Raw genomic sequence first — 115343 nt, forward strand, 5'->3', positions numbered from 1 at the left:
CCGCGTCTTCAATCGGAGTCAGATCGACTACGTCCTCAACTGGAGTCAGATCGCCTGCGTCTTCAACCGGAGTCGCATCGACCGTGACCTCAACCTCGACCGGAGTCTCTATAACTTCGACCTTAATAGGGGCATCCTTAGCAGGAACCTTTTCTAACACTACCTTAGTAGGCAACTCTGCGATGTCATTGCTAGGAGTTTCCACAGAAGTATTCAACGGTATGTTTAGATCTAGGTTTATTGGGAAGTCTGTATTTACGTTAACTGCTATATCGGAATTCGCGTTGCTAGGAATATTAGAGTTTTCATTTGCAGGTATGTCTGCCATCGTATGTTTCACTAATACCTCGTTATGAGGTTTTTTAGAATCTGAAAACTCAGGTTGGTTAACTGTCAATGCTTCTAAACTATTACTAATTGCTTGCAGACTTGGTTGGATTAAATTTACAATTTTTGTAAAAATATTGCACATTATACATCCTTCAGTTAAACAAGTAGAACAAATATTTGCAACGCTTTCACTTTTAACCACACCGATGTTTTCATTTGAAGCGGTATCATATGATTTTGTTGTATTACATCCACATTGAACCTGAATATTTGGTTTTACTTCAATATGTGGATTAATCTTTGGTTCAATTTTATTTTTAATTTTATTTTTAATTTTATTTTTAATTTTGATCTTTTTCTTTTTACCCATTAACCCCATCCCCTTCCATTCTGAGATACAGAATATGTAATATATGACCTACTTGTACAAGGCGATTATCCTAATCTTTGAAAAATAGTGAAAATGCGTATGCGGGTATGTAAAAGGATGGTTTTAGTACGAAAAAAGCATAAAATATTCAAGCTTACAGAAAAGAACGATGTGCATGTTTAAGCAGGTCCTATAGTCCATAAAAAACGGACAATCACGATTGTGACTGTCCGTTTAAATAAAGTATTAATTTTTGTCAATCGACTGATTTATTTCATTTGCTTCATCCTTAATAGACCAGCCTGTTTTTAACCCTAAAATGAACCAGCCAAGTGCTAGAGCGCCCACTCCAAAAATGGTATCTCCTATCATTCTAAGCCAGATAAATGTTTGAACGCTGCCTTGCTGCAGGAAGTCAGCTGATCTTGCATACCACATTCCATGCTCAACGCTTGCCCATGTTTGCATGAGGCCGACCGGGAGTAGACTTAATAGAACCATTAAGGCAAGTCCGATATTAATCGCCCAAAAAGCAAAGCTCAGCATTCCTGTTTTCCAAACCTTTTGGCCTGTCAAACCTTTTAAGCAAAACAGCATAAGCCCGATTCCAAGAACTCCATAGACACCAAATAGAGCCGTATGACCATGAACAGGTGTTGTATTCAATCCCTGCATATAATAAAGGGCAATCGGAGGATTAATGAAGAACCCGAAAAGTCCGGCTCCAACTAAATTCCAAAAAGCGACTGCTACGAAACAATAGATAGGCCATTTATATGCTTTAACCCACGGCTTAACTCGGCTATGGGTAAGGTTTTCATAGGCCTCAAATCCAATTAAGACAAGAGGCACGACTTCTAATGCACTGAATACCGCTCCAAATGCCATCACTCCAACTGGTGTTCCGCTGAAGTATAGGTGATGGAAGGTTCCAATAATGCCGCCAAATAAGAAGATAATGGTTGAGAATAAGACGGACGCTGTTGCGGTTCTTGTCCGTAAAAGTCCCATTCTTGTAAAAAGAAATGCCATAACAACCGTTGCAAATACTTCAAAGAATCCTTCTACCCAAAGGTGTACAACCCACCAGCGCCAATATTCTGCCATTGATAAATGAGTTTGCTGTCCCCACAATAAACCAGGGACATAGAATAATGGGATAGCCGTTGCTGCAACGATAAACATAATTAACAGATGACGATTCTCTTTTGATTTGTTAAAAGCAGGTAACAAGGCTCTGCCCATTAAGAATAACCATAGGAAAAGACCCACTGTTAAGAAAATCTGCCAGAAGCGTCCTAAATCAACATATTCATAGCCTTGATGTCCAAACCAGAAGTTTGTTTGATTATCAAATTTTTGGAAGACACCCATCCATTGTCCGGCCATTGAACCAACAACAATAATTAATAGACAAACAAATAGGAAGTTCACAAGAGCTCGTTGAAACTTCGGTTCATATCCGGAAACCGCGGGGGCCATAAATAAACCAGTTGCCAGCCATGCGGTTGCAATCCACAAAATTCCTAGTTGTGTGTGCCATGTACGAACAACAGAATAGGGAATCCACTCTTGAATCGGAATACCATATAAGCCGGAACCTTCTACTGCATAATGGGCAGAAAGAACGCCAAGGATAATCTGCACGACGAATAAAGCAGCCACAACCCAGAAATATTTAAGAGTCGCTTTCATAGAAGGAGTTGGTGACAGGGCCAACAATGGATCCTTTTCTGGGTATACTTCCTCGATATGCGGTTCTTTGTGCCGCTGAACAGCAAAATACCATGCCAAAGCTCCAACTCCTGCCAAAAGCATAACAAAACTGACAACAGACCATACAACCATTTCTCCTGTTGGTTTATTATCGATTAAATCCTCATTGGGCCAGTTGTTCGTATAGGTAATGTCGCTTCCAGGACGATTGGTTGCAGCAGCCCATGTGCTCCAAAAGAAAAAGGTATTCATCTGACTCATCCGCTCAGAATCTTTTAACGTATTCTTTGGGATGGCATAATGATCTCTAAGCTCATTAAATTGTGGATCATTCATAAATAAACCATTATAATAATTGCTTAAGTATTGAAAGGCATCTGCACGGTCATTTGAAATGACGAGTGTTTTCGTCTCTTTATCAAACGTATTTGTCCGTATTTCCTGTTTCAAGCGTGCCTTCAATTGTGCCTGCTGCTCTTCATTTAAATTATCATAGTCATTCCCAAATTCTGCATTGCCCCATCTATCGAGAATAAATAGTGCTTCCCGATGGAGCCAGTCTGCATTCCAGTCAGGGGCCACATATGCTCCATGTCCCCAAATACTTCCCACTTCCTGACCGCCAATGGACTGCCAAACATTTTGGCCGTCTTTGATGTCCTGACCCGTAAAGAGGACCGTACCATCCTCTGTAACGACTTGATCAGGAATAGGAGGCATCACTTGATAGATTCGACCTCCGTAATATCCTAAAATAGCAAAAGAAAGTATGATAACTAGAGTTAGCGTTATCCACAAACGGCGATAATTCAATACTCCACCTCATTTCATATGGAAAATCCCATATTTATTTTTAATGCCTAGAATTATTTATTAGATTTACCAGTGCTGACTAAATTATGTATAAAGAAGGTATATTTCCCACAATTACTCAGTGATAGTAATGCATTGCAAAAAATAAAAGTTTTGGCACGAATAGAACCTATTTATGACCTTTTACAAATGAAGCAAAAGGAATTTTCTTGTTCCGTATGTTCATGAGCTAATTGGTTAAAATTGAATAGGGTTAAGAAGTAAAATGTTCCCGCTTGTTTGATAAAGAAAAGCAGAAGAGTTCATCATCTGGTCATAGCATAGGGAGGAAAATCACTTGAATAGAATGGTATCGTTCTTACGAAAAAGTTCATGCATTGTCATGTTTCTCATTACAATTGGAACGTTTTCTTATGAGAGAATGTTAATCTCTGCTGCTGAATTATATTCAAAAGCTGCTAAGATTCAGCAGGAAAACCCTCATTTCACTTCCGAGGAATTTTCACATGTGTATCCTGATTGGCAGTTGATTAAGCAGGAGACCATTCAGTTTTATGACCTCACTTCCTACAAGCTCTTAGGGATTGGGAAGAAAACTCCTGACGGTTACGGGAAAATGAAGATTGTGGTTGTGACGAACACGGGTCGAACGGATCAATGGCAGGAGGTTTGGTCTTCTAAAGAATATAATGCAGATGCACCTATCGATGTTCCAAACTATATTGACCATTTCTTGTTAGTGAATCCCGCTAATCAGCAAAAAGCACTTTTAGTTTTTGAAAGAATCCATAGCGGCAGTTCGGGTATGAAGGATATTCAGGCGATTGAAATTAATAGAGATGGGCATGGTAAGGTAGTTTGGGAAGATTCTGGATTTGACGTGGAGAAGAAAGGCAATCATATTATTGTTCATGTCTTAGGAGAAACTCATTTATCATTGGAAAATCATAAAGTAAAGGTGAAACAGATTCCGCGCAGCGAAGTCGGCCCTGCAGATGCAGTCGCGGCAGGTTTTGCGATTGACAAAAGGGGGATGATTTTACCTGAAAAGAATCAAGATATATATGTTACCGTTGGACAAACCGTAACGTTTATTCCAAAGGATAAGGAAACAAAAAAGCAATTTGATAAAGGCAATATTCATATCTATACGAATTTATGGAATGATGGACACCATAAGGTCACTACTTCGAATGCGAACCTAATACGATATGGAAATGCATTTAAATTTATGAAGGAAGGAACCTATCAATTTATCCTCGAATATATTAATGGGCAATATTCGGATAATAAACCTGTTATGTTTACCGTTCATGGGGCAAAAGATAAAAAGGAGAGTGTAGAAATGTCAGTACATACTTTTAAAGCGAAATTATCAAACGGAGAAGAAGTAGGTCTAGATACCTACAAAGGAAAAGTCCTGTTAATTGTAAATACCGCAAGTAAATGCGGTTTAACACCGCAATATGAAGGCTTGGAAAAATTATATGATACGTATAAGGATAAAGGTTTTACAGTACTAGGCTTTCCTTGTAATCAATTTGGCGGACAGGAGCCGGGAACGGATGAAGAAATCAGCTCGTTTTGCTCATTAAATTATCAAGTAGAATTTCCAATCTTCCAGAAAATAGATGTAAATGGGGGAAATGCGCATCCATTATATCAATATTTACGACAGCAGGCTCCAGAAGATGAGAATCTTGATAAAAATAGCATGTTATATAAACATTTAAGCACGAATGCTCCTGAACTTTTGGAAGGTTCCAATATCAAATGGAACTTTACTAAATTTCTCATAAATAAAGATGGAAGCGTAATTAAACGATATGCTCCAACCACCGCTCCAGAAGAAATAAAAGACGATATAGAAAAATTGTTAACTGAATAAAAGATTCATAGGGCCGGTTCAGATGCTTTATTGAAGCATCTGAACCGGCCCTATGCTTTTTAGAAGACAGTCTATGGTGATGGAAAATCATGCTTAAGAGCCTATTGACCAATTTGGTCAGTATAGTTATTATAAAATTGACTGATATGGTCAATTGATTAAAAAGTAATAAAAAGGATGGAACAACGCATGTTTACAAAGTTTTGGAATTTGGATAGAGAGAAACAAGACCGTATCGTCAATGCGGCGATGAAGGAGTTTTCCCAGAAAGGCTATGATTTAGCGTCGACCAATCAAATTGTGAAAGAAGCAGGAATTTCAAAGGGGTTGCTTTTTCATTATTTCCAAAACAAAAAGCAGCTGTACTTATTTTTGTTTGATTATGGCTATGACAGGATTGTTGAGGAATTTTATCAGAAAATCGATTTAACACAAATGGATTTTTTTAAGAGAACAAGGGAAGCAGTCATGATTAAGATGGAATTGCTTACCGTGTATCCAGATATCTTTAAGTTTATGGAAGAGGCTCTGTTGGAGGATTCTGCTGAAATTAAGGTGGAGCTGGAGAAGAAGAAAAAGGAATTTATCGAGATAAATATGGAGAAATTCTTTGAGGGAGTTGATTATTCAAAGTTTAGAGAGGATGTTGATCTAAAAATCGTTTTAAAGATTATTACATTCACACTTGAAAAATTAAGCGATGAGGCGTTGTTTAAAGCAAAGCTATCACCGACCCATGAATTTGATTATGAAAAAATCCGGATGGAAGCAGAAGATTATTTTGATGTTTTAATGAAAGGCTTTTATAAACAATAATCGGGAGGCGCTCAGGATGAATGTCATTGAAATAAACAACCTTACCAAGACTTACGGCAAGTCAAGAGGGATTACGGATGTCAGCTTCACTGTAGAGGAAGGAGAGATTTTCGGTTTCATTGGTCCAAATGGTGCTGGAAAGTCGACAACCATCCGTACATTATTATCTTTGATTTATCCAACCAGCGGAAGTGCCAAGATTTTTGGCAAGGATTGTGTGAAATTTTCCCCTGAAATAAAAAAGCAAATCGGCTATTTGCCATCAGAAGTTTTTTATTATGACAATATGAAGGTAATCGATTTATTAAAATACTCAGCAAGCTTTTATAAAAAGGACTGCAGTCAGCGAATCAAAGAGTTAGCGGAAATCATGGACCTTGATTTAACGAAAAAAATCGATGATTTATCGTTAGGTAATAAAAAGAAGGTTGGAATTGTTCAAGGTCTGCTTCATGAGCCAAAGCTGATTATCCTTGATGAGCCGACAAGCGGGCTTGACCCGTTAATGCAGCAGAAATTTTTTGATTTACTAGAAGAGGAGAATAACAAGGGCGCCACGATATTATTCTCATCCCATATATTAAGCGAGGTACAACGGCTCTGTGATCGAGTGGCTATCATTAAAGAAGGAAAAATCGTCACGGTTGAAAAAATTAAAACTTTAAAGGAAAACAACTATAAAAAGTTCAAAATTGAAACGATTGACCCGGTGGAAACAAGTGTTTTTCAGTTGCCTGGCGTGACGAAATTAGAAGGGAACGGCACGATAATTAGCTTTTTATTTAAAGGAAATATCAATAGGGTGTTAAAAAGAATCTCAGAAATAAACATTGCCAATCTTTGGATTGAAGAACCTAATCTTGAAGAGATTTTCCTGCATTACTATGAAAGGGAGGCGTAGAGGATGAATATCTTTCTGCACGAGCTCAGGTATCATCGGAAATCTACTTTTATTTGGTCACTTTCCTTAATATTGCTCGTCCTATTGTTTATGTCGTTTTATCCTTCTTTTTCAAAGGACGCAGAAAACTTTACTAAGATCATGGAAAGTTATCCGGAATCCGTTCAGAATTTAATGGGCGTTAACCTTGGCAGCTTCTTTACGATTCTTGGTTTCTACAGTTTCCTATTAACTTTTATTACTCTTTGCGGTGCAGTTCAGTCGATGAATCTGGGTACTTCAATCATAAGTAAGGAAGTCCGTGAAAAAACAGCCGATTTTCTATTAACAAAACCAGTTACGCGTAAGACTGTCATGACAGCAAAACTTCTGGCGGCATTCGCTTCCATTATCCTAACGAATATTCTTTATTTAACTGCTGCAAGTATCATCACTATACAAGTCAAAAATGCTGATTTTAACTATAAAGTATTTATCCTGCTTTCACTCACTTTGTTTTTTGTCCAGCTCATCTTTCTGGCCATTGGATTCATGGTTTCTGTTCTAATTCCAAAAATGAAATCCGTACTCCCTGTCTCACTAGGGACTGTATTTGCGTTTTATTTTCTTGGAATGTTCAGCGGCACGGCCGGTGAAGAAGCCAAACGATATGTATCTCCATTTAAATATTTTGATACCGCCTATATTATGAAACATGCAAGCTACGAAAGAGCCTTTTTAATAGCGGGTGCAGTGATTATCATGATAAGTATCATCACGAGTTTTATTGTTTATACGAAAAAGGATATTCATACGGTATAAGAGGATTAGCTTGACTGGAGTGAGCTAAATGGAGGATATAAACATGAATATTTATCGTAAGGAGTTAAAGTCTCATAGAAAATCACTGATTCTATGGAGTATTGGAGTCATCTTGATGGTCGTATCAGGTATGGGTAAATATGAAGCCTATTCAACTCAAGGCGGTTCTATTAATGCACTGGTAGGAGATATTCCGCAATCATTGCGTGCCGTATTGGGCTTTAGTGATGTGGATTTATCTACTCTTACTGGGTACTATTCCATCCTGTTTCTTTACCTGCTGCTCATGGCAACCATTCATGCTGCCATGCTGGGTGCAAGTATCATTGCCAAGGAAGAAAATGACAAAACGGCTGAGTTCCTCTTTGTGAAGCCAGTATCACGAAATACGGTCATTACAGCAAAATTATTGGCCGCCTTTACGAATATTGTCATCTTTAATCTCGTAACCATCTTTTCATTGTTGTTCATTTTGGGGAAGTATAACACAGGTGAAGATGTGAATAGAGCGATTGCCGGGACAATGACTGGAATGTTTCTATTACAGGTGCTTTTCATGGTCATCGGCAGCGCACTTGCATCATGTAAAAAGAAACCAAAAACAGCCGCATCGCAAGCGGCAGGTATTCTATTATTCTCCTATATATTATCTGTTGCCATAGATGTGAATGAAAATATCGAAGGACTAAAATACTTGACACCATTCAAATATTTTGAAGCCAAAAACGTTATTTTCGGAAACGGACTAGAGACAATCTACATCATTCTTTCCGCCGTACTTATCATCGGATTCATTATCATCACTTATGCAACCTTTCAAAAAAGAGATTTAAATAATTAGAAAAGTACAGCGTGCCCTTTGCTTCCATTTTAGTGAAACATGAAAACGTAAAGGAACACACGGTTAAAAAGATGAATGTTTGTTATCTGACATTCATCTTTTTAGTTAAGCGTTAATCTTAGCGTAGGAGTGAATGAATGATATATACTAAATGTTGCCGGTTGTGAAAACAACTCAAATTTATTTAATTAAAAAGGATTAACATCTACAGCTCTTCCTTTTCATTGAAATGAGGTAAATAGTTCATATGTCACTAACTGCTATTCTATTTGTTTTATTGTTTGCTATCATCTATTTTCTTTTATGTTTTTACATTAGTAAAAATATCTGGGTATGGCTGAAGACGTATACCAATGGTAAATATAAAAAAACGTATACCATCCTCTTCGTCTTTATTGCGGTTTCCCCATTCTTAACACGAGCATTTACTATCCCCGTATTTGCCTGGATTAGCGGATTTTGGATGGCCATTATTGGGTACAGTCTTATTCTGCTGCCGTTAGCTAATTTGCTGTATTTTCTTTTAAAAAAGAAAGGAATCAAGTGGATGGGACTTGGAATCATGTTGTTTTTCGCTATCATCTTTAGTGTAGGCTCTTTTAATGCTTGGAACCCAATTGTCCGCAGCTATGATGTGAACATTCCAAAGAAGACGGAGCTGCCTGGCATTAAAATTTTGCTTGCTTCTGACCTGCATTTAGGTCCAATTGTTGGTGTGTCTCATCTGCAAAAATTGGTCGATATTGCTGATAACGTTCAACCTGATTTAATTTTGCTTGCTGGCGATACGATAGACGATGATATCGAACCATTTGTTGAAAATAATATGCAAAAGCTTATGGCTGAATTGCAAGCTCCTCTCGGGGTGTACGCCATCTCTGGTAACCATGATGTTTATGGAAACGACCTTCTGAGACTGGAACATGAATTAACCAATGCGGGCGTTCAGGTTCTGCGTGATGAAACTGTCTTGATTCAAAACCAATTTTATCTAACAGGCAGAAAAGACCCGGCAGAAGGAGACCGTTATGAAATTCAATCATTATTAAAGGGACTGGATAAGAGCAAACCGATTATCATGATGGATCATCAGCCGAACGAGTTGCAACTTGCAGAAAAATATGGTGCAGATGTATTAGTATCCGGTCATACCCACAACGGACAATTGGCACCTGCCAATCTGATTACAGGAATGCTTTTTGAAAATGATGGAGGCTACTTGCAAAAAAATTCCCTGCATTCCTTTGTCTCGTCAGGTTTTGGTACTTGGGGTCCGCCGCTTAGAATCGGCAGCCGGTCAGAAGTAATGGTCATTAACCTCCAATTTGGAGTACAGTGAGTCACAGTTGAAAAAATAAATAAAAGATTTAAGGCCCTTCATGGTTGAATGGGTCTTTTTTTCGCCCAAAATGCTAAAAAATATCAAAAAATAGATTTTTTTCAAGAAATTTCAAAAAAATAGTAGATATCTCTTTAAGTCTGTTATATAATTCTATTAAATCATCTAAGTTGTATTATAACAATCAAACAGATATAAAAACTATTTATTGGTATATAACAGATGGATGATTTAATCGATTACAGCCAATGATTTACATAATGATAAAACATTCTAAAGTTGTTCTAATATCCATTGGAACAAAAATATAACATGGTAGAAAAGGGGTATATACGATGACAAAAACAAATTCCATTGCACGCAGAATTTTAGGTTGGAAGTTAAATAGATGGGATAGATGGTATGATTATGAAAAGGGTATTTTCATTCATAATTCAGAATTTCAACCAGAACAAAACCTTGGCCATGCGATGCTAATTGTTGAAAAGTTAGAAAAAATCGGTTATAAATTCTCAAACAACGGAAACTCCGAAGTGTGTTTCAATAACGTTAAAGCAACAGGAGACACACTAGCAGAAGCGATTACGAACGCTGCCTACAACCTTGTTGAACTTAACTCAGTAGAAGACACAAGCGATATCTGGGCCCAGCTTTGCTAAAAATAGGCTATTTTGTCCTTGAAAATTCAACTAAACATATAAGAAAAAGAAGTTCACCTCGAAGGAAGTGAACTTCTTTTTTGCATTCTTAACAAAAAGGTACGATGAATAATTTGAAAATGATTAGTTAACCCTAATTGAAGAACGAATAATAAGGAGAAAAGCTAGTGAAACCATACGAATTACATAATATGATCATTGATGATGATTTTGATGGTGAAGAATATGTTACGGCGGACTTTACTCATGAAAATCAAATTTACAGCATTACCTTCAGAAAAGCAGACCTCGAAATCATCAATACGTGGATATTCCAAGGAGACGGTACATCCTTACCAGCCAACTTACCTGATTACATCATTGAATCCATTAGAGAAGATGTAAAAATGAGCATCTAATTTGGTAAAAAAGACAGCTCTATTCTTCAGATGAAGCAATAGAACTGTCCTTTTTATTTCTGTGGTAAGATATGGAATAGGGGGTGTATAACAAATGAAGCTAGATTATGAGACTCAGTATATTAAACACATTTATCTAAATGAACAACTTGTCTCCTCTTATGATCATTTTCCTCTTAATTTGCCCATCATGAAAAATTTAGATGAAATTTATTTCCATCCAAATGTCACCTATATTGTTGGTGAAAATGGAATGGGAAAGTCTACTTTGCTTGAAGGAATAGCGGTTGCATTAGGCTTTAACCCAGAAGGCGGAACATTAAACTTCAATTTCTCAAGTTATGATTCCCATTCTAATTTGAATCAGTATCTTCGAATAGCAAAAGGAGTGTATAGAGCTGAGAATCCATTCTTTTTCCGAGCGGAATCCTTTTATAATTTGGCTACCCATATTGAGGAATTAGACAAAGAACCAGGTGGCGGCGGGAGGATTATTGATTATTTTGGGGGGGAATCATTGTATCAGCAATCACATGGAGAGGCATTTTTTGCTGCCTTCATTGAAAAATTTCGAGGCCGTGGTTTGTATATTTTAGACGAACCAGAAGCAGCACTTTCTCCGTTACGGCAGCTCTCGATGCTGGCTAGAATTAATGAATTGGTCAATCAGGAATCTCAATTCATCATTGCTACTCATTCACCGATTATTATGGCTTACCCAGATGCTAAAATCCTTCAGCTGTCAGAAGAAGGAATTGTAGAAACAAAACTAGAAGACACGAACCATTACATCCTGATGAAACAGTTCTTCGATGACAGGGAGCGCATCCTGCATCATCTATTTCAGTAGGCAGAAAAGGGGATGTCCCGTGGCAGGACATCCCTTTGGTGTTGATTCATTTAATCAATAATCGTTACTTTTACTTGTTTTCTTCCCCATTGAAGGGCGTCATTATGTTCTTTAACGTATACATCAATTTCGTTTCCATTAATGCCTCCGCCGATATCTTCAGCGGTTGCATAACCATAGCCCTCTACATAGACTTTTGAACCTAAAGGAATAACCGCTGGATCGACAGCAATCACTTTCGCATCAGGATTGGCGTTTAAATCCACACCCGTTTTTGTAATCCCTGAACAGCCTTCACATTCAGCTGTATAGGCGGTCGCTTCAACCATGATTTCTTTGCCTGCGGGCTCTGCAGCTACTGGCGTTTCAGGTTGTTCTGCTGCTTCCGTTGGTGCTGGATTCTCTGTTGGTTGCGAATGGTCTTGAACCATTTGTTCAGTTGCTGGAGCGGCTTCTTCATTCACGTTTACATCCTCATTTTTATTCGTATAAACGGTCAAATTCAGTCCAGGATGGATCAAATCTGATGAAAGATGATTCCATTTCTTTAAATCCTCAACCGAAACTCCGTAGATTTGAGAAATATTCCAAAGTGTATCTCCCAATGAAACAGGTACTTGTTTAATAGGGGACGAGACTTCAAGAAGGTCATTTGGGTGAATCAGATCAGTTGATAGATTGTTCCATTCTTTAATAGAGTCTACTGATACTCCATTTTCCTGTGCTATTCCCCACAATGTATCTCCCTTATGTACAACGGTTTGTTCTGCTTGTACATTCGTTGTTCCGACTATAAAAAATGCTGTTGCTGCAACTGCCGATAACCATTTTCTTCTCAATTTCAGTACCTCCCGTTGTGATTTGTTCGAATTTATTATGTGAATTATCGTAACATAGTACTTTTACAGAATAGGAACAGGGAGATATTAATTAGATAACGATAGTAACAGATTGATAACAGGATGTAACAATCTCTAACAAATTTGGAGTGTCTGTAATAAAAGTATTTTTAAGAAGGAGGGGAGTTTTGGGCATGAAAAAAGCCTCTTTTGGATAGAGGCAGTGGAACTATTCATTATTTTACTCGTTTTTTCATGGTAGCATTGACTAAGTTTTGCGTTGCATCTTGAGTGGATTCAACCATATTTTCAATTGCATTTTGAACATAATTGGTTGCGGAATGATTTACATTTCTAAACATACGCATTTTATCCTCATATGCTCCGTTTAACATTTGTCTATTATCTGACATTGTCATAACCTCCATACATTTAATGAACATTCTAGTTTATGACCGTGTCAGAAAAATTATACGAAGCAGAGCGTGTGCTTCTTAGTTGAAAAAATTAGCTTTTTAAACCTGTGAAAACCATTCACTAACTTGTTGTTTAACTTTACTCTTAGATTCCAGCCATGTTTCTGGAATAATCCTATAACGGCAATGACTGCTTTTTAAATAATGATAGATAATTTGAGCTTCATCAATTTCATCCCGTGTCAGCTCTGCAGCCGAATAGGGTAATGCGAAATATTTCATGATATTTGCTGAAACAGTAGCAGCTGCAGATTCTCTGTTTACGTCCTTGTCTGAGTATATCTCACTAAAGAGTATTTCATTTCTTTTCATATAAAAGATTTTAAAACATGCTTCACCGATAGGTTCAAGCATCACAATATTATGATTCTTCTCTGTGAATTCTATCATTCTTTCTTTATGAATTAGAGTTTCCATATACTTTATACTATTTCTGAATTTGGCTGCCGTTTCGAAATCGAAATGTTCCGCTGCAGTTAACATCTTTTCATTCATTTCTTCAAGCAGGCTCATGTCGGAACCATTTAGTAAAGAAATGAATTTATCAATAATCGAACGGTATTGGGCTAGCGCAGCACCTCCTTGGCACATGCCGATACACAACCCTATCGTAAAATTCAAGCAGGGAGAGGTCTTAAGGGTATGTCTAGTGCAATTAATTTTATAACAATCCTTAAATCCTTCAATGGCTTTTTCTGCCGTACTTTTGCTTGTGAATGGACCAAAATATTGATATCCATTGCCCTTGTGAATCGAATGACTAACTTCCATTTGAGGAATCTCTTCATCCAATTTAATAACAATGTACGCGTAGGATAGGGGATTTTTCATTAATTTATTAAAATAAGGCTTGATTTCTTTTATTAAGCGGCATTCGAGCATAAAGGCTTCAAATTCTGTATCCGTTTCAATATAATCGAAATCCCTTAAAGTCTTTACAAGCTTTTCAACCTTACGGGAATGCGCTTTGGAGTGATAAAAATAAGATTGAACCCTGCTTTTTAAATTTTTTGATTTGCCGACATAAATGATGCTGCCTTGAGAATCTTTCATCAAATAGACTCCAGGCGTTGAGGGGAGATTTTTTACTTTTTCGTTTAGAAGATTCAATGAATTCCACCTCATTTATATATGATAGCTTTGATTTTAATGGAATGGGGTGAAAGGTACAAGGAGATCTTTCCTTTCTATTGTTATGTAAATCTTAAAAAAGTTTTTGATACATAATAAATTTTTCCAGATGATATAAAAACAAGAGAGTATTTTCTTTCATGGTATAATAGTAAAAAGATAGAAAAGATATAAATGGGGAGATTAGGATTGAAGAGATACCAAACATTATTATTTGATGTGGACGATACATTATTAGATTTTGGAGCGGCAGAAAGATCGGCATTGCGCTCTCTTTTTGAGGAACAGAAAGTTCTAGTTACTCCGGAACTTGAAGAACAATATAAAAAAATAAATAAAAGTCTTTGGAAATCCTTTGAAGAAGGGAAAATCGACCGCAATGAGGTAGTAAATACACGCTTTACACTTTTATTTAATGAATTTGGTCAAGAGGTTGACGGAGTATTACTAGAGAAAAAATACCGCCACTATTTAGAAGAAGGTCATCAACTTATTGAAGGTGCGTTCGAATTGATTTCAACTTTGCAGCAGCATGTTGAGTTATATATTGTAACTAATGGTGTTTCTAAAACTCAAGATAAACGTTTACGCGATTCTGGTTTATATCCGTTTTTTAAGGACATTTTTATCTCCGAGGATACTGGTTATCAAAAACCGATGAAGGAATATTTTGATTATGTTTTTGCGCGAATATCTGATTTCTCAGCTGAGAAAACTTTGATTATTGGTGACTCCTTAAGCTCAGATATAAAAGGAGGAAATCAGGCAGGGATTGATACTTGTTGGTTCAATCCGAATGAGAAATTTAATGTTACAGGTATAGTGCCTACTTTTCAAATTAAAAGGTTAAATGAATTATACAAAACTTTAGGGTTTGTTAAAGAGGAGGGTTGCCCGCCGCAACACTGCTTAACCTCATAAAATATTCATTGAAAAATCCCAGTAACTTACAATTGAAATAGGTAAAAAGTATGGTATGATAATACATGTCAGCAGGAGCTGGCACACATAATCTTTGCTCGACCTTTGAGCCTTCCTAACGTCAGCGCAATTTGCGCAAATCGATAGAATCATTCAATTGATCATCGATTTTTCTCATAACGGGGACGCTACGGATTCGACAGGGGTAGTTCGAGCTTAGGTTGCGAGTCGAGGGGATCGGCCTCGTTAAAACGTCAAAGCCTATAACTGGCAAACAAAATCAACTTTTAGCTGCCTAATTAAGTCAGCTGTTCGCCCTTCCATTGCCTGCGTGGTAAGGTAGCGGACTCAAATTTAGCAGGATACGCCGGATTCCACTGTCTGAGGAAGAAGGAAGAGAACAACCAGACTAGCCAAGCCACGACGCCCGTCGATAGGCATATGGTGCGGCGAAATCGCAAATATATCGACTACACTCGTAGAAGCTTAAGTGACGATATCTTTGGACGTGGGTTCGACTCCCACCGTCTCCACCATACATAATCAATGGTGGTATATAATAAATAGATTAGATTTTAATTGGGTCCAACATACGTTTATAATAGGATTAGATTAACTGACTAGATGGTGTTATCATCTGGTCTTTTTAATTAGTATCAAGATTGACAAAAGACTAAAAAGAAATAATAAATGGTAAATGAAATAATGAGTGAACCAGGTGAACTTATGCAAAACGATAAAATGATTAATGAAAAAATAAAAGAAGATAACTACAAGATATTTGCCTTACTAAGTAAATATTTGAATGATGCACCTGACTTTGTAGAAAAGGAAGAAGTAGATGGGATTGCTGAAAGCGGTGTTTCATCTGAATATGCTTTTGCTGTCATATTAGCGGCTGCTTTTGAACTGGATATCGTTGATAATACAGGGGATAGGGACCTTTTTCATAACTACTTTAAAAAGATGATTCATCAGTTAAATGTAAATGAGTATTACAACAATCCCTATTATAAGAATATCATCATACCAACAATGAAAGTGGGCAAAAGTGAGCTGAAGTATGAAAAGTATAAACCTTTTGAAGGTTTTGTTTGTAATGATATCATGCCAAACAAAGCAGGGAGGCATATTCCTCAAATCGGATTTTTTGATGTTGAATTCAAATTTCCAGCTATTTTGGAAAATGAGCGAATCTGGATGACGGTGACACCGAATGAAATCGAAACGATGAAAGAAGCGGTTGATCAAGCATATGGCAACGTACTTACGTTCGGACTTGGGCTTGGTTACTATGCTTATATGGTTTCTGAAAAAGAAAATGTTGAAAGCGTCACGGTTATTGATAGTAATCAAGATGTGATAAATTTGTTTACTTCATATATATTGCCTCAATTTAAACATGCTGGGAAGATTAAGATTATCAAATCAGATGCTTTTGAATATGCACAAAAACATATGCCTAAGGGAAATTACGATTTTGTTTTTACAGATATCTGGCATGATGTTTCGGATGGAATAGATAGTTATCTACAAATGAAACAGTATGAAAAAACATGCCCAAATACTCAGTTTTCGTATTGGATAGAAAAATCAATCTTGTGCTATTTATAATTTGTTAACGGACCTGCCCCTGTCGGAAGGTCCGTTATTGGTTTGAGAAGTTAAAGAATCATTTAATTTAAAATGAATATTCAAATAACCATATAAATATATATTCTAAGTGCTAGTTGTTATTTTTAATTGGATAGAGGTGTTGAATTGAAGCGGCTGCTTGGGATATTTTTGTTTATCTTGTTTATGGCTGTAATGAGTGCTTGTAATAATAATGAAAAGGCAGATGGGGATGCAGTTGAACCTTCGAATGAACAGGAAGAAAATCAAAGTACACCAGCAGATAAATCCGTAAGTTCCGTTACAGGGGATGAAGTTTTTCAAAAAAGCTGTATTTCCTGCCACAGTTCGGGAGATATCTCTGGAGGTCATTCAAAATTAGATGCCACCGCCATCCAATCTAACTTTAAGACAAGAGAAGAACTGTTATCCTATGTATCAGAAAGAATGCCGATGTCAGCACCCGGTTCCCTTTCTGCAGAAGAGTATGAGGCTGTTGTAAAATATTTATGGGAGCAAAAATAGGCTGGATAGGTGATTTACTAAGGCTGCAGAATCCCAGTAAAACATTCAGTGTAGGTTATAAATACAAACACTTTTTTTTCAAAAATACGTATGCTACAATAGAAATACTAATAAAAGAAGAGGTGATGGGTGGACGATGATTAACTAATCTTATTTTTACCGTTTGAAATGGCATATTTCAAATCATAAAAAAATAGGATTAGTCTGCCCATTTTTTAATCATAAATTGATTAGCTATTAAGCCTAATAGTTTATTTAGGTTTATTAACATGCGACTAATCCTTCCAATTACACTTGGGAGGATTTTTTTATTCTCCCTATAAAGAGAGGGAATGATCAGATGAGAGAATTACTTAAACTACGTCATATACGTTATGAAATAATGGATCAACTTCTAGTTGAAGAAGTGAATGCTACGGTGCATCAAGGAGATATCATCGGCATTATTGGGAAAAATGGCGCAGGAAAGTCAACGCTACTGCAGATGCTTAATAAGCGTATCGCGCCGACTGATGGACAGGTTCAGTGGTTAGAGGAAAACGTCGAAATGGTCTATGTAGAACAGGAAACCCAGTTCCATTCATTTGAGGAAGTGGAACCTTTAGAAGCAGCATTATTAGAGAAAATGAATGTACCCACCCATGACTTTTCCAAATTAAGCGGCGGAGAAAAGCTGAAGGCACGGCTGGCTAAAGGATTTGCCCAAGAAGCACAGCTTTTATTATTAGATGAGCCGACCAATCATCTTGATCAGTCTAGTACAGAACTCGTTCGAGATTTAATGAAGAGTTATAACGACACCATTATCTTTGTTTCGCATGACCGCTATTTTTTGGATGAAGTAGCAACAAAAATATGGTCTATCGAAAATAAAAAGTTAATAGAGCATAAAGGTAATTATTCCAGTTATGTGATAGAGAGGGAACAAAGACGTTTGACGCAGCAACGTGAATATGAAAAGCAGCAAAAAATGGTGGAACGCATTGAAACACAAATGCATGAACTTACTTCCTGGTCGAATAAGGCCCATTCCCAATCGACGAAACAGGAAGGGTTTAAAGAATACCATCGTGTAAAAGCAAAACGATTGGATTCACAGGTGAAATCAAAAAGAAAGCGTTTAGAAAAAGAACTGGAAAAGGCAAAGGTTGAACGAGTTGAACCTGATTATCAAGTGCAATTTTCCTTGAAGGCAAATAGCAAAATAGGGAAACGGTTTCTAGAAGTTAAGAACTTAAGCAAGACCTTTGATGATACCGTTTTATTTAAAAATGTTCATTTTACGATTCAGCACGGTGAGAAGGTTGCGATTGTTGGACCGAATGGAAGCGGGAAGACAACACTGCTGAAGGTAATCATGGGTCAGGAAAGGGCAGAAGGTACTGTATGGGTTTCACCTTCTGCTGAAATTGGCTATTTAACACAGGAGGTATATGATCTGCCATTAGAAAAAACACCAGCTGAGCTTTTTTATAAGGAGACCTTTGCAGAAAGAGGCAGGGTGCAAAATTTAATGAGGCATCTAGGTTTTACGGCAGAGCAGTGGACTGAGCCAATCGGGAATATGAGTATGGGCGAGCGGGTAAAGTGTAAGCTGATGGCTTTCATTTTAGAGGAAAAAGACGTATTAATTCTAGATGAGCCGACCAATCATCTGGATCTGCCGTCTCGTGAACAGTTGGAACAGACGTTATCGGAATACAAGGGAACGCTGTTAGTCGTTTCACACGATCGATATTTTCGCGAAAAAACGACGGATATACGATTGATTATTTCAAATGGCAGTATTAATAAAGCATGGAAAGCAGGTTCAGTAACAATTGATGACAAGGAAGAATTACGTTTAAAACTTGAAACAGAAAGACAGGAAATACTAGGGAAACTCAGCTTTATGACACCTAAGGATCAAGCATATGAGGAGCTTGATAAGAAATTTAATGAGCTAACGAAAAAAATAAAAGAATTGAAGTAGAGTAAAGATGTTGTCTTATAGTATTTTACTCCGTTAACAGATATTTCACAAAATTATTGTATATAAACCTATTGATTTATATTAAAATAGGTTTATATGTATGAATGAACTAAAAGAACATTCACAAAGAGTGGGAGAAATGGAATGGAGAATGAGAGGTGAATAGGATATGAAAAAAGCTCTCTTGTCGTTCTTCTTATTAATGGTCATTAGCTTATTAGCGGCGTGCGGATCAAATGAAGAACAATCGGCAACGGAAAAAGAAACGAGCGATATAAAGGGATTAGTTAACGATTTTACGGAAGGAAACATGAAGGATCAATCAGCTTCTATTACATCGCATGAACTAATCGTGACTAACAGCGATCAAAGTAAGGAAGTCTATAATCTCTCAGAAGAAGAATTCTTTGTCTCTATTGCTCCGTATATTTCTAATACCCATCCTTGACAAGCTCATAACTTGACAGGTTGTCAAGGAGAATTGGTTGGACAAGAGGTTTCCTTGTATATTGAGGATAATGAAGGAAACGTGATTAAGGATGAAATCGTGACCACTCAAGATAATGGATTTATCGATTTGTGGTTGCCGCGAGATCATTTATATCGCGTGACGATTAAGCAAGGTGATTTATCTGCAGAATCAGAGATTTCTACGTTTGAAGGGGATAATACCTGTATTACTGATATGCAGTTACTGTAGTAAAGAATTCGCAAAAAAACAGCTCCGTTCACGTGAATGGGGCTGTTTTTTTCAAACTATTTCACTTTAAAATCAACCTGTGCTTCTATATGATATCTATCAGGTTCATTCTTATGATCATTCTTTTGTACCCAAAAATCAGCAAAGCCATCTACAGTATAATAGCCTGTTGGGAAACCATTTTTGATAAAGTCCTTCATGAACTCCACATAAGCTTTCTCATCATCTTCACTATAAGCACCGCTGCCTGTATAGCTGACTCGAAGCGCTTCACCTTTCTTCAGTGTTGTCATCACTAACGGTTCTGGCATAGGGTAGGGGATTTCAAATCCGCGAATTTTTTCTTCCATTGGAAAATAAAAGGGTGAGGCCGCATGCTCGATAGTAACCTCTGACTGCTCACCGATATATTCTAACTCTGCATACAATGTAACGGATTGACCGTCGGCATACTCCTCTTGCTCTGATACAAGGCGATAAATAAAATCGCCGTCTTGCATTTCAGCCTTTGAATGGACGACATCATACTTGTCTAGTTCTTCTGATAAGTCTTCATTACTTTTTCCAGATGTACCACAGCCACCAATAAATACGAATAATGCTAAAGTACAAGTGAATACTAACCATTTTCTCATACTTATCACCTCATCAACTTAGACAAAACTGTAAGCAGGGGACAGTTCCTTGCTTATTTTATTGTAGCATGGAAGCAAGAGAACTGTCTTTTTGCTTTTGCTAATAAAACTTACATTATATAGGTCTATTGTTCTATTTTCTTGAAACTTCCTTTTGGTTAAAATTGTTAATAGGTAGTAAGTTTTGAAGATACAAAGAATGAAAATTATATAGCTTAATATAATGATACTATCAGGCGTTTTGCATGAAAATATGATTCACATGGAATAGGAAAAAACGCATGATGGAAATTTCCCATAACCGAATTGAAAGGAAAGAAAATGATTGATTAAACGAATAGGTTGGATTATTGGCACGGTCTTCATTTTATTTCTTATGGTAGCGTTTGCAGGGACCGCTCAGGAAAAAGTCATTCGATCTCCTGTGGTTTCTACGGAGAAACTAGAACATATCGAAAACTTTCCTGATTTTCAACGTAAAATAAACACTGAAAAAACGAGTGTATATTCCTATGTTGTTAGTACTGTTTTGACAACTAGTGAGCCAATTAATCAGTATATTCGAATGTGGATAGAGAAGGAAATCAATCAATTTATTCAGGATGTTGAAAAAAATAGTCCTAATGCTATTGAACAAGATCCTGACCAATTACATATATCTGTCGAAATCAATCAGGTAACAGATGAAATATATAGTTTAATCTTTACTGTAAAAAACAAAGAAAGCAATCGTCAAGATGTGATGAAAATATTTAATCTGGACTTATTAAATCACAAGATTCTAAGCTTAACAGACATATTGAATTTGGATCATGCCAATGCGGAAGGTTTTCGTTCAATTATAAATGAACAAATGTCTATACAGGATGAAAACAGTCTGAAGGAATGGATGGAAAAGGCGTTAAGACAGCCGAATCAATTAAATTGGCAAATCAATCAAACCTCTTTTCATCTTATATCGGATGCTCCTGAAAATCACATCTTAGTGGAAATACCAGTAGAAAAACTGGGCTTGTATTTAACAACCGATATCGTGAACCGATTACAAATCCATTTCACTGACGACGCTGTAAATATTCTCAATCGAGATGGGAAGTACATTGCTCTTACTTTTGATGATGGACCCAATCCTTCTGTCACACCTCAAATTCTTGCAACATTGAAGCAACATGGTGCAAAAGCAACCTTTTTTATGGTTGGGAGCAGAGTTCTAGCCTATCCTGAATTAGCGTTACAAGTGGCAGCGGAAGGTCATGAAATTGGAAATCATACCGGCAGTCATTCAAACTTGTCTAAATTGAGTGAAGAACAGATTAGGCAGGAAATGATAGGATCAAGTCAAGTGATTGAAAGTGTTATCGGTGAATCGCCAACATTTTTTCGTCCCCCTTATGGGATTTATAATCCGACAGTAGAAAAAGTTGCTTTCGAACATAACTCGCCTATTATTTTATGGTCGGTTGATTCACTCGACTGGAAGAACAGAAAGGCAGAAATCGTCCATCAGCTCGTGAAGGAAAACATTGCGCCTGGTGCGATTGTCCTTTTACATGACATTCATCAATCAACAGCAGATGCTTTACCGATATTAATGGCAGAATTAAGCAATGAAGGATACCAATGCGTTACGGTCTCTGAACTTCTTTCCTTACAGGGAATGAGCGGAATCGGTCCATATTATGGAGTGGCCTATTAAAAAAGGAGAAGGTACTTAAACCTTCCCTTTTCGTTTTTTTAATTTATTTTGCAATATCTTTAATTGCTGTAAGAGTTGTTCATATTCTTGAAGATTAATATGACAGGATAGAATTTCTTCTTTTATCTTTTGTGTGATTGCCTGCTGTTCTTGAATGGCCTTTGGTTGTAGATAAATATGCACTTTTCTTTCATCGGTTTTGGAGCGTTCTTTTCTAAGCCAATCATTGTCGGACATTCGAGCAATCATAGGTGTTAATGTACCTGTCCCTAAGTTTAATTTTTCACCTAATTCCTTTACTGTCACTTCATCTTTTTCCCATAAAGCTAAGAGAACGAGATATTGAGGGTAGGTCAGACCGAATGGCTGCAGAACACTTGTATAAAGTTTATTAAATTCACTGGATGTTTCGTAAACCGCGAAACATAATTGTTTGTCTAATGATAAGAAATCTTCCAAACGTATCACCAAATTTTATTTAATTGTGTTGCCTTTTAAAATAATTTGATTAAATCCTCTTCAATTTTTTCGGGCTCTGTTGTTGGAGCATATCTTTCGACTACTTGACCCTTTGAATCAATAAGGAACTTTGTGAAATTCCATTTAATTTTTTTCGATAGCACACCTTTTTTTTGTTCTTTTAGATAAGTGAATAGGGGGTCTTCATTTTCACCATTTACATCAATTTTGGCAAACATCGGAAAAGTTACACCATAATTCATTTGGCAAAATTGAGTGGTTTCTTCAATATTATCGAATTCTTGGTTATTAAATTGATCACAGGGAAAACCTAAAATCTCTAATCCTTGCTCCTTATATTTGTCATACATATTTTGCAATCCTTTAAATTGAGGGGTTAATCCACATTTACTGGCTGTATTTACAATAAGAAGCGGTTTACCTTCATATTCACCTAATGACTTTTCCTTACCATTTGGCAATTTTACTGTAAAATCGTAGATTGTATTCACTATGATTCCTCCTGTAATTAGGTTGTATTTAAATTGATTAAAATAAAATTAAATCGTTTACGATTAAATCTTACACGATTTAATTTTATTTAGCAAATTTTATTAATTAAAAGGGAAAAGAGTGAGGGCTTGTCCGATTTGATAAAAATCTGCGAACAGGAGGAGTACTGTTCGCACAATGATTACCAGCGTAACGCAATTAACAGGTCGCAGCAATCGCCCCCCATCTTGGAGTTTTCTAAGATAATTTGAATACCAGTTGGGGTAAAGCTTGTTTTTACCTTAATGGTGATACCCGTTGATTTAATTAACTCATTGACTTTTTTTTCGTCTGATTTTTGGGCAGCGCTCATTAGTTCATGAGAAAATTCCTTAGATTCTGCGAGTTTATTAACAAGTAAGTCAGCTTGTTGAATAAGTTGTTGAAATTTGTGCGCAGATTCTTCCAACTGTTGAGTATCCACGTCTGGGTACTGTCGTCTTTGGGGTTGGAACGGATAAGATGGCTGTATAGGTACTTGAATAGATGAAGGGAAGTTATGATAGGGCATAGTCGCAGTTCTAGGTGGTAAATAATATGGACTAACATAATAGGGATTCATATAATAATACAAAAGAGTTCCTCCTTCTGATGGACTTCTTTATTTTAACTAAAAAGGAACTGATCACATGATAAAGAACTGGAATAGAACATCATTCAAGTTCATTCATATCTTTGAATCAGCAAGTGATGAAACAATGATATAGTATGGTGAAAACTCCTAATGGTTACAAGGCGTCAGGTCTTTCCTTAAGTGCTTATTGGAAATAAAAAACACTGGTTAAGTCCAGTGTTTTTGGTATCAAGAGAATCATTAATATGCCTTATATTTCATGGGAAGGTAATTGTTGGATATGTTTTGTTTTAAAGTTCTTGAGATAGTGCGTACTAAGTAAATAAATTTCAATGAGTATGAGGATGACAATCATGATTGGTAATAGAACCAAAACGGGATTTTGTAAAAATTCTATGAATGAATAATCGTTCATTGGCAGTTTTTTTGTAAAGAAGAGAAACATGCCAAAGGTAAAAATTCTTGCCCATTGAGTGGGGAAATAGATAAACAATCCTTCTTTCCAGCCTAACTTTTTAATGCGTTGAATGGCACGAATGATTTCAATTATTTCAACGATAAGGAAAAGGGTAAAGGACGTAAGCCAAATCATCGCAATGAAGGTAGATGCTTCAACGTGAGATGTAATAATGGATACACCCGTAATCGACATGGCCCCATGGATAATGCAATTTGTATTTTTCCAGCTATCTGTTAAATCACTAGATAGATTTCTGTAATAACGAAATACAATTAGACACAGATTTAATAGGTAAAAAATGATACCTAATACAAGCAGAATGTTCGCGTATAATTGCGGGAAGGAAACACCATAGGCATGATAACCAGAAATGACAATGGACTGGGTAGCTACACATGGCAATAGTAACCCTCCATGAATGTTCTCCATAAATGAGGTAATATTTTGAAAAATAAATAGATAATTTCTAACAATTAAAACAACATATAAAAGCCACATGAATAGATTCATATATAAAAGAATATGTGATGTAACAAGGAATTCTTTGTCCGATAATAAAACGGTCATAATGGATGTTGCGGCAATCCAAGTTCCTATTGAAAAACTAGACAGAGGATCTTTTATATGTGAAGAAAAAAATTCCCCCTGCAGTAAATCGAATGTGTAGTGGATAATAACCCAATAGGAAATGCTTATGATAAAGTAAAATAAAATTTCATGTATCACTGGCGTACCGACACCTGTAAATATACCCTTCAACATAATTCCCATTGCCATAATGGGGGCCCCGGCTACGGTCGAAATATTCAGACGATCCACCTTCAAGTTAACAATAATGGCAAGCAGTAGAATAGTAATAAATAAAAGTAAAAAAGTCATTTTATTATCCCCAGTTGTTAATAGTTAATTTCATTTGTAAAGATAATTTCCACTATGTCGATATTTTTAATAGTATTATATACCATTTACACTATTTTTGAGAATAAATTACTTTTTCACTTTCACCTTGTTCAGTGTATTCCCAATCTATTAAGCTACAAATTAGTGTTAGCTAAATCAAAAAAGCGAACCGCTCATCCTGGACGGTTCACTTTTTTTAATGATTATCGAATTCGAGCCTTCCGAAACCCATCAACGATTGTGATAATTGAAAACACGACAAAGATAAGAATGACACCGCCAACTAACCATGCTGAAAATTGGTCTGGAAGCATTGAAAATAAATCCGCCATGTAGGTAACAAACTCCTGTCTTAATAGGTCTGAATCACTCATAATGAAAATAAATAAACCGGTAGCTAGGATCTCGTGGACTGTGTTCAGCACAGCTATTTTTTGAGTCCACTGACCTTTTAATAACTTATAGAGAGATAACGCGATTTCAATAACGATGACGACTAAAACAGCTGGCCAGTATGAAAGTAATACCTCTTGATTTATGGCGGGAACAATGAAATCTAGCCGGCCTCCACCTCCTTCATAGACACCGACTAAATGATCAGCATAAAAATATATACTTGCCCAAATTGCGGTCCATAGAAGACTTCCAAATACTTCACATTTCGTAATCCCCTTTTTCTTTGGAATATAAGGGATGTCTTTCAAATCATTAGGAGTCCAGGATTTCAAATTTATTGTTAACGGTTGATTGTCTTTATCTTTATCCACACGTTCAATTATGGCAAAGGTTACTGTTAACCAGAAAAAAACCTGAATACCTACTTCAATGAGCATCCATATACCTTTAGCAAAGATATTAATAAGAATATTCATCACAGCTTCTTCGCCAGTATAATCGACAAAATAAGTGGCGATCATCGAAATGAAAGCAACTGTACCAGCGATTGGTAAAATCATCTTTAACAAGGAGATGTATACATCAAAATATCTCGGACCAATAAGATGCATGGGTTGATCGCGATATCGGCTGGCTAACATGGCGGGACTCCCTAGTTTTTCTAGCGCCGATTTCACATCTTCCTCTGTATAATCATCTGGGAGCATATCCTCAATGGTTGATCTAAGTTCAAGTCCAATATCCTCACGATGTTTCTCCGGCAGCCTTCGAGTGACCTCTTGAATATAAATCTCAATTAGATTCATCGTCTTCCTCCCCTTTTAATAATCCGTACATTTCCTTAGAGCTCCTAATCCATTCCTTTTTCAGCTGTAAAAAAATCTCCATGCCATACTCACTTAAAACATAATACTTTCGCGGTCTGCTTTCAGACGTATCCCAGCTGCTCGTCACCAGCTCCTGTTTTTCTAAACGGCGCAGTAACGGATATAAGGTACTTTGGTCAATAGAAATTCCAGATTGTTCTAAAAGCTGAACAAGTGAATAGCCATACTGTGGTGTTCGTAATTGGCTAAGCACGGCTAATGTCAACGTTCCTCTTCTAAGCTCTGTTAATAAGGAATTTAATAATATACTCATTCACCCACCTCATTTATTAATACTATATGACATACACTATATGGTTTATACTATGTATCATACACTATTGTGGTTCCAGTAACAATTGAAAATAAGCAATATCATTATTTTTTACCTATGCAAAACGACTATGATAAGATGAGGGTTTGCTGATGGTGAAGGTATGGCAATCGTTCTGTGACATCGAGTGAAGTAGAGGTGGCTAACAACAAAAAAACAATGCTCTTCCTCAAGTAAATAGGGAAGGGGCATTGTTATGATAAATTTTCTACTATTAATTTGTATTTCCAGAACCGGTTAATTCTGGTTCTGCTTTTAACTGTTGATATATTTTTTCCACTAATTGATCAGAAGTATCCGCATATACATACTCACCATTTACGACTGCATATAAAATTTTAGCGCACTGATGACAATTCGTCATACAGCCATATGCGGTTGTTTCAATATTAAGCTCTTTCTCTATGATTTGACGGGCTTTTTTGGACCCATCTTTTCTTTCTAAATTCAGCATACAAAATTCAATTTTAGGGTTTTCCATTTTATTACACTCCAAATCTATTAGTTGTCACAGTTTTCAATCGTATGATTATTACTTATTTTCTTGTAATTGTAAGCCATTTAGCTTCATTTCACAATATTTTTAAAAGGAAAAGAGGGACCGTTCTCTCACTTCCATTATTTGTGTGAATTTTTTAGAAGTTGTTGACAATGATAATCAATATCATTTAGAATAGTAAATAAGTAAATGATAATCATTTTCAATTGAAAATAGACACTGCTAATTTTACTAATCTAATAAAAATGTAAATAGATAAATAGATAAATGGAGGAGATAGTTGTGAATTCGCTGTTGATTATTGGAGGAGATGATTTAGGTGTAATCCCGGATAAATTATCTTCCTATGGTTTTGACGAAATCTTACATACAAATGGAAGAAAAGTAAAAATGGTTAGCAAAAAGATTCCTGAACATATTAACTGTATCCTTGTTTTAACAGACTTTGTGAATCATAATTTATCAACCGTGATAAAGAAACGGGCTAAAACGAAATCAATCCCTATTTTCTATGCAAAGCGATCATGGTCTTCAATCCAACAAGCGTTCAAGGCAAGGAATGTAGGTTAAAAAAATTTCTGTTTTATTGAGAATAATTATCGATATCAAAGTGGTTTACAACGAGAATTTGAGAAGGAGGAATAGAATGTCGCTTGAGTTCCCTAATATAACAGTCAAAACAATAGCGTATGATTATTTAAAGTCCTTTATTAAGTGCCCTTATCCATTTTATTATCAGCATCTTTTATCATTCGATTCACGTCAAGTTACCTGGAAACAAGCAGTACAATCAGTTATTAATCATGTAATTGGGGATTATCAGCAACTGCCAATGCATGCGCAAAACCAAGTAAGTATCCTAGAATTGATTGATCAGTATTGGAAACGCGTTAATCCACTTTTGTTTGAATCAAAAGTCGACTTCTATCTTGTATTAGCAAAAACGACTGATCATTTACTGCAATTTCTATCACAAAAATCTTCGGTAAATCCATCATTATTTTTGTTTGGAAAATTTGAATGTTTAAACGAAGAACTTGAGAAAAGTCTTTCATTAACGATTGAAGTAGGCGAATGGTCAGCTCAATCTTTTACGATCAAAAAGTTTTTATTAGAAGCTGAGGAAGAGTTGATTCATTTATATAAGCTGCTTCTCGCTGTGTTTTCCTATTTGACATTAGGAAAGCTCCCAGAAAAAATTGAAATTATCACATTATTGGATGGTGACTGCCATACCTTTTCACCAACAATGAGACATGTAAAAGAGGGAACCGAGTATCTTCAATATATGAAAAATTTCTTCCAACATCCTAAGAGTAGTACTCATACTAAACCGCAAACTGAATATATTAGCTGTCCGTTTACGAACAAATGTATAGATGTATCAACTTTGACCAGCGAAACGAAGATTCCGTCTATAAATGATTTTCATTAATTATATTAACGAATAGTGTATAACCAGAAAGAATGATAAGGAGAGACGAGGATGTATCGACATTTTATTGTAAAAGAAACGTTTAAGCATAGAAAAGAATGTTTTTGTCCAAATCAAGCTCATGCACATGAAGTGCCCATTCATGAAGGCGATGTTATAGAAATCATCAATGATCGTAGATATATCGTTGATAAGGGTTGGTATTTTTTAATCAGTTTAAATAATTTATATGATTTCTATTTGTCATTAGAAGAATTGGAATATTATTACGCGAAAGGGGTTATTGAGTCAATCGCAGATGTTGAATTATCGTTAAATTACATACAATTTAAGATTGATGAAGCTTTGGATACAGGGGATGAAGAATTGTTTTGCCATTTTACACAGAAATATATTGAAACACGTGCATTAATGTTAAAAATTGAGAATTATGTACAAAAGGTCGCGTTATGACTTTGTATATAGGAGGATGTCATGAAAAGGTACCTCGGATGGGTGCGAGGCTACCTTTCCTAAAGAAATTTACCTTTTACAATGGAGATAAGGCTTTTGATTTTTCTACATGAATAAAAGCATCATACCGTTCAGAAAGCCGTGATGGAACATAATTACCATGGTGCTCATATTGCGGATGATAGACGACTCCGATGGCGCGATGTCCAATTACATCACGAAATACTTTTCTATTTTCTTCAGTAAACATCAGATATTGATTGGCAGCATTTGCCTTGTGCAGGACTTCTTCCCAGCTGCCGTCAGTCCCTTGTGGAACAGGCATGATTTCATGCGGGACTCCCCATTTTGTCGCAGCAATTACAGTTCCCTGATAGGTTCCAAAACCAATGGCATAAATGTTTTCACACCCGTATTTTTCACGTGTTAAATGTCCTACATTGACCAATCCCTCACTGGCCATATCTGTGGCCCTTGCATCTCCAATATGTGTGTTATGTTCCCAAACAATCCCTTTCGCATTTGTTCCATAGTATTGTCCGATATAATCAAGTGCCTCTGCCATATGGCGGTCACGAATATTCCAAGATTCATTATCATCGGTAATCATTGTATGGTAATAATGCTCGGCATTACTTGTTACGAGAGCATTAATTTTCATATTAAGCTCTGATTCAGAATCAGTTGAATCCATCTCCTTATTTCTCCAAATCGAATGTAATAGCTCTAACACCTCGTCGATGCAGTCTTCACCGTAAAAAGCGGCAGAAATTCCATACTTTTCGGGTTTTCGTTCAAACGGGTCAAAGCATTCAATTGCTTGGAGAGCTTTTTCCAGAGCAGGAGAGTTTCTTTTTTGTAGGAAGTCTACAATAGCCTCCATTGATTCCCATAAGCTGTATACATCAAGACCGTAAAAGCCGATTTTTTTTCCTGTTTGGGTTTGGTTATAAGAGTAGAGCCAATCAACCAGTTTAACGATTTCTTCGTTAGCCCACATCCATCCAGGCCAGCGGTTGAACGATTTCTTTAAGACATCCTCTGCAGAAGTATACTCTGGTGCCATGCCTTTTATGTAGCGGTTTACTTCGTAACAGGCTGGCCAGTCTCCTTCAACAGCTACAAATGAGAAATCATGCTCTTTTATAAGCTGCTTTGTTATGTCTGCACGAATCGTGTAAAATTCACTTGTACCATGACTAGCTTCGCCAAGCAGTACGTATTTTACTCGACTTGCTTCTGTGACTAAGGGAGTTAACTCTGATTCCGATGAAAAAGAAACAGCATATTTTTTAATCTCATCTACTATCTGGACTGTTTTAAGCATTTTTTTCACCTCTATACTGTAGTATGTGCAAAAAATAAAGCAAAAGAAACCGTCCATAAATTGGATGGTTCCTTTTGCTTTAGTGGGTATGTTACGCATTCGCATTTGTATGTGATAGTAAAAGCTTTGAGGAAATTAATCGTTTTCTAACAACGAGACCAACCCAAGAAGCAAGGGCGGCTTTTATAATTCCTACAATAATAAAAGGTGTAAAACCACTTGCGAAAGCAGCTGTCCAAGATAGGTCAGCGGATAGTTTCAACCATGCTGTTCCAAAAGCAAGTGTAATGAACATACCGATGATATTAGCGATTAAAGCATTTGTAAAAGTATATCCACGCTTTTCCATGTAGAAGCCAGTCATAAAGGCAGCTGGGATAAAACCAACTAAAAATCCTCCAGTTGGACCTACAAGTTTGGATATTCCTGCTGAAAACTCAGCAAAAACAGGAACGCCGGCAGAGCCAATAATTAAATAGAGTAGGACAGCAAGTGTACCATTTCGTGAGCCTAGAATCGTTGCGGCTAATCCAATGGCTAACGTTTGCCCTGTAATAGGAACAAGCGGCAGGGGGATAGTGATTTGAGCAAGAATCCCTATTATTGCTGCAAATAGGGCAATCGAAATCATTGATCTTAATTTTATTTGATCTTTTGTCATCAAGCAACTCTCCTTTATGTTAACTAAAAAATAAAATAGTTTACATTTAAACTATAAATTTGGCAGAAATATTTGTCAATAGATATTAATTAAAATGATATAAAAAGAACTTTGATTTTTTTTGAGAGCAAAGAGAGAGCATCCAGTTTTATCTGTTGCCCTCTCAGCCTATCTTTTTTTGGATTATACTTGATTTAGTACCTCAGCAAACTGCGAAACAGCGTCTCTAATTGATTCCTTTTTTAGATGGGCAAAGGTCAAGCGAACATATCCGTTCGGTGAGCCGTATACACTTCCAGGCATAAAGAGAATTTTATGTTTGATTCCCGCTTCAACTAGTTTCTGATCATCCACACTTTTGTTTAGTTTACACCATATAAAGAAACCGCCCTTTGGAATGGTAAATTCGATCTTATCACCCAACAAGTCTTGTAAAGCAGATAGCATTTCATTTCTTCTTTCTAATAGCTCTTGGCGAAGAAACTCAAGATGTTTTGGATATTCAGATGATTGTAACAAAAGATTGGCAATGATCTGGGGGAATACACTTAAGCCAAAATCTATTTGCTCGCGTGCATCTGCCAGTCGGTTTATGACTGATTGCGGACCAATCAGCCAGCCAATTCGTAAGCTTGAGCCAATGACTTTGGAGAGAGATCCTACATACAGAACATTTCCGTTCCGGTCAAAGGACTTAATTGGGCTGTGTTGCTCATTGTCAAAAGAAAGCAGGCTGACAGGATCATCTTCAACAATCGGTATACCCAGTTCAGCTGCTATTTCTAATACTTGAAGACGCCGTGTACTGCTTAGAATCGCACCAGTGGGGCTATGGTAGGTTGGATTTAAGAAAATCATCCTGATTTTATGTTTTTTGTACAAAGTCATAATATCGTCTGGATTCATTCCCTCTGAATCAACAGGCAGTCCAAAGATTCGGAGTCCTGCTGACTGAAACAGCGGCAATGAATAAAAGTAAGAAGGAGCCTCAATGGCAACTGCATCTCCTGGGTTTAGCAAACATTGTGTAATGAGATGAAGTGCCTGCTGAGCACCGGATGTAATAAGAACAGAAGAACTGGTTGTATGGATGTTATGATACGTCTTTACATAGGAAGCGATGGTTTCTCGAAGCGATAACAGTCCTTGCGGATGCTCATAGCCTAAATCCGTTGGAAAAGTATATTCAGAAAGAATGGATTGTAAATAATCCGTTGGAAACAAGTCTGAAGATAATTTTCCGCTTGCTAAATTATAGCCTCCTTCCATTACTTTTGCTTCACCCCGAATCCTTCTAATTAAAGGATAGGAGGGAATAAAGGAGCCGCCTTCAATATACTTTCGCCAATTTGTCACTCCTTTTGGCAGGATGCCCCATTTATGCGAGCTGACACGGGTTCCGCTGCCTTTTTTTCTTTCAACTAGTCCTGATGCCTGAAGTTCATCGTAAACATGTGCAATGGTCATCCGATTGACATTTAATTGCTGCGCTAATTTCCGTTCAGAGGGTAGGAGACTGCCAGGAGGATACTCACCGTAAGAGATTTTTTCTTCAATATATTCGAAAATTTGCTGATAAAGAGGTTTGTCAGCCTCTCGATCTACTTTCCATTCCATTTGATCTACCACCTCAGCCAATTCTAATTGTATAGTTATCTAATTGGATTATATCACGACCATCCAATTGGATGAGTACAAAGAGAATGATTTGATTTATGATGAAAATACATATTATCACAATAGCAATATTGGAAAGGAGATAGAAATGACTACATTTCGTACAAATCTAAGAGATTTACGCCAAAATCTAAATGTGAATACAGTAAGTGCCGGTCTAGTAGCAGCAATCTTTGGGTGCACAGGACCTGCGTTAATTATTATCGGCGGAGCAACAAATGGCGGATTGACTTATGCCGAAACCATTAGCTGGATCTTTGCCGTTTACTTTTTCAGCGGATTACTTGGTATGTATTTAGCAGTTAAATACCGTCAGCCGATTTCTGCTGCACATTCCATTGCAGGAGCCGTGTTAGTAGCAGGATCTTTAACACACTTTACAATTAGTGAGGCAGTAGGGGCCTATTTAGTTGCCCATGTCCTTGTTATTATACTTGGTGCATCTGGATTAATTGATAAAGTAATGAAACTAATTCCACTTCCAATTGTTATGGGTATGATTGTTGGTGTAATGATTCGTTTTGCAACAGATATGATTCACTCTGTTACTGTATCACCATTATTAGCTGGTACTGCCATTATCGTATTTATGCTTTCAACCCGGTTTTTGAAAAAGGTTCCGCCTGTTTTAACTGCGTTAATTGTTGCTGTTGTGTTAGCCGTTGTGACTGGTGCTTTTAAAGTTCAGAATGTTCAAGATACACTGATTTTACCGCAATTAGTTATGCCTGCATTTAGCATTGATGCTATTGTTTCAATCGGTATTCCGTTAGCCTTGCTCATTATTTGTACAGAAAATGCACAAGCAACAGGCGTATTAATGGCGCAGGGATATAAACCGCCTAATAATGCCATGGCATGGAAAGGTTCCATTATGGGACTTATAGGCGCTTTATTTGGCGGTCATGCAATTAATATCGCTGGACCTATGACAGCTATTTGTTCTTCAAAAGAAGTTGGAGAAAAAGAACGGCGCTACGCAGCATCATTTGCCAATGGATTTTTCTTTTCAACATTTGGCGTATTTGCATCACTAGTTGTTCCTTTTGTTATTGCTATGCCAAGTGTTATTGTTACTGTAATTGCTGGACTTGCGATGTTGGGCGTTTTAATCAATTCACTCAAAACGGCTTTTTCAGATACTAAATTTCAAATGGGGGCCTTTTTTGCCTTAATCATCGGAATGTCAGGCATTACCTTTTTTAACATTGGGGCACCGTTATGGGCCATTCTTGGAAGCTTATTAGTTTCTTTCTTGGTAGAGAAGGATCATTTCAAGGCAAAAGCAAAAGAAAACGCAGAAGCTGAAAAGATGAAAACGTTGAAAAAAGGTAAAGTGGAAACAACGGCTTAATAAGAGAAAGACGGTTAGATTTAGTACCTAATCGTTACTTGAATATAAAGAAATCTCTGATTCATTCGGAGGTTTCTTTTTTTCATGGTCAAGTGTTGATGGTACAATGAAGAACAAAAGTGGAATTGACAGGAGAGTGATCCATTGGATTCAAAAGAGAAATGGAATAGCAAATATAAAGAACGACTGTTGAAGAATGAAGAACCGCTGCCAAACAAAAGATTAGAGGAATTGTCCACTTATCTAAATGGAGGAGAAGCTCTTGATCTGGCCTGCGGTCTTGGAGGAAACAGCATGTTTCTAGCCAATATAGGCTATCAGGTAGAAGCTGTGGATATCTCTGATAAGGCCATAGGCTATCTTCAATTACAGTCTGAAAAAAAGCAGCTTGCCATTCATCCGAGAATGGCCGATTTAACAGACAGGTGGAGTCTTAATTATTTGAAGAATTCATTTGATTTGGTGGTTATCACATATTACTTGGATCGATCCCTTTTTCCTATGGTCAAAACGATTTTGAAGGAGAATGGATATTTTTTTATGGAAACGTTCTATCTTTCACCGACTAATGAACAAAAGGTGTCTAACCAATACAAATTGAAACCAAATGAACTTCTTAAGGAGTTTGGAAATTGGAATGTTCTTTTTTATGAAGAAAATGAATGGGAGGGGAGACAAACCATTTTTTGCCGAAAATCATTTAGTGGCAAGTAGAGTTAGCAAATAGAATAGGGAGGAATTGATCCTCCCTACATTCATTCAGTTTCACGAGCAACTGCTTTATTCTGTCGGTTATTCTTGCTTTTTGTCATAAACAACCAGGTTAGAAAACTTAACAAACTAATAATTGAAATCATACTTCCTAGCACTAAGCCTTCTGGTATAAATTTCAATTCAACATCATGTGTTCCATTTTCCAGCTTTAGGCCAAGAAAACCGCCAAGCTTTTCAACCGGAACTTTTTCTCCATTGACTTTGGCGTTCCAGCCTCGATCGTATGGAATAGAAAAGAAGAGCATATTATCCGTTTTTGCTGTGATTGTCCCTTTCATAGTTGTATCCGAATAGTCTGTTACTTGAAAGGCTTGCTCTCTCATTTCTTTCATCCGTTTTTGAAAGGAAGGAATATCTAATCCGTAAAATAACCGATGGGTTAATTGTGTTTCAGGTACCAAAAATTCAATTTTAACTTTGCTTATTTCATCTGAAAAAGCACCTAAATCTAAAACTCTTTCGTAGTGAGCGTTTGGGTAAATACCAATTGATTTTCCGTTCACATAAATATTTGTTTCCCCAAAACCTGCAAACCCTTTTCCTGCCGATAACAATGTATAGAGCTGCTGCTCTCCTGAGATAGGAAAGGTCATCTCGATATACCCTTCATCATTCGGATTATTCTTCTTCACATAGAGCATTTGTCCCTCTTTCTTAACCGAGAGATTATGGTAGATGGTTTTTTCTGGTGCTAATTTTTTAAAATAGTCTTTCGTTCCGCCTAAAAAGAGATTTTGATTAACAAAAGCAGCTTCCTCTTTTCTCTGAAGTTTAAATTGTTCTGCTTCCATCATAAAACCAATGGGTAGAGCGTCTTTATTTTTATATATACAGGAATTCATCACACAAAGCTCTTTTGTATAGCCATGCTTATTCACTTTCTGCTCAGAAAGGGCATATTTAAAGCCTAATAGGGCGTCAGAAGCTAAAATCCCGTTATTTTGCGCTAGTGAACGGACTCCAAGGGTTGTGCTGTAGCCTAAGTGATACATAAAATCATGCAAGGTTCCATTTGATAATGTATTAAAATTATTCATCCCTTTATATTGGTAGCGTAGCGAATCATTTGCGGTCATTCGAATGGAAGAATTTAGACGGTAAAAAGTAGAATCTTTCTCGCCTAATTTTTTTATTGCCTCGTGAAACCCAGGTGTAGAAATATTGTATTCATTTCTTGAATAACTATAGCCCGGATAGCTATTTAGTGTTTTTACCTGTTGGTAAGCATTTAAACTAATATCCATTAGTATGGCTAATAGAATCATCCATGTTGCTATTGCCCGATATGTTAATTTCGATTCCCTTAAGTAGAGTAAAAAGCAAAAAAGAATGAGGAAGAGGGCATTCACAATCGCTTTCATTATGGACATTTGCTCGGGTTCAAATTCGGTTAGCAGAATTAAGATACAAATGGCGCTAAATGAGACTTTATATAAAGAAGGCAACTCTTCTGAATCAAAGATCATCAACACTCTAAAGGCAAGATAAATAACAAGGAAAGAGAAGACAAATCCAAATCGATGCAGATAACCTGTCGGTGATTCAAAAGCATGCCAAATGATGTTTAAGCCATGTATCTGAAAGCTTAATATTAAGCCTAATAATAATATAAAGTAAATCATCTTTTCCTTCACCTTGATTTTCTTGCTTATAAAAAATAAAGGAAATAACAATAAAGTGAACAGCCCGCTATATATATTTGGCCGGTCTAACAAGTGCACTCCGCTATTAAAGGGTTTTGCTAGCAATTCAAAAAAACGCACATCAATCAAAAAGAGACTGTTCCAATCGAATGGCTGGTACTCATTTGTATTTAATTGAAGATAGGTAGGGATGATTATAAAGGCAGAAATCCCAAAAGCAACGACTGTACAGAGTATGAAATTCATACAATCAACAAGAATAGATTGAATCGTAATGGTATCCTGTAACAAGATTTTTGCTATAAAGTATAAAAAAGCAAACAGACCTACAATATAGGCCATATAAAAGTTGGATATAAATAGCAAGCTTAAGCTGACAATAAAAAGCCAATAACGCTTCTTAAATAGTTGGTCAATCCCGAGCAGGACAAGCGGTAATACATACAGACTATCGAGCCACATAATGTTAAAGAAATATCCGATTGTAAATGACATTAACGCATACATTGATGAAAACATGAGTGCGTTCAGATTCTGTCGTCCTTCTATTTTGATTAAATAACTACACATCGTTAAACCGGCAAGTCCAGTTTTCGTCAAGGTCATGAGAATAAAGGCTTCTGGTAAATGAGTCTGAGGGAGTAAAAAAATGAGGATTGAAATCGGACTTGAAAGATAGTAAGCAAAGGTTCCCCAGAAATTAAGCCCCATTCCAGATTCCCATGAATAGAAAAGGTTCCCGTCACCTTTCGCAACATCATAAAGATGATGATAAAATGGCAGATATTGTGTAAATTGATCGGCCATTAATAGTGAGTGAGCGCCAAAAGGATAGACCTTCAACAGAATAAAAACGAATCCCAATAAGAAAAATGGAATGAAAAACGCAGCGAAATATATTCGAAATTTAGTAAAAAAAGTAAACATATTTTCCTCCAAGTCTAAAAAAACTTGCCGGTTTATCATAAATATTTATTCGTGTGTTAAGTGTAACTTTATTATTCTATACAATTATTCAAGATTCTAACCATAGGGTGGGAACTGTAAAGAATGAAAAGGTGGAAAATTATAGAATTATCCTGTCTTTTCATTTATGATTATGATGAATACATATATAGAAGGAGTAAGGATTATGAATCTAGAACAATTAGAATCTGTAAGAGCAACTTTATTGCAGCACCCAATTTATCGAGAAATCACATCACCTGAAAGAGTCAGGGTTTTTATGAAGCATCATGTGTTTGCTGTTTGGGATTTTATGAGTTTGTTAAAAAGGTTACAAAGATCTGTCACTTCCGTGGATGTGCCTTGGTTTCCATATGAAAAACCATTGTTTTCCCGTTTAATCAATGAAATTGTCGTGGCAGAAGAATCGGATATAGATGGAAAAGGGGGATATACGAGTCATTTTGCTCTCTATTTAGAAGCGATGGAAGAATGCGGTGCAGATGCGGAAATTTTCCATTCCTTTTTACTGCCGCTGAAAGAAGGGAAAGATTATCAAACGGTATTAGCAGAAAATGACCGTCTCCCTGAGAGTATTAAACAATTTGTTTCTTTTAATTTAGATGTAGCGACAAATGGGGAGCTCTATGAAGTGGCAGCCGCCTTTTTCTATGGTCGGGAGGGGTTGATTCCTGAAATGTTCAAACCACTAGTAGATTCACTGCAACATACAGGTGCTTCAAGTGAAAGGTTAGTATTCTATTTAAATAGACATATTGAAGTGGATGAGGACCACCATGGCCCGCTGGCAGAAAAATTATTACTCGAATTATGTGAAGGGAATCCGGAAAAACTGAACAGAGCAAATGAAATTGGGAAAAAATGTTTAGAAGTTCGATCTAAGCTTTGGGATGGCGTATTAAAGGAAATTAAAGAAAGAAAGCTATAAGGTACACTAGCCAAAATATAATTGCTTAGTTGCTAACCGTTTTTCTATGCTGCTCTAATCGGAAATAACAATATAAAAAAGGATTACTCATCATTTTGAGTAATCCTTTTTTATAAAATATGTAAGTAACACCGTGCGCCTGTTCTCGATAGGAACATCCAAGCGTTACTTGTAAAGGTAAGCTCGAACTAGGCGACCCTGCGGCACATGGAAAAGACTACTTATGGCTGCTTCCTTCCGGACCTGACCAGTTTCATAGGTATCCATTGCGCAGGACCCAATTGTCAACACCACTTTTACAAGGCAGACCTTACATGTTCAGACCTTAAACAGGCATTCAACCCCGCTATGGCGGATTGCGGGTTACAGGGCACCGCCAACTCCCCGTCTAGCACGGTATGTATAAAATACAACATACCTATGTTTAGTTTGACTCTAAGATGACTTCGGCTCATGAAATGGCTGTAAGCCAGGTTCTGTTCCTGCGTGCTCAAACGATGCCAATCTCGCACTGCAGGTGTAGTCATATGACTATCGATTAGATACCATCGATCCATCCCTTTGGTTCATAGTTCCCGCAGGATGGTGCCCCTACCTTAGTTTGGGTTGCTCGCTCGTGGGGTTTACCTCGTTCCATTTCTTCCGTTTCCAGAAGAACTCCGTCACTGTGGCACTTTCAGGATACTCTCAGCATATCCTCGAGAAGAGGACTTAGCGTGATTTTTCCGCCGTCAGAGAATGAATCTCTGCCCACCTTTGCAGATGGCACGAACACTCCGGGCATCTCAGCACCGGGCGAGCCTGGACTTTCCTCAACTCATGTGGAACATGAGCCGCGACTACTCACCATTTCATGTTTTGTTGCTCATCTCTTACATGTATTAATTTATCATAGTTTACCGTACGGAGTCTCTAGTGTATCACTCCCAGAGATGGAATATAGTGGGCTTAATGAAATTTAATCATTTTTAATGACTTCTCTTTCATTTATAGGCTGAACAGGACGATGATTATCAGGAAAAATAGTTTTAAATGCTTGAATTTGATTAGTAGACATGTAAATGGGCTGTTCCAATACAACCCACTTTACACCTTCCGTACATGGGGGTGTTGTTAATGAGCCTTTATAATGGAAGGCTGTTTTATTTTGTGGCAGTAGAGCATTTAGGTCGATTGGTTCTTTTACAATCGCCTTTTCTGACTCTTTCTTAGGTAATACATTCCAAGCAGGTGCAAGCTTTTCATTTTCATTTCCTTCATGAATCATGATTCCGAGGACAGCCAGCTTTCCGTAAGGATCTTTATGGACAAGATGCATCTCCATAGGAAAACTTTTACCGTTAAACTGATGTTCGCTAGGGGTATGGAAATGAAATTGTTCCAAGGCATATTCTTTACCATTTAAGCCGAGTATGTTTCTTCTTGTTATAGGGTTTGCTTGTATCGTATAACCGGTGTTTTCAATTGTATAGAGTATTGGTTCATAATGTATGGTGATATCTTCTGTTTCTGTCGCATCAGGATTTTTTATATGGGAAGATTCAATGTTTATTGGTGATTGTTCCTTTCCTTTGCTGCATGCAGAATAAACAGAATTTAACCCTCCCCAATGTTCAGGACCGGTTTTTCCTTCATACGACCATTCTTCAGCATGGCTTCCATTCGCTTCTTTTACTTCCGTTTCCACATGACTAGCCGTTTGTTCTACCTTCACATCATAACTATTTTCTGTTATAGGTACCGTTTGCTCTGTACAAGCAGTTAATAAAAAGCTACTTAACAATAAAACAAAAAATAAATGTGTAATTTTCTCCTTCACTGTGTAATCCTCCTTTTGAGCAGGGATCCATTTAATCGCAACACAAGTCATTATTCGTACTACACTCTTTTTTTATTCAGAAAACAGAGTAGGGGAGGTAAAAATAAAAAAAAGCCTAGACGATTGTCTAGGCTTTTTTTTATCGCAAGTCAGCTTCAGCTGGCTGCTTCTTCAACATCTTTTTCAGTTTCTTGCAGCTGATTGAATACTTCCCTCAATGCACTAGTTTCCTCATCAGTTAGCGGGATTAATGGTAAACGAACACCGCCAACAGGGACACCAGCTAAATTTAGGGCTGTTTTGACAGGTGTTGGATTTGGAGCTGCAAATAATGCCTTCATAATTGGTAAAAGGTTACGGTGCATTTCAGCAGCCTTTTGATGATTTCCACTCATAAAATGTTTAATCATCTTCTGCATTTCTTTTCCTATCACGTGAGAAGCAACCGAAATGACACCCGTTCCACCAATTGATAATACAGGTAATGTGACGCCATCATCACCACTGTATAGTGAAAAACCATCCGGAGTCTGTCTGATAATTTCAGACATGGCATCTAAATTTCCACTTGCATCTTTAATTGCTGTAATATTAGGAATCTGAGCTAGACGAACAGTCGTTTCTACAGTCATATTAATGCCAGTTCGTCCTGGGATGTTATAAAGCATAACCGGTAATTCTGTGGACTCAGCAATTGCTTTAAAATGTTGATATAATCCTTCTTGTGATGGTTTGTTATAATATGGAACAACAAGCATAACACCGTCAACACCTGCTTTTTCAGCAAGCTTTGTAAGGTGAATAGATTCTCTCGTGTTATAAGAACCTGTACCGGCAATAACCGGAATTCTTCCATCTACAACTTCTACGACAAATTTGAATAACTCAACTTTCTCCTCTGTTGTTAATGTAGGAGATTCACCAGTAGTACCGGCTACCACTAGACCTTCCGTACCATTCGCAATTAAATAATTCACCAAATTTCTTGTAGCGTTAAAATCAACCTCACCATTTTGATCAAATGGGGTTACCATTGCAGTTAATAATTGTCCGAAATTCATTACTTCTCCACTTCCTTTTAATTTTTTTAAAAATTAGAGGGAGAAGGCCACTTGATTAGTAAACGCAAAAAGCAGCACCGAGGGTACGCTGCTGCAGTAGAAACATAAACGTAAAAACGTTCCTGTGCGTAAGATAGCCCTCCATATAGATACCTATATGACAGTTCTGTATTTATTCAATAACAGAACCAGCCTCAAGAAGAATGAGATTCTATCAGCTTCGGCAAATTCCCCTTTCCACAATCTTCAACAGATCTCATTATCCTCCTATTGTGTACTTATGGTCTTTGCGCCTCTATCCTTACTTCAAAAGTTTTGAAATAAGAAATTATGTAATTAATTAAAATAATATAACATTTTGCGTTCAATTGCAATGAAAAGTAAGTAATAATTTCTCTTTTTTACATTTGAAGCGGATATACCACAATAAGTTGCATCTTCACGCAAAAACTTTTCGGTTCAGACTAATGCTTTTTTGTGTAAACTCAATAGTAAGGACATGAGAAAAGAGGGGGGAGGACAATCAATGGAATCAGCGAACGAACAGAATTGGATATATGAAATCATTGCCAATCACACGCTAGATATCATATTAATAGTGAATCAACAGCGAAATGTATTATATGCAACACCTTCATTTTATGAGATTTTCGACAGTACTCTTGATGAGTTAAGAAACAGGGATGTATTTAATGGCTTACTACATCCAGATGACAGACAATATATGGAAGAAAGACATGAAAAACTTCTCGAAACAGGAAGACCTTCATCCACAGAATATCGAGTGATAGATAAATTCGGTGTTATTAGATACTTTGAATGTAAAACAACACCTCTACCTAATACGGAAGATTATCTTCAAGTGGTAGCCATTAGAGATATATCAGAAAGAAAAAAGATGGAGATGGAGCTTGAAAGGAGAAAAAAACGGTATGAATTCTTGCAAGATAGCCTTAAAATTTTTTCCCAAGATCTTACTTCCGTGATGAAAGTTTCTGATCTTGAAATTAGATTAGTGAAAGAAATAAAATTTATAATACCAGGTGCTGAACCCGCCATTCACATCTTAGAAAGTGAAAATCCAATAGAAACAAGCTTACCTCCATTAACCTTGAAAGAATCAGAAAGATTAGATAATAAGATTTACTTCAAAATAGGTGAACAGAATGGCAGAGCTTATATCCTGTCCTTAAATGAATCGTCAACTATGGAAAAGATGGATTTCATTTGGCTTGAAACATTGGTCTGTTATTCCGTAATGGTATTTGAAAATCTAAATATAATGGAAAATTTAATGAACCAATTAAAAGCAGCTTTGCAAAGTAAGGAAACTCCACAGTGGGTCTTAAGACTATTGTTCAATCTACAGGAACAACAACGTTTACAGTTATCAAGTGATTTGCATGATACAGTATTGCAGGATCAAATTGATTTATTCAGAAGGCTGGAAGTACTCAAATACCGAAAAGACATCAAGCTGGAATTAATCGAAGCGCTTTCGGGGATTGAGCAAGGATTACTTGACTCGATACATCAAATTCGCAGGACTTGCAATGAACTGCGGCCTCCATTTTTAAGGGAACTTGGTCTTGAAAAGGCTTTAGAAAACTTATTTGAATACACTCAAATCTCATCAACTTTTAAAATTACATTTCTTACAAAAAACCCAAGTCAGTTATCCTTAAATGAAGAAATAACAATTGGAATCTATCGCATCATCCAGGAATTATTGAACAATGCAGCTAAGCATTCTAAGGCTTCATTGCTAGATTTTGAGATGAGAATAAATGAAACTCTACAAATCTTCTATTGTGATGATGGGGTGGGCTTACCTCTAGAAAAATTAAAGCCGTCTTTTCACAGCATGGGGTTATCGAGTATAAAGCAACGGGTTCAAAGTCTAAATGGCCAAATAGAATTTAAGTCAAAGCCAGGGAAAGGGTTAAAAGTGATGATTGAATTTCCAATTCTGTTATTAGGAGATGTATGAGAGATGATAAATATACTGATTGTTGATGATCACTTATCAATCATTGAAGGAACAAAAGTACTTTTAGAGCAAGAGCCTGATTTTCAAATAACGGTGGAGAATAGTTCATTGAAAGCAATAGATGAGATCAAGCTTCATGACTATGATGTATTGCTGTTTGATTTATATATGCCTCATATTAATGGACTAGAGCTGACCAAACAAGCTTTAGCCTATAACTCTGACTTGATTATTTTAATCTATACTGGATTTGACATCAAACCACATTTTAATTTATTGGTGGAAGCTGGGGCCTCTGGATTTTTATCAAAGACGTCATCAAGAGAAGAACTTGTTGCAGGGATAAGAGCAGCCTTACGCCAGCAAGTAATCTTACCACTTGCTTTGGTAAGAGAATTACGTAGACCGGGAATTATTACTAGTGGAAAGAACGAACAAGAAAAAGTGATTCTCACAGAATTAGAAGAAAGGATTCTAAGCGAACTAGCCAAAGGTAAAAGTACAAGAGAAATTTCTTCGACTTTAGCCATGAGTCAAAGATCTTTAGAATATAATTTAACTTCGCTTTACCAAAAGTTTGGAGTTAGAACAAGAGTTGATACGGTCGTAAAAGCTAAAAAGTTAGGATTAATACCAGAAGAAGAATTGAAGTGAACATTCATGGAACATATGAATTTTTTTTGTTAAATCATGTTCAGATAACATGATTTTTATTTATACTTTATATAAATAAATGATTGAAAATTCAAAATATCAAATGTGTGGTGATGGGATGGAGAATCCAAACAATTTCGGGTGGGAATTTGAGACCATAGCAAAGCATACATTGGACATCATTATTATCATAGACGAGAATCAGAAGGTTCGTTATGTTACCCCATCTTTTCGAACCATTTTTGGATTGGATCCTGAAGTCTTTGTAGGGGAAAATGTATTTGATCCGGTCCATCCGGATGATAAAGAAAATCTAATGGAAGCACACAGACAAGTGTTAAAATTACAAATTCCTAAAACAAATGAATACCGAGTGTTTGATGCTAATGGAGAAATTAAATATTTTGAATCACGAGTTATGCCTGTTCCCCATCATCCTGATCGACTTGCCGTTGTTACGATTCGTGATATTACTGATCGTAAAATGATGGAAAATGAACTGAAAACTAGAAAGAATAGATACGAAGAATTACAAAATAGTTTAAAAACTTTCTCACAGGATCTTTCTTCGGTTATGAAATTATCTGATCTTGAGGAAAGACTAATAAAAGAAATTACTTTTATTTTTCCACATTCTAAACCAAATATATTGAAATTTCATCGAGAAAAACAAAAAGTGGAGGGAAGGCTGTATTCAGCTGTGGAGGCTCAACTGTCTCAATTAGCGATGGGGAAAATTGAGCATATATCAGATAAAATCCATATCAGAATTGGTGATCGAAGAGAATACTCATTTATATTAGTATTACATTCCCCATCTATAAACGAAGAGATGGACTCAATCTGGCTTGAAACATTGATTTGTTTTACAGTAATGGTTTTTGAAAATTTAAATGTAATTGAAAATCTAATGAACCGGTTGGAAGAAATTATGCAAAGTAATGAAACACCACAGTGGGTTTTAAGACTGTTATTTAACCTTCAAGAACAACAACGTCAAAATCTATCTAGTGATTTGCATGATACCATTTTACAGGATCAAGTTGATTTATTTAGAAGGCTGGAGGCGCTCCAAAAACAAAAAGAAATACAATATGAATTAAAAAATCAACTGAAAGAAATCGGTCAGGGCTTGCTGGATACCATACATCAAATTCGTATGACTTGTAATGAATTACGGCCTCCTCTCTTAAAAGAACTGGGACTTGAACGTGCATTAGAGAATTTATTTGAATACACGCAGCTTTCATCGACTTTTAAAATTATGTTTGAAACCGATATGACCAATAGTTTGATGATAGATGAAGAATTAACAATCGGAATCTATCGAATCACACAGGAACTGCTTAATAATGCAGCGAAACACTCAAAGGCCTCTATGCTGCATTTTCAAATGAGTACACAAGATACGTTGAAAATTTACTACTATGATGATGGTGTCGGTTTTGAAAGAGAAAAATTGACTCCTACATTTCATAGTATGGGATTAACGGGTATTAGACAGCGTGTACAAAGTCTAAATGGAAAAATTGAGTTTGATTCTGTCCCTGGTCAGGGTGTAGCCATTAGTATGGACTTTCCAATTCAGATTTCTTAAAAGTTTCCGATAGATAAATCTTAAAACTCAAACCTTAACTAAATGCGTTAAGGTTTTTTTCTGTATAAGAATTGAAAATACTTGCGGTGGGTCCCGAAGAATCTGCGGGGAATACACGAAATATCTGCGGGAGTTACTCTTAATGTCTGCGGATTGGAAGAGGTGAAAACGCCGTAAAATGAGATTAATCAATACATCAGTGAAACCTTAGTTGTAAAAATAAACGGCTCATAAATAAAGAGGAAGGAGGTTTAAGGTTTAACATTCCAGTTTATGATTTAACGTTTAAAAAAAACGGAGAGTGAGGATCATTCTATGCAAAAAAAAGGGATTTGGAAGAAAATAAGATCGTTTTTGCTTTATTCTTTACCCCTTCTTTTATTCTTATTGACTATTGGTTTTGTTTATCAGGAGATTGGTGAATCGAGAGCTCAAAAAAAATACACAGCGGTAGGAGAGACATACGATATCTACGGTAAGAAGATGCATATTTATACAGGTGGTAAAGGAAGTTCCACCGTGGTTTTTCATGCTGGGTCAGGAACACCAAATCCGTATGTAGATTTCTCCACGCTTTACGATAGAATCGGTCATGAAACAAAGTACGCCGTTATTGATCGATTTGGTTATGGCTATAGTGATTTATCCAATCGTAAACGGGATATTGATAATATCGTAGATGAAAATCGTAAGCTGTTGCAAGAATCCGGGCAAAAGCCACCATATATTTTAGTCGGACACTCATTAAGTTCCCTAGAGGTCATTCGTTATGCTCAAAGGTATCCGGAAGAAGTGAGCGGGATTGTTCTATTGGACGGCGGAAACCCAGAGTATTATTCCAAACAAAAACCACTGACCTTCTTTTCACATGTACTCCAATTTTTGCGAACGACCGGTTTATTTAGATTCGTTTATGAAATAAATGAGGGATTTTTCATAAGTGGACGCAATAACCTGAAGTTTGTTCCGAATGAATTAAAAGAGATTGATCAGGCATTCACCCTTCTTAAAATGGGTAATAAAAATGTAACCGATGAACTGCGGCAAGCTCAAAAAAATGCAACAAAAGTATTGAAAGCGAATAATGGTTTAGCGATGCCAATTATCGTTTTGACAGCTGACAGTTTTGGTGAAATCAAACAAGATTGGCTTGAAAGTCAAAAAGAATTAACTAAGTGGTCTTCTGCAGGAAAACAGATTGTTGTAAAAGACTCACAGCATTATATCCATCACTATCGACCAGGCTTCATTGCAGAAGAAATACTGAACTTGGTAAAAGAATAAAAAATTCGGAGGTAAGGATATGAATTCCATACAAAAAAAGTCAGGTAAAAAGAAAATGATGATTCTGTCTATCGTTGGTGTATTATTTTTGTCCCTTATTGCTGCGTTTATATTTGCGCCAAAAGGAAAAGGTGCTTTTGAAGAAGAAAAAGCTGAAAAAGCGGACATTACAACATACTACAGCTTTACTGGTGCAGTAGAAGCAACAAGGAAGCAAAATGTTATCAGTCAGAAGGAAATGCATATTGAAGAGGTTTTAGTGAATGAAGGAGATTTGGTGAAAACGGGAGATGTATTGTTGCGGAATGCAGAAGGAGAGGAAATAAAAGCTGAAATCGATGGAGAGGTGGCTAAAGTATTCACGAAAAATAATTCACATGCTTTAAAAGGGTCACAGCTAATGGATATTGTCGATTACAGTCATTTACTGATTAAAGTAAAAGTTGATGAATATGACCTAAAATACGTTGCAGTTGGTCAAATGGTAGATGTTAGGATGAACGCTCTGGAAAAGAACATGAAGGGTACAGTTCAATCTATTTCAAAGGAAGCGATAAATGAAAATGGAATTTCGTACTTTACAGCCATGATTGATTTCAAGGAAGACCCTGCTGTTCGACTAGGAATGAGTGCGGAAGTGAAGATTTTAAAGCAAAAAGCAGTTGATGTTACGACTATATCAATGAAAGCCATTCAGTTCGATAGTAAAAACAAACCATATATTTTAAAGGTCTCTGAAAAAGGTGAACCAGAAAAACAATATGTAGAAATAGGGATCCATGATGGGACGATCATTGAAATTAAGAGTGGAATTCGTATAGGGGAAGTGGTGATGGTTCCGAATACAACCTCGGAGAATAGTGGAGCTGCTGCTTCGATGCACGGGGGAGGTAATTCATAATGAATAGACAAATTCTTAAAATGGATCAAATAACAAAAACCTTTCACATGGGTGAAGAGGAACAAACAGTATTAAATCATATCAACCTGACCGTAAATATTGGAGATTTTGTAGCCATTCTAGGACCATCGGGATCAGGTAAAACGACACTCATGAATATTGTTGGATGCTTGGATACTCCGACAAGCGGACAGTATATCCTTTCCAATCACCAGGTAGACACATTAGATGAAGCGAAGTTGGCTTCTATTCGAAACAAGGAAATTGGATTTGTTTTTCAGCAATTTCAATTACTTCCGCGATTGAATGCATGGCAAAATGTAGAACTACCCCTTGTTTATAGAGGACTGCCGGAAAAATTACGTAAGGAGCGTGCTAAGGAAATGCTTCAAAAGGTGGGTCTTGCTGATAAATTACGAAACCGGCCCAATCAGCTCTCAGGTGGTCAACAGCAAAGAGTGGCTATAGCAAGAGCGATGGTTACAGGGCCGACTATATTGCTGGCAGATGAACCGACTGGGGCATTAGATCAAAAAACGGGTCAACAGATCATGAAGCTTTTTCATGAGCTCCATAATGAAGGAAAAACAATTATTATGATTACACATGATAAAGAGATTGCTCAGCATGCAAGCAGGATTGTTCATATTTTGGATGGTCAGCTTAGCGAGGAGTGTGTGTGATGTTTAAAGAAAATGTAAAGATGGCCTGGATGAATGTAATCCACAACAAAATGCGGTCTGCCCTAACGATTCTTGGGATTGTAATAGGAGTTAGTTCGATTATAGCGCTGATTACCATTGTAAAAAGTTCAACAAATGAGATGACAAACGAGTTCGCTTCCTTCGGTGCAGATAAAATCACGGTACAGGCGATGGGAACTCCGCTCAAACAAGGACTTATTGAAAGTGACATTCAAAAGTTGGGTGATATTGAAAATGTTGCTGGAGTTTCGCCAACTACTTCAGGTAAAACAACCATAGTCAGCTCTAGGGGTGAGAAAACAAATGTAACCGTTCAAGGCAAAAATGAGGTGTATTTTTCAAGAACAAAGGACCTTGTAGAGTCTGGAAGGGGTATAAACATACTAGATGTCAAAAATAAAAATCAAGTTTGTTTGATTGGATCAGATATTACAAGAGGTTTGTTCTATGGAGAGAATCCTATTGGTCAAAAGCTGATCATTGGTAGTTCTACTTACACTGTTATTGGTATTTTACAAGAGTCAGATTCCTTTTCGAGTTCATCTACAAATGATGCCGTTATCGTCCCATATACCGCGTCGATGAGTTTACTTGGGTCAGGATATATATCCAGTGTTGATGTGTACATGGAAAATTCAAATGAATCGGAAAAAGTAACAAAAGAGATTGAATCAGTATTAAATGAAGCATTTAATGATAAAAAAGATGGGTTTTCCGTCATGAATATGCAGGATATGCTTACATCTATCAAGAAGATGACCAGTATGCTGTCACTTATGCTTGGAGGAATTGCTTCCATATCTCTAATAGTGGGCGGTATTGGGATAATGAATATGATGCTTGTGTCTGTTACAGAAAGGACAACAGAAATTGGTTTGAGAAAGGCTTTGGGGGCTGAACCTAAAAGGATTCAACAACAATTTTTAATTGAAGCGGTGTTTCTATCCCTTTTTGGTGGTTTTATTGGACTAATGCTCGGAACATTAGTTGCCTATATCGTGTGTTTGCTAATCGGAACATCATTTGCACTTTCGGCTTCGACAGTACTGTTGGCACTGGGATTTTCAGCAGCAGTTGGCATACTCTTTGGAATTGCACCTGCGAGAAAGGCTTCTAAGTTGAATCCGATTGATGCATTGAGAAGTAGTTAGTCATTGTAATTATTAGGTTTACTAATAGATATAAATTATTTGAGAATATAAGAGAGTGTGATTACGATGTATGATGTGGTTGTTATTGGCGGAGGCCAAGCGGGATTATCGATGGGATATTACCTAAAGCAAACAAGCTTAGCCTTTATCATTCTTGACAATCAAAATGCAGTTGGAGATGTTTGGAGAAAAAGGTATGACTCACTGACTTTGTTTACACCTAGAGCATACAGTTCATTGCCAGGATTGGCACTAAAAGGTGACCCAGCAGGATTCCCAACCAAAGATGAAATGGCCGATTATCTGGAAAATTATGCTCATACCTTTGATTTACCCATACAATCAAACTGTCATGTGAAACAGATTCAAAGAGAGAATCAACTATTTATCATTACAAATAATGAAGGAACAGTGATAAAAACAAAGAAGGTCGTTATTGCAACAGGTCCTTTTCATATTCCTAGAATTCCAGCCTTTGCAAAAGAACTCCCGGACTATGTTGTTCAGCTTCATTCTTCCCAATATAAAAATAAGTCCCAGCTTAATGAGGGTGCCGTATTAGTAGTTGGCGGTGGTAATTCAGGCGCACAAATAGCGGTAGAACTTTCACAGGGTCGCGAAACGTACTTCTCAGTCAGTCATAAACTTCGTTATCTCCCACTATCCATTGGAAAAAAAAGTTTCTTTTGGTGGTGTGAAAAATTAGGCATATTACAAGCGAACCGTGATTCATTTATTGGTAAAAAAGTTCAAGGGCAGCCTGATCCGATATTTGGCTATGAACTAAAGGAGAAAATAAAGGACAAAACGATAAAACTAAAAAGCAGAACCACTTCTATTGAAAAGGATGAGATTCAATTTGCAGACCAATCCACCATAAAAGTTCAGAATGTTATTTGGGCAACCGGATATATGTTAGATTATTCATGGATTGATGTACAAGGGGTTTTCGATCCTAATGGCAAAGTAAGACATCACAGGGGAATGACTGATATTGAGGGTCTATATTTCTTAGGCATGCCCTGGCAGCACCGCAGGGGGTCTGCTCTCCTTTTGGGCGTCGGAGATGATGCAGAATATTTGGCAAAACATATGTTAAATCTGACGAAAACTCATCTTAATTGATGGGTTTTTTTATTTGACAAACCGCAGTTTACTTGCGGAATGACTCAAGAAATCGGCGATTATGTTCAAAAAGAGTGCGGTTATGCTTCAAAAAGTTGCGGAGCGTATAGAGTAAGAAACCCGTAGAATAATAGCATCCAATACTTGTTAGAAGGGGTTTTTACATTGAATCAATTAAAACTGTTTTTACCTTATGTGAAACATGAAAGCAAATATTATTTAATCGGTTTCTTAGGCAGTTTATTCCGTTTTCTTATTCCACTTCTAGTCCCTTTGATTTTAAAATACATTTTTGATCATCTGCTTCAAAATAAATCCCTTTCTCAAAATGAGATTCTTGAACAGCTATTGATCATTGCGGTAGGAATGCTGACTGTTTTTTTATTTATAAGAACACCTATGGAATATGTAAGACAATATTGTATTCACAAGGCCAACAATAATATTATGAAACAACTACGAATAGATGCATTTAAAAAAGTACATGCGCTGGATGCAAAGTATTTTGTTGATAATAAAAGTGGAGAAATTGGAACACGCTTTTTTGATGATATTGAAAAGGTCAAAGGTTATTTAACCGCTCTGTTTGGCAACATATGGATTGAAATGATTGTATTATTGTTCATCATTTCCGCAATGTTTACCATGCATATTACTTTAGCTGTTCTTTCTATCGTACTAGTAAGTATTCAGTTTATTCTTGCACATTTCCTATCCGCGCGGTTAAAAAAAACAACTCGTGAGGTCATGCGTTACCGTTCGATAATGAGTGGGTTTGTCTTTGAAAAAATCCAAGGTGCTTTTTTATCTAAATTATTTTCTTCTGAAAAACAAGACAGGGCACAATTGGATCAGCACTTAGTTCATTTCGATACGTTAACAGATAGGCATGCCAAAGTAAATGCAGTGATGCTTTCAACAGTCAATGTGTTAAGTGACATGACTCCATTTATTGTCGCTATCATTGCAAGTCTTTATGTGATTAATGGTAGTTTAACAGTCGGTAGCTTAATTGCTTTTTTTGCCTATGTGGATAGAATGAGAAGTCCGATTGCAGCCTTAGTGAATGCCTATCCGGCTATTACAGAAGGCAGTGTTGCATTACAAAGGATTTTTGATTTCTTCCATACTCCATCAACCATTAAAGAAAAAACAAATCCTGTTAAGTTGAAAGAATTGAATGATTGTATTCAATTCAAAAACGTCTCTTTTTCCTACGATGGAAAACAGTCTATTCTTAAAAATATTTCATTGAAAATGGAGAAAGGAAAGACGTATGCTTTCGTTGGTGAGAGCGGGGGAGGTAAAAGCACTATTCTACAACTCCTATTAAGAATGTATGATGTAACAAATGGAAAGGTTTTAATTGATGATGTGAATTTAAAAGATTACTCAATTTCCAGTTTGCGGGACCATATGGGAATAGTGACCCAAGATAACTTTCTGTACAGTACTTCAATTGAAGAAAATATTAAAATGGCAAGGCTGGATGCAACAAAGGAGGAAATTATTGCCGCCGCTAAAAAGGCTTTTGCACATGAGTTTATCACTGCGTTGCCAAAAGGTTACGATACAGAAATTGGCGAAAGAGGGATCAAGTTATCTGGCGGTCAAAAGCAGCGGTTGGCTCTTGCGCGTGTTTTTTTAAAGAATCCTTCTATTATTATCTTAGATGAAGCAACAAGTGCTCTTGATAACGAAAGTGAGAAGCTGGTCCAAGAATCGATTAACAGATTTCATCATAATAAAACCATCATTATGATTGCCCATAGACTTTCGACAATCGTGAATGCTGATACCATTTTTGTTGTAAAGAATGGAGAAATTGTAGAGTATGGTAATCATCAGAGCCTATTAAAACGAAATGGATATTATCTAGAGCTTTATTCGAAACAAGCAGAACCAAATACAGACAGGTATAAATTAGCGGCCGGTTCTTAAGAATATTCGAAAAAAATTAGTGAAAATGGTGATTTATAAAGCTTTCACGATAAAGAGAGCTTAGTTATAATAAATCTAATGTGATTATCTTTGCGATAGTAGAAATGACTGGAGGAATTATTTTGAAAGAACATGGAATTCATATGCTTCAATATGACTATTGGGCGAACATGAAATTATTAGCACATGTAGAAAGCCTATCAGAGGATCTTTTTCATAAAAGAATGAATAGTGTATTTCCGTCCATTGCTGAAACCTTTTACCATATATATAGAGGACAGCGAATTTGGATAAAAAGATGTATTCCGGATTTAGCGGTAAATGAAAGCATTACATCTTTTCAAGATATTAACGAAGCGAAAACCAGCTTCACCGAACTTCATTCGATTATGATTGATAGCATTAAGCTTCATTATGATAAATTGTCAGAAGTCGTTTACCAAAATACAAAAGGTACAACGTTTAAGAACCATATTGATGAAATTATGCATCATCTTGCTAACCATGGAACCTATCATAGAGGAAATATTGCTTCTATGATTAGAGAATGTGATTATAATGGAACATCAACAGATTATATTCAGTATTTGCGTGATATGGCGTGATACAATCATTCAGGCACTATCGTAAAATCGATAGTGCCTGTTTTTGGAAAATGGGTATGTTATTTTGCTTATAAATTTGTTTGACATGATTGTGATAGATAATGTGAAAATTGATTAAGTAATCCATTAGCCTGCTCATCTACCAATGCTAGCAATCTATGTTTTTCTTCCATGAAATGCTCATCAGCCATATGATTAAAAAGTTCCACAATTGGGTCAAAATAGTGGTTGATATTTAAAAGACCTATAGGTTTTTGATGGAGGCCTACTTGGGCCCACGTAAATATTTCAAAGAATTCTTCTAAAGTTCCAGGTCCACCAGGCAAAGCGATAAATCCATCAGCCAATTCACTCATTTTTGATTTTCTCTCATGCATGGATTCTACAATAATTAGCTCTGATAGGTTTTTATGGGATTTTTCTCTATTATCTAAGAATTGGGGCATAACACCGACAACCCTTCCTCCAGCTTCTAAACAAGAGTCAGCCACAGCTCCCATCATTCCTGCGCTAGATCCACCGTATATCAAAGTCATCTTTCGTCTAGCTAATTCCATCCCAAGGCTTTTGGCTCCCTCGATATAAACATCAGATGCTCCACTTCTCGAACCACAATAAACGGCTATTCCCTTCATTCACATTCACCCCCTGAAGTTGTCTTTATCAATAATTATATATAATTTTGCTTAAAGATGGATAATCATACGTTTAAGTATCTGCTTTACTTGAAAATAATATGATAGCGGCAATGGATTGTCATTTGACGTTATAATATTTATATAAACTAAAAAAATATATTGACAGTTTTTTGAGACTTGTGATAAAATAAATAATTTGATTATTGTTTAATTCTGTGTTACCATAAAGATTGAATATATATGGGGGTGCAGATTTGTTCCAAATTGGTGAAAAGATTTTTTATCCAAATCATGGTGCTGGTGTCATTCAGGCGATTGAAGAGAAAACAGTACTAGGTAAAATACAACAATATTGTGTCATTAATATTCCTATTAGTAAAATGGACATTATGATCCCTGTTACTTCCTTGGAAAAACTAAGAATTCGATTAATTGTTGACCAGAAAGTAATGGAAGGAATATTAGAGGACTTTCATCATTTAGAAGAACAAGATAAACTGCCGTGGAAAGAAAGATTTAAATTAAATACAGATAAAATAAAAACAGGCGATATGCGTGATTCATTTCAAGTCGTTCATGATCTCTTACTGCGAAATAAGGAGAAATCACTGAATGCAAGTGAAAAAAAGATGCTTCATGATGTACAGCGATTTTTGATTAGTGAAATGATTTTAGTAGAAGATATTACCGAAAATCAAGCAGCAGATCTCCTAAAACTAACTAGTTAACAGTAAGGGAATTTGTTGATAATCAAGAAAGATTTTATAAGTAAAAAAGGTACAAAATCAATTGGTTTTGTACCTTTTTTATTTGTAAAGAATAAAGATGATTTATAATAGAATAAATCAGAAGTCTAGGAGGAGGAAATCAATTAAATGGCAGAGATCAAATTTGAAATAATGAAAACACTAGGAGCAATCTCCACATCACCTAAAGGTTGGAATAAGGAATTGAATCTAATCAGCTGGAATGGCAAAGAACCTAAGTATGATTTACGTGACTGGGCACCGGATCACAGCAAAATGGGAAAAGGAGTCACATTAACAGACCAAGAGTTAAAAGCTTTAAAAGACTTATTAAACTCAATTGAATAATAATCTATAAAAGAAAAAAGCTGTTTTTAAGTATTTAACTTAGTTTAAACAGCTTTTTTAACTATCTGCCATTGTACTCATTTGTTTAGACATGAAATTTTACTATATTCATTGAATTCGTATTAAATTGATTTACTTTTTTTTCATGAAACTAACATATTTTTTACATATATATTCCAATTCCATTTAATAAAATTTTAGTAAAGCCGCTATCCAAATAGGAGTTGAACAGCCATGATGAAACACACTATATTTGAATCTGTGTTGATTTTTACTTTGTTTTTAAGCTTGATTCAGTTTGCGTTTGTGCCAAAATCAGTGGGAGAGGTAAGAAAAATGTTTACCATTGCCCATCGCGGGGCTTCGGGGTATGCACCAGAAAATACAATTATGGCCTTCGATAAAGCAGTAGATATGAAAGCAGATTATATTGAAATAGATGTCCAAAGAAGTAAAGATGGTAAATTGGTTATTATTCATGATACGAAAGTCAATCGGACAACAAATGGAGAAGGGTATGTGAAGGACCTGACTTATGCAGAATTACAAAATCTAGATGCGGGTAGTTGGATGGGGGATGAATTTGATGGAGCAAAAATTCCTTCCTTCGAGGAAGTGCTAGACCGCTATCTTGGGAAAATCGGTATTTTAATAGAAATAAAAGCTCCGAAGCTCTATCCTGGAATCGAGGAGGATATGGCAAAAATACTGAAAGGTTATCATCTAGATAAAGTTAAAAATGAGGAAATTATTATTCAATCGTTCCATTTTGAATCGATGAAAAAAATGAAGAGACTTTTACCGTATGTACCAATTGGTGTCCTGATATCGAAGAAAGAAAACGCAACTGTAGAGGCAGTAAAAGATTTTTCCTCGTATGCTGACTACTATAATCCAAGCTATGCAATTTTAACAGAGGACTTGGTACGGACTGCGAAAGCGGAGGGGATGAAGGTATTGTCTTGGACAGTAAGAAGTCCTGAGACTGCAGAATATCTACTAGGTCATAATATTGATGCTATTGCAACGGATTATCCTGATTATGTTATGTTAGAAAAATAAGAGAGTATAATTTTACCTGCCAAACCTTTGTGTAACCACAAGGTTTGGCAGGTAGGATTATCCCCATTTATTTGTGTTCCAAATTCTTTAAGGCTGTTTGAGCGATTTTTGTTATCGTCATATCATCCATTGGAGGATTATGAAGACCTGCCCTTACATCACGGTAATATCGCTGAAGTGGATTTGAAAGCTGTAAACTTTTGGCCCCTACGATTCGCATCGCTTGATCTACGATTTTGATGCTAGAGTTAGTTACAATATGTTTGGCAGCACCTAATTCATTTGTTAAGAAGGTTCGAGATGCCTCATCGTCATAGGCCGCAGCTACACTATACAAAAAATGCCGGGCTTTCATTAACTCCAGGTCTATTTTTCCGATTAAACTTTGGACATTCGGCAATTGGCTGATTGGTCCGTTTATACTGTTTGGAGAGTATTCCGATGCAAATTTTACTGCGTAGTCACGGGCAGCCTGTGCTATCCCTAGATAGCAGGCAGGAATATGAAGAAGCCAAGCATTTACGTTGTTTCCTCTTGGTGCTTGATAAAATTCAACAAAGTTTTCTTCGGAAACCTCAACATTTTGCAGAACTAGGTCATGACTTTCGGTACCTCTCATAGACATGACATCCCAAGTTTCCTCAATGGAAAGTCCTGCAGCTTCTTTTTCGATTAAGAAAATCCCTATTCCTTCTTTTTCTTCCATCCATGCTGTTACAAGAAAATGGGTCAGGACAGGTGACATGGTCGTGAAAATTTTTCGACCTGTAATGGCCCAATTGCTGTTCTTCTTCACAGCGTGCGTTCCGGGACGTCCGCCTCTTGTTGGACTGCCTGTTTGTGCTTCGCTAGCTGCTCTGTTTACTAGTGCCCCGTTACATACTTCTTTTGCAAAAGTGGACAACTGTTCTTCTTTCCATAGCCTTTTCTCGTATAATTCGCCGATCACACTTTGATGCCAGCCAATCGCTAAGCCTGTTGCGCCATCAAAACTGGAAATGGTTTCTTGAAATAAAACCATATCGGTTATGGAAATACCATTTCCTCCGTATTCCTTAGGCAAGGGCAGCTTTGTATATCCCATCCTAATAAGAGCTTGAACATTTTCCTTTGGAAATGTTGCTTTTTCATCCGTTTCCTTTGAGTGATTCTGAAAGGCTTTTTCCTGCTGTAAAAGTTTTTCCATCCATTCTTTTTGAAAATCCGTTTTAATAAATAGTCTTTTTAGCATCTTCTACACTTCCTTTAATGATGGTTACTGCACGACAGCTTATCCATTCTTTCTATTGAGTACATGTAAACTTCGATAATTATCTATCTATTATATCAGTTTTTCTAGTGCTGAAAGGTAATCGGTCTAATTACCTTTGTATGGGAAAATTCATCATTTTTAATAGAATATAAAAAATATCTAAAAATTCCGCATGTAAATGAAGGTTCATTAATAAAGTTAATGTAAACAGGCTTTACATGTTTCCAACATATGATTGGAATACAGGAGGCTAGTGACGAGATGGAGGGGGTAACATGCTACATATAGTTGCCTGTATTAAGCAGGTACCTGACACCAAGATTATTAAAATGAATCCAAAAACAAATACAATGGATCGGAGGACTGCACCAGCTATATTAAATCCTTACGATGCCCACGCGGTAGAAGAGGCTGTTCGTTTAAAAGAAAGATATGGTGGAACGGTTTCTGTATTATCCATGGGGCCTCCGCCGGCTGTAAAAGCGATAAAAAAATGTATTGAGATTGGTGCAGATGAGGGGTATTTAATTACTGACCGCCGGTTCGCCGGTGCAGACACATTGGCCACTAGCTATGCACTTACGAAAGCGTTGGAGAAAATTTCAAAAATTAAGCCCGTTGACCTGGTCATTTGCGGGAAAATGTCCATTGATGGTGATACGGGACAAGTTGGTCCAGGGATTGCACGCAGACTCGATATCCCCCCATTAACTTCTGTGAATAAGGTGGTTGAAATCAATAAAGAAGAGGGATATGCGATTATCCACCGAAAGCTCGAAGACGGATATGAGATTGTTCAATCAACGTTACCATGTCTATTTTCAGTTGAAAAAACCATTAATGAAGTACCGTATTCCCCGTTCCAAAATATGTTGAAAGCAGCCAGATATCAACCGCATATATGGTCTGTTGATGACCTTGAAGATGTTGATATTAAGCAGCTTGGTTTGAAGGGGTCTCCAACAATCGTCTCAAAAGTATGGGCACCGCCAAAACCAGAAGGAGGAGCTTTTATTGAAGGCAGTCCTAAAGAACAGGTAGAGGAATTGCTTTCAATCCTTCTCGAAAAGAAAGAATTATTCAGCATAAAGGAGGGATGATGATGGATTTTAAAGATTATAACGGTGTTTGGGTATTTATTGAAGAAAAAGACGGAGTGATTTCCCAGGTTTCGCTTGAACTCTTGGGGGCCGGAAGGAAACTTGCTGATAAACGCGGCGTGGAGTTGGCTGGTGTGATCATAGGAGAAAATATAAAACAGCTGTCACATACGATTTTTGAATACGGAGCAGATAAGGCATATGTCTATGATCAATCTATCTTTAAGCACTATCGAACGGAATCTTATATGAGGGCACTTCTTGAATGCACGAATAAATACAAACCCGAGATTATTCTTTTTGGTGCTACTTCAACCGGAAAAGACTTAGCGAGTGCGGTTGCCACGGATCTCCCGACAGGATTAACGGCTGATACTACCGAGCTTGACGTAGATGAAGAAACAGGATTATTACTTGCCTCAAGACCTGCATTTGGCGGTAATATTATGGCGACCATTTTATGTAAAAAATACCGTCCGCAAATGGCAACGGTCCGGGCTAAGGTGATGAAAGCACTGGACCCGCAGTCAGGCAGAAGAGGGACAATCATAGAGGAAGAGATTCAATTAAAGGAAGATGATATCCGGACAAAAGTGTTAGAGATTGTTGAAGCAACGACAAAAAAGGTGCGAATTGATGAAGCGGATATCATTGTAGCCGGAGGAAAAGGCTTAGGCAGCAGTGAAGGTTTTCATCTTGTTCGTGAACTAGCAGATGTTTTAGGCGGGGCAGTAGGAGCCAGCCGAGATGTTGTGGAAGCAGGTTGGATTGAACATCCTCATCAAGTCGGGCAAACAGGAGTAACAGTCACTCCAAAAATCTATATTGCAATCGGAATATCCGGGGCCATTCAACATATTGTTGGGATGAAGAATTCCAGTTTAATTATTGCGATTAATAAGGATCCTGAGGCTCCCATTTTTAATACCTGTCATTATGGAATTGTCGGCGATGCATTTGAGATTGTACCTTTATTAATGGATCAGTTTAAAACGGCTTTAAGAAGAGAGGGGCTCACACATGTCAGAGAAGTTTGATTGTATAGTCGTTGGAGCGGGTCCGGCAGGAATATCATGCGCCTATGAATTAGCAAAGGGCGGAGCAACTGTATTACTGATCGAAAGAGGAGAGTATCCAGGCTCTAAAAATGTTATGGGCGGGGTTCTTTATCGAAAAATGATGGAGGATATTATTCCTGAGTTTTATAAAGAAGCACCACTTGAGCGCCCAATCGTTGAACAAAGATTTATGATGATGGATAAGGAGTCTGCGATTACAGTTGGCTATAAAGGGTTGGAGTGGGGGCAGGAGCCTTATAATAATTTTACCGTTTTAAGAGCGAAGTTTGATCAATGGTTTGCCGATAAGGCGGTAGAGCAGGGAGCCATCCTTATCAATGAAACCGTTGTATTAGAATGTATTGTTGAAAATGGCAAAGTGGTCGGGGTTCGTACGGACCGGCCAGGAGGTGATGTTTATGCAGATGTTGTTGTGTTAGCTGACGGTGTAAACTCACTATTAGCGCAGAAGCTGGGCTTCCATAAAGAGTATAGACCAGATGAAGTCGCCTTAGCAACAATGGAAGTGATAAAGCTTGATAAAAAAATCATCGAAGATCGTTTTAATTTAGAAGAAAATCAGGGCTGTACCATCGAACTGTTTGGTGATGCGACGAAAGGAATCCTTGGTACAGGGTTTGTTTATACCAATAAAGAATCCATAAATATCGGGGTCGGCACACTGCTTTCCGGTTTAATTAAGCATAAAATTAGGCCATATGAATTGCTTGAATATGTAAAAAATCATCCAATGATCCGTCCATACATTCAAGGCGGTGAACCACAGGAATATTTAGCTCATCTTATTCCTGAAGGCGGCTATAAATCAATGGGGAAAATCGTTGGGGACGGGGTTATTGTTATTGGAGATGCCTCGCAACTTGTCAATGCCATTCACCGTGAGGGCTCCAATTTGGCCATGACATCTGGGAGATTGGCAGCGGAAACGATACTTGCTGCAATGGAAGCAGAAGATTTTTCTGAAGGAATGCTTGACAGCTACCGGGTTAACCTATTGAATGGATTTGTTGGACAGGATATGAAAAAATATAAAGATTCGACACATCACTTTGATAAGTTCCCACAATATTTTGAGCAGTATATTCCAATGGCAAATAAAGCTTTTAGCCAAATGTTTACGGTTGATGGAACATCTAAATGGCAAAAGCAAAAGAATATAATAAGCAGCCTTGGCGGAGCGAAGGATAAAATGAAATTGGCCCGTGATATGTATAAAGCCTGGAAGGTGATGAAATAATGAGTGAACAGAAAAACTATCAGTCTATCGAAGAAAAGCAGTATCTTGTTCGCTTTAATGCTGACACAAAGTCACATCTCCATGTAAAAGATACAGATATTTGTCTAACCAAATGTCCGGATAAAATTTGTACAATTTTCTGTCCTGCTGAAATTTATAAATGGGAAGATATTCGCATGCATGTCGGGTACGAAGGCTGTCATGAATGCGGCAGCTGCCGCATTGGCTGTCCGCATCAAAATATTCAATGGGAGTACCCGAAAGGCGGTCATGGCATTGTTTTTAGATTAGGATAAGATGGTTTCTTTATGAGGACTGACAATAGGTTAGTCCTTTTTATTATGTTTGCAATATGACTAACAGGGATTTTTTTCTTGAAAGAAGGATAAAAGAACAGCATATTTGGCAAAATATCTCGAAACCAATTATTAGGAGGATGATGAAAGATTATGTCTGAAGCACTTTATGAAAAAGTAGGCGGAGAAGAGGCAATTGGCAAAGTTGTTGATTATTTTTATAACGAATTAGTATTAAAAGACGAAAGTGTTAAACATTTTTTCGATAATACCGATATGGAAAAGCAACGCAGACATCAAACGAAATTTATCAGCTTTGCTTTAGGCGGACCGAATCAATATTCTGGTCAGTCGATGGCAAAGGCACATGAGGGGATGAATCTGCAGCCAGAACATTTTCAAGCCATTGCGAATCATTTGCATGATGCACTCGCTCATTTTGGTGTCGATGAAAAGGATATTGATACCGCTTTAACAAAGGTTGCTACCCTGAAAGATGATATTTTGTACAAGTAATGCTTTTCTTCAAATACCGGCATTTCCTCTGGATAGCCGGTATTTTGTTTGTTCATGATAAAAATGTCATGGTTAAAAGTTATAAAAGATGAATTCTATCAGAATTTTGTTATAATAGTTTTAGTTTAATATAAAAATTTATATTCTACATATTTGATAGGGAAATCGGAGGTTTTAAAATGGGAGAAGTAATAAAAAAAGAGTATGAGATTATTAGAACAAGATTTCACTCAAGAGTTGCGGACATCACAGAGGATGTTGCAGATATTCTTCCAGAAGGATTCAGCAATAATATCCGCTGGAATATTGGGCATGTATTAGTAGTGACTGAAAAATTCCTATTTGCTGACAAAGGTAATCTTCCTGCTCAGTATTATGAGTTTTTTGCACCGGGTACAAAGCCATCTGATTGGACTGGTGAGGTTCCAACAATCGCGGTTCTTGTTCAGCAGTTAGAGAAACAATACAATCGTATCAAGGACCTTCCAAATGAAACGTTTAATGAAAAACTAGCAGAGCCTTTATTAGGTAACCATACAGTAGGAGAACTTGCTGTATTCAGCTGTTTTCATGAATCCTATCATTTAGGTCAAATCATGGCAATGAAGCGCACGATTGAAGCTTCATTAGCAAAATCTAACTAAATAAATGAAAAAAGCTGAATTCAAATGATTTCAGCTTTTTTATATTAGGCTATGTTAACGAACCATGTTAATTAACAAAGCTTTATATTAAAATAGACAACGCGAAAAAATTAATCCCACCCCGCTTGGGCATTCAGTTTTGCCCTCGTAACGTCTTCGTTGTTACCTTTATATAAAGAGGTTCCAAGAAAAATAAAAGCAATTCCTGCAATAATTTGTGATACTAGAGAACCATATGGAACGAGTATTGCCAAAACGGCAAGGATAAGAAAAGCTGATCCCCAACGTGAGAGAACACCTTTCCAGAAGGAAACGAGTGCGAAAAGTAAAGCACCAATTAACAAGGAATAAAGTGATAGATTCATGCCAAATACAGCGGTGTGTATACCTGTATCCAGTAATTCAGGGGCACTTTTCTCTAAATCCACTGCGATGAAGGTCTGAAACCATTTATACCCAAGCCATAGAGACATACCAAGAGATAAGATGATGAAACTAAATTGACCAAAGCCTCCAAAACTTTTATACTGTGACAAATATAGTCCAATGATTCCAAATGCTATAAGACTGTAGCCAACCTGGTCGAAATAGGCTGCGATAAAAGAATCTTGATCAAAATAATACCAAACTTGCACAAGTGCTATTGCCAACCCTCCTATAATTGAACTTAATCCAAAAAGGCGAAGCAATCCAGCAAATGTCATTCTAATCACCTCTATTAGGATTTATGTGTAACAGTAAAGTCTATGCGCTTGTTTTACTAAATATGGTTTAGTGATTATTTGAACATTTGCATAAATGTACACTAAAAAACACTTCTGTATAATAAACGTATTTGAACGAAACGGTATGGATAAAATGTTTATGTACAGCTTAGTGGTTTTTCCTTTTTTCATATTACATACCATTTAGACAAGATAATGACACGGGAGGTTTTCGTATGAGTGACTTACTTAAAAAGCAATTTGAAATAGGCAGAGGGAGTTTATTAAAAGATATTGAGGCTTGCTCGGAAGAATGGTTTGATATCCAATTTGAAGGACTTCCGAATACGATTCGTTGGCAGATAGGACATATTTTAACTGCGGTAGACAATTTTCTATTTGCTGAAGACAAACAGTTTCCTGCACAATATAATGCATTATTCGGGTATGGTTCAAAGCCATCTGCTTGGCAAGATGATGTACCAAGTGTAGATACTCTTGTAAATCAGCTGAAAACACAGCTGGAGCAAATTAAAGGACTTCCGAATGATCGTTTTCATGACAAAATGCCTGAGCCGGTATTAGGTAATAACACCTTTGGTGAATTAGTAAGCTTTACTTCCTTTCATGAATTAACTCATATTGGGCAAGTTCATATTATGAGAAAACTCGCAGAAAATCGTTAATAGGAGACGGAAAGGGCTGATTAGATCTCAGCCTTTTATTTTTTGGTTGTGTTAAAAAATCAACAATGTTAATAAATAAAGTTTATTTTTTAGACAGCAATATATGAAAATATTTATATGAATGAAGAGTTTTTCCAAATTTTATATATACTATAAACTGAAACTTCGTATGAAAGGAGAGATTGTTGATGAGAAAGGGATTATTAGGAATAGGAGTAGTTGTCGCGTTCATTGTGATTTTGGGGATCATGTTAGCCTCAAGCTATAACGGATTTGTTAATTTAGAAGAAAATGTTGATCAATCTTATGCACAAATTGAAAATCAGCTGCAAAGGCGTCTTGATCTCATTCCAAACTTGGTGAGTACAGTAAAAGGCTATGCTGCGCATGAAGAGGAAGTATTAACAGAGATTTCTGACGCACGTGCAAGATTGGCAGGTGCTGGTTCCCCTGAGGAAGAAGCTGCAGCAAATGCAGAACTAACTGGTGCTTTAAGCCGGTTACTGGTAGTTGTTGAGAATTATCCGAATTTGAAAGCAGACCAGCAGTTTACTCAGTTAATGGATGAATTGGCTGGAACAGAAAATAGACTATCGGTTGCCCGTAAAGACTATAATGAGCAAGTATCTGTTTATAACAAAAAGGTAAAAAGTTTTCCTGGAGTCATTGTTGCAAATGTGACAGGTTTTGATGAAAAGGAGTATTTTGAAGCAGACCCAGGTGCACAAGAAGCACCTAAGGTTGACTTTGGGGGCAGCCAATAATGAAAATGAAACGCTTCTTCAGCATTGTATTTCTATTGTGCTCCTTTTTTCTAATCGGAGCGAAAGCAGCAGCTGAAGATGTTCAATTACCCCCACCGGTTGGCGATATTTATGTTCAGGATTTTGCAGAAGTGTTATCTGAACAGGAGAGATTGGAATTACTGAGTATAGGCAGATCGGTTGAAAACCAAACGACTGCACAAATTGTTGTTTTAACAGTGGATTCTATTGGTGACCGGACTGTTGAAGAATTTGCAAATGAGGTGTTTCGGCAATATGGCATTGGAGATGCGGAAGAAGATAACGGGGTGCTAGTTCTTTTAGGGATGAACCCTTCTCAGGGGATGGAGGAAAGACCATTAAGAATTGAAGTGGGCTATGGTTTAGAGGGGAGGCTTCCAGATGGAAAAGTGGGTCGAATCCTCGATGATATTACGATTCCATACTTAAAAAATAAAGAGCCAAATCTTGCTATAACGGAAACCTACAAAGTGTTAGCAAATGAAGTGTTGACCGAGTATGGTATTGAAGAAGGACAGCAGCTGGTTGAGTTGCCGGCTGTCCAGGAATCCAATACAGAGGGAGCAGGCATTCCCTCGTGGCTATTACTCATTATAGTAGTTGTTATATTGTTTTTAGATTTTAAGTTTTTTGGCGGGTTTTTAACCCATATACTTCTTTCCATATTATCCCGCGGCGGCAGAAGCGGTGGAGGAGGTGGACCGCGCGGAGGCGGAGGAGGTTCTTCCGGTGGAGGAGGAGCAAGCAGGGGATGGTAAGAGAAAGTTCAAAACAAAGAGGAGCTGCCCCATGAGGTGTCTGGTAACTTCCAGTTATCTATATCTAGTGTAAATTAACTCAAAGAGATACTAGATACTGTATGATGGTGCCTGACATCCTTGCTTTTGAGGCACTCCCTTCTGTGATTTGGAGAGTACGGTTCTAAGCGCTATAACTCTTATTTTGAAAGATTGGAAGGATTAATGTAAAGCAGGTTCCCTCTCCGTATTCGCTGTTTACATATATGGTTCCACGCATGCTTTTTATGATGCTGTAGGATACCATCATTCCCAACCCGGTGCCTTTTTCCTTGGTTGTAAAGTATGGTTCACCTAGACGATTGATTTGTTCTTGCGTCATGCCGACTCCTTCATCCTGGATATCGATTTTAATATGATCATCTTTAAAGCTTTGTGAAATCGTAAGCTCACCATTTGTTTTCATCGATTCAATGCCATTTTTTAAAATATTAATCAAACATTGTTGGAATTTCTTTCTTTCACCCTTTGTAAAGTACTCCTCATCTAAGAGCGATAGTTGGATTTCAACACTATTCATGGTTGCTAAGGGGATCACGACGTTAACAGCATGCTGAATTTCTTCATTAATATTAATTATTTCTTCTCGGTCGGGTGCAGGTTTGGCAAAGGTTAAATAATCATTAATGACTTCTGTTGCGCGGTCCAACTCTTTTAAGGCTATATCACTATACAGTTTCCGCGTATCATCTGGGATATCATTCGATAATAGTTGAATAAAGCCCCTTGCAGCTGTAAGGGGGTTTCGTACCTCATGTGAAATACTGGCAGCCAGATGGCTAACGGTTTGCAGCTTTTCTGCTTTAATGAGTTTTTGCAGCACCTGGAAATTCATTTTGATTCCTTCCCATAGGAAAGTGGTAATAGCCATTCCAATTATATGGATAACTGCCAGCACTAACCAAAACTCAATAGTGAACTTATAATTAAATAGAATGTTTGATAATAGCTGCGTAAAGGACAGACCTACAAAAGTTAGGAAAATATTTAAGCCTACTTTCTGCCTAAGCTGCAATTTTGAATAAAATTTGGACAAATAAATAATCACAAATCCCATAATGGTGAAAGTGATCATGGTAGGATAAAAACCATCTCCGCCCTGAATATATCGAATAACGAGGGTTAAAATGATGAGTAAATATCCCAATTTATAACCACCGTAGAGTCCTCCGAGAACAAAGGGTATCCAACGTAAATCCCAAATGAAATGTTCATTCGTATAGACAGGAAATATCATACACAGAATCAGTGACATAATTGGAAATAATGAGAGAGTCCAGTCTCGTACATGTTCTAATCGGTAGGTGTATTTAATCATGTAAAGGATTTGCATTAAGCATAATACAAGAAGAATAAATAAAAAGTTAATGAGTAAGTCTTTGGTTACAAGATCCATAGGTGCACCATGCCTTTAAACAATTTTAATTGTCGCAGTATATAATAAAATATATCAAGAGAAAAAGTATTTTACTAGATGAAAATATTGTTTTATTAGTAATAGTTAAAAAGATATAGAAAATATTATTATTAATTCAAAAATTATTATTGATTTCATATACTATACCGAGATATCATTAAAAGGTATGATATTTATCACTTAATAGATAGTGAAAAAGTACTATTCTGATTATTACAGGTATTACAAAATGAATGAGCAAAAAAGGAGGGAAAAATAGATGAAAAGAGGGATAACTTGGCAGTTAGGTATTATCATTGTCTGTGTGTTATTTGTTTCAATGTTGATTACCTCATTATCGAATTACTGGGTCACGTATAAAAATACATATGAGGCAGCAGGAATTGAGGCTGTGGGATGTGCCAATATCACAACTGGATTGATTTCTCCTAGTGATATTAAGAAAGTGTTGAATGGCGATGAAGAAACAAGAGAAGCTTTGGAAAAGACGATTAGTTGGACAGTTGATCATAAGAAACTTTTTGAAAATCAATATATTATCCTTTTGGATGGTACCATTGTAGTTGCTGATGACAACTTGAAAAAGCAAGGCTTTAATGCGGGGGACAAATTCTATATTGATAAAGAACTAATTGAAATAATTAAAGAAACAAAACATCCGCATTATTCTGAGATTTATGAGTTTGGAGGTATGAAACGATTAACAGGGTATGCTCCTATTTTTGAGGATCATGATCCAAATAAAGAAATCATTGCATACAATGCGATTGATTTCGATGCAAAGATTGTTTCGGAACGAACTTGGGATTCAGTAAAGGGAACAGTTGCTTTAGGTCTGCTTCCTATGATTATTGCATGTATCATTACCATTTGGATGATTAGAAGAAGGACGAAACCAATTACTATTTTAATAGAATACGCACAAGCTATTGCAAAAGGAGATTTATCAGTTAAGAATATCGAAACGAAAAACAATGATGAAATAGGAGAACTAGGTAATGCATTAAACTTTATGGCAAAGAATCTTCGTGAAGTAATTCAACAGGTTAGTTCTAGTGCTGAACATGTTGCAACATCCTCAGAGGATTTGCATCAAATTGCGATGCAAACGAGTCATGCAACAGAGCAAATCTCCATTACAATGGGTCAAATGGCTCTAAGTGTGGATAAGCAAACAGAGAGTGTAGAAGAAACCTCACAAACAGTGAAAGAAATCTCCGAAGGTGTCTATCAAATTGCTAATAATGCTCAAAATGTAACGGCTACGGCAAAGAATGCTTCTGAGAAAGCTACAGAGGGTGGACATGCCATAAAAACAGCAGTGCAGCAGATGAATTCAATTCAAGAGACGGTAACTGGACTTGCTCAAGCAGTAAAAGGATTAGGCATTCGTTCAGAGGAGATTGGACAAATTGTCGAGGTCATTACTGGAATTGCTGCCCAAACGAATTTGTTAGCCTTAAATGCTGCAATCGAAGCAGCAAGGGCAGGTGAGAACGGCCGTGGATTTGCGGTAGTTGCCGATGAAGTGAGAAAACTGGCAGAACAATCCGCGGGGTCAGCGAAACAGATTTCTATGTTGATTTCAGCCATTCAGGATGAGACGAGCAAGGCTGTTGTATCAATGGAGGTTGTTTCAAAGGAAGTAGCGTCAGGAATAGGAATTGTCAATACAGCAGGGGGTTCCTTTGAAAATATTGAGGAATCAATCAATGAAGTAAGTGAACAGATTCAAAAAGTATCAACGGCTGTTCAACAAATGGTTGCAGGAACAGAACAAATGGTACGTTCTATGCAATTAATAACAGATGTTGCTGAGTTGGCTGCATCTGGTACACAGCAAGTATCTGCCGCAACGGATGAACAATTGGCATCTATGCAAGAAATCTCTGCTTCAGCAAGTATTCTGGCAAATATGTCAGATGAACTTCAGATAATCATTAGAAAATTTAAAACAAAATAAAGAAAGGACGGAAGATCATTTCCGTCCTTTTTCACATTCGTCCGGATTTAATAATGGCAAAAAGGATAAATAAGAACATAAGCGTGGCCACAATGGATCCAACTTCAATCGCAGGAAATTCCCATAATAAATTGCGCTGTCCTGCAATGGCTCCTCCAATAATGAGTCCGACCATAAGGATACTGAAGGATAAAAGGATAATGCTAAAAGCAAGCCTATTGCTGATTTTATCTAGCCTAAGTAAAAATTGTTTAAATTCAGGTACACTAACTTCAAAGTGCAGCTTTCCTTTTTGGACAGTTGCTGTCAAGTCTTTAAGGCTTTTTGGTACTTTTGATAATAATTGTAGATTTTCAACTAATTCATTTAAGGAGCCTTGTATTACTTTCTTTGGTTCAAATCGATGTCGTAATAGTTTTTCACCAAAAGGCTTAACGGTATCCATAATACTGAGTGCAGGATCTAAGTCTTTAACCACTCCTTCAATAATGAGGAGTGTCTTTCCCAAAATCGTCAAATCAGAAGGTATTTGAATATGATGATGATGGATAATCGTAAGCAAGTCGTTCAAAGCTGTACCTATGCTTAGTTTACTTAGAGGAATATCAGAATATTTCATGACAAACTCATCAATATCATTATATAAAGCAGATAGATTCGTTTCTTCAGATTGTATCCCGATTGATGAAATGGCTTTTAAAAGGCCTCTTGTATTTTTGCGCTGCAAATGAATCACTAATGATGCAAAATGATATTTTGTTTCATCACTTAATCGTCCAACCGTGCCGAAATCCAGGTAGGCAATGTTATTTTCAGGCAATATATAAATATTCCCTGGATGCGGGTCGCCGTGGAAAAATCCTTCGATTAAAATTTGGTGAAGCATGGATTCTGTAATCCGCTCAGCAATGAGCTTTCGATTATAGCCTTCCTCATCAAGCTTCTTAATCTGATTAACTTTTATTCCATTTACGAGATCCATAGTTAGGATTTTTTTTGTAGAGAGATTCCAGTGAACCTTTGGAATGAAAATTTCTGATTTATGAGTGAATTGTTGAGCAATGCGTTCGCTGTTTCTTCCTTCATTTTGATAATCAAGTTCAGCTCTCAAACTATTTGAGAATTCTTCAATAATTTTTCGAATCTGGTAGTTTTTTGCCCAAGCAATTTTTTCTTCCATTATTCTTGCTAAATCATCTAGTATTTCTAAATCTGTTTCGACAATGGGTTTGATATCGGGGCGTTGAATCTTAACTGCAACTGATTCTCCCGTATGTAAGGTTGCCGCGTGTACCTGCCCGATAGATGCACTAGCGAGAGGAATTTCTGAAAAGAAATGAAACTGATTACTAATCGTGTCTCCTAACTCTAGTTCAATCATTTCTCGTGCTTGCTGGAAGGAAAACGATGAAACTTGATCCTGCAGCTTTTCTAACTCTTGGGCAATTTCAAGCGGTACTAAATCACGTCTTGTGCTGGCGATTTGTCCAAGTTTAATAAATGTTGGTCCCAATTCCTGAAGTACTTCTTTTAGTTTAATGCCCGCGTATTTTTTGCTTAATTGGGCATCGTTATTTTGAAGTTTGCTCGGTAAGTGATGCTTTGTTAGTCCTAATCGATAGACTAAATGACTGAAACCATTTCGTAAAAAAGCATTACTGATTTCCTGATATCTTTGTGCATGTTTTAGTCTTTTCCCAAGCATGTACGTTCCTCCAAACCAAGTATTTCTATTAGTTATTTATCAGGCTATTACTGCCATGCTTCATTTCTAAAAATAAAGCTTTGTTTATTAACATTGTTAATTTTTGACTCATCTAAAGCTGTATGGTTAGGAAGCGACAGGAGAAAATGAATTTTCTCCTGTCGCTTCCTAACCATACAGCAACCTTTCAGCACAGCTGAAAGGCGTGAGAAATGGATATTTCTCACGGATGAGTCAAAAATCTGACTTATTAACATTATTCGTTAACATAGCCAAAAACAATGTTCGTTCTTAGCTTATCTATTTTATATGATACAACATTTTTTCTCTTCCGGTTGCTAATTATTAGAACGGAACATTTGATTCTGCATTTACTATGCGTGGTTTTTACTATGGTTGGGCAATATAGTAATATTTAAGAAAAAATTTGCCACAATTTCTAAATAGGCTATAGGCAGAAAGGGGCAAAGCAAATGAAACTTACACCGGAACAGAGGATTGAACTTCATGGTTTCAACAATTTAACGAAGTCATTAAGTTTTAATATGTATGATATTTGTTATACCAGAACAAAAGAGGAACGCGAAGCGTATATTGAATACATCGATGAACAATATAACGCTGACCGATTGACAAGTATTTTAAAACATGTGGCGGATATTATCGGGGCACATGTCTTAAATGTCGCAAAACAAGACTATGTACCGCAGGGGGCAAGTGTTACGGTTCTTGTTTCAGAAGGTCCTGTTATAGAGGTACCAACAGGATCCTATGAGGAAACACCAGGACCGCTTCCGGACAATGTCGTTTTACAGCTAGATAAAAGCCATATTACCGTACATACTTATCCAGAATACCATCCAGAAGAAGGAATCAGTACGTTCAGGGCTGATATTGATGTGTCAACCTGCGGAGAAATTTCCCCGCTGAAAGCATTAAATTATTTAATCCATTCTTTCGAAACAGATGTCATGTCAATTGATTACCGGGTGAGAGGTTTCACAAGGGCAAAAGACGGGCATAAGCTTTTTATCGACCACGATATTAACTCAATTCAAAATTATATTCCGGATACGATTAAAGAACTGTACGATATGATTGATGTTAATGTATACCAGGAAAATATTTTCCATACTAAATGTAAATTAAAGGAATTTGATTTAAATAATTATTTATTCGGCTATTCAAAGGACAAGTTGAATCCTAATGAAATGAGAGAAATCACAAATAGTTTAATTGCTGAAATGGATGAAATTTTTTACGGAAAGAATATGAATCGTCATTTACAATAAAGGCTCATTAAGAGAGAAATATCTTCTTTCCCAAGCAAATTGAAATCAAATAGATTACCTAACACTGATTTTGTCTTTTTCCCATACTATATTATGGAAGTAATCATTTATTGAATGGGGAAATGAGATGGGCAATTTACAACCAAGCTCTGAAGGAGCAGTAAATGTGTACAAAGTAATCGCAGGATCTTTTAAGAGTAAGGAAAATGCAGCGAATCGAGTATCGTTTTTGCAATCAAAAGGAATAGAAGCTTTTGTGCAACCTGTAACTATAATGAATGAACGAATGTATAGAGTCCAAGCGGGTGCGTTTACAACAAAAGAAAATGCCGATAAAAGGCTGGAGCAAGTGATTCATTCAGGAGTAGCAGATGCTTTTATCGTTTCCGAAAATACACCGGTAGGTCACACTCCTATACAAGAACCAATTATGGGAGGAATCATGTTATCTTCAGAACAATTGGATCTTTTTGTAAAAGATATCAATCCACAGGCAATGGAAATAGGAAGTTATTATATAAGCTTTGGTAATTTTTATGGAATAAGAGGAGATATTGCTTTTGCCCAGGCAATACTTGAAACAGATTATTTTCGCTTTACCGGAATCGTACAGCCGCATCAAAATAATTTCTCTGGTTTAGGCTCAACTGGCCCTGATGATCCTGGTGCCTTTTTTCAGACTCCGAGCGAAGGGGTGCTGGCGCATATGCAGCATTTATTTGCTTATGCAACTAATAGTCCGCTGCCAAGTCAGTATTCGTTAGTAGATCCTCGTTTTCATCTAGTAAAAAGGGGAAGTGCACGTGCTTGGGTTGATTTAAATGGGAAGTGGGCTGTTCCAGGCCATAATTATGGACAGACTATATTAAATATTTATCAAAGGATGCTGAACAGGATGTCATCTGGAAAAAAGTAAAAGCTGTTGATTGCACAACAGCTTTTACTTTTTATGATCGTTGGATCATAGAATTGGAATAATTTTTAACAAGTTTTTGTAAATTTCGATGGCTTTCTCTTACTTTAATGGATTCATCAATAATTTTTTGAAAGCCTTCTAAGTCTTTATCATTGGCATTAAGTACGGATCTAGTGACACTTTCTGCAATTTGTTGTAAGGTTGGTTCTGAGCTCATCGTAATGACCACCTTTCCTTTATTTGCTCCTTAATAATTTATCGAAAGGCAGCCCATTTTCCTGCCAAAAAAAGAGTAAATTTATCTACAATTCTCAGCAAATTTATATATAATTAGCAATACTTCGTAGTGAAAACCATAAAAATAGGATAAATGATTTAAAAAAGTAAATAAAAAATATTCCTAATGCTTATCATTAAGGATATTTTAGAACATACATGTAAAGAATTTAATGTTTTTTCGCCAAATTTTCCTGGGCCATCCTTACAAGTTCTTTAACCATACTTCCGCCTAGTCTTCCGCCGACCTTGCCAGCCTGCTCGGAAGTTAATTGGCCATTGTAACTGCTTGTAAGAGGCACACCGGCTTCTTCAGCAGCTTCAAATTTAGCATCTTCCGGATTGCTAGTTCCAGCCACCTTTGCTTTTAATTGATCTAGACCATGTCTTGCTTCGGGAACAAGTATTTTATTTCTTTTTCTTCGTGCCATATTCATCCCTCCATCCTTAGGATGTCCTAAAAGTGTTTTCACATGAGAAGAGAAAAGAAAAAAGAGAGGATTAAATTTAATTATAAGTTTTTTAAGAATAATTATATTATTCGAGTAATAAGTATTGACATTTCCGAGCATGTTTATTAGGATTGTAAAAACAAAAGAAAATTAAGTATAAATCTCTTATCAAGAGAGGTGGAGGGACTGGCCTGATGATGCCTCAGCAACCGCATTTTGACGGTGCTAATTCCAGCAAAGCTCGACTTTGAAAGATAAGGAGAGAAACCTTTTTTGTACAAAAAAGTTCTCTTCTTAAGAAGATGATTTTTGTATGAGAAAGGGGAATAGTATATGAAGAAACTTTTAACTGTTGATGAATATTTAGACTTGTATCTGCTTGCAGGGGAGCTTGGAGATCAATTATGGCAAAACGAAATAATGGAGAAGCTAAATAATGGTGAATACATTACTGAGCACTCATTAAAAATACGTAATCTTTGGGATAAATATAAAAAGGTAAATATGGAAATGCTTGACCTATATCGTCAATTGCAAGAGGATACATCTAATGAAGCTGTAAAGGAAAAAATACGCGCCTTAAAGCAACAGCGAATCATATTAAACCGCCAAATTCAAAAAGAACAAAAAAAGTCTCAGCTTCAACATCTCAAAACAAAATAAGGCTTTACTCCATTTTAAGGGACTGTCCTCTAGCAATTTAAAGCGTTGGGGGACAGTCCCTCAGTGCTTTAATAGGATAAAGAAGGTAACTAAAAAAAGTTTGTGAAAAAATGTTCATATTTTGTTCAGAATTTCACAATAAAAACAGAGAACTTGTATGTTATTCTATAACCACAAAGAAGAAAGGAGTAACAAACATGAAGCTTTGTAATTGGAAGAACTTTAGCACAGACACTGAAATGTACACGCAGGAAGCATTTGAAGGTTTAGTTGGTGACTGTTTTGAAGCAATGATAATAAAGGAGAGTAACGATATTCCTTCTTATATATGGACAAATAATTACGTAGTTATCGTAAAGAATAATTCAAGTAAGTTTTCAGATATCTCTTTTGAAAAAATCCCAAGAAATCCTATTAGTATATAAAAGATGATTATTCCTATTTATCAAAATATAGGTTCATTTTTTTAAAAAATATAATGTGAAATACTTCACAATGAATCGGAGGAGATTTTAATGGCTATTAAAGAAAAGGAATTAACAAAAAATACGGTAAAAGAAAATCCATCAACTTCTGAAGTAATCAATAAACTGGTTGAAAATGGTCAAAAAGCATTAGCAGAATTCCAAAGCTTCAACCAAGAGCAAATAGATGAAATTGTAAAAAGGATGGCATTAGCCGGATTAGATCAGCATATGCCGCTTGCAAAACTTGCGGTAGAAGAAACAGGAAGAGGAGTATATGAAGATAAGATTATAAAAAATATCTTCGCTACTGAATACATATACAATAATATTAAATATGATAAAACCGTAGGAATTATTAATCAAAATGAACTAGAAGGGACCTATGAAATTGCTGAGCCAGTTGGTGTGATTGCAGGTGTAACACCTGTTACCAATCCTACATCTACTACAATGTTTAAGGCATCAATTTCTATCAAAACTCGTAATCCGATTATTTTTGCTTTCCATCCTTCAGCACAAAAATGCAGCAGTGAAGCGGCAAGAATTTTAAGAGAGGCGGCAATTTCTGCTGGAGCACCTGAACATTGTATCCAATGGATTGAAGAGCCTTCATTGGAAGCAACTCAATTATTAATGAATCATGCAAATATTGCCGTCATATTGGCTACAGGTGGTTCAGGAATGGTCAAATCAGCATACAGCTCTGGGAAACCGGCTCTTGGTGTAGGTCCTGGAAATGTTCCATGCTATATTGAAAAATCTGCTAATATTGGACAAGCTGTCAATGATTTAATTTTATCTAAAACTTTTGATAATGGGATGATATGCGCATCTGAGCAAGCTGTAATCATTGATAAAGAAGTTTATGCAGAGGTTAAAAATGAACTGATTGCAAATAATTGCTATTTTTTAAATGATGAAGAAAGAGAAAAAGTTGAGAAGCTTGTCATCAATGAAAAATCTTGTGCCGTTAATGCACAAATCGTTGGAAAACCTGCTTATCAAATAGCTCAAATGGCGGGGGTTCTAGTGCCTGAAGATACAAAAATTTTAATAGCTGAATTAAAAGGAGTGGGGGCACAATATCCGCTTTCTCGAGAAAAGTTAAGTCCTGTTCTAGCTTGTTATAAAGTTAATAGTCTTCAAGAAGGTTTTAGACGAGCGGAAGAAATGCTAGAATTTGGAGGATTAGGACATTCGGCAGTTATTCATACAACAAATGAAGAAATCATGAAGGAATTTGGTCTTAGAATGAAGGCGTGCCGTATTATTGTTAATGCCCCTTCATCACAAGGTGCTATTGGAGATATATATAATGCCTTTATGCCATCTCTGACACTTGGCTGCGGTACATTTGGCGGCAATTCTGTATCATCAAACGTAGGGGCTATCCATTTAATAAATACGAAAAAAATGGCAAAAAGGGCGGTAAATATGCAATGGTTTAAAATTCCGGCAAAAATTTACTTTGAGAAAAATTCTATTCAATATTTGGCATCGATGAAAAACATTTCAAGGGCGTTTATCGTAACAGATCCGGGTATGGTCAAATTTGGTTACGTTGATAAAGTTCTTTACTATTTAAGAAAACGTCCAGATTATGTACAATGTGAAGTATTCTCAGAAGTTGAGCCAGATCCATCTATTGAGACGGTCATGAAAGGTGCAGAGATGATGGCGAAGTTTCAGCCAGATGTTATCATTACGCTAGGCGGAGGATCTGCAATGGATGCGGCAAAAGGAATGTGGTTGTTCTATGAATATCCTGAAACAGATTTCTTTGGTCTGAAACAGAAATTCATGGATATCCGAAAGCGTATTGTTAAATTCCCTGAATTGGGAAGAAAAGCGCAGCTTGTTGCGATTCCGACTACTTCTGGAACAGGCTCAGAGGTAACTTCTTTCTCCGTTATTACGGATAAAAAAGCGAATATGAAATATCCGCTGGCAGATTATGAGTTAACACCAGATGTTGCTATTATTGATCCGCAATTTGTCATGTCACTGCCAAAAGCTGTTACTGCTGATACAGGTATGGATGTACTGACACATGCTGTTGAAGCCTATGTTTCCGTAATGGCAAATGATTATACCGATGGTTTAGCATTAAAAGCAATCCAGCTTGTATTTGATTACCTTCCAAGAGCATATCGAAATGGAAATGACGAAGAGGCTCGTGAAAAAATGCATAATGCTTCAGCAATAGCTGGCATGGCTTTTGCGAATGCTTTCCTTGGAATTAATCATAGTTTGGCTCATAAATTAGGGGCAGAATTCCATATTGCACACGGGCGAGCCAATGCGATTCTATTACCGCACGTGATTCGTTACAATGCAACGAAGCCAAAGAAATTTGCAGCTTTTCCAAAGTATGAAAAGTTTATTGCAGATAAACGTTATGCTGAAATTGCTAGAATGCTTGGATTATCTGCCCGCACAACAGAAGAGGGAGTTGAAAGCTTCATTCAAGCTGTTATTAAACTAGCGAAAGAGTTGGATATTCCAATGAGTATTGAAGCAAACGGAATTGAAAAATCACTGTTTGAAAGTAAAGTGGAGTTCTTAGCAGATAAAGCATTTGAAGATCAATGTACAACGGCAAATCCAAAGCTTCCTCTTGTTAGTGAATTAGCTGAAATATACCGTCAAGCATATAAAGGAATTTAAATCATGAAATAAAAGAAATTGATTAATAGAAGAAGTCAACTCACGGATCTTTGTGTGTTGGCTTTTTTTCTATTAATTAAATTTTTTTAAAAATGAATATTTTTTTACGAAAATGTGACAAATTTAAGGCAAAATACTTTGATTAAAACTATGAATGGGGTTATAATGAAATTAATAAAAATGAAAGCGCTTTATATACATGCTAGGACAGATTTGAGGACTATCTGAATAATAACTTTTACTAGTTATTATGACAGGGAATATTGGGTAGTTAAAAATCAACATGACCTTCAGTAGAAGGATAAGAAGAGATCTTTTTTATACAAAAATAGTTCTCTTCTTAAGAAGATCATTTTTGTATAGGAAAGGGGAAAATAAAATGAATACAAATGTTGAAAATTTAGAGATTGATGATTATTTAGATTTGTACTTGCTTGCAGGAAAAATGGGAGATAAATTATGGCAGCAAGATATATTAGAAGTACTAAAAAATTATGAAAAAAATAAATCTAGCGAAGATCCAGTATTAATCATTCATAATTTATGGCTTGAACATAGAAAGATTAATACAGAGCTACTTGATTTATATCGTGAATTACGTAAAGAGCCTGAAAATGAAGAATTAAAAGCAAGAATAGCTGTTTTGAAAAAACAAAAAGTTGCGGTATGCCGGAAACTATACAGTGGAGAAAAGAAGAACCACCATTATATTCTATAATATATTTAAAGCTTTCCACTAATAGTTAAGCGCTTACAGTTTGTGACGACTTTACATTTATCGCTATATATAATGAATGATAATCATTCTGAATTAAAACCATTTTCCTCAGGGGAGAATGGTTTTTGTTTGGAGAGTGATTCGCTGTTCCGAAAAATAATAATAAAAGTATTTGGAATTTAAATAATTTACCGCTATAATATAGTTAAATTAATATAATAGTCTATTAATTCTCTAGCAGAAGGAGTCGAGTTGAGAATGGCAAGCACTAGCGTAGATAATAAAGGATATTTTGGTGAGTTTGGCGGAAGTTTTATTCCAGAAAATCTTCAAAAAGTAATGGATATTATTGAAGAACAATTCTTGAAATTTAAAGATGATCCGGATTTTCAAAAGGAATTAGATTATTACTTAAGTGAATATGTTGGCCGAGAAAACCCATTAACTTTCGCGGAAAATCTAACAAGGCAAATGGGCGGCGCGAAAATTTACTTAAAACGAGAAGATTTAAATCATACAGGTTCTCATAAAATTAATAATGCACTCGGACAAATATTATTAGCAAAAAAGATGGGTGCAAAACGTGTAATTGCTGAAACAGGTGCAGGGCAGCATGGGGTAGCAACAGCAACTGCATGTGCTATGTTTGGTTTAGAATGTGTTATTTATATGGGGAAAGTTGATACAGAACGTCAGGCACTTAACGTATTCCGAATGGAGCTTTTAGGAGCAAAAGTGGTACCTGTTGAAAAAGGTCAGGGCCGATTAAAGGATGCGGTTGATGAAGCATTAAATGATTTAGTGGAAAACTATGAAAATACGTTTTACTTAATTGGTTCAGCAGTTGGTCCTCATCCATATCCAACAATTGTAAAGCATTTTCAATCAATTATCAGTAAAGAGTCCAGACGTCAAATTCTTGAAAAGGAAGGTAAATTACCTGCTGCTGTTATTGCTTGTACAGGCGGTGGAAGTAATGCAATCGGTGCCTTCGCAAATTACCTTGAGGATGAGAACGTGCGATTAATTGGTGCTGAACCGGCGGAAGCTCCAACCATGTCTGAAGGAGTACCAGCTGTTCTTCATGGATTTAAGAGTTATACATTATTAGATGAGAATGATCAGCCAAAACCAGTATTCTCTATTGCTGCTGGTTTGGATTATCCAGGTGTTGGTCCGGAACACAGCTACTTAAAAGCTAGCGGAAGAGCAGAATATGTAACTGTTACTGGACAGGAAGCACTAGAAGCATTCCAAACACTTTCAAAAGTAGAAGGAATTATTCCGGCATTAGAAAGTTCTCATGCGGTTGCGCATGGACTGAAGCTGGCGAAAGAGCTTACTCCAGATGACATCATCATTATTAATTTATCCGGACGCGGTGATAAAGACGTTGACCAAGTCTATAAAATGTTAAATAATTAAACAAAATGAGTTAAAACGCCTATTTATACATAGGCGTTTTTTGTATTCAATTTTCACCAGGAAGAATCGACTGTCTCCGCATTAATAACCTCTTATAAAGAAATGAAAATAATTAAAGTCAAGGATTAATATATTAATTGAATGTTTGATGTTTTCTTAATATATTTTACACTATGGAAATGTTGTTAACTATTTTTAATGTTTTGAATATTTAATTGACGAAAAAGACGGATCTTTGATAAAATAAAAGCAAGATAAGCTAGAAAACCTGTTTTTATATTAATTATCTATATTTTCCTAATAAAATAATAATTTGCACTTTTTAAATATGCATTATTTTACTAATATACTGGGAGGGTTTGTAATGATACTAGTTTGTAAAAATCATGTAACGGATGGATTAAAAGAAACCTCTGCACCACATATTGAAAAAGTGCCTACAGAGAATAAAAATTGCTGCACATACTGTACTGAAAAAGCGATATATCGTTTATTTTATTTTGGTCAGATTTCTGCAAAAGAGAATAGTAAAGTAGCGCAATAAAATTCTTTTTTTATATCCTGAGTCACCTTTTCCTTCTTTTATTTTGTGGGATAATTTCTATTCCGCATTTATCTGATTTAGTTATCCCTCTTATTGTCATTCCAAATTTCTTTTGTCATATAAAATTCTCTATGTATAGCAAAAATTGATTATTATTAAGAAATAGGGATCAAAGGCAAAAGAATAATAGTAATCAATCAAATTGTTTACTATTTCATAAGTATCCCAATGATTTTTTTCTAAAACAAATTTATAGAAATAATTATAATCGTTTTCAATTAATGTGATTATAAAAAAGTGAGTACTGGGTAATTCAGCACTCACTTTTTATTATTATATTAATTTTCTTTTAAAATTGCTTTATACATATCAAATTTTTCTTCAACAGCAGTGGAAGGAGCTTTATCTATCAGACTAACAATGAAAATAGCAAGAGTTCCAAATAAGAATCCTGGTGCCAGTTCATAAATATCGAATAATCCGCCTGTTAACTGTGCCCAGATGATAACGGTTAAAGCTCCGACAACAATACCGGCAAGAGCACCGTTTCTAGTCATGCGTTTCCAGAAGAGGCTCAGAATAATAACAGGACCAAAGGCTGCTCCAAAACCGGCCCACGCGTAACTGACAAGCTCGAGAATTTTACTATTAGGATCATAGCCTAGTAGAATCGCAATAATCGCGATACCGAAAACAGCAATTCTTCCAACAATCATTTCTTCCTTTTTGGAAGCATTTCTTTTAAAAATAGACTTATAAAAGTCGTTGGCTAAAGCACTTGAAGAAACGAGCAGTTGTGAGTCAACTGTACTCATGATTGCTGAAAGAATGGCTGCAAGTAAAAAGCCTGCTACCCAAGGGTTAAATAATACTTGGGAAAACATAATAAAGACAGTTTCAGAGTTTTCCAAAGGTGAATCGGCAAAATAGGAAATACCGGCAAAACCTACAAAAATCGCTCCGAATAGAGACAGAATCATCCAAACCATGCCGATTAGACGAGCCTTAGGAATTTCTTTTGTAGATTTTATCCCCATAAAGCGGACAATAATATGAGGCTGGCCAAAATATCCTAATCCCCATGCGAGTAAAGAAATAACCCCAATAGCCGTAGCTCCAGAATATACATCCAAGTGAGAAGTATCGATATCTCCAATCATTTGAACAGTATCATTCCAGCCGCCTAACTCATAAACTGCTACTGCAGGGACAATGATTAAGGCGAGAAACATTAAAATCCCTTGAATAAAATCAGTCCAGCTTGCTGCCAAAAATCCGCCAAATAGGGTATAGGACAGAATAACAGCCGCTCCAATCCATAATGCAAGTTCATAGTTCATTCCAAAGGAATTTTCCAAAAGAATGGCTCCGCCAACAAGACTAGATGATGTGTAGAACGTGAAAAATAGGAGAATAACAATAGCTGAAACAACTCGGAGAATTTTTGATTTGTCATCGAAGCGATTCTCAAAATAATCAGGGACAGTAATAGAATCATCAGCCACTTCAGTATAGACTCGTAACGGCTTAGCGACAAACTGCCAGTTTAGATAGGCACCTACGGCAAGGCCTATAGGAAGCCAGATTTCGCTCATACCGCCTACATACATCGCTCCCGGCAGTCCTAATAACAGCCATCCGCTCATATCTGAGGCACCAGCACTAAGTGCTGCGACACCTCCGCCAAGCTGTCTTCCGCCAAGAACATAATCCGTTAAATCGCGGGTCTTTCTTGATGCAATGATTCCTATTATTAGCATCCCAACTAAATAAATAATAATTGAGATAAACGTTGGAATATTAATATCCATTATGATTCATCCTCTCCTTTTCTACAGTAATGTTTGATGGCTTTTTCTCTGAATAATAAGTAATAAGGCTTAGAACGATTAATACTGGCATGGGAATAAGAAGCCATGCCCAAGTTGCAGCTGTTAGACCGAATTCTTCCATTTTTTTCACCTCCTTTAAAGATAAGAATGAAATGATAATCCTTGAGCTATTGTTCTTAAACAGTAATAGGGACATCTAAATGACAGACGAAATGATTGATATCCATGACATATGGCTGGCCAATACCTGTATGGTTTTTATGTTTGAGAAGGTGAAGCAATTCTTCATTCGAGTAATTTACCACTCCGCATCCAACTTCATGACCAGAAGAATCAATAATTCGAATAACAGCACCTTTATCAAATTGGCCGTTAATATAGTTAATGCCTGATGGCAATAAGCTTTTATGATCTTCCACCATTCGTATTTTAGCTTGATTGGTTATAATCATTTCTCCTTCAGGATGTGAATGAAAGGCAATCCATTTTTTTCGTTGATTGAAATTAGAGGCAGGTGTTTCTGTTTTGAAGTAAGTGCCTCGTGCTTTTCCAATAACAGCATCCTTGACAATATTCCTCTTGCTTGCATTGCCTAAAAAAGTAGTGATTCCAGATGCCATGGCAATTTTCACAGCCTCGATTTTTGATTTCATCCCGCCTGTACCGACTGAGCTTCCGGAGCCTCCGGCCGTCGCTTCAATTTCAGGAGTAATCTCATTGACATGTTCTACTAATACAGCGTGAACATGTTTGCTTGGATCAGCATCATACAATCCATCGATATCTGAAAGAATGACTAACTGGTCTGCATCAATTAATCCGGCTACTTTTGCCGAAAGTGTATCATTGTCTCCGAATTTTAAGCGGTCAATCGTTACTGTATCATTTTCATTAACAATTGGGATAATACCTCTTTCTAGTAGAACATTTAATGTATTTCTCATATTTTTATAACGGTCTTCGTCCAGGAAGTCGCCCCTTGTTATTAATATTTGCGATGCAACGTAACCGTTCGCTAGAAAAAGCTTTGAGTAGGATTCCATTAAAAGCCCTTGACCGATTGAGGCAGCTGCTTGTTTTTCCGGCAATGAGTTTGGCCGTTTCAGACAGCCTAGTTTTCGGTAGCCTGCAGCAATAGCGCCTGAAGAAACAAGTACGACTTCATGGCCTAAATCCTTTAACTGTACAATCTCATCTGCTAATTTTTCAAGTTTTTTATGACTAATTTCTCCGTGACGACTGGTTAACGAACTGCTGCCTATTTTGATGACAATCCTTTGAACCTTAGAATTCGAAGTCATCTAATCACCCCTGTACTAAATTTAGTAAACTCTGAAGTTAACTCTTTAGAGCGGCCGGCGGCTTCCTGTACGGCCATTTCTATTGCTGTACCAGCGCCATGCATGTGGAGTGCTTGTAATCCAGCTGCAGTCGTTCCGTTTGGTGATGTGACGTTTTGTCTTAAGATGGCTGGTGTTTCATTTTGTTCGAGTATCATTTTTGCAGCACCGAAAATGGTTTGAGCAATGATTTGACGTGCTGCATCCTCTGATAAACCCCCATCAGCTGCTTTTTTCTCCATATGCTCCATTAAGTAGTAGAAATAGGCAGGACCGCTGCCGGCTATTCCTGTAAATAGGTCCATTTTATCTTCTGGTATGATATATACTTTCCCGATACTTTCGAGCATTTCTTTTACAATCATAATCGTTTGATGGAGTGTGTGTTTTCCTGAAGAAAGGCCTGTTGCAGATTCTCCAATCATACTTGAGGTATTCGGCATGACGCGAATGACCTGTTGCCCAGACGGGAAGAAGTTTTCAATAAATGAGGTTGTAATTCCAGCTATAACAGAAACAATGATGTGATGTGGCTGTATGGAGTGACAAATCGATTGTAGTGCTGTATGTGCATCTTTTGGTTTCATTGCGAGGACAATTATATCAATCGTGCTGAAATTTAAGTCAACATTTGCGGCTCCTTTAATTCCGTAAGCTGTTTCCAGTTGCCTCATTCGTTCTTGATTGCTTCGGTTTGAAACGATGATTTGATTTGGCGGTATTTTTCCGGCATTCACTATCCCCGCAATCATCGCTTCAGCCATTGATCCAGCTCCAATAAAAGCTATTCTTTTGTTTTTTAACATGCAACCTCTCCTGTTGTGTTCGTATTTTTGTTCTTGTTTTGTTTCAATGCTCTTATACTACCAATCAAAAAAAACATAATCAAGGAATTTTGCGAAAGTTATGAGTATTTGATTCAATTAGTGAGGATATGTGAAGACACGTACTGTTAGATAAGTAAAATCAGCTAATAAGGCCAAATATCAGCTCTAAGCACGGAATATGGAGATTAAACTTTGTGAAATTAGACGTTTTTCAGAACAATGCTTGTCCTTATATTGGATAAATAACAGGCAAAAAAAGCTTAGTTTCCATTAATGGAAACTAAGCTTTTTCGGATGCTGTTTCAGGAACGTCGCTAAGTCTTTCAATAATTCTTCTTTTACGATATAGCATCATACCTGCCTCAGCAACATCATTTATTGCAGTTCGATTGATAAAAGCACCAAAAATAAGTCCGGCAATAGGAATCATCTGGAATAACTTCTTCCAGCCTAGTTGATCTCTAAAAGTGAATACGACTTCACGCCAACCCTGAAGTTCTGATAAAACCTCTCTTTTCGCAGTTTCATCTTCAAGGTCAAATTTAGATAATTGCGCAAGAATGGCATTTTTACCAACAATGTCTGCAGATATAAATTGTAGACATTTAACAATAAATAAACGCTCTTTTTTTTCATTAGGATTATAGCCATAGCAAATCGCAATATCCTGCAGTGTTTTTAATTGCATACCAAGCAGGAGGGGAATGTCAATGGTTAAAGTGAAAATTCCTCCAATTCCAGTACTTGCCCCTTGAATAGTTGCCAGTTTTTTTCTGCTGCGTGATAATTTTTCAACGGCTTGATCCATTGTAGAAATGGGCAGTATGGCTGCATCCTCTAAACTATGTATCTCGAGATTAGGATAGTAGGAGGATAAGGAAGAGACCGAGCTCAAATAGCTCCCGCCGGTTTGCACATATTGTCCCAATTCATCAATAATTACACCGATTTTTTTCTGAATAAAGTCTGGTGTCCATTTGTCGATTATTTTAAACGGCAGCCGGCCTAGTTTTTCCCAGAACCATAAATCAGCTTGGTCCTTTTCCCAATTCTCTACTTTTGTCAGTTCTTCTAATAACCAGTCTTTAGATTCCGTCACTTGAAAGTTCTCCTTTTAAAAAGAATACTTACTAGTACGTAAATCTAAACAAAAAGTTTCAGTATTGCAATGGCAATTTTCAATAGTTGGTTATTCTGATAAAAAACAAGAGCTGAACGGTTTTCAAGTTCAGCTCTATGTTTCCTTTTATTCGGCTTCTTCTTCGGCACCTTCTTCATTGTTATCTTCTGTCTCGGTGCCTTCTTCCGTTTGATTTTCTTCCGTTTCTGTTTCTTCTTGAGGTTCCTCGTTCGTACATCCAGCAGCAATTCCCACAAACATAAAGGTTGCCATTAAAATCCAAAGCCACTGTTTGAAGTTTTTCATCATTGCTTACCTCCTTGAATGTCGCAAGTTTAATTGCATTTTCAGTATACAAGTTATCTAAACAAAAAAAGATGATTGTTTGATAATTAACAATATTTAAACTGCAGTTTGCGTTAGCTTTACAAACATTTTAAAAATTCATATTCGATTCATTTATGCGGAGAATAAAAATAATGTAAGGGAAAGGGATTTTTTTCTAGTTTATATAGGTAATAATGGAAAAAATGTATTTATAATTATGTTAATGATTAAAATTCTTGTTACATCAAGAATGGAGGTTAATTAGGTGAAATCTGAATTACTGTCAGAGAGAATAAAGCTTGTTCAATCTGAAAGAAAGCATGCACCGGCTTTATTTGCCTTTTGGTCAGATCCGGAAGTAACACGCTATATGAATATTGAAACATTTTCAAGTGTTGAAGAAGCGATTTCAATGATAGATCTTTTAAATAAACTAGCTGCGAAAAAACAAGCTAATCGGTATACCATTATAATGGGAAAGAGTGAAGAAATCATTGGAAGTTGTGGTTTTAATTACCTAGATTATGATAATGAGAAAGCAGAAGTGGGCTATGATTTAGGAAAAGAATACTGGGGTAGGGGACTTGCCAGTGAAGTGGTAACAATGATGCTGAAATATGGATTTCAGGAACTGTATTTGAATCGAATAGAAGCAAAAGTTGCCCCAGAAAATAAGCGGTCAATCAAGCTTCTAGAAAGATTAGGATTTTTATATGAAGGTCATCTTCGCCAGTCAGAAAAGACAAAAGAAGGTTTTATTGATGTTAGATTGTATTCGATGTTGAAGGAGGATTTTTTAAGAAAGCTTGAGGTAAGTAGGCAAATATAGAGGGGTTTTGTCTAAATTTATAGAATAATTTATATAGTTAGTCTGAAAAAATGCGATAAGTATCATTGTCTGCATTTTATTAATATAAGAGGAGGAAATCGTGATGAATAACCCCTATGAATATAGCATTAGATTACCGAAAACAATTGAAAACGGAAGAAACTATCCGGTCATTTTTGCCTTGCATGGAATTGGTTATAATGAACGGTTTTTAATGGATGCTGTTAGTGAGCTGGAGGACGAGTGTATTATTATTGGGGTTCGCGGTGATTTACCTTATGAACAAGGCTATGCCTATTATTATTTAAAGGGCTATGGTAATCCAGAACGCAACCAATTTGACGGCGCGGTTGAGAAACTGAGGAGTTATCTTGAATATGCCTTTGAAACTTATCCAATTGACCAGAAACGTGTTTACTTAATAGGTTTTAGTCAAGGGGCCATTCTTAGTATGACTTTAGGACTTGTGTTAGGTGAGATGGTAAAAGGTATTGTACCAATGAATGGATATATTCCTGAATTTGTCAAAGCAGAATATCCACTGAAACCAATTGGCCATCTGTCCGTTTTTCTTTGTCAGGGTGCGAGTGATTCTATTTTTCCGATACATATTGGTCAAGCTAATTATGATTATTTCAGTGACAAGACGGAATCTGTTAAATATACGATTTATCCGGCCGATCATACAGTAACAAGTAATAACAAAAAGGATGTAGCAGCATGGCTACGTAATGAATTGGAAAAATAAGCAGTCTGGAGAGGTAAACCAAGCAAAATGGTTTCCAAAGAGTATATCCTAGTGCAGCAATAGTACTGATAGACCGAAAAACAATTTGTTGATCTGTTGTTCCGTCTAAAATTGACAGCATAAGGAGAGATTTTATTGAAGAAGATCGTTATTATCACTGGGACGCCAACGAAACCATCCCGTTTACATGGCGTTGTTAGCTATGTATCACAACAAATCCATCAGCAGGGAGTAAAAGTTCATCATATAGACGTTGTGGATATACCGGCCAAAGATTTGCTTCATGCGAATTGGAATAGTGAGGTGATTAAATCTGCTAACAGGCAAATAGCAGATGCCAATGCTGTCATCATCGCAACACCAATCTATAAGGCATCTTATACAGGGATACTAAAAGCCTTTTTAGATTTGATTCCTGAAAAGGGATTAGAAAATAAAGTATTATTTCCTATTGTAATGGGTGGAACAAAAGCACATCTGCTCATGATGGAATATGCTCTAAAGCCTGTCCTATCCGTCTTAGGTGCCAATTATATTGAAGCAGGTGTATTTATTCATGATTCAGAAGCTAGATGGACGGAAGATGGAAAAGTAACAATCGATTCAGAAGTAAATACTCGATTAACAGCATCTGTTGAGAAATTATGTAAGATGATCATGAAATAGATAAGGTATTATGACTACGATAAAAAAGGGAACAAATTAGCTTCATGAGCTAGGTTTGTTCCCTTTTACCATGTTAGGCATAAATTTCGCTATTTTCCTCCCTAATTACTAGGTTATAATCGCTAAGCAGTTGATTAAATATGTTATCCCAGCGCTGTGTTAAGGCGTATTTTCTCCCTTCCATGCCCATTTGCCAGCGTAAACTGTCATGGGTTAAGAGATGTGCAATTGCTTGAGTATAATCTTCTGCTGCACCTGGCGCACATAATAAACCAGTTTTTCCTGAAAGAATCACATTTTTTACACCGCCTGAATTCGCTCCAATGACAGGTGTCCCGCTTGCGAGCGCTTCGAGTACAACATTTCCGAAGGTTTCTGTTGGAGAAGGGAAAACAAACAAATCTGATGCACTATATATTTCTGCTAAATCCTTTCCTTCTAAATAGCCGGTAAAAATGACATTTTCTGGTGCGGATTTTTCAAGTTCCTCTCGCATAGGTCCATCTCCAACCCAAAGCCATTCTATCTGTTTATTCCAATCTGGTGGCATTGTTTTTACTATGCGAAGAAGAGTTTTTATATCCTTTTCTGGTGCAAGCCTTGAGACGAATGAAAGCAGATATTTTTTTGAAAGCCCGTATTTCTTTCGTACTGAGTCTTTTTCATATAAAGGGTGGAAAAGCTGACAATCGACTCCGCGTGACCAAATCTTTAAATGTTTAAAGTTACGCTTGCGTAATTGCATGAGTGTCTCTTCTGAAGGAACAAAAGTAGTTTTGAACTGATTGTGAAACCATGCCATATAACTCCAAACCCATTTAGCTAATAAGTGGAGATCATAATGAGCTAAATATTGATCAAAGTCAGTATGATAGGAACCGACAAGCGGAATATCTAGTTTTTTGGCAAAATAAATCCCGCAAAGTCCTAAGTTAAACGGAGTTGCAACATGAATAAGATCAGGAGAAAAGGAGTCTAATTCTGTTTTTATCTTCAGCATATTTGGCAGTGCTAATCGGCACTCGGGATACAAGAAAAAAGAAAGACTTTCAAAACGATGAATATGTTCTGCGACATACTCACTAGAAGGAGTTTTGGGGGCAAATACTTTAAAGTCAATAGGCTGATTAGATAAATAATCAGTAAATTTCTTCAGCGTACGGGCAACTCCATTTATATCCGGATAAAAGGTATCTGTGAAAATAGCCACTTTCATCGTTCTACCCCCTTAAAAAGGATGTTAGCTAAAAAAATAATAAAAAGGAAAGGGTTCCGACGCAGCCTCCTAGCAGTAATCCAGCTATACAATCGGATGGATAATGAAGACCTAAATAAATTCTGGACAGTCCGACACAAAATCCTAACGGAAGAAGAATCACTGCAAGATAGGAATTTAATAGGACAAAAGGAATAATGACCGAAAAAATGGCAGTCGTATGACCGGAGGGAAAAGAGTGATCCTGTAATGGATTCATCGGAACTTTTGTTTTTTCTAATGTTAGATAGGGCCTTTTCCGTGGGAAGAACTTTTTAATTAATTGAACAGGCAGATGACTGACGGCTAAAGCAACAGCACTTGAAATGGCTGTTATTTTCATATGGTTTGAAGTGAGAAGAATTAATAGAATGGTAGAAGTAATGGTACAAACTGCCCCGCCAGCATGTGTTATAGTACGGAAAAATAGATTAAGTATTTTTTGATCAAAATAGGAGTTTACCTTTTGAAATACTTGGCATTCCAATTGATAAAAAGATAATAGCAGTCTTGGCATGGTTAGCACTCCTTTATCACTCATGGTGTAAGTTATAGTTCTATCGTACAAAAAGGTTGTTTAGTGAATGATAAAGGAATGTAAATTTTATATAAAATGACTATAGATTGAAATGAACTGTTTCAGGTATGTGGGTGGGCCTGCCAATAGAAATATAATGAATGGAATGTTTTTTGACTTCATCCATGGAATAGCAGTTTCGTCCATCAATAATGACCGGGTCTTTCATATATTTGACGTATAAAGATAATGGGAACTGTTTTATTTGCTCCCACTCTGTTGAAATGATAGCTAATTCACTCTTCCAAAGCGCCTCGCAGATATCATTCGTATAAGAGAGATTATTTCCTAATTCTTTTTGCATATTTGGAACAGCAACTGGATCGTATGCAGTAATAAGCGCTTTTTCTTGTAGTAATTCTTTCATTATTTTCAGTGAGGCGGATTCACGTATATCGTCAGTTCCAGGCTTAAAAGCAAGGCCCAAAACAGAGACCTTTTTTCCTGCTAATGAGGGGATAACTTCTTTAGCTTTTTTAATGGGTAAAGATTGCTGACGATTATTCACTTTGATGACGGCATCCAGTAATTCAAAAGAATGCTGAACATTCCCAGCAAGTTGGGCGAGAGCCTTCGTATCTTTTGGAAAACAAGATCCCCCATAGCCGATTCCTGCACGCAGAAAATGGTTGCCAATCCGTTTATCACTGCCGATTCCAACAGCAACTTCATCAATATTGGCATCGAGCTTTTCACATATAGCAGCAATTTCATTAATAAAGCTAATTTTTGTTGCTAAAAAAGCATTAGAAGCGTATTTAATCATCTCGGCACTTCTGATATCCGTCTTAATGACAGGGATATGTAAGGGGGCATATAATTTCTCCATTGTTTCAGAGGCCTCCGGGTTATCAGATCCTATCACAATACGGTCTCCATAGAAGAAATCGAAAACAGCAGAACCTTCGCGAAGGAACTCAGGATTGGAAATTACAGTGGTTATAAAAGGACCGGCTTTTAGGTTGTCAATTATCTGTTTTATTTTTTCGTTTGTTCCAACTGGAACCGTACTTTTTGTACAAATAATGACATCATTAGTAATCTGTTGGGCTATTGTCTCAGCAACAACAGTAATATAGCGTAAGTCTACAGTACCATCCTTATTAGCTGGTGTACCGACTGTAATAAATATAAGGTCTGCTTCTTTGTAAGCAGTTTTAGGATTTGTCGTAAAAAATAGTCTGCCATAAGAGATATTTTTTTCTAGTAGATGTTCAAGATCTGGTTCATAGATAGGAGAACGACCAGTTTGAAGCATATCTATCTTGCTTTTGTTAAGATCAACGCAGGTAACTTCATGATCTAAATCAGCTAAACAAACAGCTGTCACTAATCCGACATACCCAATTCCTGCAACTGTAATCCTCATATTATCACCCCAGTGAGCTGTTTTGCTTTCATCCTATTCTATTTGCAAAAAACTATTATTTTCTTAATCTCTTGTAAATTAACTGTAAAGAAATTGTTCTGATTCTATTGGCCATTGTGGGATTACTTTTTCATATGATGAGTTTGACGATGCCTAATGAAGTAGGAGTGACTTAAGTAACTTAAAGAACAGCCATCTTATTTTAAAATAGAGGAATAGAAAAGCGATAAACATTTGAAAAGATTGGTGATTAGAATGAAACAAGAAAAACAACATCCGCATATGCATGGAAAAAGCGTTGATTATAATAAAAATCCTTTTATCGTGATTTGGGAGGTAACTAGGGCATGCCAATTGAAATGTGTGCACTGCCGTGCAGATGCACAAGTGACTCCGGATCCTCGAGAATTAACTCATAAAGAAGGTCTCAAATTAATTGATGAAATCTATGAAATGAACAATCCGATGCTTGTTTTTACGGGTGGTGATTGTATGTTAAGAGAGGACTTATTTGAGTTAGCGGAGTACGCGGTCAATAAAGGCATGCGGGTTTCTATGACACCCAGCGCCACTGAAAATGTGACAAAGGAGAAAATGGAAAGAGCAAAAGAGGTAGGGCTTGCACGGTGGGGCTTTAGTCTTGATGCGCCAACAGCCGAAATTCACGATCAATTTCGCGGCACTCCGGGGTCGTTTACTCTAACAATTGAAAAAATAAAATATTTAAATGAACTAGAAATGCCAGTCCAAGTAAATACGGTTATTTCACGCTATAATTATAACCAATTAGAAGAAATGGCTAAGTTAGTAGCTGAATTAAAAGCGGTCATGTGGTATATTTTCCTGCTAGTCCCAACTGGAAGAGGACAGATAGATGACTGTATTAGTCCAGTTGAACATGAAAAGGTGTTTCGATGGCTGTATGAATTAAGTAAAACAGCTCCTTTTGATATCAAGACGACTGCAGCCCAGCATTATCGGCGTGTCGTGTTACAGCAAAAAATGCAAGAGCGTAAAATAAATAAAGGTGAGATTTCTTATGAGGATAGTATTACAACCGATAAGGCTTCGAGGAATGACGGTCTAAAGAGGGCGCCAAAAGGGGTAAATGACGGGAATGGTTTCGCTTTTATATCTCATATTGGTGATGTATTACCGAGCGGATTGCTTCCAATTAAAGCAGGAAATATAAGGGAGACGCCACTAGCAACGATTTACCGGGAAGCAGCTATTTTTAAAGAGCTAAGACAGCCTGATAATTATAAAGGGAAATGTGGTGTATGTGAGTACAGGAATATTTGCGGCGGGTCCAGGTCAAGAGCCTATGCAGTTACAGGAGATTATATGGAAAGTGAATCGTTTTGTATGTACACTCCAGAATTACTGAGAAAATAAAAAACAACCGGTGAACCTTATTCGCCGGTTGTTATATAATTGTTTCCTTTTTTTATTATCTGTCATTCAGGATATCGGCAATAATTTCAAAGGAATGTAATCTAGCTTTATGATCATAGATTTGACTATTGATCATAATTTCCTCAGCCTGTGTTTCTTCTAAAAATCTTTCGAGTTGTGCTTTTATAGTAGAAGGACCTCCGATAATGGATCTTACAAGTTTCTGTTCTAGATAGGCTTTCTCATAGCCGTTACAAATGCTGTCTATATTGTTGACAGGTGGTTCAAGAGGACCACGGGTATTTCGAATAATATTTAAGTGATACTGCTGTAAAGTGGTAGCAAGCTTTTTTGCTTCCTCATCACTGTCCGCAGCAATAACATTTACACATACCATTGAATAGGGTTTTTCCAGAACGTCTGAAGACTGGAAGCTATTTCTGTATAGTCCTAGAGCAGGCAGTGTATTTTCAGGAGAGAAATGGCTGGCAAACGAAAATGGGAGACCTAATAAACCTGCCAATTGTGCACTAAAACCGCTTGAACCTAACAGCCAGATCGGTATTTGTAATCCTTGTCCAGGGATAGCTCTGACACTCATTTGCTCTGCTTGCTTTCCTGGTTGAAAGTATGCTCGTAATTCTGCCAATTGCTCAGGAAAATCTTGGCCATCACCATTGTAGTCACGTCTTAATGCTCTAGCGGTCAGTTGGTCTGTACCAGGTGCACGCCCTAATCCTAAATCAATTCGTTCCGGAAACATGGTTTCAAGTGTTCCGAATTGCTCAGCAACGACAAGAGAAGAATGGTTTGGCAGCATAACTCCGCCAGATCCGACACGAATAGAAGTAGTATGTGCTGCAACATGTCCAATTAACACTGGAGTAGCTGAGCTGGCAATCCCAGGATTATTATGGTGTTCTGCCATCCAGTATCGCTTGTATCCCCAGTCTTCTGCATGTCTGGCAAGATCAACCGTGTTTTTTATTGAATCACCTGCAGATCCGCCTTTTAATACGGGAACTAAATCTAATACTGAATAGGATAAATCACTTAGTTTTTTACTTGTAAGATTTGACATTTTTTCATCTCATTTCTATGTTGTGTTCATATTTAGTGTTTTTCTTTATAACAAATATTCTAACAATAATTTATTCTATTGAAAACAATCTTTCATGACAAATTAAAATAATCCTCCAAAAAGAAAATCAAAATGATTTCTCTGAAGGATTATTTTAGTATATTATTTTATCCCACTCTTAACGGGCAGTAAGACCCCCGCCATAGGTTTCTGAGTAAACCTAATTAGATAGTGGGGGATCAACTGCCCATAAAGGTCCGATTGGTTCAACTAACCATCAGCAGGGATGAGGAGAACTCCCTGCTGATGGAAGTTTCACTTTATATTTACTGACTCAGCTAATAGAGATTGAATACCTTTATCACTAATATTTAAAGCGCTTTCCCAAAGAGTTGTATTTGCGTCAGATCCAGGAACCACTCGATCCTCACCGACAACTTTAATTAAGAAGTCAATACTTTCCTGGCTGCCTACTACAGAATCATACCAAAAGCGTTTCAAATATTCAGATGGAGGTGCTTGCAAATTGGCTGAAACAACTTCCCATTGTTCATATCCTTTATCTAAGCGTCCGATTTGATATGGAAGAAAACCGCCGCCATGAGCAAATACAATTTTAACATCAGGATATTTATCGGCGAAGCCGCTAAGTACTAAATCCGTTGCACAGACGGTTGTTTCCCATGGTTCTCCGATTAAATTAGGCATCATTCTTCTTTTTAAACGTGGATCATCATTAACTAATGGATGTATAAAGAGGATAGCCTTTAATCGGTTAGCTTCTTCAAAGAATGCTTTAAAGAAAGGATCTGTCAGCATTTGCTTTCCTAATCCAGGTCCGATAATGGCACCCTTCAAGCCGAGCTTCATAGCATCATTCAATACCTGTGCGGCCTTAACAGGGTTAGCTAATGGCACTGTTCCTAATGCCGAGATTTTTTCTGGATGGTTAACTGTTAATTGAGCCAACGCTTCGTTATAGATTTTAGAAATTTCGGTACTGATAGAAACAGAGTCATAGAGGAAAAGCTGTGGGATAGGTGAAATGGTGGTATGTCGTACACCAGCGTTTTCCTGGCCTTGAATAAAGGCTTCAAAATTGATTAGGTTTTTTTTTAATTCAATTCTGCATTTTTCATTTATTATGAGGGATTCTTCATTTGTTTCTTCATTAACACTCCATCGAGCATTAACCTTGTTTTTGTTTTCCTTTAACCACTCTAAAACGTCACTAGGGATGAAATGAGTATGAAAATCATGCATGTAAATCCACTCCTTGTTTTGAATATAAAAAATATTTCGTATATTTAGCAGACGCTCTCTACTATTAAATTTATTCAATTCATATTGGTAAAATATTATTCTTATGGATAAAACTATACACCAAAAATAATATTTTGAAAAGTAAATATTCTAAAAATTTTAAAAAGAGGAAGAATTCATTATTTCTATAGTAAGTATAGTAATAAACCGATGCTATATCATGGCAGGTAAAACTTCTATCATGATACGAAAAGAAGTTGGAATTTTCAAAAGAAAATAATGTGAATATTTTGTAATAAATTCAAAATTATTATATAATAACCTTGTCATAATAAATACGTACAAAACAATGGGATTTATTTTCATGAAACAAGGGGTAGTGGTTTGTGAGCGCTTGGGGAAGCGGAAACCACATAGTAATTGTGATTAACAATAGAACGGGATGAAATGAATGAAGTAGAATGGAATAAGCAAAGTAAGGCAGGGAAGCTGAACCATTCGAAGAAAAAAGGATGACTTTTTGAGGTCATCCTTTTTTCTTGCTATTTTTCATTAATCTCTATCTAACAAAGAAGCACCTGCTATGCCTGGATTTGTCATTTCATATGGATTTAGAATCAGGTCAAGCTCTTCTTCTGTTAGAACATCATACTGCAAGCAAAGCTCGCGAACAGAGCGTCCTTTGATAATCGCTTCACGTGCAATTCTAGCTGCAACCTCGTAGCCAATATGCGGATTAACAGCCGTAATTAGGCCAACACTTTTCTCAACATATTCAGTTAAGCGCTCTTCATTTGCCTCAATGCTTTTTAGACAGCGATCTGTAAAGACACGAAAGGCATTATTCATTATGCTAATGGACTGATGTAAATTAAAGACAAGTACTGGTTCCATTACATTCAGCTCTAATTGCCCTGCTTCTGATGCGAGACTGATGGTATGATCATTTCCAATCACTTGAAAGGCTACTTGATTAATCATTTCGGGCATGACAGGATTTACTTTACCAGGCATAATTGAAGATCCAGGTTGTCGGGCGCTTAATGAAATTTCTCCTAATCCGGCTCTTGGACCTGAGGCCATTAATCGTAAATCATTTGCAATCTTTGACATATTTATCATGCAAATTTTTAAAGCAGAGGAGACCTCTGTATAGGCATCGGTATTTTGAGTGCCATCAACGAGGTGTTCGGCTTTTTTCAATGGAAGACCGCTGATATCTGCCAAAAATTCTGCCACGTATTCAATATATTTAGGCTCAGCGTTTAAGCCTGTCCCGACAGCAGTTGCACCCATGTTTATTTCATATAAGTGCTGCCGTGAGTGCTTGATGCGGTTGATATCTCGACTCAGGACACGGCTGTATGCTTCAAATTCCTGACCGAGTCGGATTGGGACAGCATCCTGCAAATGAGTTCTGCCCATTTTAATAATGGGATCAAATTGCTTCGCTTTTTCTTGGAATACAGTGTACATATATTCCATTGTTTCAAGGAGTTCAGTTAATAAATGTAATGTTGAAATATGAATGGCTGTAGGGAAGGCATCGTTGGTTGATTGAGACATATTTACATGTGTATTTGGACTCAATTGGGTATAATCACCTTTATCCTTGCCCATAATTTCTAGAGCACGATTAGCAATCACTTCATTTGCATTCATATTGATAGAAGTTCCTGCACCGCCTTGAATGGGGTCAACAATAAATTGATCGTGCATGTGACCAGCGATGATTTCATCAGCTGCTTTAACAATGGCATTTCCAAGTCCTTCGTAAAGGCCTTTTGTTTTCATATTGGCTAAAGCAGCTGCTTTTTTTACCATTGCTATTGCACGAATTAATTCTTTATGCAGCGGATAATGTGTAATGGGAAAGTTTTCAGCAGCACGTAATGTTTGAATACCATAATATGCATCAAATGGTATTTCTTTTTCTCCTAAGAAATCCTTTTCAATTCTTTTTTTTGAGCTATTTGAAACAGGTAGTGACAAATAAAGCTCCCCCTTTTACTATTCGTGTTTGAAAACTTTTACTATGTTACTATCGTACCGTAACATTGTATTTTTTAAAAGTGTTTGCACTTTAGGAAATATAAAAATATTTTAAATAGTATTTATATTTTAATTTTAATAATCCTGTTATCTATATAACTTTTTAGGCAAAATAAAAAAGTATTTTTGATAGTGGAACATTACAGGGGAGAGATAAAATGTCAAAGGCAATAGGCAGGAATGAATCATACTATTTAATACTGATTTTAATGGGAACTTTGTTGATATGTGCAGCCTTTAATTTGTTTTTTATTCCTCATAAAATATTAAGCAGCGGCTTAAGCGGAATTGCGATTCTGCTTGGCTTAATTACACCATTTGAAACGGGAATAATTAACTTTGTTTTAAATTTACCTTTGTTAATTATTGGTATATTTAAGCTTGGCAAGCGATTTATTGTTTATACCATCATTTCAGTCGTAGTGCTAACGATTGGTTTATATATTATTCCTGTTATAGCTATTTCGTCTGAACCTTTATTGTCTTCGATATTTGGCGGAGTGATTGCTGGAATAGGCGGGGGACTTATTTTTCGTGCGTCCGGTTCATCTGGGGGCTTCGATATTATTGCCTTGCTATTAACGAAAAAAAGAGATTTTCCATTGGGAAGTATTCTTTCGGCATTAAACGCTGTGGTTGTCATCTTTTCTGGATTTATCTTTGGATGGGATGCAGCTTTACATACACTTGTCGGTATTTATGCATCAGGAAAAATGGTTGATATGATTCACACTAAGCATATTAAACTGACCTTGATGATTGTGACAAAAAAGGGTGAGGAAATGAAAGAAAAAATGCTGGCTAATTTCTATCGAGGAATTACGATATTGGATGCTGAAGGAGCTTATAGCGGTGAGCAGAAGAAAGTATTAATGACTGTCATTACCCGCTATCAATTAACAGATGTGAAACTGCTCATTAATGAAATTGACCCGCATTCCTTTGTGAATATAACTGAAACAAAGGAAGTGATGGGTGCTTTTGACAGGGGTTAAATTTCTTTAAAGTATCCGAGCAAAAAAACAACAAAACTTCCGCAGCTTTTGTTGTTTTTTTGTTATAAGATCTATATTTCGTTCGACCTTTTTGCTCCTTTAAATAGCAAGAATAGATAGATTAGTATAGAAATCAATACCGAGGTGGCGGCTGAAAGATAAACACTTTTATAGCCAAATAAAAAGCTGATTTGACCAAAAAACATAGCGCCTAGTCCAATCCCTATATCAAAGAAGGAATAGAAGGTAGCGTTAGCCATTCCGCGTCTATGTACGGGTGTTTGTTTAACGGACCATGCCTGTAACGCTGGCTGGACAGTACCGAATCCAAATCCATATAAAATAGCAGCAGTAAACAAAATTTCATTGTTAGGCAGCCAAGCTAACAAAAGCATGGCAATGACGATAAGAGAGGTACCCGGAATAAAAACCGCTCTATGTCCTTTTTTATCATACAGCTTACCAGCAAATATTCTAGAAACCATTAAGGCTAAAGCATATAAAAGGAAGTACCATTGAATTCCCGTAATGCCTTCCTGTGCTGTATATAATGGTAAAAAGGTTGCAATACCGCCAAACGTAACCGTAATAAACATAATAAGAAAGGAAGGCTGCAGGGCACTTTTTTCATACAAATCCCATTTTTTTCTTTTTTCTTTTTCTTCAGTTGGAGCCACTTTTTTGTATTTAATAAAAGAAGATGAAATAAAAGCAGCTAAACCAAGACCTGCACAAATGAAAAAGAGCTGTTGAAAGGGAAGAACTCCTGATAACGTAAGTCCCAGTGAAGGACCAAATGCAAGGGCCAGATTTCCAGATAGTCCATAATACCCCATGCCTTCACCGCGTTTATTAGCTGGAATGGAATCTGTTGCGATTGTTCCGGATGCAGTAGTAGATAATCCCCAGCCAATCCCTTGAACAATTCGCATCATAAACAGGAACGTAATACTCATAGCAAAAGCATACGAACCTACTGAAATAACAAAGACAACTAAGCCGGTTAAGTAGACAAATGCTCTGCCTTTTGATTCCAAGGCATGTCCTGCAAATGGACGAATAATGAGAGCCGAAAAGGTGAAAATTCCTACCACTAATCCTATTAATTGATCATTTCCACCCAACTGTTCAATAAAAAGCGGGATAGTCGGTAAAGTCATTTGAAAGCCAAGAAAAATGAAAAAGTTTGCTAGGACAAGTAAAGTGAAATTTTTTGTCCAAATCTTTTCCGATTTTTGGGGTTTTTCATTTATCTGTATATTTTCCATTACTCACAGAGGACCTCCTCTCAAATTATAGCGAATCTATTGTACCCTATTTATCTAGATAACTGCTAATGATATTACTGCTATTAAAGGAAATAAAGTGAACGTTTTGAAGAGGAGATTGTATCGAAGAGGTCGAAGATTCCTCAGTGTCTTGATAGGAAAGTAGAGAGAAAGAAAAAAGCTCGATTTTATGAATGATTCGAGCTCTTTTAACTTCATTCAGCAGAAGTCCTCCACTTCTACAAGTGGGAGATGAATGCAAGTTGCTCTTCGATTCAGTGGGGGTTCAAATCCCAGCTGAATGAAGTTAAGCCTCCGGCGGATGTCTCGGATTTTTCAAGGGTAATTTATCGAGCAAGCTCGATAAAAATCCGGACGCAAATTCGACGGGGCGAATTTGATATACTTATTCCCAGTTTTGATGTTCAACGACTCCACCCGTTAAATCTATTGTGTTTAATTCTCCTTTGTAAAGAAGTTTACCTTTTTCCTCAACAATTAAGTTTTCATAGGTATAGACAGTTTTCCCTGAAGGCATGGTTATAATTACCTTTTCTCCAAGCTCTTCTTTTGGAGCTTCTACTCTTATTAAACTTTGTGAATAAAGATAAAGACCGACTAAAATTAAAACCAGGAATCCAAGTACATAGATGGACCAAAGTTTAAACCACGGTTTCGTTTCAGTGAATACTTGCTCGTTTTGACTTAACATTTCACCATATCCCCTTTATAAAAATCGTTCGTTTTTCAGCTATATTGCAGAAAGGTTATAAATCCCAACAATACGATATGCTGATAAAGATAAAGAAATGACAAAAGGATGGAGATATTATTTTTGTAGAATATTTAGAATAATTAAAATTATAATTCAAATATGACAAAAAATAAAGTGTTAGTGATGAAATTTAATACTTTTTGCCTGTTATTCGTAAAAAAGGGGGAATAGGAAAAAGAGAGAAAGAAAACGAATGTAGTCGGATGTTGTACGATATCTAAGGGAATTTAGCTTATAATAGGGAAATGACGGCTGCAATTACAGAAAGTCTAGCAATAAATTTACAAACGAAATGTGATAAATTCTTAGAATCACTCCATAATCCTACAATTAACAGTAATGATACATATTTTATAATTCAATTAAACATGTTAATCTAATAGGGAAATAAACATGATTTGATTGTAATGGATGTGAAAAAATGTGAATGACCTAGAAAAACTCGAATCAGCACGTGAACGTGTAATTGATGCTGTCAGTCATAATATGAATTTATTTGGCATATCTGATTCCATTGGAAGGCTATATGGATTACTTTATTTTCAAAATCATCCATTGACATTAGATGAGATGAAAGAAGAGCTTGGTATGAGCAAGACAAGTATGAGTACATCGGTTCGTACCCTAATGGAATTAAAGATGGTTGAAAAGGTTTGGAAAAAAGGTGTTCGAAAAGACCTATACAAGGCTGAAGAAGATTGGTATAAAAGTTTGTTTGATTATTTTGACATTAAATGGAGGGCAGCTATATCAGTAAATGTCCATGCAATTAAAAAATCGCTGCAGGAATTACAGGGTATTGTTCAATCTGAGATTGCTGATGGTGAAATAAAAGCATTAGCAGAAGAGGACATGAAAAAGCTTACGGAAGCGTTGGATTACTATGACTGGCTAACAAGGCTGATTGACAGTTTTGCATCAAGAGAAATATTTAACTTGATCCCTCAAAAAAAACAAAATTAGATGAAAAGCACACAGATGTATTAATGTAACGGGTTCGGATTAAGAGTACAAAAACTTAATTAGCGTATCAATTTTAGGTTCAAATCGCATATGATTTGGACCTTTTATTTTTGTTGATTCTATAAGGTTTATCGACAATTGACATATAAATTCGCACATTAATTAACAGAATGACAATGGCTGATGTCATACATACTAAAGTCGCGGAAATTGGTTCCAAAAATAGTGCTAAAATTAATGTCAAATATAAAGTGAAATAATTAAATTTTCGTTAATTTTCTTTGGGATATAGAAAAATATAGTGAAATTTTTAAAGAATGGGGAAGAAAAAATGATAATAAGACCTATTGAAGTCAGCGATGCCGAAAATTTTTTGGAATTGAGCAAGAAAATTGATGAGTCTGGATTTATGTTGTTTGAACCTGGAGAACGCCAAACAACTGTTGAACAACAAAGAAAATCAATTGAAAGATTTTTGTCCGAACCAAACTCCATCTTCTTTGTTGCTGAAATTGAAAACAAACTTGTCGGATTTATTGTAGCAATAGGAAGTAATTTAAAACGAAATCGACATTCCACAAATATTGTTTTGGGAGTTCTTGAAGACTCTCGTGGACAAGGCATTGCAACTAAGCTATTCTACAAAGTGTTTGAATGGGCAAAAGAAGTTGGAATTTCAAGATTAGGGCTTACGGTTATCAAAGATAACAATAAGGCATTCAACCTATATAGAAAGATGGGATTCGTTTTAGAAGGAGAAAGGGTCCAATCGTTAAAAATTAACGGGGAATTTGTAAATGAATATTACCTATATAAATTATTATAAAGCCAATAAATAAGCAATTAAAGCACATTTCGAAATGTGCTTTTTGCGTTTTAGGGTAAAAACCTAAAATTGTGTATTTGTCTATCGCAATATTGAATGAAGGTGAATAGGATATAGGGAAATGAGAAAAGGAGGTTTTTTCAATGTCAGGTGAACATCATGGTTACGGCGGCGGTTTCGCCTTATTGGTAGTATTGTTTATTTTGTTAATTATTATCGGAGCTTCTTGGGGCTACGGTGGATTTTATTAAGTAATTCGCAAGTGAATATTGAAAGGAGGCGTTTTAATGTACGGTTACGGAGGATATGGTCATGGCTGTGGTTACGGATATGGCGGCGGTTTTGCACTAATCGTTGTTCTATTTATCCTGTTAATCATTGTCGGTGCTGCTTGCTTTAAATGGTAATCTTTTTTTGAAAAAAGAAGGGAAAGGAAAGAGGCGACACATGCTGCCTCTTTTCTTTCTATTATAGATGATAAAACGACGTTGTGTTTTTGTAGAGCTGCCTGTAAACATCAACGCTAGGAAGTTGTTTGATTTCAGCAATCATATTAATGGATGTGTGGATCATGTTTGGATGTGTGATCCGACCTTGGAAAGGTCCTTCAAATGGCCATGGTCCATCAGTTTCAACCATCATTTTTTCTATAGGGTAAAGACGAACAAGCTCTTGAATTTCCTTTTCATATACTATATCCGGTGTGATAGAAATAAAATAATTATTATCAATTAATCGAGAAATGGTTTGCAGATCTCCTTTAAACCAATGAAAATGAGCTTTTTTAATATCATATTTCTCTAAAAGGTTACATACAATCGGTGCATCATCATAGACGGCATGAAGGACAATGGGCTTTTTCCATTTATTTGCTAAATGTATAAACGTTTCTAGTCTTTCTATATACCCCTCAATAGGAATCTTTGTTTTTTGCCGTGAGTAATAGGGTAAACCAACCTCACCAATCGCAATCATATCCTGATTGCTCACCTTTATCCAGTCAATCAACTGAGAAAAGTCATTGCCTGATATTAAAGTTTGTTCAGGATGCCAGCCAAAGGCAGACTTGAACTTTTTAAACTTCTGTGAAAAAGCTTGATTTTGAATGCATGAAGCAAGGTTATATGAAACGCCAATTAAGGCATCAACCGTAGAATCTCCATTCACAACCTGCTCTATATCATGAGAAGGATAATGATCTAAATGGATATGGGCATCAATAATTTTTCTCATGAATAATCACTTCCTTAGTGCAAAAAAAATCTTTCGTTTCCATGCAAGAAATTCATCGGTAAGAAGCAGCTCCTTGTGCCGCGGTCTTGAAAATGGCAGGATAAATTCTTCTGTTATCGATGCAGGATTTGCTGATATGATGACAATTCGATCGGACATAAATAAAGCTTCATCGATATTGTGGGTAACAAACAGGATGGTCTTTTTATGTTCATCCCAAATCGAAAGAAGCCATTTCTGCATGTCCAGCCGGGTTAGTTCATCTAGTGCAGAAAACGGTTCGTCAAGACAAATAACGGGCTGTGGACTTAATAAGGCTCTAATAAAGGATACTCTTTGTTTCATTCCCCCTGATAGTTGAGAAGGGTAGGCATTTGTATAGCCTGCTAGGCCTGCTTTTTCTATCATTTTTCGAGCTGTCTCCACATCCTTTTTTCCTTGAAGCTCTTGTCCAAGAAGAACATTTTGTAATACGGTTCTCCATGGTAAAAGGGAAGGTGACTGCGGCATATAGCTGATAGATCCTCTTTGTCCATTGATTTGGCTTCCATCTAACAGAATCTCTCCTTCGTCAGGATTGTAAATCCCGCCAATTAAATGAAACAAAGTACTTTTTCCGCTTCCGGATGGTCCCAGGATAGAAACAAATTCTCCTGCTTGTATATCAAGGGATAAATGATCAATAATTTTTTTTGATGCGAAACTTTTCGTAATTGAATTCAAACTTAAAATCGGGCTCATCTGGAATCTTCCCCCTTCGTTTTCCACCGAACAACAAACCGCTCGATGATCATAATACAAGCAAAAAACAGCAGGCTAAGAATCATAATCGCAAAAATAGCTACAAAAACCCGATCGGTTCGAAAGGAAGAAGAGGCAAGGGTCATATACACTCCAATCCCTGCTTTTGCTCCCAGCCATTCAGAAATTACTGCCCCCATCACGCTGTATGTCGCAGAAATTTTCAAACCTGAAAAAATGGCTGGAAGGGCAGATGGAAATTCAAGCTTCCAAAAATGCTGGTTTTTATTCGCACCTGCCATAGATAAATAGTGCCTTAATTCAGCAGGTGTTTGCTTAAAACCGTCAAGGGAAGCGACAGTAACCGGGAAGAAGCAAACTAATGTAATGACAATCAATTTAGGCAGCGCGCCAAAGCCAAACCAAATGACCAATAGCGGGGCAAGTACTATGATTGGTATGTTTTGTGAAAGAATCAGTAATGGATATAAGGAATCTTTTAAAAATGGTACTAAAAATAATATAATAGCGGTTAAAAGCCCGATGGCTGTACCAATAGCAAATCCAGATAAGCTTAAACGAAGTGTTGACATGAGATGAACGGAAAAATCGCTCCAGTGCAGGGCAGCTTCTTGAAAAATCTTTACCGGGGATGGCAGAAGCCATTGCGGTATTTCCAATACCCTTACGATTGTTTCCCAAGTGATGAATAAAAGAAGGAGAGCCAATAAGGTTCTCCAGCTTTTTGATAAAAACGCCATCAATGGTATTTCTCCGTAAGATCAACCATTTGGATGCCAGAGGGCTGATAGAGTGTTTTGATTTGAGTAATCACATTATGGCTTCCCATTTCAATCATACGTTCATTCATTTTTGTAATCATGGTAAAAATGGCAGTTAAATCACCTTCCACCGTCGTTTCAAGGGGATGCACTTCATATTTCATACCTGATTCCGCGATGATTTTAATGGCTTCATCGACAAATGGAATGACATTCTCACCATTTGGGGTTTTCGGGATAATTTGAATACTAACTAATGATTTTGCCATTACTTTCTCTCCTTATTCTGGTAAAAATTCATTTGTGAATGCTTCTTCAGCATTCAGTTTCTCTTCTAATAAACCATTTTCGTACATCCAATTGGCATAATTTGCCCAAACTTCAAGTTTCTGTTCTCCCCAGCGAGTAGCATCATCCTGATATCGTGGTGAAAGCCATTCCTGACTCTTCTTCACCAATTCTGCATCAAGGTCAGGAGCTGCGGCGAGTAATATATCAGCAGCCTTTTCCGGGTTTTCAATGGCATATTGGTACCCTTTAGCAGCAGCTTTGACAAATGCCTTCACAGTATCCGGATTTTTATTAATCATGGCTTCATTTGTAGCAAGTACTGGTGTATAGTAATCAAGCTTCTCACTGTAATCAGTTAAATAAATCATATTGATTTTCTCGCCGCGCAGTTCTGCCTCAACACCTGTCCAGCCGTAATAAATCCAAGCAAAATCGACATCTCGTTTAACAGCTGTAAAGAAGTCAGTATCCCCAATATTGATAATAGAGACATCCTCAGGATTTGCATTTTCCTGCTTCATTAAAGAGGCAATAACGGATTCTTCAACAGGCGATCCCCAGCCCCCGTATGATTTGCCGGCAAAATCCTTCGGTGTTTTTATATTTTTATCGGCAGGGGATGCAAAGCCTGATGTATTATGCTGAATAACAGCTGCAATTGAAACAATTGGAACCTCTTGTATTCGTGCTTGGGTGATACTTTCTTGATAGCTGACACCAAACTCTGCTTTTCCAGAAGCGACAAGTTGATCGGCCCCTGTTTCACCTGGCATGATAATATCAACTTCGAGGCCTTCTTCTTCAAAATAGCCTTGATTCTGTGCGGCATATAAGCCTGTATGATTAGTATTTGGTGTCCAATCCAGTACCAGGGTTACCTTTTTTAGTTTTTCTTCTTTCTCGTTCGTATCAGCTGACTTTTCATCAGACTTTTCAGTATTACAGCCTGATGCAAAAAGAACAGCAATTAAAATGATAAGCCATCTTTTCAAATTGAAATCCTCCTATGCTCTGAATAAATTGTTGAAGGTAATTGCCATAGATTAGAATAAAGGATTTATAAGGAAGTGCCTTTTGGACGGAAAATCTTGGAAAATAAAAAATGCACTCAGTGCCCGACTGGTGCATATTAAAAACAATAGCATGATTGTCTAGAATATGTTCCCTCCGCCGGTATTAACCAGATCAGGTTCAAAGGGTTAGCATCAAATAAGGACGCACTCTCAACCGGCTTATCCGGTTCCCCTACTATTCTTACCTATTCAATTAACTCTATCCAATTATAACAAATTTCGACAATTTTAAAAGAAAAATGCAAAATAATGAAGTTCTTTTTAAAATTATGATTTGTTTATCAACATGATTCGTTAACACAGCATAAAATGAAAGAATGCTGTGTTGGAATAACTTTACTGTCCTTCCATGGTAATAGTTGAGGTGTGGATTCAGCTGCTTATTCATGTTACGGTAATTTAGGCAGAAGAAAACGAGAAGGAGGAGATAGGATGAAGAAAATATTCATCTTAACAGCTCTATTCGCCATGCTTCCGCTTTTTTTATTTCCTAATAATAAAATATTCGCGAAAACACTTGAGAGTGTAAAAATATATAAAGCAGAAACGGGAGACTCATTCCATGAAATTGGAATGGAAAACGGTGTATCAGAGTTAGAATTACAGAAAATTAATGATCAAACATATGTTGAGTCAGGAGAGAAATTGATTATTCCTGAATCAACAATTACAAATGAAGAGAAAGAACTATTAGCCAGATTAGTGACTGCAGAGGCAAAAGGAGAACCGTACGAAGGGAAAGTAGAGGTTGCAGCAGTAGTATTAAATCGTGTAGAGCATGAACAATACCCTGATACCATTGAAGAGGTTATCTATCAACAAAGACAGTTTGAGCCGGTTGAAAACGGGACAATTAATCAGCCTGCGACACCGGAAGCCACACAAGCGGTAAACGAAGCTCTTGTCGAACAGGGAAAGGAGAACAGTCAATCATTAAATTTCTATAATCCAGATATTGTGGAAAGCAAATGGCATGAATCGAAAACAGTTACGGCTGTCATAGGTAATCATGTGTTTACGAAATAACTCCGTTTTCTAAGCAGGGTTTTTTGTTCGCTTTGTTTAATAACATTGTTTATTTTTGACTCATCTAAAGCTGTACGATTATGAAATGACAGGAGAAAATTTGTTTTCTCCTGTCATTTCATAATCGTACAGCAACCTTTCGGCATGGCTGAAAGGCGTGAGAAATATCCATTTCTCACGGATGAGTCAAAAATCTGCCTTATCAACATGATTCGTTAACATAGTTTTTTTGTTAATAGTTTACGTATCTATAATATAGGGGAGTAATACGTATTAAGATTAATTTTTTTATTTCATATTGCAAACTCATGCGTGTAGTAATAAGATTTAAGTTATGAGTAAAATTTGAATGGAATAAAGTGAGGAATTATTCATGTCTAAATCATTTATAAATGAAGTGCAGTCACGCCGCACTTTTGCTATCATATCCCACCCGGATGCGGGGAAAACAACATTAACAGAAAAGCTTCTTCTATTCGGAGGAGCCATTCGTGATGCTGGAACAGTAAAAGGGAAAAAAACCGGAAAATATGCTACAAGTGACTGGATGGAAATTGAAAAACAACGTGGAATCTCGGTTACATCAAGTGTCATGCAGTTTGATTACGATGATGCGCGTGTGAATATTTTGGATACTCCGGGTCACCAGGATTTCAGTGAAGATACGTATAGAACATTAATGGCTGTAGATAGTGCTGTGATGATTATTGATTCCGCAAAGGGAATTGAGGAACAAACGTTAAAGCTTTTTAAAGTCTGCCGATTAAGAGGGATTCCTATTTTTACGTTTATTAATAAATTAGATCGTGACGGAAGACCGCCGCTTGAACTATTGGCAGAGCTTGAAGAGGTAATGGGGATTGAATCATACCCAATGAATTGGCCAATCGGGATGGGGAAAGAGTTTTTAGGAATTTACGATCGGTTCCATAATCGGATTGAGCAATTCCGTGTAGACGAATCAGAACGCTTCATTGAATTAAATGATGAGGGAGAAATTGAGGAAGACCATCCAATGAAACAAAATGCATTGTATGATCAAACGTTGGAAGAAATCATGCTCTTGAATGAAGCGGGGAATGAGTTCTCAAGGAAACGGATTGCTGATGGAGAATTAACTCCTGTATTTTTTGGAAGTGCTTTGACAAATTTCGGGGTCCAAACCTTCTTGGAGACTTATCTGCAATTTGCTCCATCTCCACAGCCAAGGGAATCAACCAATGGTAAAATTGATCCGCTTTCAGAAAATTTCTCTGGTTTCATTTTTAAAATCCAAGCAAATATGAATCCTGCACACCGTGACCGTATTGCCTTTTTACGTATTTGTTCAGGTAAATTTGAACGGGGCATGACCGTTAATCTCCCAAGAACAGGCAAGCAGTTAAAGTTGGCTCAGTCAACTCAGTTTATGGCAGATGACCGCAGTACAGTTAATGAAGCAGTAAGTGGAGATATCATTGGTCTATACGACACAGGGACATACCAAATCGGTGATACATTAACGTCTGGAAAAGACTCCTTTCAATACGAGAAACTTCCTCAATTTACACCAGAATTATTTGTCCGTGTAACGGCGAAGAACGTCATGAAGCAAAAACATTTCCATAAAGGTATTGAGCAGCTCGTTCAAGAGGGTGCCATTCAGTTGTATAAAACGGTTAAATGGGAAGAAATCTTACTTGGCGCTGTAGGTCAATTACAGTTTGAAGTGTTCGAACACCGGATGAAAAATGAATATAATGTTGATGTAGTATTAGAGCGTCAGGGATCGAAGATTGCTCGTTGGGTGGAAAATGAGAATATCAATGAATCTTTATCCAGTTCAAGAAGTTTACTTGTTAATGATCGTTATGGGAATAAAGTCTTTTTATTTGAAAATGACTTTGCCTTACGATGGTTTCAAGAAAAAAATCCGGATATTAAATTATATAATCCAATGGATTCATCATCCTAATAAGATAAAGACAGACCCTATAACATGGGGTTTGTTTTTTTATTAGTCCTTATTAACAAAAAAAGTCCGGTTTAGTTCCGGACTTTTTTTCCATTTTATTTGTTTTTTTATTGGTTTCTTCCTGATAATTGCGCTTGCGCTTGTTGCACTAAACGCTTGGTAATTTCTCCTCCAACGGATCCGTTGGCACGCGAAACGGTATCAGAACCTAAATGAACACCGAATTCCTGAGCAATTTCATATTTCACTTGGTCAAGATATTGTTCTATACCAGGTACAAGTAGTTTATTGCTGCTTCTTGACATACATGACAACTCCTTAAGGACTATTTATTAATATACAGAGAAAAAACTTCTCTGTATTAGTATTATGAGTAGTAGCGTTGAAAACATAAGTGGAAATGTTTTCGGTAAATTGCGGAAATCCCGCTAAGTCATTTATTCCCCTGCTCAAGAAAAAAGTTTTTTTATGAAAGTTCTTATATTCCTTTTAAAAGGAGGAAATATTCTTTAAGATAGGATTAGTTCATAGCGAAAGGAATTCTTTAACATGTGGAAAAAGCTAAAATTCAATCTGGATCATATTACTCCTGCACAAGCAATTATCTCTTTTTATTTTGTCGCTGTAACTGTTTCGGTATTATTGCTGCGGATACCAGCCGTACATAAGGAGGGAGTAGAAGTCGCGTTATTGGATACTATTTTTATAGCTATAAGTTCGGTAAGTGTGACTGGTTTGACTGTGCTTAATATATCTGAAACGTATAGTACTTTTGGAATATTTGTCCTTTTGTTTGTATTCCAGTTTGGTGGAATCGGTGTCATGACACTCGGGACTTTTTTTTATCTTATATTAGGAAAGAAAATTGGCCTGCGTGGAAGACAGCTGATTATGGTCGACCATAATCAGACGAATTTGGCCGGACTTGTTGCTCTTATTAGAGAAATCATTAGGATTATTTTATTAATTGAACTTGTAGGAGCGGTTATACTTGGATTTCATTTTCTTCAATATTATCCAAGTGCTGCAGATGCATTCATGCATGGCTTATTTGCTTCCATAAGTGCTACAACAAATGCAGGCCTAGATATTACGGGTGCATCACTTATACCATATGCAAATGATTATTTCGTGCAATTAATTACGATTATCTTAATAACGCTAGGTGCCATCGGTTTTCCTGTATTAATTGAATTTAAAAATTATCTATTTCATAAAGAGACAATGGCACTGCCGTTTCGTTTTTCTCTTTTTACTAAAATTACAACCATTACCTTTGCAGCACTTCTTGTCATTGGAACCGTAATAATCATTATTTTTGAATTTCGGCATTATTTTAAAGATATGGTTTGGCATAAGGCCTTCTTCTATGCTTTTTTTCAATCTGCATCAACGAGAAGCGGTGGATTGGCAACAATGGATGTAAGTGAATTTTCGGATCCAACATTACTTGTCATTAGTGTGCTTATGTTTATCGGTGCTTCCCCAAGCTCTGTCGGAGGAGGGATTCGTACGACGACATTAGCCATTCTTATTTTATTTTTATTTCATTTTGCCCGTGGAAAGCGCCATATCAAAATCTTTAAGCGGGAAATACATGAGGAGGATATTACAAAAGCTCTAGCAGTAACCATATTAGCCGTTATTATGTGTATTACTTCAGTCATTGTTCTATCCGTTACTGAAAAGTTCTCTCTATTGAGTATTATATTTGAAGTAAGTTCAGCCTTTGGAACAACCGGATTATCAATGGGCATCACTCCTGATTTATCAACATTTGGCAAATGGGTGATTATGGCTCTCATGTTTATTGGCAGAATTGGGCTGGTGTCATTTCTTTTAATACTCCGTGGAAAAGAACAGGATGTTAACTATCATTATCCAAAGGAACGAATTATCATTGGCTAAATGAAATAACAAGTAAAGGAGCTTTTCAGATAGAATGAAATTTTATATTTGAAATCCTTCATTATATAAGCAAAAAACGAGCATACATGCTCGTTTTTTTATTTTGTTGCCATTTTTCTCTCTCTATTAAAAGTTTGTTAATAATTTAGTCATATTTGCTATTTATGATGATATTAAATAAGAGGATAAGGGGGACATGAGGATGGACAATTTCAATGAGCCTATACCAAGTCCATTAAAACAAGAGAATAAAAAAAGAAAAACAAGACTTTCAGGTCTTATGAATACCATAGCAGGTGGAATAATTGGTTCTGTACTAACAATAACCATTATTCCACATACTGATTATATTGATCATTTATATACATCGATTGAGGAAAAAGTCTCACAGTTTTCAGAACAAGGGGGAAGTAATTCTTCATCAACTAATAGGGTAACTGTACAAAAAACGACCGCTGCGAGAGGTTCCTCGTTTTCATCTGTTGCAGATATGGTGGAAGTCGCATCAAAATCAATTGTTGGCATTGTTAATATGCAAACTCAAAGTCAAAATTATCGGTTACCAAGTGAAACAAATAACAATTCTGAAAAAGTAGAAAGCGGTTCTGGCACTGGGGTAATTTATAAAATCGATGGCAGCAAGGCTTTTATTGTAACCAATAATCATGTGATTGAAGGAGCAGACGAAATTGAAATTACAGTTGAAGGAGGCGAGAAAACAAAGGCTGAACTGATTGGGGCAGACCCGCTGACAGATATAGCCGTTTTAAAAATCGATTCTAAATATGCAGCAGCTTCATTAGACTTTGGAGATTCCAGCACATTACGTGCAGGTGACACAGTGTTAGCAATTGGCAACCCGCTTGGTCTGGATCTATCCAATACCGTCACACAGGGAATCGTCAGCGCAGTGGACAGGACGGTTTCTGTATCAACCTCAGCGGGGAATTGGGATTTGAATGTTATTCAAACAGATGCAGCTATCAATCCAGGGAATAGTGGGGGTGCTTTAGTTAATACGTCAGGACAGGTTATTGGAATGAATAGTTTAAAAATCGCAGAAGATGGTGTCGAAGGTTTAGGCTTCGCTATTCCTAGTAATGACCTTGTCCCGATTATTAATGAAATTATGGAAACCGGACAGGTAGAACGACCGTATATTGGGGTCGGTTTAGCAAGTCTTGAAGAAGTCCAGCAGATGTATACACAGCATTTACCTAATGATTTAGAAGGTGGTGCCATGGTCACAACTATTGACTCTGACTCGGCAGCAGCAAAAGCGGGACTTCAAGTACAGGATGTTATTGTTTCCATTAATGATTTAAAGGTAACAAACTCTAATGATTTAAGAAAATATTTATATAGTGAACTTGAAATAGGAGAAAAAGTGTCTTTAAACATCTATCGCGGCAGTGAGTTGTTAAAAATTGAATTAACACTGACAAGTAAAAGTTCTAATTAATCCGCTTCCGCATTTCTGTGAAAGGAGGTGATAATATTTGAGGAGACTATTTAGTTGGATGTTCATTCTATGTGCAATTGTGACAGCTTTTATATTAGGGTATAAATCTGCAGCATGGATACCTATGGCAGATAGATGGTTATATACGTTTCTATATAACGAAAACTGGCAAATATTCCGTTCTTACATTGATTTAGGAATGTCTATTGCTAGAGTAATAGGGAAAGTAGTGCTGATTCTAATTGGTTTGCATTTATGGAGACAATCCAAACATATAGGCAAATGGGTGGGAGCGGGTCTTATATTAATTATAAGCTTGTCATTTATACCAAGCATCCTTGCTATAGCAATAATCATGATGGCGGTGTTTATTGGATATGCAATTCACAAAATAAATCGTAAAAAGAGAAAACAAAACATACAGAGTGAATCTGCCTTACAAGAGGACAGGCAACATTATGCTGCTATCTTAGATAAATGGGACAACACAGTTCGTTAAAGGAGGAAATTAAGATTATGGGGATTTTTAAAAGAATAAAGGATATGGCTTCGGCTGATATTCATAATAGATTAAACAAAATAGAGGATCCAATTGGAATGATGAAGCACTACTTAAGTGAACTAGAAAAAGACATTCAACAAGGGAAAAATACTTTGTCACAGCAATTATTCGTTGTGAAAAAATACGAAGCATTAATTGCCGAAACAAATGAAACCATTGACAAAAGAGCGAATCAGGCGGAGCTTGCTATCAGTCAAAATGAAGATGACATGGCGAAAATGTTTATTGAAGAAAAGATTAATCAGGAGAATAGATTAGCATTCTATCAAACTCAATTAGATTCTGTGAAGAAACAAACAGAAGTTTTCATGCAGCAGTTAGAACGTCTTAAGGAAAAATATGAAGAGTTAACGAACCGTAAATTAACACTTATATCAAGAGCTGCAGCTGCAAAAGCATCATCTCATTTCGACCAATCTGTTACTCCACTTAACCCTGACAACGCTTTAAAAGGATTTTCCCGTGCAGAAGACAAGATCCTCGAGATGGAGGCTAAAGCTTCAGTCCATCATTATTTTATAACATCTGCAACTGTCGATCATACTAAAAACTTACCTAGTTTATTAAATGCTCAAGTGGAGACAGAGTTAGCTAAGCTAAAAGAAGGTTTAGCGAAAAAGGCCTAAGCCTGAGCAGGGAAAAGAATATAAAAGGGAGCGTTGTTTGCTTCCTTTTTTGCCGTTTAAGGTAAGAGACAGGAAATAATAAATAGAAGATAGTTGATTCTTCATGGATTTCGATTTAAGTTTGTTACATAGAAATTATTTGTGCGGTTTAGGAGATGGAGTAGATGAGAGTTTTAGTCATTGAAGATAATGAAAGTGTTGCTTCGATGTTAGAGATGTTTTTTATAAAAGAAGGAATTGAAGGTGAGTTTATTGCAGATGGATTAGAAGGCTATAATCGTTGTAAATCAGGCGAATGGGATGCTTTAATCATTGATTGGATGCTGCCGAGTATGGACGGAATGACGATTTGCCGCAAGATTAGGGAAGAAAAAAATTCAGTACCTATCATTATGCTAACAGCAAAAGACAGTGAATCAGATCAGGTGTTAGGTCTTGAAATGGGAGCAGACGATTATGTCACAAAGCCCTTCAGCCCATTGACATTAATGGCGCGAATAAAAGCTGTGACTCGCCGCTATCGTCCCAATCATCAAGATTCAATGGAAAATGGGACTTTAAAAACAAAGCATTTTCAAATTAATAAAGATACGAGAGAAGTTATTCTTAATGGAGGATCTGTTCCAAACTTAACGCCGAAGGAATTTGATCTTTTGTATTATTTTGCTCAGCATCCGAAACAAGTTTTTTCTAGAGAACAGCTGTTAGAGCATGTTTGGGGCTATGAATTTTATGGAGATGAGCGTACGGTGGACGTGCATATTAAAAGGCTTCGAAAAAAAGTTGGTACACCAAACCAGCCATTTTTTCATACCGTTTGGGGGGTAGGTTATAAGTTTGATGAGGTCGTGACCCTTCATGAGAATTAAGTATATTTATCAGCAAATCATCAGTCATATCAGTATTCTTGTTGTGGCTTTTCTTGTTTTAAGTATATTGTTTACGCATTATGTTGAAACACTTGTCTATACCAATAAAGCTGATGAATTAACGGAGTATGGTGAAAATATCGTACATGACCTCGAACGGAGCCGGAATGGCGGGGAGCAGGTATTAGATGAATATAATCATGTGTTAAGCGGCAGGAACATTCAATATATGATTTTTGATGAAAGCCGTAGAATTGTTTATCCAACCGGCGGCCGGATCCTTTTGAAAGATGAAGAGTGGAATAAAATAAGGTCAGGGCAAACTGTTACTGTAAAACAAGAAAGAAATCGATTTGAACAAGCGGTTACGTTTGTTCTTTTACCTTATTTTCAACACGGTTCGTTTATTGGTGGGATATTGCTTACTTCGCCTATTAGCGGCTCGAGAGAAATGATTTCACAAATTAATCAATATTTGTGGTATGCAGTATTAGCTGCACTTATTGTATCCATCATTCTAAGCTGGGTGTTATCAAAGGTCCATGTGAACCGGATTAAGCGGCTTCAAGAGGCAACTTCTTTAGTTTCAGCCGGAGATTACAGTATCAAACTTCCTTCTTCTAATTTTGATGAAATTGGTGAACTGGCAGAGGACTTTAATGAAATGGTGCAAAAACTACATGAATCTAATGAAGAGATTGAAAGTCTGGAAAACAGACGCCGCCAATTTATGGCTGACGTTTCCCATGAGCTTCGTACGCCCTTAACGACGATTAACGGTGTCATACAAGGACTAAAAAATAATATGATACCCGATGAGGAGAAAGAAAAAAGTATAAGCTTAGTCAGTAAGGAAACCAATCGTTTAATCCGGCTTGTGAATGAAAATCTTGATTATGAAAAAATTCGTTCCAATCAAGTGAAATTGATAAAAACTGAAATAGAGCTTGTGGAAGTGCTAGAGATTATTAAAGATCAATTAGAGCTATTAGCAGAGAAGAAACAAAATCAAATAAGAGTCGACGTTGAAGAAAATGTGATGATATATGCAGATTATGACCGGATTATTCAAATTTTAATTAATATTACAAAGAACAGCATTCAATTCACACAAAACGGCATTATTACATTAAGGGGCCTGGCCGGTTATGAAGAAACGATTATTGAAATTGAAGATACGGGAATTGGAATAGATCCAGAGGATGTAGAGAATATTTGGCGCCGGTTTTATAAAGCAGATCTGTCAAGAACGACTAATCCATACGGTGAATTTGGGCTTGGTCTATCCATTGTTAAAAAACTTGTTCAGCTCCATGATGGAGAGATTAACGTTTTTAGTGAAAAAGGAAAGGGAACAAAATTCATCATCCGGTTTCCTAAGAATCATTTGAAAAAATAATTTTATTATGACAAACATAAAAGCTGCATGGACAAACATGCGGCTTTTTCAATTTTCTTTTGTATGACCATTTTTATTACTGAAATATTCCATTGCTATTAAAACTTTGTTAATAATTTGGTCATAATTTCTCTCTATGATTAAGACAAGCTTAATCAAGGAGGTGATTCAATTGAAAAAAGTAATGAAATCT

At 36.7% G+C, this 115343-nt stretch carries 116 protein-coding genes, 3 other RNA genes and 3 riboswitches (1 of these 122 running past the window's edge); of the genes, 71 read left to right on the forward strand and 48 right to left on the reverse strand.

What is annotated here, in order from left to right:
- On the reverse strand, window positions 1–700 hold a 700-nt coding region (locus tag F4V44_RS16350), incomplete at its 3' end, for a hypothetical protein (protein WP_150441092.1).
- A 246-nt stretch (window positions 701–946) separates the two neighbouring features.
- Complete coding sequence (locus F4V44_RS16355; RefSeq protein WP_150441093.1) at window positions 947–3229, reverse strand: nitric-oxide reductase large subunit; 2283 nt, start codon at window positions 3227–3229, stop codon at window positions 947–949.
- Between the two features lie 1345 nt (window positions 3230–4574).
- Here F4V44_RS16355 and F4V44_RS16360 point away from each other — a divergent pair.
- From F4V44_RS16360 to F4V44_RS16400, 9 genes are all read left to right on the forward strand, one after another.
- Complete coding sequence (locus F4V44_RS16360) at window positions 4575–5117, forward strand: glutathione peroxidase (RefSeq protein WP_150441359.1); 543 nt, start codon at window positions 4575–4577, stop codon at window positions 5115–5117.
- Window positions 5118–5306: 189 nt separating this feature from the next.
- Window positions 5307–5933, forward strand: coding sequence for a TetR/AcrR family transcriptional regulator (locus tag F4V44_RS16365; protein ID WP_150441094.1), 627 nt, complete (start codon window positions 5307–5309; stop codon window positions 5931–5933).
- A gap of 16 nt (window positions 5934–5949) precedes the next feature.
- On the forward strand, window positions 5950–6834 hold the full coding sequence (locus tag F4V44_RS16370; RefSeq protein WP_150441095.1) for an ABC transporter ATP-binding protein: 885 nt from the start codon (window positions 5950–5952) through the stop codon (window positions 6832–6834).
- Window positions 6835–6837: 3 nt separating this feature from the next.
- The gene (locus tag F4V44_RS16375) at window positions 6838–7635 is read left to right on the forward strand and encodes an ABC transporter permease subunit (protein ID WP_150441096.1); all 798 of its coding nucleotides are present in this window, start codon (window positions 6838–6840) and stop codon (window positions 7633–7635) included.
- Between the two features lie 43 nt (window positions 7636–7678).
- Window positions 7679–8476, forward strand: a complete 798-nt coding sequence (locus tag F4V44_RS16380) for an ABC transporter permease subunit (RefSeq protein ID WP_150441097.1) — start codon at window positions 7679–7681, stop codon at window positions 8474–8476.
- A gap of 247 nt (window positions 8477–8723) precedes the next feature.
- Window positions 8724–9815, forward strand: a complete 1092-nt coding sequence (locus tag F4V44_RS16385; RefSeq protein ID WP_150441098.1) for a metallophosphoesterase — start codon at window positions 8724–8726, stop codon at window positions 9813–9815.
- Window positions 9816–10150: 335 nt separating this feature from the next.
- Window positions 10151–10474: a BC1872 family protein gene (locus tag F4V44_RS16390; protein ID WP_150441099.1), complete on the forward strand. Its 324-nt coding sequence runs from the start codon at window positions 10151–10153 to the stop codon at window positions 10472–10474.
- A gap of 167 nt (window positions 10475–10641) precedes the next feature.
- Window positions 10642–10872, forward strand: a complete 231-nt coding sequence (locus F4V44_RS16395; protein WP_150441100.1) for a hypothetical protein — start codon at window positions 10642–10644, stop codon at window positions 10870–10872.
- A gap of 94 nt (window positions 10873–10966) precedes the next feature.
- Window positions 10967–11722, forward strand: a complete 756-nt coding sequence (locus tag F4V44_RS16400; protein WP_150441101.1) for an AAA family ATPase — start codon at window positions 10967–10969, stop codon at window positions 11720–11722.
- Between the two features lie 50 nt (window positions 11723–11772).
- Here the strand turns inward: F4V44_RS16400 and F4V44_RS16405 are convergent, their stop codons facing one another.
- The 3 genes from F4V44_RS16405 to F4V44_RS16410 form a co-directional block, all read right to left on the reverse strand.
- Window positions 11773–12561: a 3D domain-containing protein gene (locus F4V44_RS16405; protein WP_150441102.1), complete on the reverse strand. Its 789-nt coding sequence runs from the start codon at window positions 12559–12561 to the stop codon at window positions 11773–11775.
- A gap of 236 nt (window positions 12562–12797) precedes the next feature.
- Entirely contained in the window at window positions 12798–12974 is a 177-nt protein-coding gene (locus F4V44_RS27430; protein WP_191090726.1) for a hypothetical protein, read from the reverse strand.
- Between the two features lie 102 nt (window positions 12975–13076).
- Complete coding sequence (locus F4V44_RS16410) at window positions 13077–14090, reverse strand: UvrB/UvrC motif-containing protein (protein WP_150441103.1); 1014 nt, start codon at window positions 14088–14090, stop codon at window positions 13077–13079.
- 267 nt (window positions 14091–14357) lie between these two features.
- On the opposite strand from F4V44_RS16410, the gene F4V44_RS16415 reads away from it, so the two are divergent.
- The 6 genes from F4V44_RS16415 to F4V44_RS28175 all read left to right on the forward strand — a co-directional run bounded on the left by F4V44_RS16415 (window position 14358) and on the right by F4V44_RS28175 (window position 19900).
- Window positions 14358–15089: a YjjG family noncanonical pyrimidine nucleotidase gene (locus F4V44_RS16415; protein ID WP_150441104.1), complete on the forward strand. Its 732-nt coding sequence runs from the start codon at window positions 14358–14360 to the stop codon at window positions 15087–15089.
- Between the two features lie 181 nt (window positions 15090–15270).
- Window positions 15271–15625, forward strand: a transfer-messenger RNA (tmRNA) gene (gene ssrA, locus F4V44_RS16420).
- 154 nt (window positions 15626–15779) lie between these two features.
- Window positions 15780–16703 (forward strand): hypothetical protein, encoded by a 924-nt coding sequence (locus F4V44_RS16425; protein ID WP_223881932.1) that lies wholly within the window; start codon window positions 15780–15782, stop codon window positions 16701–16703.
- A gap of 147 nt (window positions 16704–16850) precedes the next feature.
- Window positions 16851–17228 carry a c-type cytochrome gene (locus F4V44_RS16430; protein ID WP_150441105.1) on the forward strand — a complete coding sequence of 126 codons (378 nt, stop codon included), beginning with the start codon at window positions 16851–16853 and terminating at the stop codon, window positions 17226–17228.
- A gap of 340 nt (window positions 17229–17568) precedes the next feature.
- Entirely contained in the window at window positions 17569–19200 is a 1632-nt protein-coding gene (gene abc-f / locus F4V44_RS16435) for a ribosomal protection-like ABC-F family protein (RefSeq protein ID WP_150441106.1), read from the forward strand.
- Between the two features lie 169 nt (window positions 19201–19369).
- Window positions 19370–19900, forward strand: a complete 531-nt coding sequence (locus tag F4V44_RS28175; RefSeq protein WP_191090727.1) for a CueP family metal-binding protein — start codon at window positions 19370–19372, stop codon at window positions 19898–19900.
- Between the two features lie 56 nt (window positions 19901–19956).
- Here the strand turns inward: F4V44_RS28175 and F4V44_RS16450 are convergent, their stop codons facing one another.
- Window positions 19957–20535, reverse strand: coding sequence for a hypothetical protein (locus F4V44_RS16450; RefSeq protein WP_223881933.1), 579 nt, complete (start codon window positions 20533–20535; stop codon window positions 19957–19959).
- 325 nt (window positions 20536–20860) lie between these two features.
- On the opposite strand from F4V44_RS16450, the gene F4V44_RS16455 reads away from it, so the two are divergent.
- Window positions 20861–22231 (forward strand): polysaccharide deacetylase family protein, encoded by a 1371-nt coding sequence (locus F4V44_RS16455; RefSeq protein ID WP_150441109.1) that lies wholly within the window; start codon window positions 20861–20863, stop codon window positions 22229–22231.
- Between the two features lie 15 nt (window positions 22232–22246).
- Here F4V44_RS16455 and F4V44_RS16460 read toward each other — a convergent pair whose 3' ends face one another.
- From F4V44_RS16460 to F4V44_RS16490, 7 genes are all read right to left on the reverse strand, one after another.
- Complete coding sequence (locus F4V44_RS16460) at window positions 22247–22690, reverse strand: MarR family winged helix-turn-helix transcriptional regulator (RefSeq protein WP_150441110.1); 444 nt, start codon at window positions 22688–22690, stop codon at window positions 22247–22249.
- Between the two features lie 35 nt (window positions 22691–22725).
- The gene (locus F4V44_RS16465) at window positions 22726–23202 is read right to left on the reverse strand and encodes a glutathione peroxidase (RefSeq protein WP_150441111.1); all 477 of its coding nucleotides are present in this window, start codon (window positions 23200–23202) and stop codon (window positions 22726–22728) included.
- Window positions 23203–23384: 182 nt separating this feature from the next.
- Window positions 23385–23816 (reverse strand): hypothetical protein, encoded by a 432-nt coding sequence (locus F4V44_RS16470; RefSeq protein WP_150441112.1) that lies wholly within the window; start codon window positions 23814–23816, stop codon window positions 23385–23387.
- Between the two features lie 250 nt (window positions 23817–24066).
- Window positions 24067–25155: a TDT family transporter gene (locus tag F4V44_RS16475; RefSeq protein ID WP_150441113.1), complete on the reverse strand. Its 1089-nt coding sequence runs from the start codon at window positions 25153–25155 to the stop codon at window positions 24067–24069.
- A gap of 224 nt (window positions 25156–25379) precedes the next feature.
- Complete coding sequence (locus F4V44_RS16480) at window positions 25380–26378, reverse strand: HAAS signaling domain-containing protein (protein ID WP_150441114.1); 999 nt, start codon at window positions 26376–26378, stop codon at window positions 25380–25382.
- On the reverse strand, window positions 26365–26712 hold the full coding sequence (locus F4V44_RS16485) for a PadR family transcriptional regulator (protein WP_150441115.1): 348 nt from the start codon (window positions 26710–26712) through the stop codon (window positions 26365–26367). Before F4V44_RS16485 ends, F4V44_RS16480 begins: the two co-directional genes overlap by 14 nt.
- A gap of 274 nt (window positions 26713–26986) precedes the next feature.
- Window positions 26987–27253, reverse strand: coding sequence for a DUF1450 domain-containing protein (locus tag F4V44_RS16490; protein WP_150441116.1), 267 nt, complete (start codon window positions 27251–27253; stop codon window positions 26987–26989).
- A gap of 300 nt (window positions 27254–27553) precedes the next feature.
- Here F4V44_RS16490 and F4V44_RS16495 point away from each other — a divergent pair, with 300 nt between their 5' ends.
- The 3 genes from F4V44_RS16495 (at window position 27554) to F4V44_RS16505 (ending at window position 29159) form a co-directional block, all read left to right on the forward strand.
- Window positions 27554–27841 (forward strand): DUF2325 domain-containing protein, encoded by a 288-nt coding sequence (locus tag F4V44_RS16495; RefSeq protein WP_150441117.1) that lies wholly within the window; start codon window positions 27554–27556, stop codon window positions 27839–27841.
- Between the two features lie 76 nt (window positions 27842–27917).
- Complete coding sequence (locus tag F4V44_RS16500; RefSeq protein WP_150441118.1) at window positions 27918–28706, forward strand: hypothetical protein; 789 nt, start codon at window positions 27918–27920, stop codon at window positions 28704–28706.
- 51 nt (window positions 28707–28757) lie between these two features.
- Window positions 28758–29159: an IDEAL domain-containing protein gene (locus F4V44_RS16505; RefSeq protein ID WP_150441119.1), complete on the forward strand. Its 402-nt coding sequence runs from the start codon at window positions 28758–28760 to the stop codon at window positions 29157–29159.
- Between the two features lie 76 nt (window positions 29160–29235).
- Here the strand turns inward: F4V44_RS16505 and F4V44_RS16510 are convergent, their stop codons facing one another.
- The 3 genes from F4V44_RS16510 to pdxR all read right to left on the reverse strand — a co-directional run bounded on the left by F4V44_RS16510 (window position 29236) and on the right by pdxR (window position 32764).
- Window positions 29236–30486: an erythromycin esterase family protein gene (locus F4V44_RS16510; protein WP_150441120.1), complete on the reverse strand. Its 1251-nt coding sequence runs from the start codon at window positions 30484–30486 to the stop codon at window positions 29236–29238.
- A gap of 91 nt (window positions 30487–30577) precedes the next feature.
- The gene (locus F4V44_RS16515; RefSeq protein ID WP_150441121.1) at window positions 30578–31147 is read right to left on the reverse strand and encodes a biotin transporter BioY; all 570 of its coding nucleotides are present in this window, start codon (window positions 31145–31147) and stop codon (window positions 30578–30580) included.
- 183 nt (window positions 31148–31330) lie between these two features.
- A complete protein-coding gene (gene pdxR / locus F4V44_RS16520; RefSeq protein ID WP_150441122.1) occupies window positions 31331–32764 on the reverse strand; it encodes a MocR-like pyridoxine biosynthesis transcription factor PdxR in 1434 nt (477 codons plus the stop codon).
- Window positions 32765–32912: 148 nt separating this feature from the next.
- Between pdxR and F4V44_RS16525 the strand changes: the two genes are divergently transcribed.
- Both F4V44_RS16525 and F4V44_RS16530 read left to right on the forward strand, forming a co-directional pair.
- The gene (locus F4V44_RS16525; protein ID WP_150441123.1) at window positions 32913–34178 is read left to right on the forward strand and encodes a benzoate/H(+) symporter BenE family transporter; all 1266 of its coding nucleotides are present in this window, start codon (window positions 32913–32915) and stop codon (window positions 34176–34178) included.
- Between the two features lie 144 nt (window positions 34179–34322).
- A complete protein-coding gene (locus tag F4V44_RS16530; protein ID WP_150441124.1) occupies window positions 34323–34892 on the forward strand; it encodes a class I SAM-dependent methyltransferase in 570 nt (189 codons plus the stop codon).
- A gap of 41 nt (window positions 34893–34933) precedes the next feature.
- Here F4V44_RS16530 and F4V44_RS16535 read toward each other — a convergent pair whose 3' ends face one another.
- On the reverse strand, window positions 34934–37522 hold the full coding sequence (locus F4V44_RS16535; protein WP_191090728.1) for a YfhO family protein: 2589 nt from the start codon (window positions 37520–37522) through the stop codon (window positions 34934–34936).
- A 205-nt stretch (window positions 37523–37727) separates the two neighbouring features.
- Here F4V44_RS16535 and F4V44_RS16540 point away from each other — a divergent pair, with 205 nt between their 5' ends.
- A complete protein-coding gene (locus F4V44_RS16540; protein WP_150441126.1) occupies window positions 37728–38489 on the forward strand; it encodes a DUF3050 domain-containing protein in 762 nt (253 codons plus the stop codon).
- A gap of 131 nt (window positions 38490–38620) precedes the next feature.
- On the opposite strand, the gene ffs is transcribed toward F4V44_RS16540, so the two are convergent.
- The 4 genes from ffs to dapA all read right to left on the reverse strand — a co-directional run bounded on the left by ffs (window position 38621) and on the right by dapA (window position 41369).
- Window positions 38621–38886: signal recognition particle sRNA large type (gene ffs, locus F4V44_RS16545), an RNA gene on the reverse strand.
- Between the two features lie 63 nt (window positions 38887–38949).
- Window positions 38950–39340: RNase P RNA component class B (rnpB, locus tag F4V44_RS16550), an RNA gene on the reverse strand.
- A 107-nt stretch (window positions 39341–39447) separates the two neighbouring features.
- Window positions 39448–40308 carry a carbonic anhydrase gene (locus F4V44_RS16555; protein ID WP_223881934.1) on the reverse strand — a complete coding sequence of 287 codons (861 nt, stop codon included), beginning with the start codon at window positions 40306–40308 and terminating at the stop codon, window positions 39448–39450.
- Window positions 40309–40463: 155 nt separating this feature from the next.
- Window positions 40464–41369 carry a 4-hydroxy-tetrahydrodipicolinate synthase gene (gene dapA, locus F4V44_RS16560; RefSeq protein WP_150441128.1) on the reverse strand — a complete coding sequence of 302 codons (906 nt, stop codon included), beginning with the start codon at window positions 41367–41369 and terminating at the stop codon, window positions 40464–40466.
- Window positions 41370–41495: 126 nt separating this feature from the next.
- A riboswitch (Lysine riboswitch) is annotated at window positions 41496–41675 on the reverse strand.
- Window positions 41676–41895: 220 nt separating this feature from the next.
- Between dapA and F4V44_RS16565 the strand changes: the two genes are divergently transcribed.
- The 10 genes from F4V44_RS16565 to F4V44_RS16610 all read left to right on the forward strand — a co-directional run bounded on the left by F4V44_RS16565 (window position 41896) and on the right by F4V44_RS16610 (window position 53321).
- Entirely contained in the window at window positions 41896–43359 is a 1464-nt protein-coding gene (locus tag F4V44_RS16565; RefSeq protein WP_150441129.1) for a PAS domain-containing sensor histidine kinase, read from the forward strand.
- Between the two features lie 3 nt (window positions 43360–43362).
- On the forward strand, window positions 43363–44013 hold the full coding sequence (locus F4V44_RS16570; RefSeq protein WP_150441130.1) for a response regulator transcription factor: 651 nt from the start codon (window positions 43363–43365) through the stop codon (window positions 44011–44013).
- A gap of 118 nt (window positions 44014–44131) precedes the next feature.
- Window positions 44132–45610: a PAS domain-containing sensor histidine kinase gene (locus F4V44_RS16575; protein ID WP_150441131.1), complete on the forward strand. Its 1479-nt coding sequence runs from the start codon at window positions 44132–44134 to the stop codon at window positions 45608–45610.
- Between the two features lie 315 nt (window positions 45611–45925).
- Window positions 45926–46894, forward strand: coding sequence for an alpha/beta hydrolase (locus F4V44_RS16580; RefSeq protein WP_150441132.1), 969 nt, complete (start codon window positions 45926–45928; stop codon window positions 46892–46894).
- A gap of 19 nt (window positions 46895–46913) precedes the next feature.
- Window positions 46914–47795, forward strand: a complete 882-nt coding sequence (locus F4V44_RS16585) for an efflux RND transporter periplasmic adaptor subunit (protein WP_150441133.1) — start codon at window positions 46914–46916, stop codon at window positions 47793–47795.
- Window positions 47795–48478, forward strand: coding sequence for an ABC transporter ATP-binding protein (locus F4V44_RS16590; RefSeq protein WP_150441134.1), 684 nt, complete (start codon window positions 47795–47797; stop codon window positions 48476–48478). The genes F4V44_RS16585 and F4V44_RS16590 overlap by 1 nt, the downstream gene beginning before the upstream one ends.
- Window positions 48478–49650: an ABC transporter permease gene (locus F4V44_RS16595; RefSeq protein ID WP_150441135.1), complete on the forward strand. Its 1173-nt coding sequence runs from the start codon at window positions 48478–48480 to the stop codon at window positions 49648–49650. Before F4V44_RS16590 ends, F4V44_RS16595 begins: the two co-directional genes overlap by 1 nt.
- A gap of 66 nt (window positions 49651–49716) precedes the next feature.
- The gene (locus tag F4V44_RS16600) at window positions 49717–50775 is read left to right on the forward strand and encodes a flavin-containing monooxygenase (RefSeq protein ID WP_150441136.1); all 1059 of its coding nucleotides are present in this window, start codon (window positions 49717–49719) and stop codon (window positions 50773–50775) included.
- Window positions 50776–50940: 165 nt separating this feature from the next.
- On the forward strand, window positions 50941–52716 hold the full coding sequence (locus tag F4V44_RS16605; protein ID WP_150441137.1) for an ABC transporter ATP-binding protein: 1776 nt from the start codon (window positions 50941–50943) through the stop codon (window positions 52714–52716).
- 122 nt (window positions 52717–52838) lie between these two features.
- Window positions 52839–53321 (forward strand): DinB family protein, encoded by a 483-nt coding sequence (locus F4V44_RS16610; RefSeq protein ID WP_191090729.1) that lies wholly within the window; start codon window positions 52839–52841, stop codon window positions 53319–53321.
- A gap of 68 nt (window positions 53322–53389) precedes the next feature.
- Here F4V44_RS16610 and F4V44_RS16615 read toward each other — a convergent pair whose 3' ends face one another.
- Entirely contained in the window at window positions 53390–53956 is a 567-nt protein-coding gene (locus tag F4V44_RS16615; protein WP_150441139.1) for an LOG family protein, read from the reverse strand.
- A gap of 257 nt (window positions 53957–54213) precedes the next feature.
- On the opposite strand from F4V44_RS16615, the gene F4V44_RS16620 reads away from it, so the two are divergent.
- The 3 genes from F4V44_RS16620 (at window position 54214) to F4V44_RS16630 (ending at window position 56115) form a co-directional block, all read left to right on the forward strand.
- On the forward strand, window positions 54214–54687 hold the full coding sequence (locus F4V44_RS16620) for a CarD family transcriptional regulator (RefSeq protein WP_150441140.1): 474 nt from the start codon (window positions 54214–54216) through the stop codon (window positions 54685–54687).
- Between the two features lie 147 nt (window positions 54688–54834).
- Window positions 54835–55053 (forward strand): YdbC family protein, encoded by a 219-nt coding sequence (locus F4V44_RS16625; protein WP_150441141.1) that lies wholly within the window; start codon window positions 54835–54837, stop codon window positions 55051–55053.
- 234 nt (window positions 55054–55287) lie between these two features.
- Window positions 55288–56115: a glycerophosphodiester phosphodiesterase gene (locus tag F4V44_RS16630; protein ID WP_150441142.1), complete on the forward strand. Its 828-nt coding sequence runs from the start codon at window positions 55288–55290 to the stop codon at window positions 56113–56115.
- Between the two features lie 67 nt (window positions 56116–56182).
- Here the strand turns inward: F4V44_RS16630 and F4V44_RS16635 are convergent, their stop codons facing one another.
- Window positions 56183–57346 carry an acyl-CoA dehydrogenase family protein gene (locus F4V44_RS16635; RefSeq protein WP_150441143.1) on the reverse strand — a complete coding sequence of 388 codons (1164 nt, stop codon included), beginning with the start codon at window positions 57344–57346 and terminating at the stop codon, window positions 56183–56185.
- 296 nt (window positions 57347–57642) lie between these two features.
- Here F4V44_RS16635 and F4V44_RS16640 point away from each other — a divergent pair, with 296 nt between their 5' ends.
- The 6 genes from F4V44_RS16640 to F4V44_RS16665 all read left to right on the forward strand — a co-directional run bounded on the left by F4V44_RS16640 (window position 57643) and on the right by F4V44_RS16665 (window position 62239).
- On the forward strand, window positions 57643–58467 hold the full coding sequence (locus F4V44_RS16640; protein WP_150441144.1) for an electron transfer flavoprotein subunit beta/FixA family protein: 825 nt from the start codon (window positions 57643–57645) through the stop codon (window positions 58465–58467).
- Between the two features lie 2 nt (window positions 58468–58469).
- Window positions 58470–59504: an electron transfer flavoprotein subunit alpha/FixB family protein gene (locus F4V44_RS16645; RefSeq protein ID WP_150441145.1), complete on the forward strand. Its 1035-nt coding sequence runs from the start codon at window positions 58470–58472 to the stop codon at window positions 59502–59504.
- On the forward strand, window positions 59488–60783 hold the full coding sequence (locus tag F4V44_RS16650; protein WP_150441146.1) for an FAD-dependent oxidoreductase: 1296 nt from the start codon (window positions 59488–59490) through the stop codon (window positions 60781–60783). Before F4V44_RS16645 ends, F4V44_RS16650 begins: the two co-directional genes overlap by 17 nt.
- Window positions 60783–61079, forward strand: a complete 297-nt coding sequence (locus F4V44_RS16655; protein WP_191090730.1) for a ferredoxin family protein — start codon at window positions 60783–60785, stop codon at window positions 61077–61079. Before F4V44_RS16650 ends, F4V44_RS16655 begins: the two co-directional genes overlap by 1 nt.
- Window positions 61080–61232: 153 nt before the next feature.
- Entirely contained in the window at window positions 61233–61595 is a 363-nt protein-coding gene (locus F4V44_RS16660; RefSeq protein WP_150441148.1) for a group I truncated hemoglobin, read from the forward strand.
- A gap of 179 nt (window positions 61596–61774) precedes the next feature.
- A complete protein-coding gene (locus F4V44_RS16665) occupies window positions 61775–62239 on the forward strand; it encodes a DinB family protein (RefSeq protein WP_150441149.1) in 465 nt (154 codons plus the stop codon).
- 110 nt (window positions 62240–62349) lie between these two features.
- Here F4V44_RS16665 and F4V44_RS16670 read toward each other — a convergent pair whose 3' ends face one another.
- The gene (locus F4V44_RS16670) at window positions 62350–62943 is read right to left on the reverse strand and encodes a hypothetical protein (protein ID WP_150441150.1); all 594 of its coding nucleotides are present in this window, start codon (window positions 62941–62943) and stop codon (window positions 62350–62352) included.
- A 236-nt stretch (window positions 62944–63179) separates the two neighbouring features.
- Between F4V44_RS16670 and F4V44_RS16675 the strand changes: the two genes are divergently transcribed.
- The 3 genes from F4V44_RS16675 to F4V44_RS16685 all read left to right on the forward strand — a co-directional run bounded on the left by F4V44_RS16675 (window position 63180) and on the right by F4V44_RS16685 (window position 65172).
- Complete coding sequence (locus tag F4V44_RS16675; RefSeq protein WP_150441151.1) at window positions 63180–63629, forward strand: DinB family protein; 450 nt, start codon at window positions 63180–63182, stop codon at window positions 63627–63629.
- A 188-nt stretch (window positions 63630–63817) separates the two neighbouring features.
- On the forward strand, window positions 63818–64393 hold the full coding sequence (locus F4V44_RS16680; protein WP_150441152.1) for a LemA family protein: 576 nt from the start codon (window positions 63818–63820) through the stop codon (window positions 64391–64393).
- Complete coding sequence (locus F4V44_RS16685) at window positions 64393–65172, forward strand: TPM domain-containing protein (RefSeq protein ID WP_150441153.1); 780 nt, start codon at window positions 64393–64395, stop codon at window positions 65170–65172. Before F4V44_RS16680 ends, F4V44_RS16685 begins: the two co-directional genes overlap by 1 nt.
- Before the next feature lie 163 nt (window positions 65173–65335).
- Here the strand turns inward: F4V44_RS16685 and F4V44_RS16690 are convergent, their stop codons facing one another.
- Window positions 65336–66607: an ATP-binding protein gene (locus tag F4V44_RS16690; protein ID WP_150441154.1), complete on the reverse strand. Its 1272-nt coding sequence runs from the start codon at window positions 66605–66607 to the stop codon at window positions 65336–65338.
- 280 nt (window positions 66608–66887) lie between these two features.
- Between F4V44_RS16690 and F4V44_RS16695 the strand changes: the two genes are divergently transcribed.
- On the forward strand, window positions 66888–68591 hold the full coding sequence (locus F4V44_RS16695) for a methyl-accepting chemotaxis protein (RefSeq protein WP_150441155.1): 1704 nt from the start codon (window positions 66888–66890) through the stop codon (window positions 68589–68591).
- A gap of 31 nt (window positions 68592–68622) precedes the next feature.
- Here F4V44_RS16695 and F4V44_RS16700 read toward each other — a convergent pair whose 3' ends face one another.
- A complete protein-coding gene (locus F4V44_RS16700) occupies window positions 68623–70296 on the reverse strand; it encodes an ABC1 kinase family protein (RefSeq protein WP_150441156.1) in 1674 nt (557 codons plus the stop codon).
- Between the two features lie 473 nt (window positions 70297–70769).
- Between F4V44_RS16700 and speD the strand changes: the two genes are divergently transcribed.
- Complete coding sequence (gene speD, locus F4V44_RS16705) at window positions 70770–71588, forward strand: adenosylmethionine decarboxylase (protein ID WP_150441157.1); 819 nt, start codon at window positions 70770–70772, stop codon at window positions 71586–71588.
- A gap of 127 nt (window positions 71589–71715) precedes the next feature.
- A complete protein-coding gene (locus F4V44_RS16710) occupies window positions 71716–72504 on the forward strand; it encodes an SPOR domain-containing protein (protein WP_150441158.1) in 789 nt (262 codons plus the stop codon).
- A gap of 31 nt (window positions 72505–72535) precedes the next feature.
- On the opposite strand, the gene F4V44_RS16715 is transcribed toward F4V44_RS16710, so the two are convergent.
- Window positions 72536–72721 carry a hypothetical protein gene (locus tag F4V44_RS16715; RefSeq protein WP_150441159.1) on the reverse strand — a complete coding sequence of 62 codons (186 nt, stop codon included), beginning with the start codon at window positions 72719–72721 and terminating at the stop codon, window positions 72536–72538.
- Between the two features lie 229 nt (window positions 72722–72950).
- On the reverse strand, window positions 72951–73211 hold the full coding sequence (locus F4V44_RS16720; RefSeq protein ID WP_150441160.1) for an alpha/beta-type small acid-soluble spore protein: 261 nt from the start codon (window positions 73209–73211) through the stop codon (window positions 72951–72953).
- A gap of 183 nt (window positions 73212–73394) precedes the next feature.
- Window positions 73395–73493: riboswitch (SAM riboswitch) on the forward strand.
- 72 nt (window positions 73494–73565) lie between these two features.
- On the opposite strand from F4V44_RS16720, the gene F4V44_RS16725 reads away from it, so the two are divergent.
- From F4V44_RS16725 to F4V44_RS16750, 6 genes are all read left to right on the forward strand, one after another.
- Entirely contained in the window at window positions 73566–73895 is a 330-nt protein-coding gene (locus F4V44_RS16725; protein ID WP_150441161.1) for a hypothetical protein, read from the forward strand.
- A 197-nt stretch (window positions 73896–74092) separates the two neighbouring features.
- Window positions 74093–74320, forward strand: coding sequence for a hypothetical protein (locus tag F4V44_RS16730; RefSeq protein ID WP_150441162.1), 228 nt, complete (start codon window positions 74093–74095; stop codon window positions 74318–74320).
- Window positions 74321–74410: 90 nt separating this feature from the next.
- Window positions 74411–77029 carry a bifunctional acetaldehyde-CoA/alcohol dehydrogenase gene (gene adhE / locus F4V44_RS16735; protein ID WP_150441163.1) on the forward strand — a complete coding sequence of 873 codons (2619 nt, stop codon included), beginning with the start codon at window positions 74411–74413 and terminating at the stop codon, window positions 77027–77029.
- A gap of 379 nt (window positions 77030–77408) precedes the next feature.
- A complete protein-coding gene (locus F4V44_RS16740) occupies window positions 77409–77747 on the forward strand; it encodes a hypothetical protein (protein ID WP_150441164.1) in 339 nt (112 codons plus the stop codon).
- 258 nt (window positions 77748–78005) lie between these two features.
- Window positions 78006–79172, forward strand: coding sequence for a tryptophan synthase subunit beta (gene trpB, locus F4V44_RS16745; protein ID WP_150441165.1), 1167 nt, complete (start codon window positions 78006–78008; stop codon window positions 79170–79172).
- Between the two features lie 364 nt (window positions 79173–79536).
- Window positions 79537–79716, forward strand: coding sequence for a hypothetical protein (locus F4V44_RS16750; protein WP_150441166.1), 180 nt, complete (start codon window positions 79537–79539; stop codon window positions 79714–79716).
- Between the two features lie 338 nt (window positions 79717–80054).
- Here the strand turns inward: F4V44_RS16750 and putP are convergent, their stop codons facing one another.
- The 6 genes from putP to F4V44_RS16775 all read right to left on the reverse strand — a co-directional run bounded on the left by putP (window position 80055) and on the right by F4V44_RS16775 (window position 85144).
- Complete coding sequence (putP, locus tag F4V44_RS16755; protein ID WP_150441167.1) at window positions 80055–81527, reverse strand: sodium/proline symporter PutP; 1473 nt, start codon at window positions 81525–81527, stop codon at window positions 80055–80057.
- Window positions 81517–81669, reverse strand: a complete 153-nt coding sequence (locus F4V44_RS27440) for a hypothetical protein (protein ID WP_191090731.1) — start codon at window positions 81667–81669, stop codon at window positions 81517–81519. Before F4V44_RS27440 ends, putP begins: the two co-directional genes overlap by 11 nt.
- 55 nt (window positions 81670–81724) lie before the next feature.
- Window positions 81725–82849, reverse strand: coding sequence for a glutamate 5-kinase (gene proB / locus F4V44_RS16760; protein ID WP_150441168.1), 1125 nt, complete (start codon window positions 82847–82849; stop codon window positions 81725–81727).
- Complete coding sequence (proC, locus tag F4V44_RS16765; protein ID WP_150441169.1) at window positions 82846–83694, reverse strand: pyrroline-5-carboxylate reductase; 849 nt, start codon at window positions 83692–83694, stop codon at window positions 82846–82848. The genes proB and proC overlap by 4 nt, the downstream gene beginning before the upstream one ends.
- A 301-nt stretch (window positions 83695–83995) precedes the next feature.
- Window positions 83996–84814: an EcsC family protein gene (locus F4V44_RS16770; protein WP_150441170.1), complete on the reverse strand. Its 819-nt coding sequence runs from the start codon at window positions 84812–84814 to the stop codon at window positions 83996–83998.
- 147 nt (window positions 84815–84961) lie between these two features.
- Window positions 84962–85144: a hypothetical protein gene (locus F4V44_RS16775; RefSeq protein WP_223881936.1), complete on the reverse strand. Its 183-nt coding sequence runs from the start codon at window positions 85142–85144 to the stop codon at window positions 84962–84964.
- Window positions 85145–85427: 283 nt separating this feature from the next.
- On the opposite strand from F4V44_RS16775, the gene F4V44_RS16780 reads away from it, so the two are divergent.
- The 3 genes from F4V44_RS16780 to ssuE all read left to right on the forward strand — a co-directional run bounded on the left by F4V44_RS16780 (window position 85428) and on the right by ssuE (window position 87405).
- On the forward strand, window positions 85428–85991 hold the full coding sequence (locus F4V44_RS16780) for a GNAT family N-acetyltransferase (RefSeq protein WP_150441171.1): 564 nt from the start codon (window positions 85428–85430) through the stop codon (window positions 85989–85991).
- Between the two features lie 103 nt (window positions 85992–86094).
- A complete protein-coding gene (locus F4V44_RS16785) occupies window positions 86095–86739 on the forward strand; it encodes an alpha/beta hydrolase (protein ID WP_150441172.1) in 645 nt (214 codons plus the stop codon).
- A gap of 135 nt (window positions 86740–86874) precedes the next feature.
- Complete coding sequence (ssuE, locus tag F4V44_RS16790; protein ID WP_150441173.1) at window positions 86875–87405, forward strand: NADPH-dependent FMN reductase; 531 nt, start codon at window positions 86875–86877, stop codon at window positions 87403–87405.
- Between the two features lie 73 nt (window positions 87406–87478).
- Here the strand turns inward: ssuE and F4V44_RS16795 are convergent, their stop codons facing one another.
- The 3 genes from F4V44_RS16795 to F4V44_RS16805 form a co-directional block, all read right to left on the reverse strand.
- The gene (locus F4V44_RS16795; protein WP_150441174.1) at window positions 87479–88621 is read right to left on the reverse strand and encodes a glycosyltransferase family 4 protein; all 1143 of its coding nucleotides are present in this window, start codon (window positions 88619–88621) and stop codon (window positions 87479–87481) included.
- A gap of 28 nt (window positions 88622–88649) precedes the next feature.
- Complete coding sequence (locus tag F4V44_RS16800) at window positions 88650–89177, reverse strand: phosphatase PAP2 family protein (RefSeq protein WP_150441175.1); 528 nt, start codon at window positions 89175–89177, stop codon at window positions 88650–88652.
- A gap of 100 nt (window positions 89178–89277) precedes the next feature.
- Window positions 89278–90606, reverse strand: a complete 1329-nt coding sequence (locus tag F4V44_RS16805) for a UDP-glucose dehydrogenase family protein (protein ID WP_150441176.1) — start codon at window positions 90604–90606, stop codon at window positions 89278–89280.
- A gap of 255 nt (window positions 90607–90861) precedes the next feature.
- Here F4V44_RS16805 and F4V44_RS16810 point away from each other — a divergent pair, with 255 nt between their 5' ends.
- Entirely contained in the window at window positions 90862–92001 is a 1140-nt protein-coding gene (locus F4V44_RS16810; protein ID WP_150441177.1) for a TIGR04053 family radical SAM/SPASM domain-containing protein, read from the forward strand.
- A gap of 55 nt (window positions 92002–92056) precedes the next feature.
- On the opposite strand, the gene F4V44_RS16815 is transcribed toward F4V44_RS16810, so the two are convergent.
- The 3 genes from F4V44_RS16815 to aspA all read right to left on the reverse strand — a co-directional run bounded on the left by F4V44_RS16815 (window position 92057) and on the right by aspA (window position 96337).
- Complete coding sequence (locus F4V44_RS16815; RefSeq protein WP_150441178.1) at window positions 92057–93082, reverse strand: LLM class flavin-dependent oxidoreductase; 1026 nt, start codon at window positions 93080–93082, stop codon at window positions 92057–92059.
- A gap of 315 nt (window positions 93083–93397) precedes the next feature.
- Complete coding sequence (locus tag F4V44_RS16820; RefSeq protein ID WP_150441179.1) at window positions 93398–94345, reverse strand: amidohydrolase family protein; 948 nt, start codon at window positions 94343–94345, stop codon at window positions 93398–93400.
- Window positions 94346–94897: 552 nt separating this feature from the next.
- The gene (gene aspA / locus F4V44_RS16825; protein ID WP_150441180.1) at window positions 94898–96337 is read right to left on the reverse strand and encodes an aspartate ammonia-lyase; all 1440 of its coding nucleotides are present in this window, start codon (window positions 96335–96337) and stop codon (window positions 94898–94900) included.
- Between the two features lie 218 nt (window positions 96338–96555).
- Here aspA and F4V44_RS16830 point away from each other — a divergent pair, with 218 nt between their 5' ends.
- The gene (locus F4V44_RS16830; protein WP_150441181.1) at window positions 96556–97392 is read left to right on the forward strand and encodes a YitT family protein; all 837 of its coding nucleotides are present in this window, start codon (window positions 96556–96558) and stop codon (window positions 97390–97392) included.
- A 71-nt stretch (window positions 97393–97463) separates the two neighbouring features.
- On the opposite strand, the gene F4V44_RS16835 is transcribed toward F4V44_RS16830, so the two are convergent.
- Window positions 97464–98660 (reverse strand): MFS transporter, encoded by a 1197-nt coding sequence (locus F4V44_RS16835; protein ID WP_150441182.1) that lies wholly within the window; start codon window positions 98658–98660, stop codon window positions 97464–97466.
- Between the two features lie 406 nt (window positions 98661–99066).
- Window positions 99067–99372, reverse strand: coding sequence for a hypothetical protein (locus tag F4V44_RS16840; RefSeq protein ID WP_150441183.1), 306 nt, complete (start codon window positions 99370–99372; stop codon window positions 99067–99069).
- Window positions 99373–99858: 486 nt separating this feature from the next.
- Between F4V44_RS16840 and F4V44_RS16845 the strand changes: the two genes are divergently transcribed.
- The 4 genes from F4V44_RS16845 (at window position 99859) to F4V44_RS16860 (ending at window position 101631) form a co-directional block, all read left to right on the forward strand.
- Window positions 99859–100398 carry a GbsR/MarR family transcriptional regulator gene (locus F4V44_RS16845; RefSeq protein ID WP_150441184.1) on the forward strand — a complete coding sequence of 180 codons (540 nt, stop codon included), beginning with the start codon at window positions 99859–99861 and terminating at the stop codon, window positions 100396–100398.
- 331 nt (window positions 100399–100729) lie between these two features.
- Window positions 100730–101224 carry a GNAT family N-acetyltransferase gene (locus F4V44_RS16850; protein WP_150441363.1) on the forward strand — a complete coding sequence of 165 codons (495 nt, stop codon included), beginning with the start codon at window positions 100730–100732 and terminating at the stop codon, window positions 101222–101224.
- A 143-nt stretch (window positions 101225–101367) separates the two neighbouring features.
- Window positions 101368–101475, forward strand: a complete 108-nt coding sequence (locus F4V44_RS16855) for a YjcZ family sporulation protein (RefSeq protein ID WP_084786733.1) — start codon at window positions 101368–101370, stop codon at window positions 101473–101475.
- Window positions 101476–101511: 36 nt separating this feature from the next.
- Window positions 101512–101631: a YjcZ family sporulation protein gene (locus F4V44_RS16860; protein WP_150441185.1), complete on the forward strand. Its 120-nt coding sequence runs from the start codon at window positions 101512–101514 to the stop codon at window positions 101629–101631.
- Window positions 101632–101692: 61 nt separating this feature from the next.
- Here the strand turns inward: F4V44_RS16860 and F4V44_RS16865 are convergent, their stop codons facing one another.
- Genes F4V44_RS16865 through F4V44_RS16885 form a run of 5 tightly spaced genes read right to left on the reverse strand, consistent with a single transcriptional unit; the run spans window position 101693 to window position 105263 of the window.
- Window positions 101693–102457, reverse strand: a complete 765-nt coding sequence (locus F4V44_RS16865) for a TatD family hydrolase (RefSeq protein ID WP_150441186.1) — start codon at window positions 102455–102457, stop codon at window positions 101693–101695.
- A 6-nt stretch (window positions 102458–102463) separates the two neighbouring features.
- Entirely contained in the window at window positions 102464–103198 is a 735-nt protein-coding gene (locus F4V44_RS16870) for an ABC transporter ATP-binding protein (RefSeq protein ID WP_150441187.1), read from the reverse strand.
- Complete coding sequence (locus F4V44_RS16875) at window positions 103195–103959, reverse strand: ABC transporter permease (RefSeq protein ID WP_150441364.1); 765 nt, start codon at window positions 103957–103959, stop codon at window positions 103195–103197. The genes F4V44_RS16870 and F4V44_RS16875 overlap by 4 nt, the downstream gene beginning before the upstream one ends.
- The gene (locus F4V44_RS16880; RefSeq protein WP_150441188.1) at window positions 103959–104249 is read right to left on the reverse strand and encodes a thiamine-binding protein; all 291 of its coding nucleotides are present in this window, start codon (window positions 104247–104249) and stop codon (window positions 103959–103961) included. The genes F4V44_RS16875 and F4V44_RS16880 overlap by 1 nt, the downstream gene beginning before the upstream one ends.
- A 12-nt stretch (window positions 104250–104261) precedes the next feature.
- A complete protein-coding gene (locus F4V44_RS16885; protein ID WP_150441189.1) occupies window positions 104262–105263 on the reverse strand; it encodes an ABC transporter substrate-binding protein in 1002 nt (333 codons plus the stop codon).
- Window positions 105264–105415: 152 nt separating this feature from the next.
- Window positions 105416–105528: riboswitch (TPP riboswitch) on the reverse strand.
- A 248-nt stretch (window positions 105529–105776) separates the two neighbouring features.
- Between F4V44_RS16885 and F4V44_RS16890 the strand changes: the two genes are divergently transcribed.
- Window positions 105777–106370, forward strand: coding sequence for a cell wall hydrolase (locus F4V44_RS16890; RefSeq protein ID WP_150441190.1), 594 nt, complete (start codon window positions 105777–105779; stop codon window positions 106368–106370).
- Window positions 106371–106743: 373 nt separating this feature from the next.
- Window positions 106744–108324 carry a peptide chain release factor 3 gene (locus tag F4V44_RS16895; RefSeq protein WP_150441191.1) on the forward strand — a complete coding sequence of 527 codons (1581 nt, stop codon included), beginning with the start codon at window positions 106744–106746 and terminating at the stop codon, window positions 108322–108324.
- Window positions 108325–108431: 107 nt separating this feature from the next.
- On the opposite strand, the gene F4V44_RS16900 is transcribed toward F4V44_RS16895, so the two are convergent.
- On the reverse strand, window positions 108432–108629 hold the full coding sequence (locus F4V44_RS16900; RefSeq protein WP_150441192.1) for an alpha/beta-type small acid-soluble spore protein: 198 nt from the start codon (window positions 108627–108629) through the stop codon (window positions 108432–108434).
- A 244-nt stretch (window positions 108630–108873) separates the two neighbouring features.
- Between F4V44_RS16900 and F4V44_RS16905 the strand changes: the two genes are divergently transcribed.
- From F4V44_RS16905 to F4V44_RS16935, 7 genes are all read left to right on the forward strand, one after another.
- Entirely contained in the window at window positions 108874–110232 is a 1359-nt protein-coding gene (locus F4V44_RS16905) for a TrkH family potassium uptake protein (protein WP_150441193.1), read from the forward strand.
- A 202-nt stretch (window positions 110233–110434) separates the two neighbouring features.
- On the forward strand, window positions 110435–111694 hold the full coding sequence (locus tag F4V44_RS16910) for a S1C family serine protease (protein ID WP_150441194.1): 1260 nt from the start codon (window positions 110435–110437) through the stop codon (window positions 111692–111694).
- A 37-nt stretch (window positions 111695–111731) separates the two neighbouring features.
- Complete coding sequence (locus F4V44_RS16915; protein WP_150441195.1) at window positions 111732–112193, forward strand: hypothetical protein; 462 nt, start codon at window positions 111732–111734, stop codon at window positions 112191–112193.
- A 17-nt stretch (window positions 112194–112210) separates the two neighbouring features.
- Entirely contained in the window at window positions 112211–112882 is a 672-nt protein-coding gene (locus tag F4V44_RS16920) for a PspA/IM30 family protein (RefSeq protein ID WP_191090732.1), read from the forward strand.
- 164 nt (window positions 112883–113046) lie between these two features.
- On the forward strand, window positions 113047–113751 hold the full coding sequence (locus tag F4V44_RS16925) for a response regulator transcription factor (RefSeq protein ID WP_150441197.1): 705 nt from the start codon (window positions 113047–113049) through the stop codon (window positions 113749–113751).
- On the forward strand, window positions 113741–115150 hold the full coding sequence (locus F4V44_RS16930) for a sensor histidine kinase (RefSeq protein ID WP_150441198.1): 1410 nt from the start codon (window positions 113741–113743) through the stop codon (window positions 115148–115150). The genes F4V44_RS16925 and F4V44_RS16930 overlap by 11 nt, the downstream gene beginning before the upstream one ends.
- A gap of 172 nt (window positions 115151–115322) precedes the next feature.
- Window positions 115323–115343, forward strand: the 5' portion of a protein-coding gene (locus F4V44_RS16935; protein WP_150441199.1) for a hypothetical protein. It continues 495 nt past the right edge of the window; 21 of the gene's 516 nt are visible here — the first part of the coding sequence; its start codon is at window positions 115323–115325; its stop codon lies off the right edge, out of view.

Origin of the sequence: Niallia endozanthoxylica, assembly GCF_008710145.1 — a bacterium.
GTDB lineage: Bacteria > Bacillota > Bacilli > Bacillales > Cytobacillaceae > Bacillus_BD > Bacillus_BD endozanthoxylica.

Bases quoted from the DNA above. Each gene is read 5' to 3' on its own strand.
- F4V44_RS16475 (WP_150441113.1), bottom strand. From the start codon at position 25,155: ATGACTTTTTTACTTTTATTTATTACTATTCTACTGCTTGCCATTATT.
- F4V44_RS16785 (WP_150441172.1), top strand. From the start codon at position 86,095: ATGAATAACCCCTATGAATATAGCATTAGATTACCGAAAACAATTGAA.
- F4V44_RS16645 (WP_150441145.1), top strand. From the start codon at position 58,470: ATGGATTTTAAAGATTATAACGGTGTTTGGGTATTTATTGAAGAAAAA.
- F4V44_RS16910 (WP_150441194.1), top strand. From the start codon at position 110,435: ATGGACAATTTCAATGAGCCTATACCAAGTCCATTAAAACAAGAGAAT.
- F4V44_RS16670 (WP_150441150.1), bottom strand. From the start codon at position 62,943: ATGACATTTGCTGGATTGCTTCGCCTTTTTGGATTAAGTTCAATTATA.
- F4V44_RS16835 (WP_150441182.1), bottom strand. From the start codon at position 98,660: ATGGAAAATATACAGATAAATGAAAAACCCCAAAAATCGGAAAAGATT.
- F4V44_RS16450 (WP_223881933.1), bottom strand. From the start codon at position 20,535: ATGAGAAAATGGTTAGTATTCACTTGTACTTTAGCATTATTCGTATTT.
- F4V44_RS16580 (WP_150441132.1), top strand. From the start codon at position 45,926: ATGCAAAAAAAAGGGATTTGGAAGAAAATAAGATCGTTTTTGCTTTAT.
- F4V44_RS16700 (WP_150441156.1), bottom strand. From the start codon at position 70,296: ATGCTTGGGAAAAGACTAAAACATGCACAAAGATATCAGGAAATCAGT.
- F4V44_RS16820 (WP_150441179.1), bottom strand. From the start codon at position 94,345: ATGCATGATTTTCATACTCATTTCATCCCTAGTGACGTTTTAGAGTGG.
- F4V44_RS16425 (WP_223881932.1), top strand. From the start codon at position 15,780: ATGGTAAATGAAATAATGAGTGAACCAGGTGAACTTATGCAAAACGAT.
- F4V44_RS16725 (WP_150441161.1), top strand. From the start codon at position 73,566: ATGAAGAAACTTTTAACTGTTGATGAATATTTAGACTTGTATCTGCTT.
- F4V44_RS16720 (WP_150441160.1), bottom strand. From the start codon at position 73,211: ATGGCACGAAGAAAAAGAAATAAAATACTTGTTCCCGAAGCAAGACAT.
- F4V44_RS16385 (WP_150441098.1), top strand. From the start codon at position 8,724: ATGTCACTAACTGCTATTCTATTTGTTTTATTGTTTGCTATCATCTAT.
- F4V44_RS16625 (WP_150441141.1), top strand. From the start codon at position 54,835: ATGGCAGAGATCAAATTTGAAATAATGAAAACACTAGGAGCAATCTCC.
- F4V44_RS16570 (WP_150441130.1), top strand. From the start codon at position 43,363: ATGATAAATATACTGATTGTTGATGATCACTTATCAATCATTGAAGGA.
- F4V44_RS16875 (WP_150441364.1), bottom strand. From the start codon at position 103,959: ATGGCGTTTTTATCAAAAAGCTGGAGAACCTTATTGGCTCTCCTTCTT.
- F4V44_RS16890 (WP_150441190.1), top strand. From the start codon at position 105,777: ATGAAGAAAATATTCATCTTAACAGCTCTATTCGCCATGCTTCCGCTT.
- F4V44_RS16490 (WP_150441116.1), bottom strand. From the start codon at position 27,253: ATGGAAAACCCTAAAATTGAATTTTGTATGCTGAATTTAGAAAGAAAA.
- F4V44_RS16635 (WP_150441143.1), bottom strand. From the start codon at position 57,346: ATGCTAAAAAGACTATTTATTAAAACGGATTTTCAAAAAGAATGGATG.
- F4V44_RS16865 (WP_150441186.1), bottom strand. From the start codon at position 102,457: ATGAGAAAAATTATTGATGCCCATATCCATTTAGATCATTATCCTTCT.
- F4V44_RS16540 (WP_150441126.1), top strand. From the start codon at position 37,728: ATGAATCTAGAACAATTAGAATCTGTAAGAGCAACTTTATTGCAGCAC.
- F4V44_RS16840 (WP_150441183.1), bottom strand. From the start codon at position 99,372: ATGTTAAGTCAAAACGAGCAAGTATTCACTGAAACGAAACCGTGGTTT.
- F4V44_RS16575 (WP_150441131.1), top strand. From the start codon at position 44,132: ATGGAGAATCCAAACAATTTCGGGTGGGAATTTGAGACCATAGCAAAG.
- F4V44_RS16895 (WP_150441191.1), top strand. From the start codon at position 106,744: ATGTCTAAATCATTTATAAATGAAGTGCAGTCACGCCGCACTTTTGCT.
- F4V44_RS16850 (WP_150441363.1), top strand. From the start codon at position 100,730: ATGATAATAAGACCTATTGAAGTCAGCGATGCCGAAAATTTTTTGGAA.
- F4V44_RS16500 (WP_150441118.1), top strand. From the start codon at position 27,918: ATGTCGCTTGAGTTCCCTAATATAACAGTCAAAACAATAGCGTATGAT.
- F4V44_RS16485 (WP_150441115.1), bottom strand. From the start codon at position 26,712: ATGAGTATATTATTAAATTCCTTATTAACAGAGCTTAGAAGAGGAACG.
- F4V44_RS16615 (WP_150441139.1), bottom strand. From the start codon at position 53,956: ATGAAGGGAATAGCCGTTTATTGTGGTTCGAGAAGTGGAGCATCTGAT.
- adhE (WP_150441163.1), top strand. From the start codon at position 74,411: ATGGCTATTAAAGAAAAGGAATTAACAAAAAATACGGTAAAAGAAAAT.
- F4V44_RS16380 (WP_150441097.1), top strand. From the start codon at position 7,679: ATGAATATTTATCGTAAGGAGTTAAAGTCTCATAGAAAATCACTGATT.
- F4V44_RS16810 (WP_150441177.1), top strand. From the start codon at position 90,862: ATGAAACAAGAAAAACAACATCCGCATATGCATGGAAAAAGCGTTGAT.
- putP (WP_150441167.1), bottom strand. From the start codon at position 81,527: ATGGATATTAATATTCCAACGTTTATCTCAATTATTATTTATTTAGTT.
- F4V44_RS16905 (WP_150441193.1), top strand. From the start codon at position 108,874: ATGTGGAAAAAGCTAAAATTCAATCTGGATCATATTACTCCTGCACAA.
- F4V44_RS16680 (WP_150441152.1), top strand. From the start codon at position 63,818: ATGAGAAAGGGATTATTAGGAATAGGAGTAGTTGTCGCGTTCATTGTG.
- proB (WP_150441168.1), bottom strand. From the start codon at position 82,849: ATGACTTCGAATTCTAAGGTTCAAAGGATTGTCATCAAAATAGGCAGC.
- pdxR (WP_150441122.1), bottom strand. From the start codon at position 32,764: ATGGAATGGAAAGTAGATCGAGAGGCTGACAAACCTCTTTATCAGCAA.
- F4V44_RS16930 (WP_150441198.1), top strand. From the start codon at position 113,741: ATGAGAATTAAGTATATTTATCAGCAAATCATCAGTCATATCAGTATT.
- dapA (WP_150441128.1), bottom strand. From the start codon at position 41,369: ATGAATTTCGGACAATTATTAACTGCAATGGTAACCCCATTTGATCAA.
- F4V44_RS16480 (WP_150441114.1), bottom strand. From the start codon at position 26,378: ATGAATCTAATTGAGATTTATATTCAAGAGGTCACTCGAAGGCTGCCG.
- F4V44_RS16685 (WP_150441153.1), top strand. From the start codon at position 64,393: ATGAAAATGAAACGCTTCTTCAGCATTGTATTTCTATTGTGCTCCTTT.
- F4V44_RS16750 (WP_150441166.1), top strand. From the start codon at position 79,537: ATGATACTAGTTTGTAAAAATCATGTAACGGATGGATTAAAAGAAACC.
- F4V44_RS27440 (WP_191090731.1), bottom strand. From the start codon at position 81,669: ATGGAAGAATTCGGTCTAACAGCTGCAACTTGGGCATGGCTTCTTATT.
- F4V44_RS16900 (WP_150441192.1), bottom strand. From the start codon at position 108,629: ATGTCAAGAAGCAGCAATAAACTACTTGTACCTGGTATAGAACAATAT.
- F4V44_RS16880 (WP_150441188.1), bottom strand. From the start codon at position 104,249: ATGGCAAAATCATTAGTTAGTATTCAAATTATCCCGAAAACCCCAAAT.
- F4V44_RS16655 (WP_191090730.1), top strand. From the start codon at position 60,783: ATGAGTGAACAGAAAAACTATCAGTCTATCGAAGAAAAGCAGTATCTT.
- F4V44_RS16535 (WP_191090728.1), bottom strand. From the start codon at position 37,522: ATGTTTACTTTTTTTACTAAATTTCGAATATATTTCGCTGCGTTTTTC.
- F4V44_RS16370 (WP_150441095.1), top strand. From the start codon at position 5,950: ATGAATGTCATTGAAATAAACAACCTTACCAAGACTTACGGCAAGTCA.
- F4V44_RS16870 (WP_150441187.1), bottom strand. From the start codon at position 103,198: ATGAGCCCGATTTTAAGTTTGAATTCAATTACGAAAAGTTTCGCATCA.
- F4V44_RS16630 (WP_150441142.1), top strand. From the start codon at position 55,288: ATGATGAAACACACTATATTTGAATCTGTGTTGATTTTTACTTTGTTT.
- F4V44_RS16365 (WP_150441094.1), top strand. From the start codon at position 5,307: ATGTTTACAAAGTTTTGGAATTTGGATAGAGAGAAACAAGACCGTATC.
- F4V44_RS16795 (WP_150441174.1), bottom strand. From the start codon at position 88,621: ATGAAAGTGGCTATTTTCACAGATACCTTTTATCCGGATATAAATGGA.
- F4V44_RS16855 (WP_084786733.1), top strand. From the start codon at position 101,368: ATGTCAGGTGAACATCATGGTTACGGCGGCGGTTTCGCCTTATTGGTA.
- F4V44_RS16730 (WP_150441162.1), top strand. From the start codon at position 74,093: ATGAAGCTTTGTAATTGGAAGAACTTTAGCACAGACACTGAAATGTAC.
- F4V44_RS16695 (WP_150441155.1), top strand. From the start codon at position 66,888: ATGAAAAGAGGGATAACTTGGCAGTTAGGTATTATCATTGTCTGTGTG.
- F4V44_RS16525 (WP_150441123.1), top strand. From the start codon at position 32,913: ATGACTACATTTCGTACAAATCTAAGAGATTTACGCCAAAATCTAAAT.
- F4V44_RS16410 (WP_150441103.1), bottom strand. From the start codon at position 14,090: ATGAAAGATTCTCAAGGCAGCATCATTTATGTCGGCAAATCAAAAAAT.
- F4V44_RS16505 (WP_150441119.1), top strand. From the start codon at position 28,758: ATGTATCGACATTTTATTGTAAAAGAAACGTTTAAGCATAGAAAAGAA.
- F4V44_RS16660 (WP_150441148.1), top strand. From the start codon at position 61,233: ATGTCTGAAGCACTTTATGAAAAAGTAGGCGGAGAAGAGGCAATTGGC.
- F4V44_RS16690 (WP_150441154.1), bottom strand. From the start codon at position 66,607: ATGGATCTTGTAACCAAAGACTTACTCATTAACTTTTTATTTATTCTT.
- F4V44_RS16565 (WP_150441129.1), top strand. From the start codon at position 41,896: ATGGAATCAGCGAACGAACAGAATTGGATATATGAAATCATTGCCAAT.
- F4V44_RS16715 (WP_150441159.1), bottom strand. From the start codon at position 72,721: ATGAGCTCAGAACCAACCTTACAACAAATTGCAGAAAGTGTCACTAGA.
- F4V44_RS16375 (WP_150441096.1), top strand. From the start codon at position 6,838: ATGAATATCTTTCTGCACGAGCTCAGGTATCATCGGAAATCTACTTTT.
- F4V44_RS16740 (WP_150441164.1), top strand. From the start codon at position 77,409: ATGAATACAAATGTTGAAAATTTAGAGATTGATGATTATTTAGATTTG.
- F4V44_RS16400 (WP_150441101.1), top strand. From the start codon at position 10,967: ATGAAGCTAGATTATGAGACTCAGTATATTAAACACATTTATCTAAAT.
- F4V44_RS16585 (WP_150441133.1), top strand. From the start codon at position 46,914: ATGAATTCCATACAAAAAAAGTCAGGTAAAAAGAAAATGATGATTCTG.
- F4V44_RS16775 (WP_223881936.1), bottom strand. From the start codon at position 85,144: ATGATGAAAAACTTCAAACAGTGGCTTTGGATTTTAATGGCAACCTTT.
- F4V44_RS16650 (WP_150441146.1), top strand. From the start codon at position 59,488: ATGTCAGAGAAGTTTGATTGTATAGTCGTTGGAGCGGGTCCGGCAGGA.
- speD (WP_150441157.1), top strand. From the start codon at position 70,770: ATGAAACTTACACCGGAACAGAGGATTGAACTTCATGGTTTCAACAAT.
- F4V44_RS16590 (WP_150441134.1), top strand. From the start codon at position 47,795: ATGAATAGACAAATTCTTAAAATGGATCAAATAACAAAAACCTTTCAC.
- F4V44_RS16815 (WP_150441178.1), bottom strand. From the start codon at position 93,082: ATGTCAAATCTTACAAGTAAAAAACTAAGTGATTTATCCTATTCAGTA.
- F4V44_RS16390 (WP_150441099.1), top strand. From the start codon at position 10,151: ATGACAAAAACAAATTCCATTGCACGCAGAATTTTAGGTTGGAAGTTA.
- F4V44_RS16710 (WP_150441158.1), top strand. From the start codon at position 71,716: ATGGGCAATTTACAACCAAGCTCTGAAGGAGCAGTAAATGTGTACAAA.
- F4V44_RS16830 (WP_150441181.1), top strand. From the start codon at position 96,556: ATGTCAAAGGCAATAGGCAGGAATGAATCATACTATTTAATACTGATT.
- F4V44_RS16600 (WP_150441136.1), top strand. From the start codon at position 49,717: ATGTATGATGTGGTTGTTATTGGCGGAGGCCAAGCGGGATTATCGATG.
- F4V44_RS16920 (WP_191090732.1), top strand. From the start codon at position 112,211: ATGGGGATTTTTAAAAGAATAAAGGATATGGCTTCGGCTGATATTCAT.
- F4V44_RS16665 (WP_150441149.1), top strand. From the start codon at position 61,775: ATGGGAGAAGTAATAAAAAAAGAGTATGAGATTATTAGAACAAGATTT.
- F4V44_RS16805 (WP_150441176.1), bottom strand. From the start codon at position 90,606: ATGAGGATTACAGTTGCAGGAATTGGGTATGTCGGATTAGTGACAGCT.
- F4V44_RS16860 (WP_150441185.1), top strand. From the start codon at position 101,512: ATGTACGGTTACGGAGGATATGGTCATGGCTGTGGTTACGGATATGGC.
- F4V44_RS16675 (WP_150441151.1), top strand. From the start codon at position 63,180: ATGAGTGACTTACTTAAAAAGCAATTTGAAATAGGCAGAGGGAGTTTA.
- F4V44_RS16800 (WP_150441175.1), bottom strand. From the start codon at position 89,177: ATGCCAAGACTGCTATTATCTTTTTATCAATTGGAATGCCAAGTATTT.
- trpB (WP_150441165.1), top strand. From the start codon at position 78,006: ATGGCAAGCACTAGCGTAGATAATAAAGGATATTTTGGTGAGTTTGGC.
- F4V44_RS16360 (WP_150441359.1), top strand. From the start codon at position 4,575: ATGTCAGTACATACTTTTAAAGCGAAATTATCAAACGGAGAAGAAGTA.
- F4V44_RS16925 (WP_150441197.1), top strand. From the start codon at position 113,047: ATGAGAGTTTTAGTCATTGAAGATAATGAAAGTGTTGCTTCGATGTTA.
- F4V44_RS16595 (WP_150441135.1), top strand. From the start codon at position 48,478: ATGTTTAAAGAAAATGTAAAGATGGCCTGGATGAATGTAATCCACAAC.
- F4V44_RS16510 (WP_150441120.1), bottom strand. From the start codon at position 30,486: ATGCTTAAAACAGTCCAGATAGTAGATGAGATTAAAAAATATGCTGTT.
- F4V44_RS16640 (WP_150441144.1), top strand. From the start codon at position 57,643: ATGCTACATATAGTTGCCTGTATTAAGCAGGTACCTGACACCAAGATT.
- F4V44_RS27430 (WP_191090726.1), bottom strand. From the start codon at position 12,974: ATGTCAGATAATAGACAAATGTTAAACGGAGCATATGAGGATAAAATG.
- F4V44_RS16515 (WP_150441121.1), bottom strand. From the start codon at position 31,147: ATGACAAAAGATCAAATAAAATTAAGATCAATGATTTCGATTGCCCTA.
- proC (WP_150441169.1), bottom strand. From the start codon at position 83,694: ATGTTAAAAAACAAAAGAATAGCTTTTATTGGAGCTGGATCAATGGCT.
- abc-f (WP_150441106.1), top strand. From the start codon at position 17,569: ATGAGAGAATTACTTAAACTACGTCATATACGTTATGAAATAATGGAT.